Raw genomic sequence first — 115,343 nt, 5'->3', positions numbered from 1 at the left:
ATGGAATTTCAAATGACAATCCGGCAGGGACGGCAAAGGCCGTGGCACGGACGAGCTCCGAGCGGCCAGATCACTCCGCCCTTTCCTCCGACGTCGCACCGCGCAGCGGCGCTCGACTGAGATCGTTGGCCGCGGCGATCGCCTTGGCGAGCAGCCGCATGAACTCCGCCGCCTCGGCGGCGTTCAGCCCGGCGAGCATCGCCTTCTGCGCCGCATCGACCGCCGGCTCGATCGTGTCGAGGACGCGTCGCCCTTCGTCGGTGATGCGCAACACCCGGGCCCGGCGATCCTCGTCCTTCACCTCGCGGCCGAGGTAGCCCTTCTTCTCGAGCCGGTCGACCACCCCGGTGATCGTCGCCCGGTCGAGGGCGATGCGGCCGGCGAGCGTCGCCTGATCCATGCCCGGATGGCCCGCCACCTCCGCCAGGGCCGCATATTGCACCGGCGTCAGATCCGAGCCGACGGCGCCGACTTCGGCGTGGAAGACCGCCACCGCGATCTGTTGGAAGCGGCGCGCCAGATGCCCCGGCTTGTCGTTCATGTCGGACATGGCTCACCCCGATGCCTCGAAAATCCGCCGTACGTAGATTGACGAGTGCGGATATGATTAGTATACGAACTATCGACGCCGTCGCGGCGTGCTCCGGTTCTTCTACGATATCGGCGGAACGATCGCGACGGGAAGCGAAGGCCGACGTCGGGGCGCCCGAGGCGCGCCGGCGGACGACGAACGAGCCCGCGACGACGGGACGAGGGAGGGGCATCATGCAGTTTCATCTCGATGGATTCCGGGTGGGTGATCCCGACGTCGCACCGGCTTCGCCGAACGCCGGCGCGAACACCGACGTCCTTCCCGAGGAGGTCGACGTGCTGATCGTCGGCACCGGACCCGCCGGCCTGACGCTGGCGGCGCAGCTCGCGGCGTTCCCCGAGATCCGCACCGCCATCGTCGAGCAGACCGCCGGCCCGCTCACCCACGGCAAGGCCGACGGCATCGCCTGCCGCACCATGGAGATGTTCGAGGCCTTCGGCTTTCGCGAGCGGGTCGAGCGCGAGGCCTACTGGGTCAACGAGACGACTTTCTGGAAGTCGGCCGACGACGATCTCGGCCGGATCGTCCGCCAGGGCCGCGTCCAGGACGTCGAGGACGGGCTGTCGCCCTACCCGCACGTCATCCTCAATCAGGCGCGGGTGCACGACTTCTACCTCGACATCATGCGCAATTCGCCGAACCGGCTCGAGCCGCACTATTCCCGCCGCCTCGTCGATCTGAAGATCGACCCGTCGCTCTCCGCCGATCTCGCCGCCCATCCGGTGACCGTCACCCTTGAGCGGCTCGACCCGGGATACGAAGGGCGAACCGAAACGGTCCGCGCCCGTTACGTCGTCGGCTGCGACGGCGCCCGCAGCGTCGTGCGCCAGTCCCTCGGCCGGGTGCTGCAGGGCGACAGCGCCAATCAGGCCTGGGGCGTGATGGACGTGCTGGCCGTCACCGACTTCCCCGACATCCGCCTGAAATCGCTGATCCGCTCGGCGACGGAGGGCAGCATCGTGCTCATTCCGCGCGAGGGTGGCCATCTCGTCCGCATCTACGTCGAGATGGACAAGCTCGCCGAGAACGAGCGCGTCGCCGCCCGCGCCATCACCGTCGATCACATCATCGCCGCGGCACAGCGCATCCTGCGGCCCTACACGCTCGAGGTGAAGCAGGTGGCGTGGTGGTCGGTCTACGAGATCGGCCAGCGGATCACCGACAAGTTCGACGACGTGCCGGATGATCAGGTGGCGCAGCGTCCGCCGCGGGTGTTCATCGCCGGCGACGCCTGCCACACTCACAGCCCGAAGGCCGGCCAGGGCATGAACGTCTCGATGCAGGACACGTTCAATCTCGGCTGGAAGCTCGCCGCCGTCTTCGCCGGACGCTGCGGGCCGGAGTTCCTCCACACCTACACGGCCGAACGCCGGGAGATCGCCCAGAACCTCATCGACTTCGACCGCGAATGGGCGGCGATGCTCAGCGCCCCGGTGAAGTCGGAGACCAATCCCGACGGCGTCGAACCGGCGGAGATCCAACGCTATTTCGTCGCCCACGGGCGCTACACCGCGGGTGTGGCGACGCGCTACGCTCCCTCGCTCCTCACCGGCCACGGCGGCCACCAGCACCTCGCGACCGGCTTCGAGATCGGCACCCGGTTCCATTCGGCCCCGGTCGTCCGGCTGGCCGACGCCAAGCCGATGGAACTGATCTCGGCCTTCGAGGCCGACGCCCGCTGGCGCCTCTTCGCCTTCGCCGGCCGCGAGGATCCGAGCAATGCGGGCTCGCCGATCCGCGAGTTGTGCGACCACCTCGCCACCTCGCCGACCTCGCCGCTGCGCCGCCACACGGCGAAGGGCGCGAACATCGATGCGGTGATCGACGTCCGCGCCGTCTTCCAGCAGGGACACCGCGATCTGCGCCTCGAGGCGATGCCGGAGCTGCTCCTGCCGACGAAGGGCCGTCTCGGACTGCAGGACTACGAGAAGATGTTCTGCGCCGATGCGAAACGCGGCGACATCTTCGACCTGCGCGGGATCGATCGGGAGCGCGGCTGCATCTTGGTGGTGCGGCCGGACCAGTACGTCGCCCACGTCCTGCCTCTCGACGCCCACGACGAGTTGGCCGCCTATTTCGACGCCTTCCTGCGCCGGGTGGACTGACCGGTCGGCGGCGGGGTTCAGGTGCCGCCGTCGTGCAGTTCGTTGAACGACCGGCCCGACGAGGTCAGATGAGCTCGCATCTCGCGCGCGGCGGCCTCGCGGTCGCCGCGTTGCAGGGCGCGCACCACGCGCTCGTGTTCGGCGTGGCTCACCGCCAGTCGTCCGAGCCCGTGGAACTGGGCGCGGCGGAACGCCAACACCCGCCGGCGCACCCCGAGCACCGTCTCCTCGAGGAACGGATTGTGGCTCGCGGCGTAGATGAACTCGTGGAACCGGTCGTTGGCCTCGCGATAAGCGGCGAGATCGCCGAGCCGCACCAGTTCGGCGGCTTCCGCGTGCATGGCGTCGAGTTCGGCGCGCTCTGCGGCGGTCATCGACGTCGCCGCCAACCCGGCGCACAGGGCCTCGAGTTCGGCCATCACCACGAACATCTCGTCGAGGCGGCGGGCGTCGATCATCGCGACGACCGCGCCGCGATGCGGCCGGTGCTCGACCAGTCCGGCGGCGGTGAGTTCGCGCAGCGCCTCACGCACCGGAGTGCGCGACACGCCGAAGCGTTCGGCGAGGCTCGTCTCGTCGAGCGCACTTCCCGGCTCCAGACGACCGCGGGCGATCTCGTCGGCGAGTTCGAGGCGCAGGCGCTCGGCGTGCGTCTTGCCCTCCGGCCGCGTCCTGCGGCGAGGCCGCGGCCATGGCTCTCCGGAAAGCCGTCCACCGATTCCGCTCGTCTCGACCATGATCACTCCGATCGCCGCGAGTCTCTCGCCCGCGACGCACTACCAAGCAAGAACGAAACCACCGTTCGCGCGCAGCGTCCATCCGTGCCGACCCTGTCCCGTGACGGTGGCGGGAAACCGCGGCGCCGACGACGAGGTTGGTTCGACCGCGGCACGCCGGAGCCGAACCCGCGCCCTGCTCAGATTGTATATGATGATTATTTTTTGCGCATATTGATCGAAGACGGTGATCGATCGGCAGGCTTCGTCGCGACAGTGCCCCCATGAGGCGGACCGCCTAGAACGGAACCTGTTTGTCAGTTCCTCCATACATTCGATTGTTTTATATGGACTACGTCTATCATGCGGCATCGACGCATTTCGATTGGCACAGCGATTGCCAGTCTCTGAGGCGAGAAGTCGGCATTGCATACAATCGCCGCCGACCGGAACCGAAAGGGCCTCGCATGTCCAAGATCCTGCTCTCCCGTCGTACCATTCTGAAGTCGGCGGCCGCCGGCCTTCTCACCGCGCCGGTGCTCGGCATCGAGGGCGCCGCCGCGGCGGGGCTGACGATCGGCATCATCTACGTCGGTCCGCGTGACGATTTCGGCTGGAATCAGGCGCATGCGGTGGCGGCGGTGGAGCTGAAGAAGGTGCCGGGCGTCACCGTGGTCGAAGAGGAGAACGTGCCGGAGACGGTCGCGGTCCAGAAGACCATGGAATCGATGATCAAGCTCGACGGCGCCAAGCTGATCTTCGCCACCTCCTTCGGCTACTTCGACCCGCACATGGTCGAGATGGCCAAGAAGTTCCCGGATGTCGAATTCCGCCACGCCATCGGCCTGTGGCAGAAGGACAAGCACCCCGGCAACGCCGGGTCCTACTACGCCTATCTGCATCAGGCGCACTACGTCGACGGCATCGCCGCCGGCCTGTCGTCGAAGACCGGCAAGCTCGGCTTCATCGCCGCCAAGCCGATCTCCTCGGTGTTGCAGAACATCAACGCCTTCACCCTGGGCGCCAAGAAGGCGAACCCCAAGGCGACCGTCCAGGTGATCTTCACCGGCGACTGGGCGCTGCCCGTCCGCGAGGCGGAGGCCGCCAACGCGCTCGCCGATGCGGGTTGCGACGTGCTGACCTGCCATGTCGACAGCCCCAAGGTCGTGGTCGAGACCGCCGAGAAGCGCGGCATCATGAGTTGCGGCCACAACGCCAGCCAGGCGGCGCTCGCCCCCAAGGGCTTCATCACCGGCGCCGAGTACAAGTGGGCCACGATCTACAAGAACTTCGCCGGTCTCCTCACCAAGGGCGACAAGCTGCCGAACTTCGAGCGCGGCGGTTACGACAAGGACTACGTCCAGAACACCGCCTTCGGCGCCGGCGCGACCGAGGCGGCGCGCAACGCCGCCACCGCCGCGATCGCCGATCTCGTGGCCAACAAGCCCTACGTGAGCGGCGAGCTGAAGGACAACAAGGGCAACGTCGTCGTGCCGGCCGGCAAGGTCGTCGACAACTACGACGTCTTCCTGGAGACGACCAACTACCTCGTCGAGGGCGTCATCGGCTCGATCACCTGATCGGGGAGGATCGCCTGGGCCCCGCCGTGACGCCTCCGTCGCAGCGGACCCGACGATCGACCTCGGCGTGATCGCCCGGCGGTCTCGTCACCCGGATGGCGGGGATGGGCCGGCAAAGTCGGTCGCCACGGGGAGCCCCTTCTCCCCTTGCGGGAGAAGGTGGCCGAAGGCCGGATGAGGGGTCTGGGCGCCGCCGCAGATCCCGGAGTCCGCCACCACCGCCGAGTTGCCGCTTCGCGGCGCCCCCTCATCCGCCCCTTCGGGGCACCTTCTCCCGCGAGGGGAGAAGGAAGAGGGGGCAGACGCGCCGCCGACGAACGCCGGCTCCTCACGAGCCGTCGCGACGCCGCGGGTCGTGGGGTCGCCGAGCCGGCACTCCCGCGTCCGCATCGCCCGATCGCATCGCCGTCTCGTTCCTCCGCCAGGGAGATCCGCCCTTGACCGTAGCCGCCGACGTTCCGAACGCGCTCCCCGACGCAGATCCGTCCGCGCGACGGCGGGTGATCCTCGCCACCATCGAGGCGATCCTGGTTCCGGTGGGCGCGGTCACCGTCGCCGTGGCGTTGTTCTCGATCTTCCTCCTCGGGCTCGGCAAGTCGCCACAGACCTTCTTCGAACTGTTGTGGCGCGGCGGCTTCGGCACCGCCTTCTCCTGGCAGAACACCCTCACCCGCACCGCGCCGCTGATCTTCACCGCGCTCGCCGTGGCGCTGCCGGCGCGGCTCGGGCTGATGATCATCGGCGGCGAAGGGGCGCTGGTGATCGGCGGCTTCGCGGCGGCGGTCGCCGCCCTGCCCTTCCTCGGCGCGGCGCCGGCCTGAGTCATCCTGCCAATCATGTTCGTCGCGGCGGCAGCGGCCGGAGCGGCCTGGATCGGCTTCGTCGGGGCATTGCGCCACGCCCGCGCCGTCAACGAGACGATCTCGTCGCTGTTGATGTTCTACATCGCCGTGGCGATCCTCAATTTCTTCGTCGAAGGGGCGCTACGCTCGCCCGCCGACCCGAACAAGCCGTCGACCACGCCGATCGGCTCGGAGAACATGATCGGCGTCATCCCCGGGCTCGAGGTCCACTGGGGTCTCGCCTTCGGCGTCGTGCTGGCGATCGCCGCCCATGTCCTGATGACCCGCACCACCTTCGGCTTCGCCGCCCGGGTCACCGGCGGCAACGTCCGCGCCGCTCGGGCGCAAGGGTTGCCGGTCGGCAAGCTGATGGTCGCCGCCTGCGCGCTCGCCGGTGCCTCGGCCGGCATCGCCGGGTTCTTCGAAGTCGCCGCCATCCTCGGCAAGGCCAACGCCTCGCTGGTCGCCGGTTACGGCTTCACCGGCATCCTGGTGTCGTTCCTCGCCCGTCACAATCCGATCGCCATCCCACCGGTCGCCGTCCTCTTCGGCGGACTGGCGGCCGCCGGCGGGCTGATCCAGCGGCGCATGGGGCTGCCGGACGCGACGGTGCAGGTGCTGCAGGGGCTGATCTTCCTCACCATCCTCCTCTCCGAGACGGCCTACGGCCGCATCCCGTTCCTCGAGCCGGAGGGCCGTCGATGAGCGATGCGCTGACCACCGTCGCGGTGGCGATGTTCGCGGGCGCGGTGCGCGTCTCCACGCCGTTCCTGTTCGTCAGCCTCGGCGAGACGCTGACCGAGAAATCCGGCCGCATCAATCTCGGCCTCGAGGGCACGCTCGTCTTCGGCGCGATGAGCGCCTATGCGGTCTCCTATCTTTCCGGCAATCCCTGGGTCGGCGTCCTCGCCGCCGGTCTCGCCGGCTCGGTCTTCGGCATGGCGCACGGCTTCTTCTGCCGGTTGCCGAAGGTCTCCGACATCGCCATCGGCATCGCCCTGATGCTGTTCGGCAGCGGCCTCGCGTTCTTCTTCGGCAAGGGCTTCATCCAGCCGACGGCGCCGCGCCTCCAGGCGATCGATTTCGGCTTCCTCACCTCCGATCCGCAATTGAAGGTGGCGTTGCAGATCAATCCGCTGTTCTTCATCGGGTTGGCGCTGGCCGTCGTCATGTGGTGGGCGCTCGCCAACACCCGCTTCGGCCTGATCGTGCGGATGACCGGCGACAGCGCCGCCACCGCAAAGGCGATGGGCGTCTCGGTCGATCTGGTGCGCTTCGTGGCGACCACCATCGGCGGCTTCCTCGCCGGGGTCGGCGGCGCCTTCCTGTCACTCTACTACCCCGGCTCGTGGAACGAGGGTCTCTCGTCCGGCCAGGGCCTGATGGCGGTGGCGCTGGTCATCTTCTCGCGCTGGAACCCGCTGATGTGCGTCGCCGCGGCGCTCTTGTTCGGCGCCGCCGGAGCGCTCGGCCCGGCGTTGCAGTCGGTCGGCATCTCCCAGGGCTACCACTTCTTCAATGCCGCCCCGCACATCCTGACGCTCGCCATCCTGATCGCCTCGTCGTCGTCGAAGCGGTCGCTCGAGGGTGCGCCGGGCGAATTGTCGATCACCAAGTGAGGATCCCGCCCATGCCGACGCTCCCCGCCGATCCCTACCCCTGGCCCTTCGACGGCGACCTCCGTCCCGACAACACCGCGCTCATCGTCATCGACATGCAGACCGACTTCTGCGGCAAGGGCGGCTACGTCGACACCATGGGCTACGACCTGAGCCTCACCCGGGCGCCGATCGAGCCGATCGCCTCGGTCCTCACCGCCTTCCGCGCCAAGGGCTACCACGTCATCCACACCCGCGAGGGTCATCGTCCCGATCTCTCCGACCTGCCGGCCAACAAGCGCTGGCGGTCGCAACGGATCGGTGCCGGCATCGGCGATCCCGGCCCCTGCGGCATGATTCTGGTGCGCGGCGAACCCGGCTGGGAGATCATCCCGGAACTGGCGCCGCTCCCTGGCGAGCCGATCATCGACAAGCCCGGCAAGGGCTCGTTCTGCGCCACCGACCTCGAGCTGATCCTCAGGCTCCTAGGTATCCGCAACATCGTTCTGACCGGCATCACCACCGACGTCTGCGTCCACACCACCATGCGTGAGGCCAACGACCGCGGCTTCGAGTGCCTGCTGCTCGAAGACTGCTGCGGCGCCACCAAATACGAGAACCACCTCGCGGCGATCGACATGATCAAGATGCAGGGCGGCGTCTTCGGGGCGGTGGCGACCTCCAAGCAGCTCCTGGAGGCGATCGCATGAGCGAAGCGGGGGGCCGCGCGATCGGCGTCGAGACGGTCGGCATGACCAAGATCTTCGGGTCGCTCACGGCGCTCGAGGACGTGTCGATCCGGGTCAGACCGGGGACGCTGCACGCGCTTCTCGGCGAGAACGGCGCCGGCAAGTCGACGCTGGTCAAGTGCATGATGGGCTTCTACCAGCCGACCCGCGGCGAGATGCTCGTCGACGGCCACGAGGCGGCGATCCGCAATCCGCGCGAGGCCTCCGACGCCAAGCTCGGCATGGTCTACCAGCACTTCACGCTGGTGCCGTCGCTGACCGCCGCCGAGAACCTCGTCGTCTCTCGCCCCGATTGCCCGGCGATCGTCGACTGGAAACGCGAGATCGCGGCGCTCGAGGAATTCATGGCGCGGATGCCCTTCCGCGTGCCGTTGACCACGCCGGTCGACAACCTCTCGGCCGGCGAAAAGCAGAAGCTGGAGATCCTCAAGCAGCTCTATCTCGATCGCCGCTTCGTCGTCCTCGACGAGCCGACCTCGGTGCTCACCCCCGACGAGGCGGACGAGATGCTCGGCCTCCTCAAGGGCATGACGACCCGCGGCGAACTCACCATCCTGATGATCACCCACAAGTTCCGGGAGGTGACCGCCTACGCCGACGAGGTCTCGATCCTCAGGCGCGGCCGCTATGTCGGCGGTGGTCTCGTCGGCGAGATGACCACCGACGACATGGCGCGGCTGATGATCGGCGACACCGAGATCCGCGAACGCGCCGCCCGCCTCGAACACGGCCCCTCCCCCGTGGTGCTCGATCTCACCGCCGTCTACGCCAGCGACGACGACGGCCTGCCGGCCGTCACCTCGGTCGATCTCAAGGTCCACGCCGGCGAGATCGTCGGCATCGCCGGGGTGTCGGGCAACGGCCAGTCGGAGCTGGTCGAGGTGCTCTCCGGCCAGCGCGATCTCGACGACGGCCGCATCCTCGTCCACGGCCAGGGCTTCGAGCCGGTGCGCGACCAGATGGACAAGCTCAAGGTCTTCTCCCTCCAGGAGGAACCTCTGAGGAATTCCGCCGTACCGCGGATGACGGTCGCCGAGAACATCGCGCTCCGCACCTTCGACAAGCCGCCGATCACCTCGCTCGGCTGGTGGCTGTCGCCGGGGCCGATGCGGGCCAAGGCGCGCGAGTTGATCGACCGCTACCGGGTCAAGACGCCGTCGACCGAGGAGCCGATGGAGAACCTCTCGGGCGGCAACGTCCAGCGCGCCGTGCTCGCCCGCGAACTCTCCGGCGACGTCGACGTGCTGATCGTCGCCAACCCGTGTTTCGGCCTCGACTTCGCCTCCGTTTCGGAGATCCGCAGCCAGATTCTCGAGCAGAGGAACCGCGGCGCCGCGGTACTGCTGGTGTCGGAGGATCTCGACGAGATCCTCGAACTCGCCGACAGGGTCGCGGTGATGTCGGGCGGCCGCATCACCCTCCAGGCGCCGATCGGCGCCACCGACCGCAACGCGATCGGCCATGCCATGGCGGGAGGCCACTGAATGATCACCGTCGAAGCCCGCCCCTTCGCCTATTCGTTCCCACCCGAGAAGACCGCTCTCGTCGTCATCGACATGCAGCGCGACTTCGTCGAGCCCGGCGGCTTCGGCGAAACGCTCGGCAACGACGTGTCGCGGCTCACCGCCATCGTGCCGACGGTGGCGAAGCTGATTGCCCTCGCGAGGGACCAGGGCTGGACCATCGTCCACACCCGCGAGAGCCACGACGCCACCCTGTGCGACTGCCCGGAGGCGAAGCGGACGCGCGGCGCGCCGACCTTGCGCATCGGCGACGAGGGGCCGATGGGCCGCATTCTGGTTCGCGGTGAGCCGGGCAACGCCATCGTCGCCGAGCTCGCGCCGCGCGCGACCGAAATCGAGATCGACAAGCCCGGCAAGGGGGCGTTCTACGCCACGGCGCTCGGCGACGTGCTCAGGCTCCGCGGCATCACCCACCTGATCTTCGCCGGGGTGACGACCGAGGTCTGCGTCCAGACCACCATGCGCGAGGCCAACGATCGCGGCTACGACGGGCTGCTGATCACCGACGCGACCGAGAGCTACTTCCCCGAGTTCAAAGCGGCGGCGATCGAGATGATCGTGGCGCAGGGTGGCATCGTCGGTTGGGCGACGCCCTTCGCGGCGCTGGAAGCGGCGGTCGCCGCGGTGAAGGGGGCCTGACCATGGAGGTGAACATCCCCGAGGTGCTGGCCGAGGTCACCGCCGTCTTCGAGGCCTACGAGGCGGCCTTCGTCACCAACGACGCGGCCGAACTCGGCCGCATGTTCTGGCAGGACGCCCGCGTGGTGCGCTACGGCATCGCCGACATGCAGCACGGGCCGGAGGAACTCGCGGCGTTCCGCGCCGCCTACCCGCCCTTCGATCTCGCTCGCGACCTCGACCGCACGGTGATCACCACTTTCGGCCGCGATGCCGCCACCGCCGCCACCCTGTTCCGCCGCGCCTCGGCGCCGGACAAGGTCGGCCGCCAGATGCAGACCTGGGCGCGGTTTCCCGACGGCTGGAAGGTCGTCGCCGCCCACGTCTCGATCGTCGACGAGTGATCCCGGGAGAAGACCGCATGGCGGACGGAATCGAACGCTGGAAGGGCCGCAACGAGACCAAGGACGCGCTGCGCCGGTCGGTGTGGGCGGCATTGGAAGCCTCCGGCGCAGGGGTCGACGACCCGTGGAGCCGCATTCCGAACTACTTCGGTGCCGAGGCGGCGGCGCGCCAACTGACGACGCTGCCCGCCTGGAAGAACGCCGACATCGTCAAATCGAACCCCGATCCGGCGCAGATCCCGATCCGCCGCATGGCGCTCGAAGCCGGCAAGCTGCTCTACGCGCCGGTTCCCGAACTGGTGAAGCCGTTTCCCTTCGTCGAACTCGATCCGGACGATCTCGCCCGTCGCGGCATCACATTTTCCGACGCGGCGCGGTCGGAGATCTTCGTCGAGGTCGGCCGGCCGGTCGACTTCCGCGAGATGAAACCGATGGATTTCATCGTCGTCGGCTGCGTGGCGGTGACCCGCGCCGGCGGGCGCACCGGCAAAGGCGGCGGTTTCGCCGATCTCGAGCTCGGGATCTTCCGCGAACTCGGCCTCGTCCCCGATCGTGCGCCGATCGTCACCACCGTGCACGACCTCCAGGTGGTCGACGACGAGCGCATCGTCATGCTCGCTCACGACCAGCCGCTCGACTGGATCGCCACGCCGACCGAACTGATCGAGACCCGCACCGCCTTTCCCGACCCGACCGGCGTCGCCTGGGATCTCGTCCAGGAAGACCAGTACGCCGGCATTCCCTTCCTCGCCGAATTGCGCAGCGACCTCGAAAGCCGCAGACCCCGCCGCTGATCCCCGACCCTCTCCTCGTCAGGCCCACCCCCATGACCCTTCCCCGCGTCCTCGATCTCACCACCCTCGCCGAGGGCTATCGCTCCGGCGCCTTCACGCCGCTCGACGTGATCGAGGCGGTGATCGCCCGCATCGATGCGGGGAGCGACCCGGCCGTGTGGATCTCCTGCGTCCCCGACGAGGCGTTGCGTGCCGCCGCTCGCGCCCTCGGCTCGACGCCGGACCCGACCCGGCCGCTGTGGGGCATCCCCTGCGCCATCAAGGACAACATCGACGTCACCGGCCTGCCGACGACCGCAGCCTGCCCCGCTTTCGCCTATGAACCGACGGCGGACGCCGCGGTGGTGGCCAAGCTGAAGGCGGCCGGAGCGATCGTCGTCGGCAAGACCAACCTCGATCAGTTCGCCACCGGCCTCAACGGCACCCGCTCGCCCTTCGGCGCGCCACGCTCGGTGTTCGATCCGGCCTACATCTCGGGTGGGTCGTCATCGGGATCGGCGGTTGCGGTGGCGAGCGGACTCGTCGCCTTCGCGCTCGGCACCGACACCGCCGGCTCGGGGCGGGTGCCGGCCGCCTTCAACAATCTCATCGGGGTCAAGCCGACCCGCGGCCTCGTCTCCTCGACCGGCCTCGTGCCGGCCTGCCGCAGCCTCGACTGCATCACCGTCTTCGCCGCCACCGCCGGCGACGTCGCCGCGGTGCTGGCGGTGATGCGGGGCCACGATCCGCGCGATCCCTACTCGCGCCCGGTGGAGCATCGCGCGCTGCCACTGACCGGCTTCCGCTTCGGCATCCTCACCGGTGCCGAACGCGAGTTCTTCGGCGATCACGAAACGGCGGCGCTCTACGACGCGGCGGTCACGCGGCTCTCCGCCCTCGGAGGGACGCCGGTCGGCATCGACTACGCCCCCTTCCGCGAGAGCGCCGATCTCCTCTACGGCGGCCCGTGGATCGCCGAGCGCCTCGCCGCGGTCGCCGATTTCCACGCCGGCCACGCCGCCGAGATGGATCCGACGGTGGAGAAGATCATCGCCGGGGCGACGAACCATTCGGCCGTCGACGCCTTCCGCGGCCAGTATCGGCTGGAGGCGCTGCGCCAACGGACGCTCGTCGAGTGGGCCAAGGTCGACCTGCTGCTGCTGCCGACCGCGGCGACCATCTACACCGTCGAGGCGATGCGAGCCGATCCGATCGCCCTCAACTCGACGCTGGGCCGCTACACCAACTTCGTGAACCTGCTCGACTGCGCCGCCATCGCCGTGCCGGCCGGCTTCCGCCCCGACGGCATCCCGGCCGGCGTCACGCTGATCGGCCCGGCCTTCACCGACGACGCCCTCGCCGTCCTCGGCGATCGGCTGCATCGCGCCCTCGGCGCCGGTCCCGGCGTCGACCGCCACGGTACACTGCCGGGCGCACCCCTCGCACCCGCCGCCGAGGGGCTGATCCCGATCGGCGTGGTCGGGGCGCATCTCTCAGGCATGCCGCTCAATCCGCAGCTGACCGCCCCCGGCGGCGTGCTCCTGGAGGCGACGCGAACCGCGCCCGACTACCGCATGTTCGTCCTGCCCGACACGGTACCTCCGAAACCCGGCGTGATCCGCGATCCGGGCTTCGTCGGGCCGGGGCTGGAGATCGAGGTCTGGGGCCTGCCGCCGGCCGCCGCCGGGGCCTTCGTCGCGGCGATCCCGGCGCCGCTCGGCATCGGCAAGGTCCGCCTCGCCGACGGCTCGGAGGTCTCCGCCTTCCTGTGCGAATCCCACGCGGTCGTCGGCGCCGAGGAGATCACCGCGCTCGGCGGTTGGCGGGCCCACATGGCGCGGTGCTAGGTTCTGTACCCGAACCTCTTGTCTTGCGTTGCGAGGGCTGATTCGAGGCTTCCGAAAGGAGGCGTTCGATGGCGCGCTTCGATCTGACGGACGAGGAATGGGCGATCGTCACTCCCCTGCTTCCTGGAGCCGAGGGCAAGAAGAACGGTCGTCCGCGATTGGATGACCGGAAGGTGCTGAACGGCATCTTCTTCGTGTTGCGGACCGGCGTGCCGTGGCGCGATCTTCCGGAACGTTACGGCCCCTACACGACGGTCTACAACCGCTTCAACCGATGGGCCAAAGCGGGGATCTGGATCGGCGTGTTCGAGGCTCTGGCGGCCGGATCGCCGGAATCGCTCGAATTCGTCGACAGTTCGATCATCCGAGCCCATCAGCATGCTGCCGGAGGAAAAAGGGGGGCCCGGATCACGCCATCGGCCGTTCTCGTGGAGGATTGAGCACCAAGATCAACGCCTTGGTGGACTCGCGCGGGCTCCCTGTGCGCATCGTTCCGTCTCCCGGCCAAGCCTCCGACAAAGCCGCCGTTCCCCTCCTCTTCGATGGCCGAAGAGCAGGCGATGTCGTCGCCGACCGTGGATACGACGCCAGAGCCATCCTCGAACTGGTCGCCGCGCTCGGCGGGACCGCGCACATCCCGACCTGTTCGGATCGCCGCGTGCAGCGATCCGTCGACCGCGAACTCTACCGAAAGCGCAACCTCGTCGAGCGGTTCTTCTGTAAATTAAAGCACTTCCGGCGTGTGGCCACCCGCTACGAGAAACTCGCGGCGAACTACCTCGCAGCCGTGCTCCTCGCTGCGACCCGGCTCTGGATGCGGTTCGAGTCCATGACCTAGTCACCATGTAGTGACTGCCACACGAAGGTGACGACAACGTGAGCCCGACCCGACGACAGAGAGTCTCCACGTCCTCGATGCGCCAATCCGCTTTCGGGTTCGCCCGCATTCGGTCCAACAGGCGTTCGCGTCTGGTCACGAACTGGCCTGCCCGCTGATCGAAAGCGACGTCACGAAAGGTCGAAACAAGAGCAGATCCCCGACAGAAACTTCGCGAGGACTCGATCAGAGATCGATATCGAACGTCAACGCGTATGATTGCAGAGTACCGGTGGCTCGGCGATCTCACCCGAGCGAGCGGGCTATGGCGGCGCCGATCGCGGCGATGGCGGCGTTGCGGTCGGCCATCGCCGCGGCGGTCTCGGCGATGTAGATGGCGATCGTCACCGGCTTTCTCCCCGGCGGCCAGGCGACGGCGACGATGCCGCGGGCACCGTTGCCGCCGGCGCCGGTCTTGTCGGCGATCGTCCAATTCTTGGGTAGCCCGGCGCGCAGCAGCGCATCGCCGACGCGGTCGCCGACGAGCCACGCGGTGAGCTGCTCCCGGCTCGCCGGTGTCAGCACCCGGCCGACGACCAGTTCGTGCAGCGTATGAGCGGCAGCCGACGGCGTGGTCGTGTCGCGCGGGTCGCCCGGCTTCGCTTCGTTGAGCTGGGTCTCCCGGCGATCGAGCCGGCCGACGTCGTCGCCGAGCGAACGCAGGAAGGTGGTGAGGCCCTGCGGTCCGCCGATCGCGTCGAGGATCAGGTTGGCGGCGGTGTTGTCGGAGAGCGTGACGGCGGCCTCGGCGATCTCGGCGAGCGTCATGCCCGGCTCGCCGACCCGCTTCTCGGTCGTCGGCGAATAGGTCACCAGATCGGACGCGGCGAAGACGATGCGGCGGTCGAGCCTCTCCTCGCCGCGATCGACGCGGGCGAGCAGCGCGGCGGCGGCGTAGGCCTTGAAGGTCGAGCAGAAAGCGAAGCGCTCGGCGGCGCGGTGGTTCCAGGCGCGGCCACCATGGTCGTCGATCACCGCGACGCCGATGCGCGCGCCGAGACGTTTCTCGAGCCCGGCGACCACCTCTTCGATCGGATCGCCGGCGGCGAACGTCGCCATCGGCCGCATCGCCCCCACGGTCGCGACCGTGGCCGCCGTCCAAAGGACCCTACGCCGATCGATCCACATCGCAGTCGCCTTTCGCGTCGGCACCCCCGAAGCGGGGGAGCGCAGGCGAGAGTCGCCGTGCACGAGTGCAATTTCACGACGGAATCCAGGCTTTCCGGTGACTTCTTCGCCGTGTCTCCGCCACACCCGTCAACGCCGCGGGCCGACGCGCACCGGCGCCGGGATGCGGGCCGGACCAAGCGTACGCGAAGGGCCGGGAACTCGCGCTCCCGGCCCTGGGCGAACTCGTGTTCGTCGTGTCAGTACAACCCGCCCTGCTGCAACCCGCGTTCCTGCTCGGGGGTGACCTTGCGGGCCTTGTCGAACTGCTCGGCGTCGTAGCCGATGACCGAGTAGGTGTCGGGCGGCGCGGTGCCGGGCTTGAAGGCTTCCATGATGGTGGCGCCGTCGCCGGGCGAGGCGCGCATACCGGTGGCGCGATTGACGGCGATCAGGCGGATCCCCGGAGGCACACGGAACGGCACCGCCGGGGTGTCCTTCAGCGCCTCGGCGAAGAAGTCGCGCACCACCGGCGCGGCGGTGTGACCGCCCGACTGGCCGCGGCCGAGACCGCGCGGTTTGTCGTAGCCGATGTAGACGCCGGTCACGAGGTCGGGAGTGAAGCCGACGAACCAGACGTCCTTCTCGTCGTTGGTGGTTCCGGTCTTGCCGGCGATCGGCCGCTTCAGGTCGGAGAGAATCGTGGCGGTGCCGCGCAGCACGACGCCTTCCATGATCGAGGTGATCTGGTAGGCGGTCATCGGATCGAGCACCTGCTCGCGCTCGTCGACCAGCGCCGGCTCCTCCTGATTCGCCCACTTCGGCGCATCGCAGCCCTCGCAGACGCGCTTGTCGTGCTTGAACACGGTCTTGCCGTAGCGATCCTGGATGCGATCGATGAACGAAGCGGTGACCTTGCGGCCGCCGTTGGCGATGGTCGCATAGGCGGAGGTGAGGCGCAGCACCGTCGTCTCGCCGGCGCCGAGCGACATCGGCAGATAGGCACCGAGTTCGTCGTAGATGCCGAAGCGCTTGGCGTATTCGACCACCAGCGGCATGCCCATGTCCTTGGCCAGCCGCACCGTCATGGTGTTGCGCGACTGCTCGATGCCGACGCGCAGGGTCGAGGGACCGTAGAACTTCTGGGAATAGTTCTCCGGCCGCCAGACCGGCTGGCCGGGACCCGGCTGGATCTCGATCGGTCCGTCGAGCACCAACGACGACGGCGTATAGCCGTTGTCGAGGGCGGCGGCGTAGACGAAGGGCTTGAACGACGAGCCGGGCTGGCGCCACGCCTGGGTGGCGCGGTTGAACTCGCTCTCGGCGAAGGAGAAGCCGCCGGTCACCGCCAGGACGCGTCCGGTGTGCGGATCCATCGCCACCAGCGCGCCGGAGACCTCCGGCACCTGCCTGAGGCGCCAGATCGGCCGGTCGCCGGGGCCGCCCGTCACCTTCTCGACGTAGACGACGTCGCCCGGCGCCAGCACCGAGGCCGCGCCCTTGCCGATCCCGTTCCGCTTGCCGCCCTCGGCGAGACGCGTCGCCCACTTCATCTGATCGAGGGGGATGATGCCGCGCTCGCGTTCGGTGGAGACGCCGCCGGTGACCAGCCGCGCCGGCTGGAGCCCGATCTGCGCTTCCTGGTCGCCGGCCGAGAGCACCACGGCGAGACGCCATTCGGGCACGTCGGCGAGCCCCTTCTGCTCGGCGAGCGCCGGGCCCCAATCGCCCTCGAGGGCGATCTTCGCCACCGGACCGCGCCAGCCGGCGTTCATGTCGAAGCTCATCAGACCCTTGGTCAGCGCCTTGCGGGCGACCAGTTGCAGCCGCGGATCGAGCGAGGTGCGCACCGACAGGCCGCCTTCGTAGAGCCCCTTCTCGCCGTAACGTTCGATGAGCTGGCGGCGCACTTCTTCGGCGAAATAGTCGGCGCCGAAGATGTGCGGACCGGTCGGACGCTGCACCACCTTGAGCGGATCTCCCTTGGCCTTCTCCGCCTGTTCCTGAGTGATGAAGCCGTTCACGGCCATCTGTCCGATCACCCAGTTGCGCCGCTCGATGGCGCGGTCGGTGTGGCGGAACGGATGGTAGTTGTTCGGGCCCTTGGGCAGCGCCGCGAGGTAGGCCGCTTCCGCGATCGTCAGCTCGTGCACCGACTTGTCGAAGTAGAGCAGCGAAGCCGCCGCCACCCCGTAGGCGCCGATGCCCATGTAGATCTGGTTCATGTAGAGCTCGAGAATTTCCTCCTTCGAATAGGTCGACTCGATGCGGATGGCGAGGATCGCCTCCTTCATCTTGCGCTCGAACGACTGTTCGTTGGTGAGGAGGAAGTTCTTGGCGACCTGCTGGGTGATGGTCGACGCGCCCTGCGGACGCTTGCCGGCGAGCTTGTTCTGGACGAACACGATCGCGGCGCGGGCCACACCTTCGGGGTCGATGCCGGTGTGCTCGTAGAAATTCTTGTCTTCCGCCGAGAGGAAGGCGTTCTTGAGGAGTTGCGGGATCGCCTGGCTCGGCAGGAACAGGCGACGCTCGTGGGCGTATTCGGCCACCAGCTCGCCGTCGGCGGCGTGTACGCGGCTCATCACCGGCGGCTCGTAGTTCTTCAGCGCCGTGTAGTCGGGAAGATCGGCGGCGACGTGGTTGTAGGCGATCCAGGCGCCGGCGGCGACCACGAGCAGGCCGACCGTTCCGATGCCGAACAGATAGCCGATGAACCGCAACAGGAACATGCCGCCCGATCTTCCCTGGCTGTCGCCGGTCCGTCGCAGACGGAGCCCGCGGGCACTCTTCGATGTCGCCCGGAGCAGTCCCGCGCGAAATTGTCCGACGACGCCGTCTCGATGGCGCACGCTGCCGCCCCGGTCGGGTTCCACCCGCCGGAGCTCCGTCGTTCCACCGCGATCGTCGTGCCGCCTCTCGCGGGCGGATCCTCCGGATCTCCCGCCGCCCTCCGCCCGCCAGCGAAGGAGCGCCTCGCCCGTCACCCGAGGGAAACGGCGAAGCACCGGCGAGGTTTAGGCGTCTCGCCTTTGTTTTTCAAGTTTATGGCGAAGCTGGGGCGCGCCCGCCCCCATCCTTCGCCGGCCCGGCGAGCGCGTTGCGCCCGACGAAGTAGCGGTCGATGGCGGAAATGAGCGAAGCGGCGGTCTTCTCGCGCCATTCCGGCGAGGTCAGGAGCGCCTCGTCCTCCTTGTTGGAGAGAAAGCCGAGTTCGACCAGCGCCGACGGAATATCGTGGGCGCGCAGCACCTTGAGGCCGGCCTGGCGGTGCGGCTGCGACTTCACCAGCCGGCCGTGACGGCGATATTCGTCGAGGAGATCGCGGGCGAAGCGATGGCTGAGGTGGCGGGTCTCGCGCAGCGTCAGATCGGCGAGGATGTCGGCGACCTCGGGCTCCGCCTCCTCGACGACGTGGCCGGCGATGGAATCGGACTGGTTCTCCTTGGCCGCGAGCGCCGCCGCCTTCTCGTCGGAGGCGGTCTCGGCGACGGTGTAGATCGTCGCTCCGCGGACCGAATGATCGTATTCGGCGTCGGCGTGGATCGACAGGAAGAGATCCGCGTGGCGCGCCCGGGCGATCCGCACCCGTTCGCCGAGACCGAGGAAGACGTCGTCCTCGCGCGTCGCCACCACCTCGTAGCGGCCCGTCTCGCGCAGCCGACGCACCAGCGTCTTCGACATCTCCAGTACCACGGTCTTCTCCGGCATGCCGGTCGCCGGCGAGACGGTGCCGGCATCGCCGCCGCCGTGGCCGGCATCGATCACCACGACCGGGCGGGCGGCGACCGGCGCGGAGCCTCCTTCCGAACGCTGCGGCGAAGCGGCCTGCGCCGCGGCGGGTGCCGCGCCGACGTCGATCGCACCGGCCCGGCGCATCTCGTCACGGCTCGCGCCGACCATCTCGACGACCAGCCGCGTCTTGCCGGCCGGAGCGGCGGAATCGAATTCGGCCCGCGTGACGCGGACGGTGGCGCGGGTGTCGAGGACGAGACGCGAGCGATGGGCGGTGAGCGCCCCGAAGCGCCACGCCGCGACGAGGCCGCGGCCGACGCGGGCGCCGCCGGAGGCGTCGTCGAATCGGGCGGCCGGTAGATCGACGACCACGCGGGTCGGCGTGAGCAGCGTGAAGACGCGCGCCGGCGCCGGATGCGAAAGATCGACGGTGACCACCGTGCGGCTGTCGTCGCCGCCGATCGACCAACCGGAGAGACTAAGCACGCGATCGTCCGCCGCGGCGGCGTCCGGTGCCCCCTGCGCCGCGGGGCGCACGGTGGCCGGTTCGGATGCGGGTGCCGCACCGCGCAGACCCGAGCTCAGGAGATCGCCGATCCGATCGAGAGATTCGGCCGGCGCCGTCGCGGCCGGCGCCACCGCCGCGATCAGGAGGCAGAACGCCGCGGCGGCCAGAGTGAGCGACCGGCCGGGTCGGCCGTCACGGGTCGGTGTCTTCGCGCTCGGCCGCGCCGTCTCGCCGTTCATCGTCCGTCCGTCGCTCTCGTCCCCCCCGGCATCGGTGATAGACCATGGCGAAGACGGAGTTAACTCCTCGTTGACGCTGCGACGTCATCCGACCCTGCCGATCCGTCATACGATCGCCCTGACCGGCCGGCGGGCGGCTTGCATTGCCGGACCGCGAACCGTAAGTATGTCGCCAAGGAATTCGTTCTCCTCCCGAATCCGTCGTCGGCCCGCGTATCGCCCGACGGAGATCGCGGAAGCGGCGAACGATCCGGTGGTCCAGTCCCGCGCCCGCGACGTCGTCCGGTTCGTACCTCGAGCCCGCGTTCCTCCGAGCCACGGTGAATTCCTCCCGTGTGGGGACCACAGCCGAAGGCCTCCGCCTTCGGATGTGACGGATCCGGGATCGTTCATGCCTCCGCGAACCGGCGAGGAAGAGGCTCCTGGGTACCGGTCGGTGCCGGCGCGAGGTTCGTCGGCGCGAGCGGAACTCTCACAAGCGGGGCGTGCCCCGAGGGTGCCGTCGCCGATCGCCGTTGTCACGTGCGGTCGGGCCTACGGACCGCAACTCGACCGGTGAGGTGTTTCGCCTCGTCCGGTCCCTGGAACCGACGGGTCGATACCACGGCCATGCCGAATACGAAGACGACCAGGGCCGAAGCGATCGCGGTGATCCACCGCTCGGTTTCGCCGCGTGCCGTCTCCACTTCGTCGGCGGCCGTCTCGACCGTCCCTTCAACTTTCCATCTTCCGTCAGATCCGACTCGCCCGCCCTCCGCCGTCCTCCTCGGGACGCGGACGCGGTCGCGGGTCGTGGAGTTCATGCCTCATGGCCAACAAGATGCTCATCGACGCCACCCACCCGGAGGAAACCCGGGTGGTGGTGGTGCGCGGCAGCCGCGTCGAGGAATTCGACTTCGAGTCCGCCGCCAAGAAGCAGCTCAGGGGTAACATCTATCTCGCCAAGGTGACCCGGGTCGAACCGTCGCTGCAGGCGGCGTTCGTCGACTACGGCGGCAACCGCCACGGCTTCCTCGCCTTCTCCGAGATCCACCCCGACTACTATCAGATCCCGACCGCCGACCGCCTCGCCCTGCTCGAGGAAGAGGCGCGGATGCACTCGGAGGCCGACCGCGAGGAGAGCCGGTCGCGTCGCAAGCCCAAGGCCAAGGCGGCCGAGGCCGGAGGCGACGAGGTCGCCGAAGGCGAAGACGCCGCCGAGAACGGCGACAACGGCGAAGAGACCGTCGAGAGCGTCGGCTCCGAAGACGCGCTCGAGGAGCTTCCCGAGCGCCGCGCCCAGCCCAAGCTGCGCCGCCAGTACAAGATCCAGGAAGTGATCAAGCGCCGTCAGGTGCTGCTCGTGCAGGTGGTCAAGGAGGAGCGCGGCAACAAGGGCGCCGCTCTGACGACCTACCTGTCGCTCGCCGGCCGCTACTCGGTGCTGATGCCCAACACCGCGCGCGGCGGCGGCATCTCCCGCAAGATCACCCAGCCGACCGACCGCAAGCGCCTGAAGACCATCGCCCAGGAGCTCGAGGTCCCCGAAGGTATGGGCGTCATCGTCCGCACCGCCGGCGCCGCCCGCACCAAGGCCGAGATCAAGCGCGACTTCGAATATCTCCTGCGCCTGTGGGAGAACGTGCGCGAGCTGACGCTGAAGTCCTCCGCGCCGAAGCTGGTCTACGAGGAGGGCTCGCTGATCAAGCGCTCGATCCGCGACCTCTACAACAAGGACATCGACGAAGTCCTGGTCGCCGGCGAAGAGGGCTATCGCGAGGCCAAGGACTTCATGCGCATGCTCATGCCGAGCCATGCCAAGAACGTCCAGAACTACCGCGAGCCGACGCCGGTCTTCACTCGCTTCGCGGTGGAGAGCCAGCTCGACGCGATGTTCTCGCCGCAGGTCACCCTGCGCTCGGGCGGCTACATCGTCATCAACCAGACCGAGGCGCTCGTCTCCATCGACGTCAACTCCGGCAAGTCGACGCGTGAGCACAACATCGAGGACACGGCACTCGCCACCAACCTCGAAGCGGCGGAAGAGGTTTCCCGCCAGCTCCGCCTGCGCGACCTCGCCGGCCTGATCGTCATCGACTTCATCGACATGGAGGAGAACCGCAACAACCGGGCGGTCGAGCGCAAGCTCAAGGACTGCCTGAAGAACGACCGGGCGCGCATCCAGGTCGGGCGGATCTCGCATTTCGGTCTGATGGAGATGAGCCGCCAGCGCATCCGCACCGGCGTGCTCGAGAGCTCGATGGTGGTGTGCCCGCACTGCGGCGGCACCGGCATGGTGCGCTCGACCGAGTCGGTGGCGCTGCACGTCCTGCGCGGCCTCGAGGAGGCGATGCTCAAGGGCGTCACCCACGACCTGATCGTGCGCACCCGCACCGCGGTCGCTCTCTACATCCTCAACAACAAGCGCGGCCATCTCGCCGATCTCGAGCGCCGCTTCGGCCTCGACATCACCGTGCTCGCCGACGATCACGCCAGTCAGGCCGGTCACCTCTACATCGTCGAGAAGGGCGATCCGGTGGTGCCGCGCGAGCGGCCGGAAGCGCCGGTGACGCCGGTGGCGATCGAAGAGCCCGAGGAAGAGGTCTTCGAAGAGGAGATCGAAGAGGAAGCCGAGGCGCCGCGTCGCGAGCGCGCCGAGGCCGACCGTGGTGGCGAAGGCGACAACAATCGCCGCCGCCGTCGTCGTCGCCGCCGCGGTCGTGGCCGTGGCGAAGGGGCGTCGGAAGGTGGCCCGTCCGACGCTGCGGAAGCCGCCGAGGGCGAGTTCGAGGACGGCGCCGAGGGCGACGAGGCCGAAGGCGAGGTCGAAGCGACCGAAGCCGGCGCTCCCGCCAACGGTGACCAGCCCCGCAAGAAGCGCCGGCGCGGCCGTCGCGGCGGTCGTCGCAATCGTGGCGAAACCGGCGAGGCCGGCTCCGAGGCCGGCGGCGTCGAGGGCGAGGCCGACGAGGTCGAAGGCGAGGCCGAGGAGGCTGCTGCCGAGATCGGTGCGGCCGAGACCGTCGCCGAGGAGATCCCCGACGTCGTCGTGGTCGACCGCGAGACGCTCGAGGCCGAGGTGAAGGCCGAGGAAGAGGCCGCCAAGGCGGCGAAGCCGAAGCGCACCCGGGCGCCGCGCAAGACCGCCAAGGCCAAGGCTGCCGAAGAGGCCGCCGCTGCCGAGGCCGCCGCCGCGGAAGCCGCTGCCGAACCGGCCGCCGAAGCACCCGCTCCGGCCGTCGAGGAAGCTCCCGCCGCCGAAACGCCCCCGGCCGCCGAGGAAGCTCCGGCTGCGGTCGCCGAGGAGGCTCCGGCCCCTGAAGAGGCCCCCGACGTCGAAGAGCCGGCGGCCAAGCCGGCCCCGATCTCGACCGAGCTTCCGCCCGATCAGCCGAAGAAGAAGGGCTGGTGGTCCAAGAAGGGCTTCCTGTGAGGTCTTCACACGAGATGTGAACGAGGCGAAGGCCGGGAGCGATCCCGGCCTTCGTCGTTTTCAGATGGCCGAAAGACCTGTCCGGCGGATGCCTGCCGAGCATGAACGCCCCGTCGTCGACACAGTCGTTGATTGCGACATTCGGAGATGGCAGCCTGAAAGGGATACGGGGAGGACCGTCTCATGTCGACTTACTTCATCGCTTTCTGGAATCTCGAGAACCTCTTCGCGCCGGAGAACTACCCGGAGCGAGAACCGTGGATCGCCAAGGAGGTCGCCGGCGATCTGAAGGGCTGGAGTCCCGATCTCTTCGCCCGGAAGATCGGGCAGTTGCGCCACATCATCACGCGGATGAACGGCGGCGCCGGACCCGACCTTCTCGGCGTCTGCGAGGTCGAGAACCGCTATTGCCTGGATGCCCTTTCCGCCGCCCTGAACGCGGCGCTTCCGGAACGGCGCTACGACGTCGTCCATTTCGATTCGACCAAGGACCATCGCGGCATCGACACGGCCTTCCTCTTCGATCGCGATCGTCTCGACGTCGACCCCGACAAGGTCTTCTCCCACTGGGTGATGCGGCGCACGGGAACGCGCGACATCACGCAGGCGACCTTCACGACGAAGGCCGGCAACGACTTCGTCGCCCTGTGCAACCACTGGCCGTCGCGCTCCGGCGGTGCCGCGAACGAAAGCGCCGGATTCCGCATGACCGCCGGTGAAACCCTCGGCTACTGGCACGAGCGCATCCGCGAAGAACGCGGCGAAGACATCCCGGTGATCGCCATGGGCGACTTCAACGACGATCCGCACGATCCGTCGCTGACCATCCATGCTCGAGCGACGCGGGAACGCGACGACGTGGAGAACGCCACTTCGGCCCGCTTCTACAACCTCACCTGGAATATCCTGCGGCAGGCGGTGATCGACCTTTCGGGTAAGGCTCGCACGCTCTACGGGTCGCTCTACTTCAAGGGAGACGGAAACTCGTTCGATCAACTGCTGGTGTCGCGGGCATTCCTGCTCGGCCGATCGTCGTTGCGGGTTCTCGAAGCGACGACACGCATCGAAGCCTTTCCCGAGATGGTCGCCAAATCGAAGAACGAAGGTCCCGTCCGCTTCGGTCTGCCGAAGGGTGACCCGGCCGAATACGTCGATCTCGACGGCTTTTCCGATCATTTCCCCGTCTCGGTGACGATCGAGGAGACCGTGACGAGCTGAGATTCGCGGTCGAGCCGGGTCGGCATTCGTCCGTCCGGCTCGCCTTCCCTCACCTCAACCAGCCGCCCAGCCGCGCTACCGCCTCCTCCATGTCGGCCGGCGTGCCGGCGAACGAGAAGCGGACGTAGCGGTTGCCGCGGGCAGCGTCGAAGTCCGGGCCCGGGGTCGCGGCGACGCCGGCCTCGTTCAACATGCGCTTCACGAAGTCGAGGCTGTCGTTGGAGAAGCGGGCGATCGAGGCATAGGCGTAGAAGGCGCCGTCGACGGGGAAGAGATCCTCGAAGCCGAGACGCGGCAGGTGGTCGAGAAGGTAGGCGCGGTTCGCCGCGTAACCGGCCTTCACCCGGTCGAGCTCGAGCGTGGCTTCGGGCGCGAAGGCGGCGATGGCGGCGCGCTGCGAGATCTCGTTGTTGGAGAGCGTCAGGTTCTGCGCCAGCCGGTCGATCGGCTTCACCAACTGCTCCGGCATGATCATCCAGCCGATGCGCCAACCGGTCATGCAATAGTACTTGGAGAAGGAGTTGATGACGATCGCTCGATCCGAGGTGGCGAGCGCCGTCGACTGGACGCCGTCGTAGACGAGGCCGTGGTAGATCTCGTCGGAAATGAACCACAGGCCGAGTTCGTCGCAGGTCCGGACCAGCGCCTCGAGGGCTTGCGGCGTGTACATCGTCCCCGTCGGATTGGCCGGGCTCGCCACCAGCACGCCGTGCAGCGGCTTTTCGGCGTGCGCCCGGCGGATCATCTCCGGGGTCAGCGCCCAGCGGGTGTCACGGCCGCATTCGATCTCCACCGCCTCGAGGCCGAGCGCCGCCAAGAGGTTGCGATAGGCGGGATAGCCCGGCGTCGGCATGGCGATGCGGGCGCCGACATCGAAGGCCGCGAGGAAGGCGAGCGTGAAGGCCCCCGACGACCCGGCAGTGACCGCCACCCGGTCGGAGGGAATGTCGATGCCGTAGGTCGTGGCGTAGTGAGCGGCGATCGCTTCGCGCAGCGGCCGGATGCCGAGCGCTTCGGTGTAGCCGAGCCGGCCCTCCAGCGCCCGGCGCGCCGCATCGAGCACCGGTTTCGGCGCCGAGGCGCCGGGCTGGCCGACCTCCATGTGGACCACCCGATGACCGGCGCGCTCGCGCTCCACCGCCGCCGACAGCACCTCCATGGCGATGAAGGGGGCGACCTGCGAGCGGGACGACGGCAGAAAGGACGACATGGGCGAGCTCCGTTGGCGCTGGGCCGCCAGCTTTAGACGATGTCGGGGGTGTCCGGCCAGAGGGTGCGTCGCCGCTGCCGCACCGCCGAAGAAATGGGCGCTCCGCATCGGTCCGCGGCTGGAGGTCGACGGCGGCCATGCTAAGGTCCTACGTAGTCACCCGGGGGGCCGCCCCCCCCCAACCACCACCGACCGCCCGTCTTCCCGAGAGATCCGGCGGTCGATCGTCCGTGACGAGCCCTTCCCGAGAGGACCGACGACGATGAATGCCACTTTCGAATTGCCGACCGACGGTCCCGAGAAAGACCGTCCGCTCTTCGACGACATCCGCCTCCTCGGCCAGATCCTCGGCGACATCGTGCGCGAGCAGGACGGCGAGGCCGCCTTCGAGGTGGTCGAGGCGATCCGCCGCCTGTCCGTCGCCTTCGAGCGCGACGCCGACGCCGAAGCCGGCCGCAACCTCGATGCACTGCTGAAGCGCCTCGGACCCTCGGAGACGGTGTCGGTGATCCGCGCCTTCACCTATTTTCTCCCACCTCGCCAATCTCGCCGAGGATTGCCACCACCTGCGCCGTCGGGCGGTCCATCACGCCCGCGACGAACACCGCGACGGCTCCCTCCTCAAGGCCTTCGATCGGTTCGAAGCGGCCGGGATCGACGGCGCCGCGGTCACCCGGGCGCTGCAACGCGCCTGGGTGTCGCCGGTGCTCACCGCCCACCCGACCGAGGTGCAGCGCCAGTCGATCCTCGACGCGGAACGCGCCATCGCGACGCTTCTCGCCGAACGCGACCGCCTGGTGAACCGGCGCGACCGCGCCGCCAACGAGGCCCAGATCAAGGCACGCGTCGCCCAGCTCTGGCAGACGCGCGTCCTGCGCTTCGTCAAGCTGACGGTCGAGGACGAGATCGAGAACGTTCTCGGCTACTACCGCAGCACCTTCCTGGCGCAGATCCCCCGCCTCTACGCCGATCTCGAAGCGCTCACCGGCCAGCCGGTGGCGCCGTTCTTCCGCATGGGCAACTGGATCGGCGGTGACCGCGACGGCAACCCCAACGTCACCGCCGCGACGCTGGAGACGGCGCTGCGCCGCCATGCGGAAGTGGCGCTCGAGCACTATCTCGACGAGATCCATCGCCTCGGCCGGGAGCTGTCGATGTCGGGGGTGCTGGTGTCGCAGACCGCGGAACTGGTGGCGCTCGCCGAGGCCTCCGCCGACACCAGCGCCCAACGGCGCGACGAGCCCTATCGCCGGGCACTGATCGGCGTCTACGCGCGGCTCGCCGCCACCTTCGAGAAGCTGGTGGGGGTGCCCGCCGCCCGCCGCGCCGTCAATTCCAGCACACCCTACGCGAAGGCCGCCGACTTCCTCGCCGATCTCCGGGTGGTGGAGGATTCGCTCCGGCGCAATCACGGTGCGCCGTTGCTGCCGATCCGTCTCGCCGGACTGATCCGCGCCGTCGAGGTCTTCGGCTTCCATCTGGCGACGACCGACCTGCGCCAGAGTTCCGACCAGCACGAGCTGGTGGTCGCCGAACTGCTCGCCGCCGCGAAGGTCGAACCGGACTATCTGGCGCTCGACGAGGCTGCCCGGCGAGCCCTGCTCCTGCGCCTCCTCGCCGAGCCGCGACCGCTCCGGGTGCCGAACACCGCCTATTCGGCGCTGACGACGAGCGAACTCGCCATCTTCGAGACGGCGCGACGGCTCAGAGCCGACTTCGGGCCGGAGGCGATCCGCCACTACATCATCAGCCACACCGAGACGGTCTCCGACCTGCTCGAGGTGCTCGTCCTGCAGAAGGAATGCGGGCTGATGCGCGGCACCGTCGGGCCCAACGAAGCGGCGGTGGTCGATCTCGTGGTGGTGCCGCTGTTCGAGACCATCGACGACCTGCGCGCCGCCGAACCGATCGTCCGCGACTTCTACGACCTGCCGGGCGTCGAGGCGATGGTGCGCGCCTCCGGCGCCGAGCAGGACGTCATGCTCGGCTATTCCGACAGCAACAAGGATGGCGGTTATTTCACCTCGAACTGGGAGCTCTACCGCGCCTCGACGGCGCTCGGCCGCCTCTTCGCGGCGAAGCCCGGCATCGCGCTGCGCCTCTTCCACGGTCGCGGCGGCGCCGTCGGCCGCGGCGGCGGGCCGGCCTACGAGGCGATCATCGCCCAGCCGCCGGGCACGGTGAAGGGTCAGATCCGCCTCACCGAACAGGGCGAGGTGATCAACGCCAAATACGCCAACCCGGAGATCGGCCGGCGCAATCTCGAGACGCTGATGAGCGCCGCGTTGGAGACGTCGCTTCTGAGGCGCACCGAGAAGGCGGCGCCCGAATTCCTGGCGCTGGCCGAACGGATCTCCGAGGCGAGCCGCAAGGCCTATCGCGCGCTCGTCTACGACACCCCCGGCTTCGTCGACTACTTCTTCGCCGCCACCCCGATCGCCGAGATCGCCCAGCTCAACATCGGCTCGCGTCCCGCCTCCCGCAAGGCGACCCGCCGCATCGAGGATCTGCGCGCCATCCCCTGGGGCTTCTCCTGGGGCCAGAGCCGCGTGACGCTGCCGGGCTGGTACGGCTTCGGCACGGCGATCCGACAGGTGATCGCCGAGGCGCCGGACACCGCGCCGATGCTGCTCGCCCGGATGAACGCCGAATGGCCGTTCTTCCGCACCCTCGTCTCCAACATGGACATGGTGCTCGCCAAGGCCGACCTGCGCATCTCGCGCCGATACGCCGAGTTGGTTCCCGACCGAGCGCTGTCGGAGAAGATCTATGCCGAGATCGAGGCGGAGTGGACGCGCACCGTCGAAGCGCTGGCGCTGGTCACCGGGATGAGCGACCGGCTCGCCGACAACCCGACGCTCGCCCGCTCGATCGCGCACCGCTTCGCCTACATCGCGCCGCTCAACCACATGCAGGTGGAGCTGCTGCGCCGCTGGCGCGAGGGCAACCGCGAGGAGAAGACCCAGCGCGGCATCCTCATCACCATCAACGGCATCGCCGCGGGCCTGCGCAACACCGGCTGAAGCGCCATGTCGAGGAGCGGGGGCCACACGACGGAGGCGATCACGCCCCCGTCGTTCCGGAGGCGACCCGCTTTCGGCTCGGCGCCTCGAAGGCGATCGCGGAAAGCCGCTCGGGTCGACCGTAGTAGTAGCCCTGGAAATGATCGATGCCGACACCTCGGAGCCGCTGTATCTGCTCCTGTGTCTCGATACCTTCCGCGGTGACGCTCAGCCCGTATCGCCGCGCGATGAAGATCGTCGCCTCGATGATCGCGAAGTCCCGCTCGTCCTGGCTGACGACGAAGGACCGGTCGATCTTGACGCCATCGATCGGAAGCTGACGCAAGCGGGAGAGCGCCGAATAGCCGGTGCCGAAATCGTCGACGACGATCCGCACGCCATGCTCCGACAGGCGGCGCAGCCCCTCGATCACCACCGGGCCGCACTCCTCGTCGAAGGCCGACTCGGTCACCTCGATCTCTAGGAGCTCCGTCGGGAGCCCCGTCGTCTCGAGCGTCATGAGGACCTGATCGACCCACCCTTCGCTCAGAATCTGGCGGATCGACACGTTGACGGCGACACCGACCGGAGCGCCCGCCGCCTGCCACGCGACCGCATCTCGGCAGGCGCGCACCAGAACCCACTGGCCGAGGTCGACGATATGACCCGTCTCTTCGGCGATCGGAATGAATTCCGCCGGCGATACGACCCCGAGATTGCCGTGCGTCCACCGCACCAACGCTTCGCGCTGATGAACCGCACCGGTCTTCGCATCGACGATCGGCTGATAGTAGACCTCGAAACACTCGTCGTAGTTCGCTTGGCGCAGTTCGAAGCCGATCTCCTGACGCCGGCGCTGACGCTCGGCGACATTCGCATCGAAACGCAAGAATTTCGAGCGGCCGGTGCGCTTGGCCTCGGTGCCGGCGAGATCGGCGGCGTGGATCGCCTGCGTCACGCCGAGCCCGTCTTCGGGGTGGACCGCGATGCCGATGCTGGCGCCGAGACCGAGCACGCGTCCCTCGACTTCGAGAGGTGCCTGCGCCACGTCTCTGAGATCGGCCGCGATCTCTTCGATCCGACGATCGAAGTTCTCGCCATCCGGCAGCATGACGAGGAATTCGTCGCCGCCCCACCGAGCGATGGCCGCGTCTTTCGGCGACAGCATGGCGAAACGGTTGGCGATCTTGCGCAGGACGATGTCGCCGACCTCGTGACCGAGCGTGTCGTTGACGCTCTTGAAACGATCGAGATCGAGAAAGAGGACGGCGAAACGGGCGGAGGCGTCGGCGGCGACGATCGCATCCAGACGGCGGCGGATACCGCGACGGTTGAGCAGCCCGGTCAAGATGTCGTGGTCGACCATGTCCGCGAGCTTCTGGGTGCGCTCCTCGACTCGGCGCTCGAGGCTGGTGTTGATCTTCTCCACTTCGTCGGCGTGGCGGCGGACGCGGACGAAGAGCTGCTGGTTCTCGCGCGCCAGCCGGAACGAACGGACCAGCGCCCGGTGGTTGGCCGAAATGCCGACATACATGGTGCCGAAGAAGAGTATGCCGAGAGCCGAGAGCACATATTCCGGCTCGTCGAGCATCACCAGCCGTATACAACTCGGCAGCAGCATCATTGCGATGTAGATGCGTCCGACCACCAGCCGCGATGCGAGAACGCCCATCGCGCCGCCGGCGAGCGACGAGACGATGATGAGGAACACGTGACGCTCTCTCATCGCCATGTCGGGAAGCTCGAACCACGCCAACACCACCCAGGGCATCGCCGCCGCGAACAGACCGACGGCGTGGCCGAGGCGGATCGCGCGGAACCGCGCCGGATCGGAGCCCCACGACTCGCGTAGCGACCGGACGCTCCATGCCTGGATCACCAGACGCGCACCGGCGGCGGCGGCGATGGCGGCGAGCCAGAGTCCGATCCAGGTCTCGCTCGACCACGCGACGAAGGAAAAGCCGATCGCCGAAACGAGGCTCACGAAGATGCTGGGCAGGTTGTTGCGCAAGGCGACGGCGGTGAGGTCGACCTGCACACCATGATTGATTTCTCGTTCGATATCGCCGTTCAAAATCGGTCCCGCCGGGCGCAGCTCCCGCCGCACGCCTTCCGCGCCGCCGTCCGGATATGACACGCTGCCGATCGGTTGTTCGGCGTCGGTTCTCATCGATGACCAGTTGGCGATATCCATGTGCGCCCCCTCGAGTGCACCCACAGACTGCATGCCGACCGGTAACAGCGAGTAAACAGCTCGATATTTCACGCGATATCTGTCGCCGTGACGTCGCGGTACCCGTCCTCGGATACATCGTTCGACACGTTCTCGCTGGTGATGGAACATGCGGATCGGAGGGTCACCGACCGCTGCTGCTGTCCGACGCCCCTCCTCGGCGCGATGGCGCACTCCCACCCCGTCACTTCGGCCGCCGGCCCGTCAGATCGATCACCGCCGACATGCCGGAGTGGCCGACGCCCTCGTCCATCACCTCGTCGCGCTCGGTGATGACGACACCGTCGAAATCGCCGAAGGCGTCTTCGAGCAGGGCGCGGGTGTACATGTTCTCAGGCGTCTTCGGGCCGCCGGTGCCGTAGGCGATCTGCTCGGGGCGGTAGCCCTCGAGGATCAGGAGACCGCCCGGCTTCAGGGCGCGGCGGATGTGCGCGAAGATCTCGGCGCGCTCCGGCGGGGTGGCGAACTGGAAGAAGATCGCCGCGATCACGTCGAAGCTCGCCTCGGGCCAGTCCCAGACGAGGAGATCGGCGGTCACCGTCTCGATCGTCACGCCGCGGGCGGTGGCGAGCGCCCGCGCCTTGGCCTGGGCCGCCGGCGAGAAGTCGACCGAGACCACTTCGAGACCGCATTCCGCCAGGAAGACGCCGTTTCGCCCCTCCCCGTCGGCGATCGCCAGCGCCCGCCCGGCTTTCGGCAGAACCTCCCGGCAGGAGGCGAGAAAGGCGTTGGGGGCGGTCCCGAAGACGTAGGATTCGGTGGCGGCGAAACGGGAATTCCAGCGCTCGAATTCGGCGGAGCTCATCGCAGGACCTCGCGGCGACGATAAAAGATCGGCCCCGGGCGAGCCCGAGGCCGAGGGTGGTATCGATGATCATATGGGGCATTCGATGCGGGGTGGAACCCCTGCCCTCACCCGCGTCTGCGCACGGACCCGGCGAACCGGCGGCTCGCTGCCGCCGGTTCGTTCGGGCGTTTCCTCCGATCAGTCCTTCTCGACGAGATGCTCGGCGAGCACCTCGACGATCGAAGCGAGTTCACCTCCCCAGCCGATGCCGGTCTTGGCTTCGTCCATGGTCAGGCGGCAGTTGGCGCAGGACGACATCAGCGTGGTGGTGCCGGTCTGCTCGACCTGCTTGGTCTTGATCTTGAACACCTCGAAGCGGATCGGCGCGGAACGGGCGATCGCCTGGACACCGCCGCCACCGCCGCAGCACCAGTTGGCGTTCTCGGTCGGGGTCATCTCCTTGAAGTTCGGCGCGAAGCCCTCGAGCAGATAACGCGCGTCACCGGCCGCACCGCCGCGCCGCGAGATCTGGCAGGGGTCGTGGTAGGTGAAGGCTTTGTCGTAGGGCTTGAACTCGAGCTTGCCCTCGCGCTTCAGCTTGGCGAGATATTCGGTGATGTGGAACACCTCGAACGGCAACGGACGACCGATGACGTTGGCCGCCTGCCAGCGCATCACACCATAGGCATGACCGCATTCGGGGATGATCACCGTCTTGACGCCCATCTGCTCCGCCGCTTCGACGATGCGCAGGGTCAACGTCTTGGCGATGTCTGCCTTGCCGGCGAGATAGCCGAAGTTGGTCGCCTCATAGCCCGTCGACGAGAAGGTCCAGTTGACGCCGGCGGCGTTGAGCAGCTTGCCCATCGACACGATCGAGTCCGGGTACTTCATCATCTCGATCGACGAGACGGTGAGCAGCACCTCGGCGCCTTGTCTGTCGAGCGGCAGATCGACCTCGTTGTCGTCGGCCAGCCACTCGAGACGATCGGCGAGCTTCTCGGAGGTGAGGCCGAGCGGGCTGCCGCGGTCACGAGCGTTCTCGGCCGCCGCGAAGAGGTCGGCCGGGCCGATGCCGGCGGCGTTCATCGCCTGCCGCGTCGCCGCGGTGATCGAGGCGATGTCGATGCCCATCGGACACACCAGCGTGCACCGGCCGCACATGTTGCAGGTGTCGAAGATCAGCTCTTCCCACAGCTTCAGATCGTCCGCGGTGATCTTCGGCGCCAGGCCGAGCATCCCGAGGAAGCCGGTGCGGGCCTTGTGGGCCTTGGCGATCGGCAGGATCTTCCAGGCCGGCGTGTATTTCGGGTCCTTGGTCGCCTGATAGAAATGGCAGGCTTCCGCGCACAGGCCGCAGTGGACGCAGGCCTCCGCCCAGGTCGCGAGCGGCCGTCCGACGAGCGCCAGGAACTTGTCCGCGGCCGCCTGGACGTTGATCGTATCGGTCATGACGAACGTCTCCTATTGGCTCAGCTGACGCGGATCTGCATCAGTTCCTCCCCGTCCGGATCGGTGACGTGCACCGCACAGGCGAGGCAGGGATCGAAGGAGTGGATGGTGCGCTGGATCTCGAGCGGCTGCTTCGGATCGTGCATCTTGTGCCGATCCATGAGCGCGGCTTCGTAGGCACCCGGCTGGCCCGACGGATCGCGAGGACCGGCGTTCCAGGTCGAGGGCACCACCGCCTGATAGTTGGCGATCTTGCCGTTCTCGATGACGATGTAATGGGCGAGACCGCCGCGCGGCGCCTCCATGAAGCCGACGCCCTTGCACTTGGACGGCCAAGTGGAGGGTTCCCACTTGTCCGGGTTGTGGACGTCGAGCTTGCCGACCTTGATGTTGGCGGTCAGCGCGTTCAGCCAGCTGTCCATGTGATCGGCGATGAGCTTGGTCTCGAGGGTGCGCGCGGCGGTCCGGCCGAGCGTCGAGAACATCGCGGTGATCGGCAGGTCGAGCTTCTTCAGCGCCATGCCGGCGAGTTCCTGAACCTCCTTGTTGCCCTTCGCGTACATGATCAGGACGCGAGCGAGCGGGCCGACCTCCATCGGCTTGCCCTTCCAGCGCGGCGCCTTCAGCCAGGAATATTCCTTGTCGACGTCGAGGTGGGTGTAGGGGGTCTTCGGCCCGGTGTAGGCGAACTTGGTCTCGCCGTCGTAGGGGTGCAGACCCTTGTCCTTGCCGCCGGCATACTCGTACCAGGAATGGCCGACGAACTCCTGGATCTGCGCCGGATCGTTGAGATCGATCGGATGGATCTTGGAGACGTCGCGGTCGAGGATGATGCCCTGCGGCACCAGGAAGGTGGAGGCGTCCCAGGGCGCCTTCTCGGGGAAGTCGCCGTAGGAGAGGAAGTTGCCGAGGCCTTCGCCGCGGGCGAACCAGTCCTTGTAGAACGACGCGACGGCCAGCGTGTCGGGCACGTAGACCTCGTCGACGAACGCCCGCATCTTCTGGATGATCTGGCGGACCTGTTCGAGACCGAGGATGTTGACCGCGGTCGAGGCGGCGCCCGATCCGGCGACCGGCGCCGAGGAGATCGGCGACGGCGCGCCGCCGACCAGGAAGTTCGGATGCGGGTTCTTGCCGCCGAAGATGGTGTGGATCTGCACCACGTCGCGCTGCCAGGCCAGCGCCTCGAGATAGTGGGCGACCGCCATCAGGTTGGCTTCCGGCGGCAGCTTGTACTCGGGATGGCCCCAGTAGCCGTTGGAGAAGATGCCGAGCTGGCCACCTTCGACGAACTTCACCAGCCGCTTCTGCACGTCGGCGAAGTAGCCGGGGCTCGATTTGGCGTAGGTCGAGATCGACTGCGCCAGCTCCGAGGTCGCCTTGGGATCGGCCTTCAGCGCCGAGACCACGTCGACCCAATCGAGGGCGTGCAGGTGATAGAAGTGCATGACGTGGTCGTGCACATACTGCGCGCCGGTCATCAGGTTGCGGATCAGCTGCGCGTTCTCCGGGATCACGTAGCCGACGGCGTTCTCGACCGAACGCACCGAGGCGAGACCATGGACCAGGGTGCAGACGCCGCAGATGCGCTGGGCATAGGCCCAGGCGTCGCGCGGATCGCGGCCCTTGAGGATGATCTCGATGCCGCGCACCGAAGTGCCCGACGAGTAGGCCTTGGTGATGGCGCCGTCGGCGCCCGTCTCGGCTTCGATACGAAGGTGACCCTCGATTCTGGTGATGGGGTCGACGACGACACGCTCGGTCATTGGCCGCGCTCCGGGTTCATTGGCACCCGGCCGTCATCCTGAGGAGAGGCCGAGGCGGGAGAGAGGGCGGGCGGAGGCTCTCCGCCCGTACGAAGGTCGATCAGACGCCGCGCCGGGCGAGGAACGCGCCGGTGGTGCCCCTCGACACGAAGACGAGGAAGGCATGGAACAGCTTGCCGAACGGCAGCCACACGAAGAGCAGCGCCACCGACAGGATGTGGATGGCCAGCAGCGTCTCGTAGCGGGCGCCGACGTGGCCGACCGCGACCAGACCGGTGATCACCGGAAAGACCGTGACGAACCACGCGAAGTAGTCGCCGACGCCGGAGATGAAGCGCTGCACCGGATTGGTGAGGCGGCGAACCAGGGCGGCGACCAGCGACACCAGCGTGATCGCGCCGACCACGTAGACGACGCCGGAGGGCAGCGTCGGCCAGGAGAGGCCCGTCAGGTTCTTGATGAACAGCACGTGCGGGCGGAAGCCGAACACGACGATCGCCAGACCGATGTGGAACACCCATCCGTTGAAGAAGGAGAAGCGTTCGGCGAAGGCGAAGGTCGGATGCGGCACCATGCGGCGGAAGATCTCCCGCAGCGCCGCGCCGACCGGGCCCGGAGTGCCGAGCCGCGGCACCGTGCGATCGGCGGGCTTGCCGAGGAACAGGATGGCCAGCAGGCGCCAGAGGGTGCCGAAGACCAGGACCACCATGGCGACGTTGATCGCCGGGCCGCGTGCGAAATCCAAGAGATCCATGGTCCTCACCCCTTGTTCAGGCTGGACTTGCGATGGCGGGCGACCGCGGCTGCGGCCACGCCGGCGACCGCACCGGCCAGAGCCGCGCCACCGACGAGCTTGGCGGTCGGGCCGATCGAGGCCGACAGCGGCACGTAGAAGCCGCCCTTGTCCCAGAAATCCGGTTCCGAGCAGCCGAGGCACCCGTGACCCGACTGGATCGGGAAGGACACGCCGCCGTTCCACTTCATGGTGGCGCAGGCGTTGTAGGTGACCGGCCCCTTGCAGCCGAGTTCGTAGAGGCACCAGCCGTCGCGCGCGCCCTGATCGTCGAAGGCATGGGCGAACTGGCCGCGCTCGTAGAACGGCCGGCGATAGCAGCGGTCGTGGATGTTCTCGCCGAAGAAGGCCTTCGGCCGACCGAGATGGTCGAGCTCGGGCACCTTGCCGAAGGAGAGGAGGTAGGCGACCGTGCCGGTCATCGCCTCCGGGATCGGCGGGCAGCCGGGGATGTTGATCACCGGCTTGTCCTTGACCAGATCGCCGATCGACACCGCGCCGGTGGGGTTCGGATTGGCCTTGGGGATGCCGCCGTAGGTGGCGCAGGTGCCGACCGCGATGACGGCGAAGGCGTCCTTCACCGTCTCCATCAGCGTGTCGTAGTTGGAGTGGCCGGCGGTGGTCGAATAGATGCCGCCGTCCTTCATGGGCACCGAGCCGTCGACGACGACGACGTACTTGCCCTTGTTCTCGGCCATCGCCGCGTGGCGCGCCGCTTCGATCGCCTCACCCGACGCCGCCTGCAGCGTGTGGTGATAGTCGAGCGAGATGAAGTCGAAGATCAGGTCCTCGAGCGTCGGGCCCTTGGACCGGGTGATCGACTCGGTGCAGCCGGTGCACTCCTGGAAGGAGAGCCAGATCACCGACTGCCGCTTGGCCTTGGCCAGTTCCGCCGCCATCGCTCGCGAGGTCGCCGGAGGCAGCGCCATCAGCGAGCCGAGCCAGGACGCGTATTTGACGAAGGCGCGACGCGACACGCCGTGCTCCGCCAGTCGTTCGCCGAGTGTCTTCTGTTCAGCCACGGGACATGTCCTCCTCGTCGGCAGCGGTTGGTTCTTGTGGTCCGGTCGTGACGACGGCGTCGGCCATGCGCCGGGCGGCGAAGGCGACGTCGTCGGGATGGGAAACGAGAATTTCGGGGATGCGGGTGACCTGCACCTCTTCGGCGACGACGTCCTCGCCGTCTCCGAAGTGCCGCACCCACCAGATGCCGGCCCAGCCGGTCTCCCGCACCTCCGAGCGGCCGGCGACCGCGAGGGTCACGGTGACCTCGCCGGTGCCGAGCTTCTCGGCCAGCGCCTCGAGATCGGCCGGCCCGAAGGGCAGGCTCCTCAGATCGACCACCGTCTCCTCGCCGGTCTCGGCGAGGCGGGCGAGCGCATGCGCCAGTTCGGCGAAGACGGCGTCGGCGAGCGAGGCTGCGGGGGCCGGATGGCCGCAGTCGGCGTTCATCGTGAAGCTCCCCAGCTCTCGAGGATCGCCGCGACCTCGCCGCGCGCCTGCGGCACCGCGGCCAGGACTTCCGCCTGCGGTTCGGCGCCGAGGCTCAGATCCCCGGCCTGGATGGCGACGAGCGCCCGGCGGGCGGGCTTGGTGCCGATCAGGTCGGCGGTGAGGATCAGGTCGGAAACGGCGATCTCGTGGGGGGTCGAGCGGTTGGTGCGCAACAGCGCATCCATGTCGTCGCCCTCGAAGCGGCGCACTTCGCCGACGGAACCGCCGAAGTCGGCGGCGTCGACGAGGATCACGCCACCGGCATTCTCGATCAGGGGGAGGAGTGCGAGGCCGATGGTTCCGCCGTCGTGATAGACGACGCCGTCCTCGGCACTTCCGTCGCGTTCGGCCGCTTCGATGAGTTCACGCACGACGTGAACGCCGATCCCGTCGTCGGTCAGGATGGTGTTGCCCACCCCCAACACCACGATACCGGATCCGTTCTCGTCCTGTGACATGATACCACCCGAGCATGTGTACTTTATGGACTTCTAATATGCGCAAGCTTTGACCAGGATCAAAAATCTTCTGGAATACCAGAGTGCGCCATCGGCGCTTTCGAGCCTGCTTTTCCCGTCGCCTCGCGGCGCCGGAGGATCCTTTTCGCAGGTGGAGAGAGGGTGCGCGGACGAATCCTCCCCCGTTCGGTGCCGAGCCGTCGCGAAGAAGGCACGGCACCGAGTCGTTCGAGCTCTGCTGTTATTTCAGATCTGGGGATACGGCGCCTTGTCCGGCGTCGGATCAGCCGCCGCAGCCGGCGAAGCCGTCCGCCGCCATCTTGGCGTCGTACTTGTCGGCGACCGCCGGACCGGGGGTGAGCGTTCCCTTGACGTCGCCCCAGTTCTCCGGCTCCAGCTCGACCATCCACGCGGCGTAGGGGTCGTCGTTGGCCAGCGTCGGCGTGGCGACGAGGGCGTCGTTGACCGCCGCGACGTTGCCGCCGGCGGCCGACTTGGCCGGGCCGACCCACTTGCCGCTCTCCACCGTCGCGCAGGACTTGCCCGCGGCGATCGGCTTGCCCGGCTTCTTCGGCGTGAAGGCGACGAGCTTGCCGGCCAGCGCCACGGCGACCTGGGTCATGCCGATGCGCACCTTGCCGTCCGGCATCTCGCGATACCAGGTGTGGGAGTCGACGTCGTAGAGCAGATCGTCGGGGAGGTTGCAGCCACGAACCACGGGCATTTTCGTCTTCCTCTGTTCGATCTCGGTCGCTTCTCGGTCCGGAGCGGCGCTCGCGACCCTGGTCGCAGGTGGCCCGGCCGATCTTCTTCGAGGAAACCTCACGGCTTCCTGATTCCTCGCCGACTTGCCGCGGCTCGGTCGAGCCTAAGTCGCGGCAGCGGCGAAATCCATCCTCGGGTGGCGGTCGCAACGTTCCTCGGAACGGAACGGACGCCTCGCCGAAGGGCCGGTTCGGCGCCCGCTCCGACGGCTCCCGTCGGCGTGAGCCGAACGTCGGCGGGAGCCCTCCGTCGTGGGGGGCCCCGACGGAACGCTCAGTAGGTGAGCACCTTGACCTCGTCGTCCTCCATGACCTGTTCGATCAGGTAGGCGCCGCCGACCACACCCGAGCATTCGGGGATCAGATCGTCGACGGTCATGTCGTAGAGTTCGAGGTTGGGCGAGCACGATTTGAACACCGCGCCGGCCTCGTGGGCGTCCTTGATGAAGTCGTAGACCGACTTCGGGCTGCCCTCCTTCACCACCAGTTTCTCCGCCACGCCCTTCTTCATCAGGATACCTGAGGCGGCGGTGCAGATCACCTCGACCTCGTAGTCCATCGCCGCGGCGACGGTCGCCTGGAAGAACGGCGCGCCCAGTTCCGCCGGATCGCGCGGATCGGTGTTCGCCAAGATGATCAGGAGCTTGCTGGCCACGTCTATTCTCCTCCTGTTCGACCGAAGGGCGCGGTATCCGCATCGACTCCGAGGTCTCACATTATGATATTCTAATGTTACGACCCTTCGCCGCCTTCGGCGTCCGTCTTTTCCCTCTGCGACAGCGCTGTCAGCTGGAAACGGGGTTTCCAGAGAAGGCCGTTTCGATGGCGTCGGCGAAGTCACCCGCCCCCGCCGAAAGCAATCCGATCTCCGCCGCGGCGAAGAACGCCTCGATGCGCGGCCGGACCTCGTCCAGCGTCGCGCCGCGCAATGCCGCCTCCAGATCGAAGACCGTCCGAGGCGGTGTGACGAAGAAATCGCCGGTGATCAGGGCTTCGCGGATGCGCGGGGCGGTCCCCTCCCCCTCCAGGCGGACGAAGGCCTCGATGGTTCCACCCTTTCCGGTGATGGAAGCATGGCGAGCATCTTCCGCCGGCGTGTCGATCTCGGCGACGAAGTCGTCGGTGCCGATCTCCTCGTCGTGCGCGGCTTTCGCCAGATCCTCTTCCCGTACGGTGATGGCGCCGCGCTCCGTCGCGATGCCGAGACCGTCGCGGAAGCCGGCGAGCAGCGCCTCCTGGATCGCCTCGCGGGTCGGCATGTCGTCGCCGAGCAGGCCCTTCAGCGTGGTGATGCGGGCACCGGCGTCGTCGAGCGCCCGCTTGGCGAGCTTGGCGGCCGGCACGTTCAGCGCCTGCATCATCCGCGCCGGGTCCATGTCGGCGAGGATGGTCGCCTGATAGAACAACGTGTCGCCGTCGAAGAAGCCGCCGGTGCCGGAGATCTTGCGGCCGTCGACCTCGATATCGTTGCGCGGCCGATAGCGCGCCTCGACCCCGAGTTTGGTGAGCCCGAGGGCGATCGATTCACAGATCGCTCGTGCCAGGTCGCCGAGTGAGGTGATGCCGAGCGTCGACTTGTGGAAGACCAGCTCGACGCCGAACTGGCCCTCGTCCATGTAGAGCGCGCCGCCGCCGGTGATGCGACGGACCGTGCCGACCCCGTTCTCCCGACACCAGTCGAGACGGATCTCCTTTGACAGCGACTGATGCCGTCCGACCAGCGCCGTCGGAGGGAAGGTCAGGAAGCGGATCGTGTCGGGGATCTCGCCCACCTTGTGGGCCTCGATCAGCGCCGCATCGAAGGCGATGTTGGCGCGACCGTCCCGCAAGCCCGTGTCGATGACGCGGAAGGTCTTGATCATCCTCGGGCCTCCGGCACCTTCCAGCCGAGCTGGCGGCGGATCTTGGCGCGATCCTTCTTGTTCGGCTGGAACGGGAACGAGGCGATGTTCGACGGCGGGCTGTCGCCGTAGGGCCGATCGCAGGCCGAGACGTCCTCGGCGATCTTGCCCGGGCAACCCGAGGTGCGGAACGCCGTCCCCGCCTCGATCACCGTGTCGACTTCCGCCGCCGGCAGACCGTAGTCGATCACTCGGCCGTGGTTGTCGAAGCGCATGTGCTCGAGCCGGACGTCGCGGTAGTCGATCAGGTAGCGGGCGAGTTGGACGCGGCGCCACTGGTCGCGCGGCGTCGCCGGCAGGTGGTCCATCAACGAGCCGCTCTCCGGGTAGAACGAGAACATGTGGCTGTGGCCGCCCATGTCCTTCACCCGCTGAACCATGGTCAGCATCTCGTGCTCGGTCTCGCCCATACCGGCGATCAGGTGCACACCGATCTTCTCGCGACCGAAGATGTCGGCGGCGTGCTCCATCACCTCCCAGTACTTCTCCCAGTGATGCGGTCCCTCGACGGTCTTGCCGCGAGTGCGCTCGAAGAGCTCCGGGGTCGCCGCGTCGAAGGCGACGGTGAAGATGTCGGCGCCGAGGTCCTTGAGACGCTGCACGTCGGCGCGGCTCATGGTCGTCGGGTTGGAGAGGATCGACACCGGGATGTCCGACGGATCGATCCGATCGGTCCAGGTCTTGAGCACCGTCACCGTGTCCATGTCGGACTTCGGATGGGTGATCATCGAGATGCACATGCGATGGAACGAAGTCTTCGTGCCCTGCGCCTTCACCCGATCGACGATCTCGACCATCGGCACCGCCGGCCAGTCGACGCGGATGAAGTTGCGGTCGGCGTAGTCGCGATCGGCTTCGCGATGGCGGGCGAGACCGCAATAGGCGCAGTTGGCGCGGCAGCCTTCCGGGTAGGTCAGCAGCAGATTGAGGCAGTGGGTGCAGGCGCAGCGGTGCATCTGGCCAGCCATCAGCCCCAGCGAGATCGCCGCCGCCGTCGACACCTGGACGTAGTCGGGCGAGCGCATGTCCGGCGTCTGGATGTTGTGGTTCGGCAGATAGACACCCTGGGGCGCCACCGCATTGGCCTTGACGCGCCCGCCGTTGCGGGCGTCGGCCGGCGCTTCGGCCGGGGTTCGCGGCTGCATCGCCTCGAAGGGATTGAAGTCGATCGCGCCTTCCTTGGTCGGGCGCGTCCTGACCGGGGTCTCGAGACAGCTCATGCGGGTCTCTCCTGAACGAGGATTCGGCCGCACGCCGTGCGCGCGGAAACCTTCTCCCCTCGCGGGAAAAGGTGGCCCGAAGGGCCGGATGAGGGGGCGCGCGCGAAGCGCGCAGCGAATGCAGACCGGCGGGCGCGGCGCGAAAGGCGGCTCACGGACCCCTCATCCGCCCTTCGGGCACCTTCTCCCGCAAGGGGCGAAGGGGAGAGCCCGTGGCAACGACGGGGCAGTGTCGAAAGACGGGTCATTCCGCCGCCTCCCGATCGTCCCAATAGCTTTCCCATGCGATCCAGGATCGCTGCAGTTCCGGCGGCCCCAGCCGCCCGCTCGCATGCGCCGCCATCACCGCTTCACGACGGCGGCGGGCACGGTCGAGGGCCGGACCGAAGACGTCGGCGATCTCCTCGGCGTAGTCGCCGAGGGCGGCGGCGCGTCCGGCGACGATCTCACCTGCCGCCTCGCCGGCCGTGCGTCCGGAGATCACGGCCGAGGCGATGCCGGCACCGGTCACCGGATTGGTGAGGCCGCAGGCGTCGCCGGCGAGCAGCACCGGGGTCTCGCCGAGCCATCCGGTCGGGGCCAGCAGGCCACCCGCCGGGAGCGCACCGCCGGTGATGGCGACGACGTCCCAACCGACGCGACCTTCGCGCACCAGCGTGGCGTGAAGCCCCTCGAGCAGAACCCGCAGCCAGCGGCGTTCGCCGGCGTCGACGCCGATGCCGAGATTGGCGACCTCGCCCTTGGGGAAGAGCCAGCCGTAACCGCCGGGGGTCGAAGCCGAGAGGAAGATGTCGGTGGCGCGGTGCGGCACGAGGAGCGGCACGGCGATCTGACGCGTGTGCGAGAGCACCCGGTTGACGCTGCCGATGGCGCGCCCGGCGAGCGAATGCGGCCCGTCGGCACCGACGATCACACCCGCGGTGATCCACGAGCCGTCGGAGAGGCGGACGCCACCCGCCGACACGTCCGCGACGGCGCGGCCGAAGCGGCAGTCGGCGCCCGCGGCGCGGGCCGCCTCGACCAGATGGGCGTCGAACGCGGCGCGGTCGATGATGTGCCCGGGCAACGGATCGACGCGCGATCTGTCGCCTTCGGTGTAGGTCGCCATCGCTTCGATCGGCTGGACCACGTCGCGGGAAAGATCGCGCACCTCCGCCCCGAGCGAAAGCGGCACGAACTCGGCGCACTGCACCGGAAGCCCGGGAACCGCACGCTTGTCGAGGCCGATCACCCGCGCGCCGGCCTTCGCCGCGGCCGCCGCCGCGGCGGCACCCGCCGGCCCGAGGCCGAGGACGAGAACGTCGCAGTCGGGGGTGGGCGCGGCATTCATCAGGCGGCGCAGGGGGCGAAGGTCCCCTTCCCTGCGATGCGGCCTTCGCCGATCTCCTTCATCGAGCAGCAGGCCATCTGCTGTTCGTGACCGCGGCCGATCATCCGCGCCACCTCGACCGAACCCTCGGCCGGAAAGGCGATACCGTCGAGGCCGGCCATCACCGCATAGGCGTCGGTGACGCGCTTGTGCATGCCGGCGGGGCGGGCGCAGCCGAGAAGAACGTCACGATCGGGGATGCGGGCGCGTCCTTCCATGAAGATGCGGCCGATGTCGGCCGTCGCCGGTTCGACGAACGAGCCCGGCTTGGCGTAGAACGGCATGATCACCACGAAGACCAGCGAATGGACGGGGTGGCGCGCCACCATGTCGAGGGCGCGGGCCTCGCCGAGAATGCGGCCGTAGTGGAGGCCGATGACGATGTGGGGCACGACCTCCATCGACGTCTCGGTCAGCGCCGCGAGCGTCTCCTCGAAATCCTCGACCCGACGGTCGAGATGATAGACCTCGCGAATCGTCTCCTGCGCCCCGATGACGTCCATCATCACCGTATCGACGCCGGCCGAGGCCATCGCCTTCGCCCGTGCCCGATCGATCAGCGCCGAATGGAGCGCGATCTTGAGCTCGGGAAAGTCACGCTTCAGCCCTTCGATGACCGGATAGAAGCGCTCGTAGCGGATCTCGTTGCGCTTGTCGGAGCCGCCGGAGAGCAGGAAACCCGAAAGCCCCCGGAGCGCGATCATGTCGCGGACGCGCCGGTCGAACTCGTCCGGGTGTAGAGCCGGGATCATCGGCTTCAGGATCTCGGTGCGGCAGTGGTCGCAGTCGAGCGCGCAGGCCGAGCCGGTGATCGAGAAGGCCGGGAAGGTCCCCTTCGAGCAGCCCGAGAGTTCGCTCGAGTCGTATTCCTTGAAGGTCGGGGTGGAGAAGCGAATCGGCTGCGCACCGCGCGTACCGGCGTGCGCCGCGGCCGCGCGCTCCATCGCCTCGACGAGGCAGGCATCGAAGTCGGCGTCTTCCAGAGGTTCGATCGCGGTGAGGCGCTCCAGCCAGCCCATCGATCCGGTCCTCCATCCCTGTTACATTATGATATTCTAATTCATCGTCGTCCGAACCGCCCCCGGAAACAATCGGGACGATTGCTCACCGATGTCGCGGACAGCAACTTTCCTACGGATTCGCCCCAATACCGCTCACGAAACCGTGATCGTGGCGACGATTTCATCGAAACGGGGCCGGATCGCCCCTTCGTTGGGCAGATCCGCCAGCGTCGCCATCCAACGGGGATCGCGATCCTCGTCGTCGACGAGGTCGCAGTCGAGCGCCGCGAGACGCGCCCGAGAAACCTCGGGCAGGGTCTCGGGGATCTCGAATCCGGCGAGCCGCCCCCACAATCCGGTCCAGAGCCGGGCGAGCGTCCACGGATTGTAGCCGCCGCCCCCGAGGACGACGGCTCGCGGCGCGAGCCCCACCACCTTCTCCACCGCCTCCCACAGGGCGAGGTTGGAGAGATCCATCGACGAGAGCGGATCGCCCTTCAGCGGATCGGCGCCGCAGATGACGACGACCGCCTGCGGGTCGAAGCGTCGCCCGGTGGGAAGAACCGCCGCGTCGATCAGAAGCCGCCATTCGCTGTCGTTGATGCCGCGCGGCACGGGCATGTTGCGCGCCCTCCCCTCGCGGCGATCGTCGAGCGCTCCCGTGCCCGGCCAGCGCCCCTCCTCGTGGATCGAGATGGTCATGACGCGGCCGTCGCTCGCATAGGCGTCCTCGACACCATCGCCGTGATGGGCGTCGAGATCGACGTAGAGGACACGCTCGAACCCTGCGTCGAGGAAACCGAGGACGGCGAAGACGGGATCGTTGAAGAAACAGAAGCCGCTCGCTCGCTCGCGCCGGCCGTGGTGGGTGCCGCCGGCGGGATGGAAGACGACGCGCCCCTCGATCGCCAGCCGAGCCGCTTCGAAGGAACCGCCGACGGACGTCGACGCGCGCTCGAAGACCCCGGAAAAGAAGGGATTTTCCATCGTGCCGATGGCGTGGGCGGCCCGCGTCTCGGCGCTCACCAGCCCATCGGTGTCGGCCTTCGCGAGTGCAGCGACATAGTCGGGGTCGTGATACCGCGTCAAAAGGTCGCGGTCTGCGACCGGCGAGATCCGCAGGCGACCGTCGAGCCACCCGAGATCGGCGGCGAGATCGGCGACCATTTCCACCCGGGGGATGGCCAGCGGATGATTCCGGCCGAAGGCGGCCCGTCGATAGATCTCGGAACCGACGAAGAGCGAGGATCGTGGATCGAACATGAACGGCAACCGACCTTCCATTCCCGGTGTCGCTTCTCGGTGACACTGCAATGCAGCATTCCACACTCTGTGAAAGATCATGCTTGCGCGCAACGGATACGCGCCTTAGCACTCTTTCATCGAACTACACTAATATGCGAATATACCGTTCGCATGGATCCTAAACGATTAGAACCGAACAGGGAGCGAGGTCGTAAGATGAGCCCGCAAGGAGACGGAGCCGGGTCGGCGAACGCCCCGAAGTCGATGACCATCATCGTCACCAAGGGAAGCCTGGACTGGGCCTACCCGCCCTTCATCCTCGGCACCACGGCCGCGGCGATGGGCGTCGACGTGACGATGTTCTTCACATTCTACGGCCTGCCGCTGCTTCTCAAGAAGCTCGACCTGCAGGTCACGCCGCTCGGCAACCCGGCGATGAAGATGCCGATGATGGGCACCCACATGGTGATGCCGAACATCGTCGGCATGATCCCCGGCGTCGACGCCATGGCGTCGAAGATGATGAAGAACATGATCGCCAAGAAGGGCGTGGCCTCGATCGAGGAACTGCGCGAGATGGCGGTCGATGCCGACGTCAACATGATCGCCTGCCAGATGACCATGGACCTCTTCGAGTACAAGCTCGAGGACATGATCGGCGGCATCAAGCTCGGCGGCGCCGCCACCTACATGGAAAACGCGCTGAAGTCCGACATCAACCTCTACATCTGAGGTTTCGCGGGCGCCGATGGTCCGACCGCCGGCGCCCGTCTCACGAGCGAAGGGAGACACCGCCATGGCCGATCGGGTTCTCGACGCCAAGGGGCTGAACTGTCCGCTGCCGATCATCCGGACCAAGAAGGTCCTGAAGGACATGGCGGCCGGCACCACGCTCGAGGTTCTCGCCACCGATCCGGGCTCGGTCGCCGACTTCTCCGCCTTCTGCCGGACCACCGGCAACGAGATCGTGGAGCAGGGCCAGGACGGTGCGGTCTTCCGCTTCGTCATCCGGCGTGCGGCCGCCTGACACCATCGGTCGTCGAAAATGACCGATGAAATTCTCGGCGCGCATTTCTCATGCCTCTCGTGCGGATGAGAGATTCGCGAGTCGTCGGAGGCCGGGCGCGTCGGCGCCTTCGGCCTCCGGTTCGCGGCGCGATTCGCGTCGTGCACATCGCCACCGGCTCGGTGGACCGCGGCGAAAATGTCGCAGTCGTCCGGCGAATGTATCGACCTCGTGTCCTCCGCGAAATTCGCGATGACGCGAGTGTCGGGAAAGTCTAACTTTTCGTGTGACACCGCCGGGGGGCGGAGTCGCCGAAAGAACGGAGCGCCAGGGCCAGGCGATCCACATGGGGACCCTAGGGGTGCCCGTCATCGGGGGAAAAACATGACGTCCAATTATCTTCGTGGCAGCGTTTCCGCCTTGGGCCTGGTCGCGGCTCTGACGTTCGGCGCGGCCACGGCCAGCGCCACCGAGGGCTACTTCCAGACCGGTTACGGCACCATCCAGAAGGCGCAGGCCGGCGCAGGCGTCGCCAACGCCGAAGACGCCATGACGCTGTCGGTCAACCCGGCGGGCCTGGTCGATGTCGGCAACCAGTTCAACATCGCCTTCACCCTGTTCTCGCCGAGCCGCGACGCGACCGCGACCGGCTTAGGCATGTTGCCGGCCACCAAGGTCGAGAGCGGCTCCGAATACTTCCTGATGCCGAACATGGCCTATGCCCGCCAGATCGACTCCGAGTCGGCCTGGGGCATCGCCATCTACGGCAACGGCGGCATGAACACCAACTATCCCGCGGTGTTCGGCGGCGCCATGTGCCCCGCCCCCGGCATGGGTCTGTTCTGCGCCGGCGTGGCCGGTGTGAACCTCGAGCAGATGTTCCTCACGGTCGGCTATGCCCGCCGGATGGGCGACATCTCGATCGGTATCCAGCCGATCGTCGCCATGCAGAAGTTCCGGGCCAACGGCATCCTGTCCTTCGCCGCCTTCTCGTCCGACCCGACCAATCTGTCGAACCGCGACAACGACTACTCGTTCGGCGCCGGCGTCCGCGCCGGTATCCAGTGGACGATCCAGCCGGGCGTCCGCCTCGGCCTGACCGGCACCACGCCGATCTGGTCGACCAAGCTCGACAAATATGCGGGTCTGTTCGAAGGTCAGGGCAGCTTCGACATCCCGGGTACGGTCTCGGCGGGTCTCGCCTGGGATGCGACCAAGGACCTGACCCTGATGCTCGACTGGCGTCACATCTTCTACTCGCAGGTCGGTGCCGTCGGAAACACCTCGACGATCCTGGGCCTCGTGCCCCTTGGCACCTCCGGTGGTCCAGGCTTCGGTTGGCGTGACGTCGACGCGTTCTCGATCGCTGCGGCGTACAAGGCGACCAAAGACCTGACGCTGCGCGCCGGCTATTCGCACAACACCAACCCGATTCGCGCGCGGGACGTGATGTTCAACGTCTTCGCATCGGGGGTGGTCACCGACCACTTCTCGGGCGGTGCATCCTACAAGCTCAACCCGAACTCCGGTATCGAACTCGCCGTCGGCTACGTGCCGCGCTCCTCGGTCACCGGCCCGGCGATGGGCGGCCAGACGGTTCGCATCTCGATGGAACAGTGGGAAGCCTCGGTCGGTTACACCTACAAGTTCTGATCGCCGGGGAGACGGACAGGCTCTCGAAGGCCGCGAGATCGACGGGATCTCGCGGCCTTCGCCTTTTTCGACGCGGCGGAACGGAGACGACGCGGCTCACGACGCGTGGACGCGATCCGGGGCAGCGGGCCGGCCAGGGCGATCGCTCGAAGCGGCGCCGACATGGCTCGGCGACACGGGGATCGCCGCGAGCGCCCGCCCGGACACCCCACGACACCGCCCGCCACTCCGCGCGTCGAACCCGTGTCCCTCGAAAGCACCTCTCGGAAATGCGAAGGCGGCCCTCTCTTTCGAGAGGACCGCCCGCGAGAAGACGGTGTCGAGCCGGGCGATCGCCCATCACGCCGGCCGCGCCGCCCCCGCTTTCAGCGCGGCGATCGGCGCCGCGTAGTCCTTGTGCTTGAAGATCGCCGAACCGGCGACGAACGTGTCGGCACCCGCCGCGGCGATCTGCCCGATCGTGTCGGGCGCCACGCCGCCGTCGACCTGCAAGCGGATCGGCTTGCCCAGCGCATCGATGCGCGCTCGCACCTCGGCGACCTTGTCGACGACATAGGGAATGAAGGCCTGACCGCCGAAGCCCGGGTTGACCGACATCAGCAGGACGAGGTCGACCGAGTCGAGGACGCAGTCGATCGCCGAGACCGGGGTCGCCGGATTGAGCACCACACCGACTTCCTTGCCGAGCGAACGGATGAGCTTCAGCGAGCGGTCGAGATGGCGCGTGGCCTCGACATGGATCGAGATCAGGTCGGCCCCGGCCTTGGCGAAGCCTTCGATCAGCGCGTCGACCGGCTCGACCATCAGGTGAGCGTCGATCTTGAGGTTGGTCCACGGCTTGATCGCCTGGAGCACCATCGGACCGAAGGTCAGGTTCGGCACGAAGTGGTTGTCCATGACGTCGAAATGGATCCAGTCGGCGCCGGCGGTCTCGACGGCCTTCACTTCCTCGCCGAGGCGAGCGAAGTCGGCCGAGAGGATCGAAGGGGCGATGACGGTCGGAAGCATGGGCGAGTCCTCGTTGGGCGATGTCGGAACGGTGCGGGAGAAGAGAGAGGGTGCGGGCCATGCACCCTCCCCCTCCACCCCGTCCCCGCGCCCCGAAGGGCGGGGGGTAGGTCGGATCAGTTGACGATCTGCGCCAGTTCGCCGGAGGCATAGGCGGCCGCGACCTTCTCCAGGTCCTTCGGCTTGATCTTGGAGGCGTTGCCGGCCGTGCCGAAGGCCTCGAAGCGCGCCTTGCAGACGCCCTTGGCGGCATCCTGCGCGGCGGCGAGGAACTTGCGCGGATCGAACTCGGACTTCTTGGTGGCCATCACCCGGCGCATCGCCGCGGTCATCGCCAGACGCAGGTCGGTGTCGATGTTCACTTTCCGGACGCCGTACTTGATGCCCTCGACGATCTCCTCGACCGGCACGCCGTAGGTCTCCTTCATGTCGCCGCCGAACTCGCGGATCTCGGCCAGCAGCTCCTGCGGCACCGACGAGGAGCCGTGCATCACCAGGTGCGTGTTCGGGATGCGGGCGTTGATCTCCTTGATGCGCGAAATGGCGAGGATCTCGCCCGTCGGCTTCTTGGTGAACTTGTAGGCGCCGTGCGAGGTGCCGATGGCGATCGCCAGCGCGTCGACCTGGGTCTGCTTGACGAAGTCGGCGGCCTGATCCGGGTCGGTCAGGAGCTGCTCGCGGGTCATGGTGCCCTCGGCGCCGTGACCGTCCTCCTTGTCGCCCTTCATGGTCTCGAGCGACCCGAGCACGCCGAGCTCACCCTCGACCGACACACCGATCGAATGGGCGAAGTTGACGACGGTGCGGGTCGTCTCGACGTTGTATTCGTAGGAGGCGACGGTCTTGCCGTCGGCCTGCAGCGAGCCGTCCATCATGACGGAGGTGAAGCCGGAGCGGATCGCCGCCTGACAGATCGCCGGCGAGGCGCCGTGGTCCTGGTGCATGCACACCGGGATCTCGGGATAGGCCTCGACGGCGGCCTGGATCAGGTGGCGCAGGAACTGTTCACCGGCATATTTGCGGGCACCGGCCGAGCCCTGGAGGATGACCGGGCTGTCGGTTTCGCGGGCCGCTTCCATGATGGCGCGGACCTGTTCCATGTTGTTGACGTTGAAGGCCGGCAGGCCGTAGCCGTTCTCGGCGGCATGGTCGAGCAACTGGCGCATGGAAACGAGCGGCATCGGTAGTCCTCTCCTCGGAAAACGTTTCGTTTCGGTGGCGTCGACGACGTGACGCCCTAGTGAATTGCGAAGCAGGTCGGCGTCCTCGGTCTCGACCCGCGGGTAGTTCTCCCTAGCACCGCCTCGGCCGAAAGCGCAGACGCTCTCATCCGGTCCTCTCCCCCCTTCGAGGGGGAGAGACAGAGAGGGGGGGCTGGAGGGCACCGCGAAGCATGGAACGGGTCGATCCGCCGCGCCCCCCCTCCCTGTCCCTCCCCCTCGAGGGGGGAGGGAACGCGTGTCGCGAGCCTCCCGTCACATGGTGGGCTCCGCAGTGGGAAACGGATCGAGATCACCCCCTGGCGAGGACGCCCTTCACCGTCTCCACCACCTTGTCGACGGTGAAGCCGAAGTACTTCAGCAGCGCCTTGTCGGGGCCGCTCTCGCCGAAACGATCGATGCCGACGACGGCACCCGAGCGGCCGACGAAGCCCTTCCAGCCCCGGGTCGAGCCGGCCTCGACGGCCACGATCGGCAGTTCCGGCGGCACCGCTTCGTCCTGGGCGTCGCGATCGAGACGCTCGAAGGCTTCGACGCAGGGCATCGAGACGACACGGACGTGGACGCCTTCCGCCTCCAGCGCCTCGGCCGCGCCGATCGCCAGAGCCACTTCCGACCCGGTGGCGACGATGGTCGCCTCGGCGCCTTCGGGATCACGCAGCACGTGGCTTCCCTTGCCGTTCGGCGCCTCGTTGCGGACCTGCGGCGGCAGGCCCTGACGCGACAGGATGAGCGCGGTCGGACCGTCGGTGCGCGACAGCGCCGCCGCCCAGGCCGCCGCCGTCTCCACCGCGTCGGCAGGCCGCCAGACGTCGAGGTTGGGGATCAGGCGCAAGCTCTCGACATGCTCGACCGGCTGGTGGGTCGGGCCGTCCTCGCCGAGCGCGATGCTGTCGTGGGTGAACACGTAGACGACCCGCAGGCCCATCAGCGCCGACATGCGGACGGCGTTGCGGGCATAGTCGGAGAACACCAGGAAGGTCGCGACATAGGGAATGAAGCCGCCGTGCAGCGCGATGCCGTTGGCGATCGCCGACATGCCGAACTCGCGCACCCCGAAGAACACCTGGTTGCCGGCCGGGTCGCGGGAGACCGGAACGCCCTTCGGGTGGGTGGTGAGGTTCGAGTGGGCGAGATCGGCCGAACCGCCGAACATCTCCGGGCAGTGATCGGCGAAGGCGCCGAGCGCGATCTGGCTCGCCTTGCGGGTCGCCACGGTGCCGGCGGCCTCGGCCGCGGTCAGGGCGACGAGCGAGGCGGCGGCGAAGCCGGACGCCGGCTCACCGGCGACGCGCCGAGTGAACTCGGCGGCGAGGTCCGGATGGGCCTTGGCATAGGCGGCGAACCGAGCGTTCCATTCGGCCGAGGCGGCTGCGCCTGCTTCGCGAGCGTCCCAGGCGGCATAGACCTCCGCCGGGATCTCGAAAGGAGCGTAGGACCAGTTCATGGCCGCGCGCACCTTCTCGATCTCGCTCGCGCCGAGCGGCGCGCCATGGCAGCTCTCGGAACCTTCCTTGCCCGGCGAACCGCGGCCGATGACGGTGCGGCAGCAGATCAGCGACGGCTTGCCGGTCTCGGCGAGAGCGGCTTCCGTCGCCGCGTCGATCGAGGCGGGATCGTGCCCGTCGACGCCGCGCACCACGTGCCAGCCGTAGGCCTCGAAGCGCGCCGGCGTGTCGTCGGCGAACCACTCGTGGCACTTGCCGTCGATCGAGATGCCGTTGTCGTCCCAGTAGCAGATCAGCTTGCCGAGGCCGAGCGAGCCGGCTAGCGAGGCGACCTCGTGGCTGACGCCCTCCATCATGCAGCCGTCGCCGAGGAAGACGAAGGTGCGATGATCGACGATGTCGTGGCCGGGGCGATTGAACTGAGCCGCGAGCGTCCTCTCGGCGAGCGCCATGCCTACGGCGTTGGCGATGCCCTGACCGAGCGGGCCGGTGGTCGTCTCGACGCCCGGGGTCATGCCGTATTCGGGATGGCCGGGGGTCTTGGAATGGAGCTGGCGGAACTGCTTCAGATCGTCGATCGACAGGTCGTAACCGGTCAGATGCAGCAGCGCGTAGACCAGCATCGAGCCGTGGCCGTTGGACAGCACGAAACGATCGCGGTTCGGCCACTTCGGGTTCGCCGGGTCGTGACGCAGGTGACCGCGCCAGACGGTGGCGGCGATCTCGGCCATGCCCATCGGCGCCCCCGGGTGACCCGACTTGGCCTGTTCGACGGCGTCCATGGCGAGCGCCCTGACGGCGGCGGTGACCGGCCAGGCGAGCGAGCCGGGAGCGGCGGAATCGACGGGGGTCGCGACGTTCATGGGCGATGTCCTCTCGGGCGAATGTCGTTCTGTTGTTCTTGGCGGTCTGCGGGGGTGGGCCTATGGCCGTGGCGACAGGGAAGGCCGTCATCCCCGGCCGGAGCCGTCGAAGACGGCGCAGGGGAAGGGGATCCAGCGGGCGCGCACCGGGAAGCGAGACCGCTCTGGGTCCCCTTCCCTCGCTTCGCTCGCCGGGGACGACGGCCGTGAGTGGTCCGTCACCTGGCCCACGGCGCCCCCCTCCGTTTCCTCACATCGCCCGACGGCGGCGGTCGACCATCTGCATGATCAGCGGCGTCAGGATCAGCTGCATGGCGATGTCGAGCTTGCCGCCGGGGATGACGATCGAGTTCGCCCGGCTCATGAAGCTGTCGTGGATCATCGACAGGAGATAGGGGAAGTCGATGCCGCGCGGGCTCTTGAAGCGGATCACCACGATGCTCTCGTCCGGGGTCGGGATCGACCGGGCGATGAACGGGTTCGAGGTGTCGACGGTCGGCACGCGCTGGAAGTTCACGTCGGTCTGGGTGAACTGCGGCACGATGTAGTTCACGTAGTCCGGCATGCGGCGCAGGATGGTGTCGGTCACCGCCTCGGTCGAATAGCCACGGGTCGCCTTGTCGCGGTGGAGCTTCTGGATCCACTCGAGATTGATGACCGGCACGACGCCGATCTTCAGGTCGGCGTGCTGGGCGACGTTGACCTTGTCGGTGACGACGGCGCCGTGCAGGCCTTCGTAGAAGAGCAGGTCGGAGCCGGGCTCGAGATCGCGCCAAGCGGTGAAGGTGCCCGGCGCCGAGCCGTATTTCTCCGCCTCGTCGGCGTCGTGGATGTAGGTGCGGGTCTTGCCGGTGCCGGTCGCGGCGTAGGAACGGAAGCTCTCTTCGAGCTCGGCGAGCAGGTTCGCCTCCTCGCCGAAGTGCGAGAAGTTGTGATCGCCCGCCGCTCCCTTTTCGGCCATGACGCGGCGCATGTCGGCGCGGTCGTAGCGATGGAAGGCGTCGCCCTCGATCGACGCGGTCTTGACGCCCTCGCGGCGGAAGATCTGGTCGAAGGTGCGCTTCACCGAGGTGGTGCCCGCTCCCGAGGAGCCGGTGACGGAAATGATCGGATGCTTGACCGACATGGGATGTTCCTCCGCCCGTGTTCGAGATCACGGGGCTTCGTATCGTTTCGACGAATGCGGGCTCAGACCGTCAGCAGGCCGCGACGCGAGAAGAGCGGCGACTTGTCGCTCCAGCCGAGGTCGGCGGAGAGGTAGCGCTCGACACGGTCGACCTTGACCCGCGACCCGAAGACCAGCGGTACGCGCTGGTGCAGCTTCTCGGGAACGAGATCGAGAACGGAATTCTTGCCGTCGCTCGCCCGGCCACCGGCCTGCTCCATGATGAAGCCCATCGGAGCGGCCTCGTAGACGAGACGGATACGGCCGGAGGCGTAACCCTTGCGCGCGTCGCCCGGATAGAGGAACACGCCGCCGCGCACGAGGATGCGATGCGCTTCGGCGACCATCGAGGCGATCCAGCGCATGTTGTAGTCCTCGCCGCGCGGGCCGTCCTTGCCGGCGACCAGATCGTCGACGTAGGTGCGGATGCGATCGTCCCAGTGGCGATAGTTCGACATGTTGATGGCGAACTCGCGCGCCTGCGGCGGCACCGCCAGAGCGGCGTCGGTCCGGATGAACTTGCGGCGCTCGGGATCGAGGACGTAGAGCTCGGTGCCTTCGCCGACGGTGAGAACGAGCGCCACGTGCGGGCCGTAGACGACGTAGCCGGCGGCGAGCTGCTCGCGGCCGGGCCGCATGAACGCGGCGTCGGAGGCCGGATCGACGCCTTCCGGGCGCGGCCGGATCGAGAAGATGGTGCCGACCGACACGTTGGTGTCGATGTTGGACGAGCCGTCGAGCGGGTCGACCGCGACGAGGAGCGTTCCCTCCGGATCGAGGGCCACCGCATGATCGGCCTCTTCCGACGCGAGCGCCGCCACCGGCGCACCACGGAGCGCCTCGGCGATCATGTTGTCGCAGATGACGTCCAGTTCCTTCTGGGCATCACCGCCGGCGTTCTCCTCGCCGCGCGAGGCGCCGAGGCTCCCGGCGAGCGGTCCGGCGGCGACCAGCGCCGCGATCTCGGCGCAGGTGCGCGCCAGCACGTTCACGGTCGTGGCGACGGCGCCGCGCGTGGCGTCCTCTCCGGCCCACGCGTCGAGGCGGGTGGCGAGATCGAGGGGGCGATTTTCTTCGACCATGTCGTGAACCTCGTGACGTTTCCCTTTGAATTCCATTATTTTCATTGTTCGAATTCACATGCCGGCGGCACCGACCGCGAGCCCCTCGTCCGATCCGACCGCGTCGGCGGCGACGGCCCGGAGGCTCCGAGGCCCGGTGCGCGAGAACACTGCCCGGGTGTCGTCTCGAACCATCATCGGGCACACCCCCGGCGCCGTTTCCCGTCGGACCGAAGACTGCCCCCATCCGCCGGTTAAAGAAATTTGTATTTTCTTACGCGCCCATTCAGATATTCTGAATTCCATGAAGAACGTCACGCTGAAGCAGCTTCGGCTCGTCCGCGCTGCCCACGAAAAGGGATCCTTCGCCGCCGCGGCGGAGGCCTCTCACGTCACGCCGCCGGCCGTCACCATGCAGATCAAGGCCTTGGAAGAGGAGATCGGGCTGCCGATCTTCGAGCGCGACGGCCCGCGTCTGGTGCCGACCGCCGCCGGACAGGAGCTGATCGACGCGGCGCGGCGGATCGACGCGGTCCTGACCGACACCCGTGAGAGCCTCGATGTGATGCGACGCATCGACGGGGGGCGCGTCACCGTCGGCGTGGTGTCGACGGCGAAATATTTCGCACCGGGCATGCTCGCCGCCTTCATGCGCCTCCACCCCAAAGTCGAGCTCAATCTCGTCGTCGGCAACCGCTACGAGGTGCTGACCCGCTTCCTCGCCGGCGACGTCGATCTGGCGATCATGGGACGGCCGCCGGAAGATGCGCCGGTGGAATCGATCACCCTCGGCGCCCATCCGCACGTGATCGTCGCCGCGACCGACGATCCCCTGGCGCAGGAAGCGGAAGTGGCACCCGAACGGCTCACCGAGCGAGTGTTCCTGGTGCGCGAGCCGGGGTCGGGAACGCGAACGCTGATGGAGCGCTTTCTCGAGAAGGTCGGGATCCATCCGAAGATCGGCATGGAGATCGGCTCCAACGAGACGATCAAACAGGCGGTGATCGCCGGCCTCGGCCTCACCTTCATCTCCGCCCACACCGTGGCCGCCGAAATCGAGGACCGGCGCCTCGCCGTCGTGCACGTCGCCGGCCTGCCGCTGTGGCGGCGTTGGTACGTCGTGCGGCTGACCCGCAAACGGCCGTTGCCGGCGGCGCAACTGCTGCACGACTTCATCACCAGCCGTGGCGAGACCTTCCTGCCGCGCGCGCCCGGCGTGCCGAACCGACCCGAGGGGGAGTGACCGCCCCCGCCACTTCCTGTGGAGACCGGCTCCGCCAGGCTCGCCCTCCCCGACCCGCGTGCTAGGGTCGCGGCCCTTCTGGAGTGATGCGAATCGGGTGGGCATGAAGGTCGGAATCGATCTCGGCACGACATCGACGGGCGAGGCCGCGAGGCTCGATCTCGAGGAACTGCTCTCCACCCGCCTGCTCGTCCAGGGCAATTCCGGGTCGGGCAAGTCCCATCTGCTCCGGCGCCTGCTGGAGCAGTCGGCGCCGCACGTCCAACAGGCGATCATCGATCCGGAGGGCGACTTCGTCACCCTGGCCGAGGCCTACGGCCATGTCGTCGTCGACGCCGAGCGCAGCCCGGCGGAACTCGCCCGCATCGCCGGCCGCATCCGCCGCCATCGCGCCTCCGTCGTCCTCGACCTCGAGGGTCTCGACGCCGAAGACCAGATGCGTGCCGCCGCCGCCTTCCTCGACGGGCTCTTCGACGCCGAGCGCGAGAGCTGGTACCCGATGCTGATCGCGGTCGACGAGGCCCAGCTCTTCGCTCCGGCGATCGCCGGCGAGGTGTCGGACGAGGCGCGCAAGGCGTCGCTCGGCGCGATGACCAACCTGATGTGCCGCGGCCGCAAGCGCGGCCTCGCCGGCCTCATCGCCACCCAGCGGCTGGCCAAGCTCGCCAAGAACGTCGCGGCGGAAGCCTCGAACTTCCTGATGGGCCGCACCTTCCTCGACATCGACATGGCCCGCGCCGCCGACCTCCTCGGCATGGAGCGGCGGCAGGCGGAGGCCTTCCGCGATCTCGTCCCCGGCCAGTTCGTGGCGCTCGGACCCGCCCTCTTCCGCCGACCGGTACCGATCCGCATCGGCACCGTCGAGACCTCCGGCCGTTCCGGCCGCCCGGCGTTGATGCCGTTGCCGGAGGTGGCGCGCGAGGAGATGGCCGACCTGATCTTCGCACCGGCGCCGATCGAGGAGGCGCCGGTGCGCATCGCGCCGCCACCGCGCGCGCCGAAGATCGCCACGGCGGAGCTTCTCGCCCAGGTCGCCGCCGCCCGTCCGCTGACCGAGCCGCCGCCGGTAGACGAGGCCGATCGCCCCTCCCCCGAGGAGATCGAGAAGGCGCTCGACGAGATCGTCGCCGAGATCCTTTCCGACCCGGAAGCGGCGTTCCGCCCGCTTCCCGTGCTCTTCCAGGATTTCCAGTTCCACTGCCGGCTGCGTCGCCTCGGCGAGGTGGCACAGGACATGTCGCTGTTCCGTCGGCGGCTGGCGCTCGCCCGCGCCGGCGTCGGCACCGAGGGCGGCGACGACGACTGGGGACGGGTGATCGCGCTCGCCGAGAGCCTGCCGGAGGAGATGCAGGGCGTCTTCCTGATGGTGGCGCGGGCGGCGCGCGAGGAGGCCCCCTGCCCGTCCGACGCGGTGCTCGCCCAGGCCTACGGTAGCCACTCGCCGTCGCGTGGCCGCTGGCTCCTCTCCTACATGGCCGAGCGCGGCCTGATCGTCTGCGAGACCGACTTCCGCGGCAACCGCATCGTCGCCGTCGCCGGCGTCGGCTGGCGGACGAGGCCGGCGGGTGGCCAGCCGTCGCTCAGGACCGGCCGCGCCCGCTCGGCAGCGGCGACCAGCCGGGCGGTGACCGAGGCACTGCGCCGGTCCGTCGACTGATCGGTATGGCGCCGCGGGGCGTCGACGTGCACCCGATCACACCATCGCGATTTTACTCGGCGGGCGAGAGGCTCATCATCGAGACGACCGTCTCCGAAGATCGCCCGATGAACTGTGCCGCCGCCTTCGTCGGTACCGCCGTCCTCGTCACCACGTCTCTCGTCCCGGCCGCCGCGGCGGGGATCACCGTTCAGGGCCTGTCGGTCGGCGGCACCGAGGCGGCGCTGCTCCTGCCGGCGCGGCCCAAGGGAGCGATCATCCTGCTCGCCGGTGGCGACGGCCGCCTCGGCATCGGCACCGACGGCTCGATCGCCCGCCCCGGCAACCAGCTGGTGCGCACCCGCGAGGCCTATGCGGCCCGCGACTTCGCGGTGCTGGTGCCGGAGGGCGACGTCGACCTCGCGGCGGCGGTCGGCGCCATGGGCAAGTACGGCAAGGTCACGGTGGTCGCCACCAGCCGCGGCACGCTCCGCGCCGCCCGCGGCATCGCCGGTGGGGCGCGACCGGCGCGGCTGGTGCTCACCTCCGGCTTCCTGACCGACGCCTCCGGCGACGCCGAAAACGTCGCGAACATTCTCGGCTCGGCAGCGGCCCTACCGCCGACCCTCGTCGTCCACCATCGCCACGATTCCTGCCGAGTGACCCTGCCGGCCGGGGTCGAACCGTTCCTCGCCTGGGCGAAGGGGCGCGCGCGAGTGACCTGGCTCGACGGCGGCGTCACCGAAGGCGACGCCTGTCTCGCCCGCGCCCATCACGGCTTCAACGGCATCGATGATCGGGTGGTTTCGGCCGTCGCGGGTTTCGCGGCACGGTGAGATGCGTCAGAGCCCCGTCGCGCCGAGCGCCAAGGTGAGGGCGAGCGACAGGCCTATGCCCAGCGCCATGCCGGTCGACAGGAACATCACCGCGGCATGACGGCGTTCGCGTCGCAGCATGTCGAGCAGACCGGCGTCGATGCTCGACCCACCCGCGACTGAATCGGCGACGCTGCGCGAAAGCCCTGCGTTCATGGTGTCCTCGTTCCGTGGCGATACGCGGCCCGCTCGGTCCCGCGCCGGCCGAATCTCTTCGACCACCATGAAATTCTGTGCCGATCCACCTGACGAACCGCTGACGTCGGCGCACACCGCCCCCATATCGGTCGAAGACCGGCGCCGTTCGGCGTCGCGACGCCAGAAGGACGACGAACGAAGCGATGAGACCTTCGCGCACCCAGATCCTGATCTACGCCCTGATCCTCGCCACCATCTTCGCCCAGATGGGCAAGGAGATGTGGGAAACCTGGGGACGGTGAGGCCGAACGCCGGCGAGGCGCCGCAGCGCCGGTGGGCGGACGCGCGAGACCGTCGCGTCGAATGGCCCCCTCCGGGAAGCCGATCGCATAGGACGAACGGGAAGATTGGCGACCCCGGCACGATTCGAACGTGCGACCAACAGCTTAGAAGTCAAATTGGTCTTCGAGACGATATCGGACAGCGTCGGGCACCAATCACCGCTACATACCATTGTTTTAATGATATATTTTCAAAATGTCCCTCAATGTCCGAGACAGTTATGGACGATCCAAGCCACCGCGCGTATGCTACCCCCATGTTACCCGCGTCGACCAACAGAAGCGGCGCTCGGTTTCAATATGAGGGTTTCTTGCAATGGCGAAGGCTCTGACCGTCAAAGCCATCGAGGCCGTCAAACCCGGGTCAGCACGGCGCGAGATCCCCGACGGGTTGCTCGTCGGGCTCTACCTCGTGTGCCAGCCCAGTGGCGCGCTGAGTTGGGCGGTACGCTATCGCGTCGCCGGCATCCCGAAGAAGCTCACTCTCGGCACCTATCCCGCCATCAATCTTGCTTCGGCCCGGCAACTCGCGGGGCAGACGCTGACCGCCGTCGCCGAGGGCCGCGACCCCAGTGCAGAGAAGAAGGTCGCGCGCCGCGTCGCGCGCGAGGCGCCGAAAGACGACGTCGCGGCCGTCGTCGACCTTTACATCGAGCGCTACGCCAAAACGAACCTTCGGGAGAGTTCCCGGAAGGAGGCCGAGCGACTTCTCAAGAAGGAGGTGGTCGGCGCATGGCGGGGGCGCTCGATCAAATCCATCACGCGCCGAGACGTCGTCGATCTGCTCGACGGTATCATCGACCGCGGGGCGGCCGTTACGGCGAACCGCGTCCTCGCGGCCGTGCGGCGCCTGTTCAATTGGTCCATCGACCGCGGCGTGATCGAGGTGTCTCCGATCGCCGGCATGAAGGCGCCAACTGTCGAGCGGAGCCGGGACAGGGTCCTTTCCGACGACGAATTGCGCCGCGTCCTACGAGCCGCAGATCGCCTCGGTTGGCCGTTCGGTCCGTTCGTCCACCTCCTCGCCCTCACAGGTCAGCGGCTTTCCGAAGTCGGCGAAATGTCGTGGGGCGAGATCGATCGAGAAAAGGCCGTGTGGGTGATCCCGGCTCACCGCGCGAAGAACGGCGTTGCTCACGTCGTTCACCTCTCGCCGCAGGCGCTCGCAGTTCTCGACGCGCTTCCGAGGATCGCGAACGGCGCCAAGGATTCGCCCTTGGTGTTCACCACGACCGGACGAACGCCGGTCAGCGGTTGGTCTAACGCGAAGGACAAGATCAACGACCTCATCCTCGCCGAATTGAGAGAGGAGTCGGACGACGCCGGAAACGATCCGAACGACGTGCGCCCCCTCCCCGATTGGCGGTTCCACGACCTCCGCCGCACGATGGCGAGCGGAATGGCGCGTCTCGGCGTTCAGATCCACGTCGTCGAGAAGATCCTGAACCACGTCTCCGTCAGCTTCGGCGGCATCGTCGGCGTTTATCAAAGGCACGACTTCGACGCCGAGAAGAAGGCAGCGCTATTGGCCTGGGGTCGCCACGTGGCATCGCTCGAGGCACCTGCGGAGGCCAACGTCATCGAGTTGAGGGGGCGCCGTGATGGTCAGTAGGCCAACAGGCCGACCTCGCGGCCGACCTAAGAAGGCTTCGGAAATCGCTTCCGAGCGGCGCGAGAAGCGTCAAGCAGGACGCCCTACCCTACCCTTCAAAGACGACCCCGATCGCTTCTTGGTGGCTTTGATTGACGCGACGATGATCCTGAACGGTTGGAGCGAACGTCGCGCATCGATCGAAATTGCAGCGCTGCAGGTTGGCCGCCCACTGACAGAGAGCGAGATCGACCAACTTTGGCCAGGAGCGCGCCTTGCGGCTCCTGACGGATGGATGTTGGCGGCCTACGGCCCGCCGATCGACTCGTTTGGCGGCGCAAACGGGCGCCTCCCGTCGAACACTCGAGGCGGCTCCCGCGCCGGAACAATTGAGGGGCGCGCGGCTACTCTGCGCCAGAAGGCCAGGGAGTGGGAAAGCGACATCAGCGCCAAGCGGTGGCGCGTCGCGATGTCCACAGCGATAGGGGCGGCAATCAAGCCCACCCCCGAGATGAGGACCGCCACCGGCTTTGCGGAGAGGCGCGCACTCATATCCGGCTTCGTCGCGGCCGCAGATGAACCGAGGTCAACGGCCGACCACCTTATCGCGATGGCGGCACATACGATCGGAGTTCGATCGCTGCCCGATTTTTCGGGAATTTAGCATCCGAGCAGGTGAACCCGACAACTGGCCTTCTTTGTCTCGTCATCAACCGACGAGGCAAGACATGGCCCCCAATCGAACCTTGGTTCCGCTTTCCCGCCCCGATCTGATCGGACTCGGTGTCGGCCGGCGCACTCTCGGCCGTTATATCCTCAACCCTCCTGACGTGCTCCCCGCCATTCCGGCCACTGATAAGTTTGGTCCCTCATCAGGAGCAGGACCATGCGGCGCAGCCGTTTCAGCGAAGAGCAGATCATCGGCGTGTTGAGGGAGCACGAGGCCGGCATGAAGCCGTCGGACCTCTGCCGGAAGCACGGGATCAGCGAGACCACCCTCTACAAGTGGAAAGCCAAGTTCGGCGGGATGACGGTTCCGGAGACGGCACGTCTGCGCACGCTCGAGGAAGAGAACCGCCGCCTGAAGAAGCTGTTGGCCGAGCAGATGCTCGACAACGCCGTGCTGAAGGATCTCCTGGGAAAAAATTGATGACGCCTGCAGCCCGGTTCGATGCCGTGCGGCGGGCGATCGCCGATCACGGACTGTCGGAACGACGGGCCTGCAGGCTTCTCGGCGTCGACCGGTCGAGCTTCCAGTACGAGCGGAGCGGTAGCGACGATGCCGCCCTGCGAACCCGGCTGCGCGAGTTGGCCAACGAACGGCGACGCTTCGGTTATCGGCGTCTGGCGATCCTGCTGCGGCGGGAAGGTCGGGCGGTCAACCTGAAGCGCGTCTATCGGCTCTACAAGGAGGAACGGCTGATGGTGCGCAAGCGAGGCGGGCGGAAACGGGCCTTGGGCACGCGAGCACCGGCGACGATCCCGCAAGGGCCGAACCAGCGCTGGTCGCTCGACTTCGTCTCGGACGCCCTCGACGACGGCCGCCGCTTCCGGGTGTTGAATGTGGTCGACGACTTATCGCGGGAATGTCTCGCCTGCGTCGTCGACACGTCGCTGTCGGGCACGCGGGTCGTACGCGAGTTGGAGACGCTGTTGGCTCGGCGGGGGAAGCCCCTCATGATCGTCAGCGACAACGGCACCGAACTCGTCAGCCATGCCGTCCTGCGCTTCAGCGAAGCGACCCGGATCGAATGGCACTACATCGCGCCCGGCAAGCCGGTCCAGAATGCCTTCGTCGAGAGCTTCAACGGCCGGCTCCGCGACGAGTGCCTGAACGAGCATGTCTTCTCCTCGCTTGCCGAGGCGAGACGGATCATCGAGAACTGGCGGGTCGACTACAACACCCTCCGCCCCCATTCGAGCCTCGGCGGCCTCGCGCCGTCGATGTTCGCCAGCCGGCCCGATCAGGGCCAGATCACCGCCGGACCAAACTTATGACCGGCAGGAAAAAGGGGAGCACGTCACGATCTACGAGGAAATGCACCCGGAGACGAGGGTGGGTGCGAACAACCAGTACACAGTTGCTCGTCGCCAAATTGGCGACGAGCAACCCGACCGCTTCACCTCCTCCACTTCCAAAGCAACGGGCCGCTCCGAACGAGCGATTCAGAGGGACGCAGCACGAGGCGAAGCCCTCGGCGACACCGTTACCCGTGACGTTACCCCACCCACACAACACGTCCGCCGCGACGTCAGGTGAATTGATATCTTATTGATTTTGAATATTTAATTGGCGACCCCGGCACGATTCGAACGTGCGACCAACAGCTTAGAAGGCTGTCGCTCTATCCCCTGAGCTACGGGGCCGCGGGCGCGGCGAGGGCCGCGCGGGGAAGGCCGGCGCGTGGCGACGGCCGCAACGAGGCCGAACCGCCGACCTCCCGAACTCGCCGGCGGCGAACGGCGGACCTCAGTGGGTCCAGGTGCCGATGCGGCCGTACTTGAAGTTGTCGGAGTAGGACATCGTCTTCGACGCCTTCTCCTTGGGCTCCACCACCCGATAGGCGATCCCCTTGCGCTCGGCATAGGCGATCGCTTCTTCCTTCGAGGCGAACCACAGGCGGATCTGGCTCTTCGGGTCGGCGGTCGACGTCCAGCCCATCAGCGGGTCGACGGTCTTCGGCGCCTCGGGCTCGTAGTCGAGCAGCCAACGCTGCGACTTGCCCTGACCCGACTGCATGACGTTCTTGGCCGGTCGAGAGATGCGCGCCACCATGTCGTCCGTCGTCCTCGTCTGTCGGAGAAGGCGCCATCCGCCCCTCCGGTGCCACGTCCCGCGCGCGAGAGCCGCAGGCGATTTGGTCGGGGTAGTCAGATTCGAACTGACGACCTGAAGTACCCAAAACTTCCGCGCTACCAGGCTGCGCTATACCCCGCCGTCGATCCGGAGAACCTCCACCGAAGGGCGACGTCGCGCCCCTCTCGCGGCGGAGCCGCCGGAGCGGATCTCACGGGTCTCCGAATACACGTCCCGGCCGTCACCGGCAAGCGTGGCGCCGTCATCGGAAAGGCGCAGTCGCCCTCCCTCCGCCGTCAGTCGGCGCGGCGCATCCGCGGATGGACGACGCGGTCGCCCGGGGCGATGCCGAGCCGCTTCGTCGTGCCCGCCACCACCTCGAAGACGAAACGCACCGGCCCGCCGGCCGGCACCAGCGCCTCCGACAGCGGCGTGGTGTTCTCGGCGATCGACAGGATCGTGCCGTCGGCGCGCACGAAGATCATGTCGAGCGACAGATAGGTGTTCTTCATCCAGAAATACACCGGCTGCTCACGCTTGAAATCGAAGAGCATGCCGTGGTCCCGCGCCATCTGCGTGCGGAACATCAGTCCCTCCTCACGCTTGGCGTCGGTGTCGGCGATCTCGACGGTGAAGCCGTGGGTCGCCTTGGCGGTGCGGATCTCCAGCGTGCCGGCCGCGAGCACCGACTCGGCCGCCGCCGGGGTCGGCGTCGTTGCGCCGAGGAGGCCCGAGGAGGCGACCACCACGGCGACGGTCGCGGTGCGGACGAGGCGGCAGAGGCACGAAGAGCCGGTCGAACGGTGGGCGATCACGCGCATCACTCCCTCGCAATTCGCGAGACGTCGTTGGATCACGACCGATGGATCACGAGGACGTGGCGAGATCACGGCGGCGCGACGCGCGGCGAGAGCCGGCTCAGTGCGAGGAGGGAACGTGGTGGACGCCGTCGGGACGGATCTCGGCCGCCATCAGGCCTTTCGGCCCGTCGCCGAAACGCACCCAGACCACCTGACCGGGGCGCAGCTCGGCGAGACCGTAGCGCCGCAGCGTCTCCATGTGGACGAAGATATCGTCCGTGCCCTCGCCACGGGTGACGAAACCGAAGCCCTTGACGCGGTTGAACCACTTCACCGTCGCCCGCTCCAGCCCGCTGGTCGGCGTGACCTGGACGTGGGTGCGCGACGGCGGCAGCTGGGAGGGATGGACGGCGGTCGTCTCGTCCATGTGGAGGATGCGCAGCGCCTGCAGGCCGCGCGGCCGATCGAGCACCTCGACGACGACGCGAGCGCCCTCGTAGGCCGTCTGATAACCGTCGCGACGCAGGCAGGTGACATGGAGCAGCACGTCGGCCATGCCGTTCTCCGGCATGATGAAGCCGTAGCCCTTGGCGATGTCGAACCACTTGATCGTGCCGACGACTTCGAGCACGTCGACCGCACTCTCCTCGCCGGTTTCTTTCACGACCCGGGCGTCGGTTTCGAACTTCCCCCCCATGCCGCTTGCCCCCCGTCGTCTCGCGTGCGTCGTCCCCGCTGCCGAGCCCTCTCGCGCGCCGTTACGGACGACCGATGTACGGAACACCGAGACACATCCGTCACGACCACGAGCAGCGCTCGAATCGGAACGTTGAATTCACCTGACGGAAAGATAGCATCGGCCCCAAGCTGGCAAACCGGGTTTTGCGCCTCGGGCCGCGATTATCCCCGACGCAGGCCGCGAAAACGCGTCACACCAGAGAGAACACCTCACCGATCGAGCCACGCAGAACGTGATCGGCGATGGGGTCGAGAGGGGTCGCGTCGCCGTTGACGATGACCAGATTGGCGCCCGAATATTTGGCCGCCGCCGGCAGGCTCGCCGCCGGCTGGACCTGGAGCGAGGATCCGACCGCGACGAAGAGGTCGGCGCGCTGGGTGGCGTGTTCGGCGCGCATCATGGCGCGCACCGGCATCGCCTGGCCGAAGGAGATCACCGCCGACTTCAACAGGCCGCCGCAGGCGCGGCACATCGGCGGATGGCCGGTGCGATCGATCTCGGCCTCGATCTCGTCGAGTTCGTGATGCGCCTCGCACTCGAGGCAGGCGGCGCGAGTGGCGTTGCCGTGGATCTCGACGAGGTGTTCGGAAGGCACGCCGGCGCGCTGATGCAGACCGTCGATGTTCTGGGTGATGACGGCGAGCACCTTGCCGCCGGCGACCAGTTTGGCGATCGCCCTGTGGGCGATGTTCGGCTCGGCCGCCGTCACCTCGCGCTTGAAGCGGAAGCGCCGTCGCCAGTCCTCGAGCCGCGCCGATTCCGAGGAGACGAACTCGTCGAAATAGATCGGCTCCATCTTGGTCCACAGACCGTTCGGACCGCGGAAATCGGGAATGCCCGATTCGGTCGAGACGCCGGCGCCGGTGAAGATCACCACCCGGTGCGCGGCGCCGATCAGATCGGCGAGCAGGAGGCTTCCCTCGGTCGGATCGTGGACGATATTCATGGTCTCGATCATACCGGCTCGGAGGGCGATGAGAATGCGATATCTGCACACGATGGTGCGAGTTCGGGATCTGGATGCGAGTCTGGCGTTCTGGTGCACTCACCTCGGGCTCGAGGAGTTCCGCCGCCACGAGAGCCCGCAGGGTCGCTTCACCCTGGTGTTCCTGTGCGCGCCCGAGGACCGCGCCGCGGCGGAAGCGGCGATGGCGAACGGCCGCCGCGACGCGCCGATGGTCGAGCTCACCTGGAATTGGGACCCGGAGGACTACGGCTCGGCCCGCAACTTCGGTCACCTCGCCTACGAGGTCGACGACATCTACGCCACCTGCGCCCGCCTGATGGCCGCCGGCGTCACCATCAACCGACCGCCGCGCGACGGCCGCATGGCCTTCGTCCGCTCGCCCGACCTGATCTCGATCGAGCTGTTGCAGAAGGGCGAGGCGCTGGCTGCGGCCGAACCGTGGGCGTCGATGCCGAACACCGGAGCATGGTGAGGCATCGGCCCTTCGGATCGACTTCATGATTGACTCCTTCATGGATTTGATTGACTGAGTCAACCTGATCCATGGAGGGTTCGATGACCGACGACGGCCGTCATTCCGCGACCAACGAGGCGGCGGTCGAACGCGTCCGCGCCTTCAACCGCTTCTACACCCGCCGGCTCGACCTGCTCGACCGCGGCTTCCTGGCGAGCCCCTTCACTCTCGGCGAGGTGCGGCTCTTGTGGGAACTGGCGCATCGCGACGGCATCGCCGCCGCCGATCTGTCGCGGGATCTCGGCATCGATCCGGGCCAGCTGAGCCGCACCCTGAAGCGTTTCACGACCGCCGGTCTGATCGAGCGGCAGGCCGATACCGGCGACGCGCGACGCAGCGCCGTCGTGCTGACCGACCACGGCCGCACCGTCTTCGCCCCGCTCGAGGCCGAACAGTGCCGGCGGGTGGCGGCGGGGCTCGGAGAGTTGAGCCCGGAAGCGGTCACGAGATTGGTCGGGGCGATGGCCGACGTCGAGCGGTTGCTCGATCCCGCTGCCGTCGGGCCGCTGGTCATCCGTCCGCATCGCACCGGCGATGTCGCCTTCGTCCTCGCCCGACAGGCGCGGCTCTACGCCGAAGACTTCGGTTTCGACCAGCGCTTCGAAGCGCTGATCTGCGAAGTCGGCGCCGCCTTCCTGCGCGACTACGATCCCCGTCGCGACGCCTCGTTCGTCGCCGAGATCGACGGCCGCATCGTCGGTGCGGTCTTCGTCACCCGCAAGGACGACGCGGTGGCCAGGCTCCGCCTGCTCCACGTCGAGAGCGAGATGCGCGGACGCGGCATCGGCACGCGCCTGATCGACGCCTGCATCCACTTCGTCCGCGACGCCGGCTATCGCACCCTGACGCTGTGGACCAACGACGTGCTCGCCGAGGCCCGACGCCTCTACGAGCGCGCCGGCTTCCGTCTCGTCGCCGCCGAGCCGCACACCATGTTCGGTCCGCCGTTGGTCGGCGAGACCTGGGACCTGACGCTCTGAGGGGCGATCACGGCCGCGACAGGCGATACTCCGCCGGAGCTCCCCCGACGACGCCGTCGCACAACACCAGCACGCGCCAGCCCGTGTCGTCACCGTCGAGGACGGCCAGGGCCTCGGGTTTACCATCCCCGGGAACCCCTTCGAGGACGGCGACCGGGGTCGCACTCTTCGTGCCCGTCGGCCAGAACCAGATCGTCGACTTCTCCCTCGGCGTCGGGTTCGCAGTCGCAGGCGGATCGTCCGACCCGGAGGGACCGGCGAGGATCAGGTGTCCGCCCTTCACCGCCGCGAGATCGCGCACGCCCATACCCTTGCCCAACGCCAGGTGATGAGCGATCGGCACGACGGGAACCCCATCGGCGAGCCCCTCCGCGTCGATCTCGACGATCAACGCCTCGGCCCCGTCACCGAACAGGGGCGCGCGGACGCCGAGCATCATCCGGCCACCGGAGACGGCACCGCCTTCGATGGTGAACCCGCCGTGGTCTCCGCAGATCGGCGCATCGATGATGGAGGTGAGTTCGGGAAGCTGGGCGAGCACCGCGGGCAGCCGATCGATCCGCCGGATCTCGGGAGCCGCGACCTTTCGATCGAAGGCGAAGCTCGGCAGATCGGTCTGCGGATCGACGGCGAAGCGGTAGATGTGCCGCCGATCGGGCTGCAACGGACACGTCGTCTGCCCGACCGTGGGCTTTCGCTTGGTGCCGTGCGATCCGAAAGCCCAGTAGACGTCGCCGTCACGAGACACCGCCTCGAGATCGGCCTCCTTGTTCACCGTCGTCACCCCGGTGACCGGATCGGTCGTTTCCCGGTCGAGAACGGCCATCTCCGGGCCGAGCTCGAACCGTCCGTCCGCGAAGGTCACGAACCGAAGGCGCCGCTGCTCGTCGTCGACGATGACGCAGCCGCGCTCACCGCCCCGTTCCGGACCGCAGGCCAATCCCGAGAGATCGGCTTCCCCGTCGTGATCCCAGCCGACGGTGGTCGGCAGAACTGCCGTCGGCGCCACCGACGGAGCCGGCTGGGCCGTGGCTGCGGCCGTCGACAGGATCACGGCGGCAGCCGGACCGGCGAAGCTCGAAAACCGGCGTCCCACGCGTATCATGGCATCCCTCCCCGTTGCCTTCGAAGGGATGATGACAGACCGGCTCACCGAAAAGAAGTTGTATCGTGCGGCCTACACACGCGGCCTCGATCACATCTCGACGATCTTGCCCTCTTCGAGAGTGATGCGGCGGTCCATGCGCTCGGCGATGTCCATGTTGTGAGTGGCGATGAGCGCGGCGAGGCCGGAGGCCTTCACCAGGGCCTGGAGCGCGTCGAAGACGTAGTGGGCGGTCTTCGGGTCAAGGTTGCCGGTCGGCTCGTCGGCGAGGATGAGGCGCGGAACGTTGGCGACCGCGCGAGCGATCGCGACGCGCTGCTGTTCGCCGCCGGACATCTCCGAGGGGCGATGTTCCTCGCGTTCGGAGAGCCGCATGTAGGAGAGGAGCTGGCGCGCCCGCACCGCCGCCTCCTTGCGCGTCAGGCCGCGGATCATCTGCGGCAGCATGACGTTCTCGAGCGCCGTGAACTCGGGCAGCAGATGGTGGAACTGGTAGACGAAGCCGATCTCCATGCGGCGCAGCCGCGTCCGCTCGGCGTCGGAGAGCGAGCCGGTGGCGGCGTCGCCGAGCCAGATCTCGCCGCCGTCGGGCCTTTCGAGCAGGCCCGCCACGTGCAGGAGGGTCGACTTGCCGGCGCCCGACGGGGCGATCAGCGCCACCGTCTCGCCGGCGTGGATGGCGAGGTCGGCGCAGCGCAGCACTTCGAGGAAGCGATCGCCTTCCTTGTAGCGGCGTTCGACGCGGGTGAGCCGCAGCACCGGCTCGTCCGTCGCGCCCCGCGCCGCCTTCATGTCGTCGAGGTCGACTGCCGCCATCATTCGTACCTCAGCGCTTCGACCGGATCGAGCTTGGCCGCCTTCCAGGCCGGATAGAGCGTGGCCAGTAGCGACAGGGTGAGGGCGAAGACCACCGTCGCGGTCGTCTCGCCCGATTGGATGTCGGCCTTCATCCGCGACAGGAAGAACACCTCCGGCGGCATCAGCTGGGTGTTGAGCAGCCAGGAGAGCGCCTGCCGCACCTCCTCGATGTTCTGGCAGATGAAGAGGCCGAGCAGCAGACCGGCGAAGGTGCCGGCGGTGCCGATCGCCGCGCCGGTGATGAAGAACACCCGCAGGATCGTCCCGCGCGTCGCGCCCATCGTCCTCAGGATCGCCACGTCGCGCGCCTTGTCCTTCACCAGCATGGTCATGCCGGAGACGATGTTGAGCGCCGCGACGAGCACGATCAGCATGAGGATGAGGAACATCACGTTGCGCTCCACCTCGAGGGCGGAGAAGAAGGTGACGTTGCGCTGGCGCCAGTCGGTCACGTAGACGGAGCGGTTCGCCGCCGCCTCGATCGGCGCGCGCAGCTCGCCGACCTTGTCGGGGTCGTCGACGTAGACCTCGACCGCGCTCGCCTTGCCGTCGAGGTTGAAGTAGCTCTGCGCTTCCGTGAACGGCATGAAGACGAAGCTGGCGTCGTATTCCGACATGCCGACGGAGAAGATCGCCACCACCGGGAAGGCCTTGACCCGCGGCGTCACCCCCATCGGCGTGACGTTGCCGCGCGGGGATACGATGGTCACCGGATCGCCGACGCCGACGCCGAGGTTCTGGGCGAGACGCGAGCCGATGGCGACGCCCTTGCCGGTGGCGTAGTCGTCGAGGCTGCCGAGCTTCACGTTCGACGAGACCAGAGAGATCTTGTCGAGGTCGGCGCGCTCGAGGCCGCGCACCAGGGCGCCCGACGCCCCGGCCGGACCGGAGGCGAGCGCCTGCCCCTCGATGAAGGGCATGGCGAACTTCACGCCCTTGACCTTGCCGAGACGCTCGGCGACCTCGGTGTAGTCGGTGAACTGCGAGGCGGTGGCCTGCACCAGCATGTGGCCGTTGAGGCCGAGGATCTTGCCGACCAGCTCGGTACGGAAGCCGTTCATCACCGCCATGACGACGATCAGCGTCGCCACCCCGAGCATGATGCCGAGGAAGGAGAAGCCGGCGATGATCGAGATGAACGTCTCGCGGCGACGCGAGCGCAGATAGCGCCACGCCAGCATCCACTCGAAGCCCGCGAAGGGCCGTGTGCCGGAGGGTTCTCGTGCGTCCGTCGCCGCGCTCATCGGGGGATGCGTCTCCTCGTCACTTGGCCGTCAGGCGGGCGAGCGCCGCCTCGATGGTGAGCAGTTCGCGTTCGCCGGTGCGGCGGCGCTTCAGCTCGACCTTGCCCTCGGCGAGCGACTTCGGACCGACGATCAGCTGCCAGGGCAGACCGATCAGATCCATGGTCGCGAACTTGGCGCCGGCGCGGGTGTCGGTGTCGTCGAGAAGCACGTCGACCCCGGCGGCGGAGAGCTCGGCGTAGAGCCGCTCGCAGGCGCCGTCGACCGCCGCGTCGCCGGGCTTCATGTTGATCAGGCCGACCTGGAAGGGCGCGACCGACTCCGGCCAGATGATGCCGGCGTCGTCGTGGCTCGCCTCGATGATCGCGCCGGCCAGACGCGACACGCCGACGCCATAGGACCCCATGTGGACCGGGCGCTCGACGCCGTCCGGACCGGCGACCTTGGCGCCCATCGGCTCGGAATACTTGGTGCCGAAATAGAAGATGTGGCCGACCTCGATGCCCCGCGCCGAGACTCGGCTTTCGGCGGGAACCGCGGCGAAGGCGGCCTCGTCGTGCTTCTCTTCGGTGGCGGCGTAGAACGACGTCCAGCGATCGACGATCGGCTTCAGGTCGCCGCGGAAGTCGGTGTCCGCGGCGGGGATCGGCAGATCGAGGACATCCTTGTGGCAGAACACCTGGCTCTCGCCGGTCGACGCCAGGATGATGAACTCGTGGCTCATGTCGCCGCCGATCGGGCCCGAGTCGGCGCGCATCGGGATGGCGGTCAGACCCATCCGCGAATAGGTGCGCAGGTAGGCGACGAACATGCGGTAATAGGCTTCGCGCGCCCGGTCCTGATCGACGTCGAAGGAATAGGCGTCCTTCATCAGGAACTCGCGACCGCGCATCACGCCGAAGCGCGGACGCCGCTCGTCGCGGAACTTCCATTGGATGTTGTAGAGGTTGAGCGGCAGATCCTTGTAGGAGCGCACGTAGCCGCGGAAGATGTCGGTGACCACCTCCTCCGCCGTCGGGCCGAAGAGCATCTCGCGCTCGAGCCGGTCCTCGATGCGCAGCATCTCCTTGCCGTAGTCCTCGTAGCGCCCGCTCTCCTTCCACAGCTCGGCCGACTGGATGGTCGGCATCAGGATCTCGAGCGCGCCGGCGCGGTTCTGCTCCTCACGGACGATGCGGCCGATCTTGTCGAGGACACGCAGCCCCATCGGCAGCCAGGAATAGATGCCGGCCGCCTGCTGACGGATCATGCCGGCGCGCAGCATCAGCCGGTGGGAGACGATCTCCGCCTCCTTGGGGGTCTCTTTCAGGATCGGCAGGAAGAAGCGGCTGAGACGCATGGGCACGGACCTCGTCGGGAAAGCCGGAATCGCTCGCCCGGGCAACGGGGTCACCGGAGCACGAGAATCCCGGCGAAAAGAAGATCGCCGGCGTCACTGGTGAACGAGCGAGTACGAAAAGACAAGGCCGGCGCCGCGATCCCGACCGGCCATCCACCGAACCGACGAACGCGATGCCGCCCGCGGGCGGAGCACCGGGCAGCTCGCCGACGGCGAACGGCCGTCCGTTTCGACTCGCCGGCCAGGCCTTCCGCGTGCCGCGCTCGCGGTGACGGTCGAGCGCGTCGTCGACGCCCGGAGAAGTCGAATTTCAGTTCTGTCGAGATGCGAACCCATCGCAGAAAGACTAGAAACGCCCTGATTTCCGCCATTCGAGGGATGTGGCGAAAAAGTGGCGAGGACCGGTGACGGGTCGTGACAAACCGATTTAGTTCGGTTATGGTCCCCGCCATCAGAAGAGGGCAGGTGAAGACCGGAACGGTGCACCGCAAGCCCCCCGATATCGCGGTCTAAGTCTCGGGAGGAAAACCCCGGGCGCCCGCATCGGTCCGCAAGGGTCGACGGAGCAGCCACTCGAACCACCGCTATCGGGAGCGAGGGTACGAGGTCAGGGGTCGGACGCGTAACTGTCTGAAAGCAAGGCACCGGAAGGCGCCTTGCTTTTTTATTTCCATCATCGCCCGCATCCCGCCCGCGCTGGACAAGGCGGCCCGTCGCGTGGTCAGGTCCTCGCGAGGACACGACGGTCGGACCCGTCCGAACCACATGAGCGTCGCGGCCCGACCGGCCGACGCCCGTTCGGGCTCGCCGACGCCGACGATGTTTCGAAGAGACCGAAATGTCGTCGACCCGGAATCGCGCCACCGGAAGAGATGGGATCGGGAGACGTCGCGAGAGAATGTGGACGCCGATCGAGATCGGACGGGCGGGTCGACGCCTCGTCGCTCAACTGTTGCGCAGCAGCTTCGTCGGCCTGCGGACCTTCGCCGATCGGCATGCGCGCAGGCGAATTCTCGTTCTCGGCGACAGCCACGTTCGAGCCTTCGAACACTGGCTGTTCCTGATCGGCATGCCACGCACCCGCTTCGACGTCACCTTCGCACCCGGCGGTACGGCGCTCGGACTTCACAACACCGAATCCGTGAGCGGCGCGCGTCGGCGGTTCGACGCCGCCTTGGCCCGAGGCCCCTATGATCGGGTGATCGTCGGCCTGGGCGAGGTCGATACCGCGGTCGCGATCTGGCTGGTGGTGGAGAAGAACCGGCAGAATCTCGAAACGGTACTGAACCGTTCCGTCGGTCGCTACCTGAGCTTCCTGGAACAGGTGGCCGCCGACCACGACCTCGTGGTGCTCGGCGCCTGCATGCCGACCGTCGACGTCTACACCGCCGACGGCGACGAGGTCGGCGTCAGCCGCGCCTCGATCGCCGCGACACGTCGCGAGCGCACCGACCTCGCCCTCGCCTTCGACGCTCGCGTCGCCGCGTGGTGCCGCGCCCGGGCGATTCCCCACCTCGACAGCGCTGCGGCCGCCCTCGGCCCGGACGGCTTCGTCCGCCCGTCGTGGACGGCTCTCGATTCCCGCGGTCGCCCCGATCACCACTATGCCCGGCGGCGCTTCGCCCGTTGGATCCTCGGCGAACTGCGCCGTCTCCCCGACCGGGACCGGCCGGCTCGACCGAAGTGATACCGGGCTCGCGAAATTCGGGCTCGTCCGAATTTCGTGGGCATCACGGCCCGACCGGCCGACGCCCGTTCGGACTAGCTTTCGCCGATGAAGTTTCGAAAAAGTCGAAACTTCATCGGCTGGATATGAGAAGGCCCGGACGTCGTCGAGACGCCCGGGCCGTCGAAGAGGTCGGAGATGCGGTCGGCGTGCGATCAGCCGACGATCTCGAGGCCGGAGAAGAAGAAGGCGATCTCTTCGGCGGCGGTCTCGGGAGCGTCGGAGCCGTGCACCGAGTTCTCGCCGATCGACAGGGCGAAGTCCTTGCGGATGGTGCCCTCGGCGGCGTTGGCCGGGTTGGTGGCGCCCATCACTTCGCGGTTCTTGAGGACGGCGTTCTCGCCCTCGAGCACCTGGGCGACGATCGGGCCGGAGGACATGAACTCGGTCAGCTCGCCGAAGAACGGACGCTCCTTGTGGACGGCGTAGAAGGCCTCGGCCTGACGGCGCGACAGCCACAGACGCTTGGAGGCGACGACGCGCAGGCCGGCGGCCTCGAAACGCGCCACGATCTGGCCGGTCAGGTTGCGCTTGGTGGCGTCGGGCTTGATCATCGAAAAGGTGCGTTCGATCGCCATCTGAGGAATTCCTCTCGTCGGTTCACTCGGGAAGGGCCGATATCTCGGCGGGTGGCGCGCTCTTAGCACCGCGCGCGAGCCCCGCCAAGGCGGAGCGCACCGAAATCGCCGCGGCGATCGCGCCGCATGGTCGCGGAGCCGCCCCCGGTCGGTCGAACTCGGCCCGTACCGGCGCCAAGGCCCCCTGCCCCGTCGCTCTCACCCTTCGCCGCCCGTCCCGCGCTCCCGCCGGCCCGGCACGTAGATGTAGCCGGCGCCGCGCACGGTGCGGATGAAGGTGGGTTCGGACGGATCCGGCTCGATTTTCTTGCGGATGCGGGCGATGCGCACGTCGATGGCGCGATCGAAGGCTTCCGGATCGCGGGCGTGGGCGAGATCGAGCAGCTGCTCGCGGCTGAGCACCCGGTTGGGATGATCGACGAAGGCCTCGAGCAATTGGAATTCCGAGGTGTGGAGCACCGTTTCGGCACCGGTGACGCGGTCGACGAGGCGGCGGGAGGCGCGATCGAGCAGGCGGTCGCCGAAGACGACGGGTTCCGCCCGCGGGACCGACGGTGCGGCGCGTTTCGGCTTGGCGACCGCCGGGGGCGACGCCGGTGGCGGCGGCGCGGCGACCCGGCGCAACACCGAACGGATGCGCGCCACCAGTTCGCGCAGCTCCGCCGGCTTGGCGAGGTAGTCGTCGGCGCCGAGTTCGAGACCGACCACCCGGTCGATCGGGCTCGCGGTCGAGGTCAGCATGATGACCGGGACGCCGCCCATCTCCTCCTTCAGCCAGCGCAGCACCGACAGGCCGTTCTCGCCCGGCATGTGGAGGTCGAGCACCACCAGATCCGGCGCCCGCTCGGCCATCTCGGCGCGCAGAGCCGTGCCGCCGTCGAGGGCGACGACGTCGAAGTCGTGGAGGGCGAGATAGTCGGCGACGGTCTCGCGGGTGTGGGGATCGTCGTCGACGACGGCGATGCGCGCGTCCGTCGTCATGGTCCACCTCCCTCGCCGCCGATCGCCTCGCCGTCGAGCGCCGGCAGGACGATCTCGAAGACCGCGCCGGAGCCGCTCTCGGCGTTGAGCGCACCGATGTGGCCGTCGTGCAGGCGGACGATCTCGTGGGCGATCGACAGGCCGAGACCGGTCGAACCCTCGCCGCCGGTCGGTTGCGCCGACAGCCGCTGGAATCGACCGAAGAGCCGACCGAAATCTTCCGGTGAAAGGCCCGGCCCCTGATCGGCGACGGTGACCACCGCCCGATCGGCGACCCGCCGCACCACGATCTCCGCGGTCCCGCCGACCGGCCCGTATTTCACCGCGTTGGAGACGACGTTCTCGACCGCGTCGCGCAACCGGTCGGGATCGCCGCAGATGCGGATCCCGCTCTCGCCGCGCCAGATCAGCGTCTGGTTCTTGCGGGCGGCGAGCGGGCGCAGGTGGTCGACGACGTCGTGGACGAGGTCGGCGAGGTCGAGCGCCACCGGACGGATCGAGACCTCGACCGCGTCGGTGGCGGCCTGGGCGACGAGATCGCCGATCATCCGGTTCATCGCCGTCGCCGGCGCCGCGATCTTGCCGACCTCCGCCTTCAGGCGTGCCGGATCGATGCCGGGCTTCTCCATGAGCTCGCCGATGATCTCGATGCGGCCGAGGATGGCGGCGAGCGGGTTCTTGAGGTCGTGGGCGACCATGCCGAGGAGTTCGGCCTTGAATTCGTTGGCGCGGCGCAGGGTCTCGCGCTGATCCGCGAGGCGACGCGCCGCGTCGCTGAGCTCGCGGGTGCGCACCTCGACGCGCTGCTCGAGCTCGACGTTGGTGGCCTGCAACCGCTCGAGCAGCAGCACGTTCTCGAAGGCGACCGAGAGTTTGCCGCAGAAGACCTCGACCAGCGCTCGGTCGGTGGCCGACAGGTGCTTGGCGACATCGAGCACCACGGCGATCTCGCGGCCGCTCGAGGTGCGGATGTAGAGGATCGAACGGCTCTCCAGGAAGCAGTGGTGACGCTCGGCGAAGGCGGCGTCGATGGCGCGGCGGGTGTCGACGTCCAGAGCCCCGGTCCCCGCCGCGGCGACGCCGGAATAGACGCCCGACCCGGCGATCACCGACAGATCTTCGGCCCTCGGATCCTGCGGCCGGTCGCGCACAACCAGCATGCCGGCGCAGTCGACTTCGAGCAGCGAGGCGACCTGGGTCAGCACACCCTCGGCGAAACGCTGCATCGAGCGGGTGTCGAACAGCGCGGTCGCCGCGTCGATGATGATCTCGAGACCGCGGCGCGTCTCCTCCATGCGCAGCAGCTGCTGATGCGAGCGGATGGCCGCGGTCAGCGCGGTGAACAGCTTGTCGGCGGTGAGTTCGGTCTTCGCCTTGTAGTCGTTGATGTCGTAGTCGACGATGACGGCGCGTTCCGGCGCCTGTCCGGGCTGGCCGGTACGCAGGATGATGCGAACGAGGTCGTTGCGCAGTTCGCCGCGGATGAACTCGACGAGTTCGAGGCCGGCGGTCTCGGACTCCATCACCACGTCGAGCAGGATCACCGCCAGATCGGGGTTGGCGCGCACCAGTTCGCGCCCCTCCGCCGCGGAGAAGGCGGAGAGGATCTCCAGACCCTGGCCGGCGAGCGCATAGTCGAACAGCGCGAAACGCGTGCCGTCGTGGACCGCCGGATCGTCGTCGATCACGGCGATCTTCCAACTGCGCGCCGGCCGCTCCGGCGCGTCGTCGCTCTCGGCGGCGAAGACCAGGAGGTCGTCGTCGCTCATCCCTCGTTCTCCTTCGTTCGACCGCGCTCGGGCTCCGCCTCGTCCTCGGGTGCGACCGCCGGCAGAGTCATGCGGAAGCGACACCCTCTCCCGGGCGCCGTCTCCAGGGCGATCCGCCCTCCCAGGCGGTGCGTGACGATGTTGTAGACGATGTGCAGCCCCAATCCACTCCCTCCGGCGCCGCGACGGGTGGTGAAGAAGGGTTCGAAGGCGTGGCGCGACACCACGTCGCTCATGCCGACGCCGTCGTCGGCGAAGACGACCTCGATCCGCCCGCCGTCGAGACGGCGAGCCTCGAGTGTCATGTGCCCCGTCGCGGCCCCTTCCGGCCAGGCGTGGGTCAGGGCGTTGACGAAGAGATTGGTGACGACCTGCCCCCAGGCGCCGGGATAGCTGTCGAGCACGAGCCCGTCGGGGACGGCGACGTCGAAGCCGATGCCGGTCGCCCTGAGACTCGGCCGCAGGCTCGAAGCGATCTGCCGCGTCGCGTCGGCGAGGTCGAAGGCGCGGCGTTCGGAATGGGTGCGGTCGACCGCGACCTGTTTGAAAGATTGCACCAACTCGCCGGCGCGCGTGAGGTTGGCGACCAGTTGGCGGGCGGCGTCGCGGGCGCCGGCGACGAAATCGTCGAGGCGCGATCGGCGCAGTTGTCCGCCGGCGAGTTCACGCTCGAAGTCGACGACGCGACGCTCGAGGCTCGACGCGACGGTGAGGCCGATGCCGACCGGATTGTTGACCTCGTGGGCGACGCCGGCGACCAGACCGCCGATGGCGGCGAGCTTCTCCGCCTCGATCAGATTGCGTTGGGCCTCGGCCAGTTCGCGCAGCGCCCGCTCCGCCCCTTCCTTGGCGAGCCGCATGTCCTCTTCCGCGGCGCGTCGATCGGTGACGTCGTAGATCCAGAAGACGTGCGCCGGACGGCCGGCGAACTCGATCGGCCGCACCTCGAGCAGGCCCCACCAGGTGGCGCCTTCTCCGCGACGCATCAGCGCCTGCCAGCCCGAGACGCCGCCGCCGCGCACCACCGCCTCGGAGAGGCGGACCGCATCCTCCGGATCGGCGAAGTGATCGCGCGGCCGCGGCGGTTCGGCGCCGTCGGGCAGGCCGAAGAGTTCGTCGTAGCGATGATTGCGGAAGGTCGGCCGGCCGTCGCCGACGGAGAGGATGGCGATCCCGATCGGGCTGGTCTCGAGCAGACCGTACCACCGCCGCTCCTGCTCGGCGTGCTCCTCCTCGCGGCGGCGGAACCCGGCCACCTCCTGGCGGAACACCTCGATCGACCGCGACATGGCGCCGATCTCGTCCTCGGCGTCGAGACCGGGGATCGGCCGGTCGGTGTCGCCGACCACCACCGCCCGCATCGCGCCCTGCGCCGCGGCGAGCGGCGTGCGGATGGTGCGGGCGACGAAGGCCGAGGCGAGGAGACTGAGGCCGGCGAAGATCAGCGCGAGGACGGCGAAACGCCCGGCGGCTGCGGCGAGCAACCGGTCGTAACGGGCGATGGCGTCGCGTTCGCGGGCGGTCTGGTGTTCGAGGGCACGTTCGAGCAGGTCGATCATCCGGGCTCGATTGGCCTCGAGCGTCCCGGTGAGCCAGCGGGCGTGGCGATCGGCGACGTCCTCCAGCCGCCCGAAGATCGAATCCATCGCCACGATCTCCGGCAGGAAGCTCTCGACCGCGTAGCCGCGCGCATCCGGCGACGGCGACCGGCCGATCTCGCGCAGAGCGGCGGCGAAGGTGTCGCGGGCGCGACGCGCCGCTTCGAGTTGCTCGCTGCGTCGCTCGTGGCGATAGGCGACGAGATTGACCCGGAACTCGGCGAAGCGGTCGTAGGCGGTGGCGACCAGCGGGCGCAGAACGACGTCGTTCGGCCGGATGGCGAGGTCGAGCGCGTCGAGACGGACCCGCACCTGCGGCACCAGATCGGCGAATTCGGTCTCGTAGATCATGCGGATGTCGATCTCGAGCCCGCGCAGATCGTCGAAGCCGAAGAGGTAGTGGCGGGCGACCTCGGCGAAGTCGTCGAGGTCGGTGGAGCCGGCGCTCCGCGTCTCGTCGAGCGAGCGCAGCAGCACCCCGGTGAAGCGCGCCTTGGCGTTCTCGACGTCGGTGCGGTGCGCCTCGTCGGGTCGCAGCAGGAAGGCGCCGACTTCGCGATGGAGGGCGTGGACGGCACGCTCGAGGTCGAACAGGGCCTCGTCGACGTCGTGAGCGGCGCGCAGGTCGCTCCAGGCCCGTCGCAGTTCGCCGCCGCTCCAGGCGGTCGCCGCGGCGAGGGCGAGGAGCGCCACGACGTTGACGACGACGACGAGACCGATCCGGCCCGGAATCGAGATGCGCCGCAACAGCGACCCGACGGCCCGCGACATCGCTCCCTGCGATGCCGAGCGTGGATCGGCGCCCCCCGTGGTCATCCCGACGTCGCTCCTTCGCTGCGGCCGCGCGCGACCACGGCATCCGGCCTCGGCTCCGCCGCCGATTTCGGACGGCGAGTGAAGCGCCCCGCGCGAGGTGCGTCAACCGGCGCTCCGGCCCGGCCCTCCGCGGCTCACCTGCCGCGGAAGTCGCGGAAGCCGATGTCCGGGGCGGAGGTGTTGTGGGTGGAGGGCACGCTCCGGGCGAAGGCGACGTCGGCGGCCTTGCCGTCGACGTAGTCGACGACGACCGTGGACGTCGGGGCGGCGCCGGGCGTGGCGCGCACCACCGTTTCGGCGGTGTCGGCGTTGCCGGGCGCGACATACATCGAACGCAACGCCGCGAAGGGCAGCTTCGACGTGTCGACGCCGTCGAACGAGACCTCGACCGCCGAGCGGCCGACCTCGATCGCCTCGAGCGCCACCACCGCCTTGCCGCCGGTGGCGAAGTCGATGGTGAAGGCCACTTTCTTGGGATCGAAGGCCACCGCCTTGTAGGCGACGAAGGGCCGGGTACTCACCTCGACCGGGCCGAAGAGGAAGGACGAGCCGTAGGCGACCTCGCGCATGCGGAAGGGCGGCAGGCCCTTGAGCCGCCAGTAGCCGTCCTGCGGGTAGAACACCAGGAACTCGATCGGCCCGGCCGGCGTCTTGCGCCACAGCTGGACGAGGTGGAGGAAGTTCTGGGTGAGCTTGCCGACCGTCACCGGCACCACGGTCGGACGCCAGAAGTCGGGATAGACGACACCCTTGAGGACGTATTCGTCGTCCTCCCACAGCACCGCGGTCGGCGGCGTGTAGTGCGAGCCGTCGGCGCCCCCCGAGCCGCCGAAGCTGCAACCGGAGAAGTCCGGCGCGGTGATGTCGCGGACGATGGTGTCGACGTAAGGAGGCGTCTTCGCCTCGACGGTGAAGCTCGCCACCTTCTCCGAGGTCAGCGTGTAATAGACGTTGTCCTCTTCGGCGCAGGTCGTCTTGTAGGACTTGTTGTGCAGGTCGATGGAGATCGCCTCGCCGGCGATCGCCGCGCCGCCGATCGCCGCCGACATCGCCATCGCCGAGATCCACGCAAGGCCCCAGGTCTTCCTCGACATCGTCCCACTCCCCGAAGGTCCGGCCCGGATCGGGCCTCTTCGTCGTGGTCCTAGCGGTCGCGCGGATTTCGGGCAAGAGCAAGGCCCCCTGCCCTGCGGGTAATCGCTCGAAGCGCTTCCGCCACCGTCCGCCCGAGGCGCCCCCTCCCTTCCCCCCTCGCGGGGGAAGGTGGCCCGCAGGGCCGGATGAGGGGAGCGCCGCGAAGCGGCAACCGGAGGCGGGAGCCGCGAGCACCGAAGGCGGGGAGAGGTTCAGCCCCCTCATCCGCCCTTCGGGCATCCCTTCTCCCGCGAGGGGAGAAGGGATGCCCGCGGCGCGTCCTTTCGTGATCCGGCAAGCCGATGACGCGTCGAGCGGTTGCCCTGCCCTCGCAATGCCGCGATCGCGCCCCCATCTGTCGATGCGCCCATCACACCGCCGCACCGAGGCGAGATTGACCGACCCCGATCCCCACTCCTCCGCGACGCCGCGCCACCCGATCGTCCGGGCGCTCCTGCGCCTGCCGTTGCTCGTCGCCGCGACGATCTACTTCCTGATCGACGACGTGGTGCTGGCGGCCTTCCGGCCGATCTTCGCCGCCCTCGCCGAGCTGCGGCTGTTCGCACGCCTGGGCGAGGCGCTGCATCGATTGCCGCCCTATCCGACGCTCTTCGTCTTCCTCGTGCCCTTCGTGGTGTTGGAACCGTTCAAGCTCTGGGGCCTGTGGCTCCTCGGCACCGGGCGATTCTCCGCCGGCGCGACGATGCTCGCCGTCGCTCACCTCTCGTCGATCGTCCTGGTCGAGCGCCTGTTCCACGCCACCCGCGACAAGCTCCTCACCATCGGCTGGTTCGCCTGGACCTACACCCGGGTGATGGCGCTCTACGACTGGTCGCTCGGCCGCCTCAGGGCGACGACGGCATGGCGAGCCGCGGCGGCGATGGTGCGGCGGGTTCGCGCCGCCCTGCGCAACGCCGCGGCGCATCTGGCGCCCGGCTTCGCCGCGATCCGAACCGCCGTACGCGCCGCTTGGGTGAACCTGCGGCGCGGTCTCGGGCGGCTGAGACGCGCCGCCGACCGCTGATCACGACGCCTCGCCCGAGCCGCGCGCCGGCGCACCGCGCCCGATGAGCGGGCGCTCCTCCAGAAACGAGAAGATAACGAGGCCGATCGCCTGTCCGAGCGTCGTCATCGCGAAGATGCGGCGGAAGGTCGATCCGGCGAGCGTCACCTCCTCGGGCGACAGGCCCGCATGGCCCATTCCGCCCTCGATCGCGTCGCCGAGACCGGAGGCGAGGAAGATCGCACCGAGGATGGCGACGATGACCACCGTGCCGAGGGCCCGGAAGAAGGCGTGGGTGGCGGTGGCGACGCCGAGATCGCGGCGATCGACGGCGTTCTGCACGACGACCGTCGACAGCGGGAAGAGCGCGCCGGTGCCGAGGCCGGCGGCGACGAGGAATATCTCCGCCGCCCAGAACGGCAAGGTCGCCGCGCCGAGAGCGAGGCCGGCGTTGGCGACGACGCCGAGGGCCGCCCCACCGAGCGCCACACGCTTGTAGTGGGTGACGCGGGCGAGCATCCGGCCGCCGGCATTGGCGCCGACGACCGTGCCGAGGGTCAGGCCGATCAGCCCGAAGCCGGCGTTCGCCGCGCCGAAGCCGTGGACCTGGGCGAGCCAGATCGGCACGTAGACGGAGAGCGACAACCAGCTGCCCATGACGAAGAACATCGCCGAGGTGGTCACCGCGACGACCGGATTGCGCAGCACCGTGAGCGGGATCAGCGCCTCCTCGACCCGCGCCACGTGGCGGCCGAAGGCGGCGAAGGCGGCGACTGCCACGGCGAAGAGCCCGAGCACCTGCGGCGAGGTCCACGGCATCCGCGAACCGCCCCAGGTCAACGCCAGCATCAGCGCCACCGTGCCGCCGACGATCAACACGGCGCCGACGAGATCGAGGCGCTGGGGGCGGGAGACGTCGGGCAGATGGCGCATGGCGCGGGCGATCATCACCATGGCGACCACCGCCAACGGCAGATTGACCCAGAAGATCAAAGACCAGTGCAGATGCTGGGCGAAGACGCCGCCGACCACCGGACCCGAGACGCTCGCCGTCGCCCAAACGAGCGAGATCCATCCCATGTAGCGGCCACGCTCGCGCGGCGGCACCACGTCGCCGATCACCGTCTGGACGAGGCTGATCAGCCCGCCGCCGCCGAGCCCCTGCACGGCGCGACCGATCACCAGCATCGTCATGTTCGGCGCCAGCGCGCAGAGCGCCGAGCCGACGGTGAAGACGGCGATGGCGGTGTGGAGCGTCGCCTTGCGGCCCTTCAGGTCGGCGAGCTTGCCGTAGAGCGGCGTCACAGCGGTCGAGGTCAGGAAGTAGGCCGAGACCACCCAAGAGAGATATTCGACGTCGCCGAGCGCCGCGCCGATGGTCGGCAGCGCCGGCGCGACGATCGACTGGTCGAGCGCCGCGAGCAGCAGCACGACCATCGCGCCGAGCACGACCGTCAGGCGCTCGCGATCGCCGAGCGTGGGAAAGCCTTCACCCATGGGAACTCTCGCGGCGCCGGAATCGGCGCGGGTCATCGGGAAATCCCTACACTAGGGTGCCGCCCGCCGCCCGCCACCCCCGCGAACGCCGAGGCGCCATGCGTCGACGCGGTTCGCTCGCGATCCGCGACGAGCAGGAAATCGCACCGGTGGTTCGCTCCCGCGTCGAGCCGATACCCGCCCCCCTCACCCGCGTGCGTCGGCCAGCGCCCCGGGGAGCGCGGCGGCGAGGAGATCGAGGTCGGCGTCGGTGCCGGCGGAGAGGCGGATGCAGCGATCCATCGGCGCCAGCCACGGCTTGCGCACGAAGAGATCGCGGGCGATCAGCCCGTCGAGTACGGCCTTGGCGAAGGCCCCGTCGCCACCGCAGTCGACGGCGACGAAGTTGGTCGCCGACGGCAGCGAGGTCAGGCCGTTGTCGGCGGCGATGGCGGCGATGCGGGTCTTGGCGCGGTTCACACTCGCCACCACGTGGGCGAGCCATTCGCCGTCGGCGAGCGCGGCGAGCGTCCCGGCCTGGGCGACGCGATTGACGCCGAAGTGGTTGCGGATCTTGTCGAAGGCCTTGGCGACCTCCGGCGCGGCGATGCCGTAGGCGACGCGCATCCCGGCCATGCCGTGCGCCTTGGAGAAGGTGCGGAAGCGGATGACGCGCGGATCGTCGGGGTCGATGGTCGTCGGCAGGGTGCCGTCGGGCGCGAATTCGCCATAGGCCTCGTCGAGGATGAAGAGCGAACCCTCGGGCACGCGCGCCAGCTCCCGCGCCACTTCCTCGCCCCACCACCAGGTGGCCATCGGATTGTCGGGGTTGGCGAAGTAGCCGAGCGGCGCGTCCTCGGCGATCAGCGCATCGACGAGACCCGGCAGGTTCTCGCGATCGTCGACGTAGGGCACCCGGACGAAGCGGGCGCCGTGGCCGGCGACGTGATAATCGAAGGTCGGGTAGCCGCCGAGCGAGGTGACGATCGGCGTACCGGGATCGGCGAAGAGACGGACCGTGAGGCCGAGCAACCCGTCGATGCCCTCGCCGACGACGATGTTCTCCGGCCGCACGCCGTGGTGCTTCGCCAACGCCACCTTGAGGTCGTGGTTCTCCGGGTCGCCATAGAGCCAAGCTTCGGTCGCGATCGCCGCCTGCATGGCGGCGATCGCCTTCGGCGACGGCCCGAAGACGCTCTCGTTGGCGCCGATCCGCGCCTTGAACAGGTGCCCGCGCGTCCGTTCGATCGCCTCGGCGCCGACGAAGGGTACGGTCGAAGGCAGGCTCGCCATCAACGGCGTGAAACGCGGCGACTTCATCTCGGGGCTACCTCGTTCTCGTTCGTCGTTGCATTTCCGTGGCGCCATCCATATCCCGAGCCGGCGGCGGCGCGGAAGTCGATTTCTCGCACTCGTGCCTTGATCCGAACACGAACTTCGGGCAGAAGGCCGGTGCGACGCCGTCGAAGCTCGGGAAGATCCCGCCGACGGAGGTCGGGAGACGCGTGACGGACGCCACGCGGGCAGCGACGGACGAAGATCCGATCGACCCGCGTTTCGTGTCTTCTCTCCGACCGCTCGATCGCTTCTCACCCGACAAGCCCCTTTTCACGCGGGGATCGTCATACGATCCCGACGCGCGCCCCCTCGTCCCGAGGACGTGGCGCGCCGGCGGCTTTTCGCACTCGAAAGACCCAACTTGACCAAGTTCACCGATTTCGGCCTCGACGCGTCCATCCTCGAGGCCCTCGCGGCGTCCGGCTACGAGACGCCGACCCCGATCCAGGCCCAGGCCATCCCGCATCTCCTGAAGGGCCGCGACCTTCTCGGCATCGCCCAGACCGGCACCGGCAAGACCGCCGCCTTCGCCCTGCCGATGATCCAGCGGCTGATCACCGATCGCCGCCGTCCCGGCCCGCATGCGACCCGCAGCCTCGTCCTCGCCCCGACCCGCGAGCTCGCCTCGCAGATCGCCGAGAGTTTCCGCACCTACGCCGCCGGTCTCGACCTCCGCGTCGAGGTGGTGTTCGGCGGCGTCTCCATCGGCAAGCAGGAGCGCGCCCTGATGCGCGGCGTCGACGTGCTCGTCGCCGCCCCCGGCCGTCTCCTCGATCTCGTCGACCGCGGCTCCTGCCGTCTCGACAAGGTCGAGATGCTGGTGCTCGACGAGGCCGACCAGATGCTCGACCTCGGCTTCATCCATTCGCTGAAGCGCATCGCCAAGCTGGTGCCGCGTCAGCGCCAGTCGCTGTTCTTCTCGGCGACCATGCCGCAGGCGATCGCCTCGCTCGCCGCCAACTACCTGACCGATCCGGTCGAGGTGGCGGTGACCCCGGTCGCCACCACGGTCGATCGCATCGAACAGGGCGTGTTCTTCTGCGAGACCCGTGAGAAACAGGCGCTGCTCGAGCATCTGCTGCGCCAGCCGAAGTTCGATCGCGTCATCGTCTTCACCCGCACCAAGCACGGCGCCGACCGGGTGGTGAAGCACCTCGCCCGTTCCGGCTTCGAGGCCGCCGCCATCCACGGCAACAAGAGCCAGCCGCAGCGTGAGCGGGCGCTCGCCGCCTTCCGCGACGGCGAGATCGGCGTGCTGATCGCCACCGACATCGCCGCCCGCGGCATCGACATCGACGGCATCTCCCATGTCGTCAACTACGACCTGCCGAACATCCCGGAGAGCTACGTCCACCGCATCGGCCGCACCGCGCGCGCCGGCGCCGACGGCTCGGCCGTCTCCTTCTGCAACGGCGAGGAGCGGGCGTATCTCAAGTCGATCGAGCGCCTCATCCGCCGCACCGTGCCGAAGCTGGCGCTGCCCCAGGGCCTCGCCGCCATGGCCGCGGCCCAGGCCAAGGAAGCCCGCCGCGACATAGACGACGACGCCATCGCGCCGCGCGGCCATCATCACGCCGGCCGTCCGCGCGACGACCGTCGCGGCGGCGAGAAGCGCCCGGCGCAGGCCGAGCAGCAGGCGCGCGGCGCCGGACCGCGTGGCAATCGCGGTCCGCGCGAGGAGTTCCGCGCCCGCGATGAACATCGCGTCCGCGACGAGGGCCGGGGTCGGGACGACGGTCGTCGTTCCGAGGAAGGACGCCGCCGCGACGACAACCGCCGTCGCGACGACATGCCGGTGAAGGCCATGCGCGACACCCGCCACGGCGAGAGCGTCGCAGGACGCAGCGGCCATGCCGCGCCGCGCGACCACGTGCGCCGCGACGGCCGCCCGCAAGGCGGTGGCGACCGCGCGGATCGTGGATACGGTGGCGAAGGCCGCCAGGAGCGGTCGTTCGGCGGCGACAACCGTCGCGACGGCAAGCGCGGCGGCGATCGCCCGATGACCCGCAACGGCGGCGCCGACAGGACCCGCGCTCAGGGCGACCGCCCCCGCGGCCCGCGCCGCGAGCGCTGATCGGCGATACCGACGACGATACGAGGAGCCCCGGAGCGGTCACCACCGCCCCGGGGCTCCGCCGTTTCGGCACCTCACCGGGGCGCACGACGCGGAACCAGCATCCCGACGAATGACCCGAGTGGAGAACGGAGCCATCGCCCTGGTCGCCGGTCGTCTCGATTGACTTCTCCGTCCACCGTCCCTCATATCGTCGACGCGACGGTCCTCCGGACATCCGGAGGTGAAAAGGGAACGCGGTCCCGACGAGGGGATGCCGCGGCTGCCCCCGCAACTGTGAGCGGAGAGCGACGCGCCGAGACGCCACTGGGATGATCCCCGGGAAGGCGGCGCCGAGCCGAGATCCGCGAGCCAGGAGACCTGCCGTCGTCCGATCCATTCCCCGATCCGCCGGTGGGGCGGAGAAAGAGGACCGACGTGACGACATCCCCCTCCCTCTCGTCGCCCGAAGCGGCGATGCCTTCGGCGAACCCCTCGCCGGTGACGATCATCCTCGTCTGCACCACCTGCCGCCGCGAGGGCGACACGCTCGACGCGCCGCACGCCGGCACCCGTCTCCATGCGGCGCTCGAGGCCGCCGCCGCGACGCGCGACGATGTCCGCGTCGTACCGGTCGAATGCCTGTCGGTGTGCAAACGTCCGGTGACCATCGGCTTCGGCGCTCCCGAGAAATGGACCTACGTCTACGGCGATTTCGACGCCGAGGCCGCCCCCGCCATTCTCGACGCCGCCGCCCTCTACGGCGCGGCAACCGACGGCCTCATCCCCTGGAAGAGCCGCCCCGACGAGCTCAAGAAGGGCGTCGTCGCCCGCATTCCGCCGATGTGTTTCGACGAGCGAGGCGGGTGATGGCGATGCTCGCGACAGCCCTCCACCATCGCCGTCACGTTGAAACCTCGCCCGCGGTTCCCCCTTCTCCCCTTGCGGGAGAAGGTGCCCGAAGGGCGGATGGGGGGTTCGTGGGCCGCCTCCCGCACCATGCCCGATCGATCCGCCCAGCCCCCTCATCCGGCGCTTCGCGCCACCTTCTCCCGCGAGGGGAGAAGGGTTCCGGGCTCCGCCCGGCAGTCTCCGAGGTCCGTTCATGACCACCTTCTCCAAGATCCCGGTCACCATCGTCACCGGCTTCCTCGGCGCCGGGAAGACGACGCTGATCCGTCACCTCGTCGAGAACGCCCGTGGCCGCCGGCTGGCGCTGGTGATCAACGAATTCGGCGACGTCGGCGTCGACGGCGAGATCCTGAAGTCCTGCGACGGCGATGCCTGCGCGCCGGAGGCGATCGTCGAACTCGCCAACGGCTGCCTGTGCTGCACCGTCGCCGACGATTTCCTGCCCGCCATCGAGGGGCTGCTGGCCTTGCCGAACCGCCCCGACCACATCGTCGTCGAGACTTCCGGCCTCGCCCTGCCCAAGCCGCTGATCAAGGCCTTCGACTGGCCGGAGATCCGCGCCAAGCTCACCGTCGACGGCGTCGTCGCGGTGGTCGACGGCCGCGCCGTGATCGACGGCCGCTTCGCCGACGATCCGGACGCCGTGCTCGCCCAGCGGGCGGAGGACGCCTCGATCGACCACGACAATCCGCTCGAAGAGGTCTACGAGGACCAACTGCTCGCCGCCGATCTGGTGGTGGTCAACAAGGCCGATCTCCTCGGCGCGAGCGATCTCACCGCGATCGAGGCGGAGATCCGCAAGGCCATTCCACGCGCCGTCAAGGTGGTGAGCGCCGCCGAGGGCCGGGTCGATCCGGCGGTGGCGCTCGGCCTCTTCGCCGCGGCCGAGGACGACCTCGCGGCGCGCCCGTCGCATCATGAGATCGAGGGCGATCACGACCACGACGACTTCGACACCTTCGTGGTGGAAGTCGCCCCGGCGCGTGATCCGGCTTCGCTGGTGGAGCGCCTGAAGGCCGTCGCCGAGAGCCACGACGTGTTGCGCATCAAGGGTTTCGTCGCCGTCGAGGGCAAACCGATGCGCCTCCTCGTCCAGGGGGTGGGCAACCGCTTCCGCCACCAGTTCGATCGCCCCTGGGGGCCGGAGGAGATCCGCGCCGGCCGCCTCGTGGTGATCGCCGAGAAGGGCCTCGACGAAGCCGCGGTGCGCGCCGCGCTGGCGGCGTGAGGCAGTCGGCGACCATCGCCTTCGCCACGGATTCCCCCTCGCCCCCTCGGCCGGCATCCCCGGCCGAAGCGAAGCGGAGGGGAAGGGGATCCATCGAAGGTTCCCCGAGGTGGTGAGGCCTATGGGTCCCCTTCCCTCGCCTTCGGCTCGCCGGGGACGACGGCCGGGTGCGGGGTTGCGCTTCGACCCTCTGTGGGCGGAGCGAACGAGACGTTCGCAGTCGTAATCCCGGCGGACCTCCCGCCCGCCTCGGTCGTCGCGTTGGCGCCCGACGCCACCAACCCGGAGCCACCACCCGATGCACCTCGTCGCCGACACGATCCGCTCGCTCGACGATACCGTCCAGGCGATCGATCTCGGCCAGACGGCGGGCGAGGTGGCGTTCCTCTCCTTCTCGGATTCGGATCTCGGCCTCGTCGCCGCCGTCCATGCCGGCCGCGCCGATCTGCCGAGCCTGCGCCTCGCCTCGCTCGCCGACCTGCGCCACCCCTATTCGGTCGACCTGTGGCTCGACGCGGTCGGGCGCAAGGCCCGCTTCGTCCTCGTCCGCCTCCTCGGCGGGCTCGACTACTGGCGCTACGGCGTCGACGAACTCGCCGCGGCGGCGCGCGCCCGCGGCTTCGATTTCGCCGTGGTGCCCGGTGACGCTCGCGACGACATGCGCCTCGACGCCGCCTCGACCCTACCGCTCGAGGACCTGCGCCGGCTGTGGCGCTGGTTCCAGGAGGGCGGCCCGGCGAACGTCGCCTCGGCGCTGGGCTGGATCTCGAACCGCCTCGGCCGCGAAGCCACGTGGGACGAGCCGCAGCCGCTCGCCGCGCATGGCCGCTTCGCCCCGGCCTGCCACGACGGTGACGGCCCGCTCGCCCTCCTCACCTTCTACCGCTCCTTCGTCACCGCCGCCGACACCGCACCGATCGCGGCGCTGGCGCAGGCGCTGGCGGCACGCGGCTTCGCGGTGCGCGCCGAATTCGTCACCTCGCTCAAGGACGGCCGCGTCGTCGACGGTCTCGGCCGGCTGATCGACGACCTCGCTCCCGCCATCGTCGTCAACACCACCGCCTTCTCGGCGCGGCTCGACGACGGCTCGTCGGTGTTGGAACGCGCCGGCGTCCCCGTCCTCCAAGCCGTCCTCGCCACCTGCGAGCGCCCCGCCTGGGAGGCCTCGACCCGCGGTCTCGGCGCGGCCGACCTCGCCATGAACCTCGTCCTGCCCGAGATCGACGGCCGCATCGCGACGCGGGCGATCTCGTTCAAGGGCCGCGAGGAACGCTCCGAAGCGCACCAGTTCGCCCGCGCCGTCCACGTCGCCGACGAGGCCGGCGTCGTCGCGGTCGCCGATCTGGCGAAGGCCTGGGTCGATCTCGCGGCGAAACCGCGGGGGGCGCGCCGCATCGGCCTCGTCGTCTCCGACTACCCCGCCAAGGGCGGCCGCACCGCCTATGCCGTCGGCCTCGACACCCCCGCGAGCCTCGTCGCGATCGCCGAGGACCTGCGCGAGGCGGGCTATGCGGTAGACGATGTCCCGGATGCGGACACGCTGATGCGGGTGTTGGAGGGACGCGAAGCCGTAGGGTGCAAAGAGCGAAGCGAATTGCACCGGCCGACCCTCCGGGAAGCCGATGCGCTCGACGCCCGGCACCTCGCCACCGAAACCGTCGCGCCTCCGAGCCCCCCCTCCCTGTCCCTCCCCCTCCAGGGGGGAGGGAACGATGGGGAGACGGCCTCCGTTTCGGCTGCCGACGATCACGCAGCGACGCTTGCTGACCGGTACGGTGGCACCGCCACCGGAAAGACGGATAAGGAGGAGCGCCCATCCGAGCCGCCTCATACGGCGATGCCGGACGTACTCTCCTCGCTCGCCCCACCCATCCCCTCCCCCCTCGAGGGGGAGGGCCAGGGAGGGGGGGCTGGACGCCGACTCGGAAGCGACGACCATCGTTCGGCCGACCGACCCGGCCGGGACGCCGAACGGTGCAATTCGCTTCGCTCCTTGCACCCTACGCCGCCGCGCCCCGACGCGACCTCACCCTCCCTCCCCCTCGCCCGCTACCGCACCCTCTTCGCCGCCCTCCCCGAGGCGTTCCGCGCCTCGGTCGAGGCCGCCTGGGGCGACCCGGCGACCGACCCGGACGTCGCCGGCGACGCCTTCCGCTTCGCCGCGCTCGACCTCGGCGCACTGACCGTCGCGGTGCAGCCCGATCGCGGCCGGCGCGACGCCCGCAAGGCCGAGTATCACGACACCTCGATCCCGCCGCGCCACGGCTACGTCGCCTTCTATCTGTGGCTGCGCGAAGTGGTCGGCATCGACGCGATGATCCATCTCGGCACCCACGGCACGCTCGAGTGGCTGCCGGGCAAGGCCGCCGCGCCCTCCCCGGCCTGCGCGCCCGCCGCGGTGCTCGGCGCGGTGCCGGTGGTCTATCCCTTCGTCGTCAACAACCCCGGTGAGGCGGCGCAGGCCAAGCGCCGGATCGCCGCCGTCACCGTCGGCCACATGACGCCGCCGCTCACCCGCGCCGGCTCCCACGGCGCCGCGGCCGAGATCGAGTCGCTGCTCGACGAATTCTCCCAGGCCCAGACGCTCGACGCCCGCCGCGCCCGGATGCTCGCCGCGACCATCCTGGAGAAGGCCCGCGACACCGGTCTCGCCGCCGAGAGCGGCATCGCCGACGGCGCCGACGAGGCCGAGGCGCTGACCAGGCTCGACGCCTGGCTCTGCGACCTCAAGGACGCCCGCATCGGCGACGGCCTCCACGTCTTCGCCCGCCCGCTCGCCCCGGCGCTGCGCACCGCGTCGATCGAAGCGCTGTCCGAGGGGCAGACCACGGAGGCGATCGCCGATCTCGAGGTGCGTCTCACGGCTTGCGCCGAGGCCGAGCGGCGCGGTCTGATCGCCGCACTCGACGGCCGCTTCCTCGCCCCCGGCCCGGCCGGGGCGCCGTCGCGCGGCCGCCTCGACGTGCTGCCCACGGGGCGCAATCTCTACGCCGTCGACCCGCGCGGGGTGCCGACCCGCACCGCCTGGGAGATCGGCAAGCGGACAGCGGACGAGGTGATCGCCACTTATGTCCAGGATCACGGCGACTGGCCACGCCGCATCGTCCTCGACCTCTGGGGCTCGGCCACCATGCGCACCGGCGGCGACGATCTCGCCCAGGCTTTCGCCCTGATGGGGGTGCGGCCGGTGTGGGACGCCGCCACCGCCCGCGTCTCCGGCTTCGAGATCCAGGTGCCGGCGAAGCTCGGCCGACCGCGCGTCGACGTGACGCTGCGCGTCTCCGGCCTCTTCCGCGACGTCTTTCCGGCCCAGATCGCCCTCTTCGACGAGGCGGTGCGCGCCGTCGCCGCCCTCGACGAAACCGACGAGGACAACCCGCTGGCGGAAAGCCGCCGCGGCGAAGCGACCGGCGCGGACGACGCCTATCGCGTCTTCGGCACCGCGCCCGGCGCCTACGGCGTCGGCCTCTCGACCACCATCGCCACCGGCGCCTGGGAGAACCGCGACGAGCTCGGGCAGCGCTATCTCGCCGCCTCGCACCACGCCTACGGCCGCGACGCCGAGGGGGTGGCGGCGCCCACTGCCTTCGCCGCCCGCGTCGCTGCGGCCGACGCTTTCGTCCACGTCCAGGACACCGCCGAACAGGACGTGCTCGATTCCGACGCCTTCGCCGAGCACGAGGGCGGTTTCGCCGCTGCCGCCGCCCGCCTCGGCAACCGGCCGGCGCTCTACCACGCCGACACGACGCGGCTCTCCCGCTCCAAGGTGCGCACGCTCGCCCAGGAGATCCAGCGGGTGGTCCGGTCGCGGGCGACCAATCCGCGCTGGCTCGACGGGCAGATGCGCCACGGCCATCGCGGCGCCGCCGAGATCGCCGAGACCGTCGGCAATCTCCTCGGCTTCGCCGCGACCACCGACGAGGTGGCGCCGACCGCCTTCGATCTGGTATTCGACGCCACCCTCGGCGACGACCGGGTGCGCGACTTCATGGTCGCGTCGAACCCGAACGCCGCCGCGGCGACCGCACGCGCCTTCGACGAGGCGATCCGGCGCGGTCTGTGGTCGACCCGGCGCAATTCGGTGGCGGGCCGCATCGCCGAAACCCTGGAGGCGGGACGATGAGCGGATCCGACAAGCCGAATCCCGAACTGGTCAAGGGCTGGTGCCCGGGCGCGCGTCGGCCGATGGAGACCGGCGACGGCCTCCTGGTCAGGCTGAGGATCACCGCCGGCTTCGTCTCGGCGGAGTTGGCCGGCGAGATCGCCGACCTGTCGCGCCGCTACGGCAACGAGCTGATCGACCTCTCCCAGCGCGCCAATCTGCAGATCCGCGGCGTCGCGGCCGAGAACCTCGACGAACTCCTCGGCCACCTCGACAGGCTCGGCATCCTCGACCCTTCGGCGGAGGCCGAGGCGGTACGCAACATCGTCCCCTCGCCGCTCGCCGGCCTCGACCCGACGGCGGCGATCGACGGCCGCGCCTTGGCGAGCGCCCTCGAGGCGCGGCTCGCCGGCGACCCCTCGCTCTTCGCCCTGCCCGGCAAGTTCGGCTTCGTCGTCGACGACGGCGGCCGCTTCTCGCTCGACGACGTCGCCGTCGACGTCAAACTCACCGGCATCCGCACCACTGTTGGGGCGCGCGTCATCGTCGCCGTCGCCACCGCCCCGGCGCATTGGCAGCCGATCGCCGTGGTGACGCCCGAATTGGCCCCCGAGCGCGCCGCCGACCTCGCCCGCGCCGTCATCACCTTGCGCGCCGGCCTTCCCGAGGCGCCGCGCCGCATGCACGAGATCGTGGCGCGGACCGGTATCGCCGCCCTCTTCCGCACGGCCGGCTTCGGCGAGATGTCGGCCGAGGTCGCGAGCCTGCGGCCGCGTCGCTGCGGCGCCGAGACGGTGCTCGGCGACCACACCCACGACGACGGCGCCTACATCGGCATCGGCGCGCCCTTCGGCCGCTTCACCGCCGATCAGATGGCGCTCCTCGGCGAACTCGCCGGCGAGCGGGCCGCGGGCGAGATCCGGCTGACGCCGTGGCGCGCCGTGCTCGTCCCCGGCGTGAAGCCGGAGAAGATGCCGCGCATTCGCCCGTGGATCGCCGCGGCGCGCTTCGTCTTCTCCCCGGACGACCCGCGCCTCGCCGTCGTCACCTGCGCCGGCTCGACCGGCTGCCGCAACGCCACCACCGACACCCGCGCCGACGCCGAGCATCTTTCGGCCGTCGCCCGCCGCTTCGCCCGCTCCGGCACGGTGCTGCACGTCTCCGGCTGCGAGAAGGGCTGCGCCCATCCCGGCCCGGCGCCCTTCACCCTGACGGCGCGCGCCGGGGCCTACGATCTCGTCCGCGACGGCCGCCCCTGGGATCCGCCGACGATCGAACACCTCACCCTCGAAGAGGCCGCGGCCGCCCTCGCCGACTACGCACCGCTGTGACTCCGGAGACCCGAATGGGCGACGCCCCGACCCGCCACGACTACATCCGCGACGGAGCCGCGATCTACGAGCGCTCCTTCCGCATCATCCGCGCCGAGGCCGACCTCGCCCGCTTCGCGAGCCCGGTCGAGGAGCGCACCGCAGTGCGCATCATCCACGCCTGCGGCATGGTCGAGGTCGCGAGCGACATCCTCTTCGCCCCCGGCGCCTGCGCGGCGGCCGAAGCGGCGCTGAATGCAGGCGCGCCGATCCTCTGCGACGCCGAGATGGTGGCGCGCGGCGTCACCCGCGCCCGCCTGCCGGCCGGAAACGAGGTGATCTGCACCCTCCAGGACCCGCGGGTGCCGGCGCTCGCGGCGGCGATGGGCACCACCCGCTCCGCCGCCGCGATGGAACTGTGGAAGCCGCACCTGAAGGGCGCGGTCGTCGCCATCGGCAATGCGCCGACCTCACTGTTCCGGCTGCTCGAGATGTTCGACGAGGGCTGCGACCTGCCGGCGGCGGTGATCGGCATGCCGGTCGGCTTCGTCGGCGCGGCGGAATCGAAGGAGGCGCTGGTCGAAGACGGACGCGCGCCGTGGCTGGTGGTGCGTGGCCGCAAGGGCGGCTCGGCGATGACGGCGGCGGCGATCAACGCGCTCGCCAGCACGAAGGAATGAGGCCGATGATCAAAGGAACCTTCCACGGCGTCGGCCTCGGCCCCGGCGATCCCGAACTCCTCACCGTGAAGGCGGTACGCCTGATCGAGGACTGCGGCGCGCTCGCCTACTTCGCCAAAGCGGGGCGACGCGGCAACGCCCGCACCATCGTCGACCGCTGGGTGCCGGAGGGCCTGCCGGAGCTGCCCCTCTACTACCCGATGACGACGGAAGCGCATTTCGGCGACGACGCCTATGTCGACGCGCTGCGCGCCTTCTACGAGGAGAGCGTCGCCCGCATCGCCGAAGTGCTCGATCAGGGCCGCGACGTCGTGCTCGCCTGCGAGGGCGACCCGATGTTCTACGGCTCCTTCATGCATCTCTACGTGCGCCTGAAGGACCGCTACCCGACGAAGATCACCCCCGGCGTCACCGGCATGGCCGGCTGCTGGGGCGCGGCCGGCCTGCCGATGACCTGGGGCGACGACGTGCTCACCGTCGTCCCCGGCACCCTCGACGAGGACGCTCTCGTAGAAAAGCTCGGCGCCACCGACGCGGCGGTGATCATGAAACTCGGCTCCAACTTCCCCAAGGTCCGCCGCGCCATCGAGCGCGCCGGCCTCCTCGACCGAGCGACCTACGTCGAGCGTGGCACCATGGCGGGCGAGCGCGTCGCTCCGCTCGCCGAGATCGGCGAATGCGGCGCGCCCTATTTCTCGCTGATCCTGATCCCCGGCGAAGGACGGCGGCCATGAGCGCATCCGACGCGGGTTGGCTGAGGGTGATCGGCACCGGACCCGGCCCCGACCACTGGATGACGCCGGAGACGGCGGCGATCCTGGAGCGGGCGACCGATCTCGTCGGCTATGCGCCTTACGTCGCGCGTTGCCCCGAGCGCCCCGGCCAGATCCGCCACGCCTCCGACAACCGCGTCGAACTCGATCGCGCCCGCCACGCCCTCGAGATGGCGGCGGCGGGACGGCGGGTGGCGGTGGTCTCCGGCGGCGACCCCGGGGTCTTCGCCATGGCCGCGGCGGTGATGGAAGCGATCGACCTCGGCCCGGCAGCTTGGCGCAGGCTCGACGTCACCGTCCACCCCGGCGTCTCGGCGATGCAGGCGGCGGCGGCCCGTCTCGGCGCACCGCTCGGGGCCGACTTCTGCGCCATCTCGCTCTCCGACAATCTGAAGCCCTGGGAGGTCGTCGCCCGGCGGCTCGAGGCGGCGGCGACGGTCGACTTCGTCATCGCCCTCTACAATCCCGCCTCCAAGGCGCGGCCGAAACAGATCTTCGACGCCTTCGCGCTGCTGCGCGGCGTGAAGGCGCCCGAGACGGTGGTGGTCTTCGCCCGCGCCGTCGGCCGCCCCGACGAACGCATCGTGGTGACCACCCTCGCCGGCGCCGATCCGGGGCAGGTCGACATGGCGACCTGCGTCATCATCGGCAACTCGGCGACGAGGACCATCGACCGGGGAGACGGTCGCGAGCCCTGGGTCTATTCGCCGAGGTCGATCGCGGACTGACCCCTCATCGGGAAGAGCCCTCTGCGCGGGCGGATCATATTGCCGCTCGCGCTCGCCGGTGCGATCCTCCGCGGATCGAAACGAGGGAGACCCGTCATGCAGACGCGCTCGATCCCCCTTCTCGCGACGCTTCTCGCCCTCACCCTGCCCTTCGCCATTCCCGCTGCCGCCGGCGAGTTGACGCCTCTCGCCGAGAAGGCCGAGGCAGCACTTGCCGCCGGTAAGGCGGGTGCCGCGGTCGATGCGCTCGACGCGGCGCTCGACGTGGTGTGGAAGGCGACGCCCCTCACCTTCCGCAAGGCTCTGTTCGTCTCCGAACCACCGACCGGCTTCGGCGCCTATGTCGAACGCGCCGACGCCGTCTTCACTCCCGGTCAGCCGCTGCTCGTCTACGCCGAACCGATCGGCTTCGAGTGGAAACAGGCCGACGGGCTCTTCACCTGCGATCTGATCATCGACGTGGCGCTGCGCGATCCGGCCGGCAAGGTGCTGTTCGAGAAGCGCGAGATCGGCCGGATGGCGCTGAAGAGCCACGCTCGGAACCACGAGTTCATGATGAAGCTCGATCTCAATCTGCGCGGCCTGCCGGTCGGCGACTACGTGCTCGACGGCATCATGCGCGACGAGGTCTCGAAGAAGTGGGGCTCGTTCTCGCTGCCGTTCAGCGTCAAGGGGTGAGCGGCGCGCGGGCCGGTCGAAGGGTACTCTGGTCGTAGGGTGCGGTGAGCGAAGCGAACTGCACCGGCCGAACCGGATCGACGGCACGGAAACCGCCGCGGACGCCCATGGTACTATTCGCCTGCGGCTCGTCGCAGCCTACGAACTCCGAATCCCTCCGAAACGCGAAACGGCGGCCCGAGGGCCGCCGTTCGTGTCTCGTGAGCGCCGTCGCGCCGATCAGCCCTTGAGGATCGACAGGCCGGCGTAACGGGCGGCGTCGCCGAGCTGCTCTTCGATACGCAGCAGCTGGTTGTACTTGGCGAGCCGGTCGGAACGGGCGAGCGAGCCGGTCTTGATCTGACCGCAGTTGGTGGCCACCGCCAGGTCGGCGATGGTCGAATCCTCGGTCTCGCCCGAGCGATGCGACATCACCGCGGTGTAGCGCGCCTTGTGGGCCATCTCGACCGCCTCGAGCGTCTCGGTCAGCGAGCCGATCTGGTTGACCTTGACCAGGATCGAATTGGCCGTGCCCTTCTTGATGCCGTCGGAGAGGCGAGCGGTGTTGGTGACGAAGAGGTCGTCGCCGACCAGCTGGCACTTCGAGCCGATCAGATCGGTCACGAGCTTCCAGCCCTCCCAGTCGTCCTCGGCCATGCCGTCCTCGATCGAGATGATCGGATAGCCGCCGACCAGCTTGGCGAGGTACTTCGCCTGGGCCTTGGGATCGCGGGTCTTGCGCTCGCCCTCGTAGACGTAGGCACCATCCTTGAAGAACTCGGTCGAGGCGCAGTCGAGCGCCAGGAACACGTCCTTGCCGGGGGTGTAACCGGCCTTCTCGATCGACGCCATGACGAAGTCGAGCGCCGCTTCCGCCGACTTCAGGTTCGGCGCGAAGCCGCCCTCGTCGCCGACGTTGGTGTTGTGGCCGGCCTTCTTCAGCTCACCCTTGAGGGTGTGGAAGATCTCCGCACCGGCGCGCAGCCCCTCCGAGAAGGACGGCAGGCCGGCCGGCATGATCATGAATTCCTGGAAGTCGATCGGATTGTCGGCATGGGCGCCGCCGTTGATGATGTTCATCATCGGAACGGGGAGGACGCGGGCGTTGGGGCCACCGACGTAGCGATAGAGCGGCAGGCCGGCGGCGGCCGCGGCGGCCTTGGCGACGGCGAGCGACACGCCGAGGATGGCGTTGGCGCCGAGGCGAGCCTTGTTGGGGGTGCCGTCCAGCGCGATCATGGTGTTGTCGATCAGCACCTGATCCTCGGCGTCGAAGCCGCCGATGGCGTCGTAGATCTCGCCGTTGACGGCGTCGACCGCCTTGATGACGCCCTTGCCGAGATAGACGGCCTTGTCGCCGTCGCGCAGCTCGACCGCTTCGTGGGCGCCGGTCGAGGCACCCGAGGGAACGGCGGCGCGGCCGAAGGAACCGTCCTCCAGCACGACGTCGACTTCGACCGTGGGATTGCCGCGGCTGTCGAGGATCTGGCGGCCGACGATGTCTACGATGGCGGTCATGACACTCTCCTGGGGACGGGCCGATCTCGGGGGCCCGTGGTGAGCGGGGCCGGCCGCACTCCGCGGCCGTGGGGCTGGTTCGGCCGCTCGTCGCGGCCGGGAAAACGGCGTCGTCGGGCAGCTATCCGCGGCCCGCGGAGCCGGAGGAACGCGAGCGGCACCTCGGGCGAGGAGTCGCGGGCGTTCCACCCGCTTTCGCAGGCTGCTATAGCCGAGGCGAAAGCGGCTGACCACCCCGGCATTCGCCTTACGGCGGCGTGTCGTCGCCGTGAAGCCGGGGTCGGTCGCGCCACCGGGCGACGTTCGATCCGACCCGCGACGGATCCGACGCCGGTCCGGCCCATTTCCATGGAGCACATCGGTTCCGATCCGGCCCCGTCGCCCGATCGGTCCCGGCTCGAGGAGACGTCGATGAGCGAATTCGATCCCGCCCTGCAACTCGGCCGGCCGACCACCCTGCCGGCTTCACCCGATGCGGCGGTGCTCGACCGGGTGCCCAACCCGCAGGCCGACACCACCTACGTGGCGCGCTTCACCGTGCCGGAATTCACCTCGCTCTGCCCGGTCACCGGCCAGCCCGACTTCGCCCATCTGGTCATCGACTATGTCCCGGGCGAATGGCTGGTGGAATCGAAATCGCTGAAGCTCTACCTCGCCGCCTTCCGCAACCACGGCGCCTTCCACGAGGACTGCACCGTGGCGATCGGCCGCCGTCTCGTCGACCTGCTCGCCCCGCACTGGCTCCGCATCGGCGGCTACTGGTACCCGCGCGGCGGCATCCCGATCGACGTCTTCTGGTCGACCGGCAAGCCGCCGGAGACCCTGTGGATCCCCGACCAGGGCGTGCCGCCCTACCGCGGGCGGGGGTGAGCCCTCACCTCGCCGCACACCGGACCTCGTCCGGCGTCCCGTGACGCACAGGGCGCGGTGATCGCTTCGGGCCACCGTCGATCGACGACGTCGCGACCCGTGGCCGCCGCTGTCGCGCGACCGTCGCGGAACCCGAGGTCGCGGCTGAGATGATCCGACAGGATGTCGACCCGGAGGGGAGACCGCCGCCACGGGCGCGCGCGGATGGCCACCAGGATGCCGCTCAATCGAGACGAGGCGAGCGCCCGCCACGCCGCAAGTCCGACGTTTCCCATGAACGAGCCTCTTGATGCGCGTATCGAAGAGCTGCATTTTCATGGAGAAAACCTCGTCTTACCAATGAATGCTCCAACTCGACGCATCGAAGGAGCTCATGCATGACCCAACCGCATCAGATCCCCTTGAACGCTTTGAGAGTGTTCGACGCGGTGGTGAGCCACATGAGTTTCACCAAGGCGGGGGAGACGCTCGGCATCACCCAGACGGCGGTCAGCCATCAGATCCGCCTCCTCGAAGAGCTGCTCGGCGCGCAGCTCTTCCACCGGAGAACGCGTCGGATCGAATTGACCGAACTCGGAGCCCGGCTCGCGCCTCGTGTCTCCCAGGCGTTCGGCCTTCTCGACGAAACGTTGAGGACGGTCCTGACGGCGTCGGACGAGACCCTGGTCATCAGCACGACGCCGACCTTCGCCGCCCATTGGCTGGCGCCCCGCATCGGCAAGTTTCAATTGGCCGCACCGCGCATGGCGGTACGCATGACCGCTGGCCTCGACATCGTCGACTTCTCTCGCGAACCGGTCGACGTGGCGATCCGCTACGGCGTCGGCGGCGAGCTCGGACTGGTCGCCCACGAATTGATGCGGGTCGACTACGCGCCGATGCTCTCGCCGCGCCTGCTCGCCGACGAGGGGCCGATCCGCGAACCGCGTGACCTGTTGCGCCTGCGCCTGATCGATCCCTCCGACCCCTGGTGGCGCAGGTGGTTCGACGCCGCGGGCGTTCCCGACGCCGATCTCGACGGTCGCCCCCTCACCCGTTTCGGGTCGCAGACCTACGAGGCCAATTCGGCGATCGCCGGCCACGGCGTCGCCATCCTGACTCCCGCCTTCTACCGGGCGGAGTTGGCCGCCGGCCTCCTGGTCCAGCCGTTTCCGCTCGCCTGCGACGACGGCCGGCACGCCTATCGACTGCTCTATCCCGAAACCCGGCGTCACCAGCCGAAGATCAGGATGTTCCGAGATTGGCTGTTGCAGGAGATCGCCGAACCGTCGACCTGAGCCGAGCCTCGCCGGTCTTCACACCAACTGCACCTGCACCACCCCCGGCACCGTCTTCAGCGCGCCGGCGATCTGCGGCGAGACGCGGTATTTCCCCGGCAGCTTGACCTCGACCTCCTGCTTGCCCTCGCCGAGCATCAGGATCAGCGACACCTCGCCCTCGCCGCGATCGCCGAGATGGCGGGCGAGGCTGTCGACCGGGCCGGCGTCGCGCAGGAAGACGCGCAGGTTCTGCTGTTCGCGCGACGCCAGGAGATCGAGCGGCTCGACCTTCTCGATGCGCACCGAGACGCCCTCGGCGCGCTCCTCGGCCGAGGCGTAGACGATCACCGACTGACCGGCCTCGAGCAGGTCGCGGTACTGGGCGAGCCCTTCGGAGAAGATCACCGCCTCGTAGGATCCGGTCGGATCGGAGATGCGGACGATGCCCATCTTGTTGCCGGTCTTGGTCTTGCGCTCCTGGCGCGAGGTGATGGTGCCGGCGAGGCGGCCGAAGCTGGCGCCCCGCTTCACCGAGGCCTCGAACTCGCGCCACATCTGCACCCGCATCTTCTCCAGCACCACCCGGTACTCGTCGAGCGGATGGGCGGAGAGATAGAAGCCGACCGCGGCGTGTTCGCGGTTGAGACGCTCGGCCGGCATCCACCCGGTGACGGCCGGCAGGCGGATCGGCTCGGCGACGGGACCGCCGCCGAAGAGCGCCCCCTGGCCGGCGGTGGCGTCGTCGCGCGCCCGGTTGGCCGCCGCCATGATCACGTCGAGCCCTTCGGTGAGGCGGGCGCGATCGGGCTCGATCTCGTCGAAGGCGCCGGCCGCGACGAGGCTTTCGAGCGTCCGCTTGTTGATCTGCTTGGGATCGATGCGGGCGGCGAAATCGGCGAGGTCGCGGAACGGCCGGTCGCCGCGAGCGGCGACGATGTGTTCGACCGCCTGACCGCCGACCCCCTTCACCGCGGCCAGCGAATAGAGGATGGCGCCGTCGGCGACGTCGAAATACTCGCGCGAGCGGTTGATCGACGGCGGCTCGACCCGGATGCCGAGACGCATCGCCTCGCGACGGAAGTCGGCGAGCTTGTCGGTATTCGACATGTCGAGCGTCATGGTCGCCGCCAGGAACTCGACCGGATGGTTCGCCTTCATCCAGGCGGTGTGATAGGCGACGAGCGCGTAGGCCGCGGCGTGCGACTTGTTGAAGCCGTAGTCGGCGAACTTGGCGAGCAGGTCGAAGATCGTGTCGGCGTGGTCCTTGGTCAGCCCCTGCTTGAGCGCGCCGTCGACGAAGCGCACCCGTTGGGTGTCCATCTCCGACTTGATCTTCTTGCCCATGGCGCGGCGCAACAGGTCGGCTTCGCCGAGCGAATAGCCCGACAGGATCTGCGCGATCTGCATCACCTGCTCCTGATAGACGATGATGCCGAAGGTCTCCTTCAGCACCGGCTCCAGCAGCGGATGCATGTAGTCGGGGGTCTCGAGCCCCTGCTTGCGCGCGCCGTAGACCGGGATGTTGGCCATCGGACCGGGGCGATAGAGCGCGACGAGGGCGATGATGTCCTCGAACCGGTCGGGCTTGATGTCGGCGATCGCCTTCCGCATGCCGGTCGATTCCAGCTGGAACACGCCGACCGTCTCGCCCTTGCCGAGGAGCGTGTAGGTCGGTGGATCGTCGAGCGCCAACTGGGCGAGGTCGACGTCGATGCCGCGCCGGGCGATGAGCTTCACGCCGGTCGACAGCACCGTCAGCGTCTTCAGACCGAGGAAGTCGAACTTCACCAGCCCGGCGCTCTCCACCCATTTCATGTTGTACTGGGTGACCGGCATGTCGGAGCGCGGATCGCGGTAGAGCGGCACCAGCCGGTCGAGCGGCCGGTCGCCGATGACGACGCCGGCGGCATGGGTCGAGGCGTGGCGATAGAGCCCCTCGAGCTTCATGGCGATGTCGATGAGCTTGTCGACGATCGGCTCCTCGACCCGCGCCTCCTGGAGCTTGGGCTCGCCCTCGACCGCCTGTTTCAGCGTCACCGGATTGGCCGGGTTCTGCGGCACCAGCTTGCACAGCCGGTCGACCTGGCCGTAGGGCATCTGCAGCACGCGACCGACGTCGCGCAGCACGGCGCGCGCCTGGAGCGACCCGAAGGTGATGATCTGGGCGACCTGATCGCGGCCGTACTTCTCCTGGACGTAGCGGATCACCTCTTCGCGCCGGTCCTGGCAGAAATCGATGTCGAAGTCGGGCATCGACACGCGTTCGGGATTGAGGAAGCGCTCGAACAGGAGGGCGAAGCGCAGCGGATCGAGATCGGTGATGGTGAGACACCAGGCGACCAGCGAACCCGCGCCCGAACCACGTCCCGGCCCGACCGGGATGTCGTGCGCCTTCGCCCACTTGATGAAGTCCGACACGATCAGGAAGTAGCCCGGGAACTTCATCTTCTCGATGATGCCGAGCTCGAACTCGAGGCGGTCGCGATAGGTCGCCTCGTCGATGCCGGGCGCCGCCCCGTGGAGGGCGAGACGGCGATCGAGACCGGCCTGCGCCTGGGCGCGCAGCTCCGCCGCCTCCGCGGCTTCCGCGTCGGCACCCGCCCCGGTGAAGCGCGGCAACAGCGGCTTGCGCTTCAGTGGCCGGTAGGAACAGCGCCGTGCGATCTCCACCGTCGTGGCGAGCGCCTCCGGCAGATCGGCGAAGAGCGCCATCATCTCGGCCCGGCTCTTGAAATAGTGCTCGGGCGAGAGGCGGCGGCGGTCCTCCTCGATGATCACCTTGCCCTCGGCGATGGCGATCAGCGCGTCGTGCGCCTCGTAGTCGTCGCGCACCGCGAAGAACGGCTCGTTGGTGGCGACGAGCGGCAGGCCCATCTCGTAGGCGAGATCGACGAGGTGCCCCTCGGCGGCGCGCTCCTCCTCGAGGCCGTGGCGCTGGAGCTCGACGTAGAGCCGGTCGCCGAAGATCTCGGCGAGACGTTCGAGCCGCCGACGGGCGAGATCGGGACGGCCCTCGGCGAGCGCCCGATCGACCGGCCCGGTCGGACCGCCGGTCAGCACGATCAGACCGTCGGCGAACTCGGCGAGATCATCGTGGCCGACATGCGGCGCCTCCGCCCCTTCGGTGCCGAGGAAGGCGCGCGAATCGAGCCGCACCAGATTGGCCCACCCGCTCTCCGTCGCCGCCAGCACGGCGAGCGAGGGATGCTTCTCGGAGAGCGCCGGCCGCCGTCCCGGTTCGTTGCCGTGATCGTCGAAGTCGACGGCGATCTGGCAACCGACGATCGGCTGGATGCCCTTCTCCGTCGCCTTCTCGGAGAATTCGAGCGCCCCGAAGAGATTGCCCGTGTCGACGAGGCCGAGCGCCGGCTGATCGTCGCCCTTGGCGAGACCCAGCAGCTTGCCGAGAGGCAGCGCCCCTTCGAGCAGCGAATAGGCGGAATGGACGCGCAGATGGACGAAGCCGACACCCGACCTCGCCGCGCCGTCCGGAGGACCAGCCTCGCCCATGTCGTCCGTCTCCCGCTTCGCCCCGTCCGCCCGCACGCCTCGACCCGCGCACTTCGACCCGCACACCTCGAAACGAGTCGCCGGCCGCGAGCCCGTCAGTGTCGCCGCTCGACGCCCGCCGTCAACGTGGGACGTGCCCGCACGCGGTGCCCCGTCCCCACGTTCCACGCCGCACCCGCCCGCCGGGGTACCGCCGACGGACGAGGACGGAGGACGAGAACCGGCCGGCGAACACTCCCCTCCCCGACCGGAAGCCGACCACCCGCGGATCAGCCATCGGCTCGAGTTCGGATCGGGCTCGGGGCTCGGGGCGCGAGTTGGGGCTCGGGATCGGGGCTCGAGCCCGCATCCGCCGCGCAGCCGGCGGACCCCGTCCCTCGCAAGGATCGCAGCACGACGAACCCGCGGCGCGTCGACGCGACGAACACGCGCCGACCTCAAGTATATTCACTCTTTGTTCTCAATCACCCATCGCCCGGACGATGAGATCGCTCCACATGGTGACCATGGCGACGAAGGACAGCAGCGCGCCGAAGGACGCGAACTCACGAACGAAACCGCGAACCAGATGAGCCATCGGACCCTCCCTGGGCGAGAAATCCACCCGATATTCACAGTATGTTCGTGCTTTGTTCTTTTGTCAAGGCGCCCTCGAAGCGGCGGACATCGAGCGACTTTTCGCGGCGATCGCGGCATCCGGGGCGGCACGATCTCGGCGATCGATTTCGGCGGGATGTTCCGCGCGAGGCGCCCCATAGGCATCCGAGGTACGTCGCGGAGCCGGATCGGGCCGCGCTTCGCCGGTGTGACGGCTACCGAGCCGAAACCGATGGCACACCACTTCGTCTCCCGAAGAAGTCCGCCCCCACCCACGCCACATCCGGCGGAGGGTCGATGCCGATCGGATCGCGCATCCCGACGAGATCGCCCTGATCGAAGCTCCGGCGGTCGCGGGAGACGACGGCGCCCCCCGGGGGAGGCATCCGCGGCACGGGGCCGAGCCTGGGGCTCGTCGGGCGCCGATGCGATCGCCGCTCACGCCGCTTCGGAGTCGTCCTCGCCGGTGGTTTCGGCGATCTCGGCGGGACCGCGCCGACGCGACAGCATGCCCTCGGCGAGGTCGATGAAGAGCTTGGCCGGCAGCGCCGGGGCGAAGACGTAGCCCTGGGCCGAGGTGACGCCCTTCTCGCGCAGGCGCTCGAGCTGTTCCTGGTTCTCGACGCCCTCGGCGACGACGCCCATGCCGAGCGAATTGGCCAGTTCGACCAGTACGTCGACGATGGTCGACGCGCCGAGGTCGGAGCCCATCGCGTCGATGAACATCTTGTCGATCTTCACGATGTCGATGCCGAGCTGCTGGATGTAGGCGAGGCCACCGTGGCCGGTGCCGGTGTCGTCGAGCGCCACCCGGCAACCCAGCGCGTGCAGTTCGGCGATGATCTTGCGGGCCTGGACGATGTCGCGCAGCGGATAGCGCTCGGTCACTTCGAAGACCAACTGGTCGAAGCCGATCTCCGTGCCCTCGAAGATGGCGACGACGTCCTCGACGATGCGACGATCCGAGAAATGGCCGGCGAAGAGGTTGATCGACAGCTTCAGCTCGGGATGGCGCGAATAGAGCCCGCCGAGTTGGGCGACCGACTTGCGCATCAGGAGCCGGGTCATCTCGAAGACGTGGCCGGAGGTCTCGCAATAGGACATGAAGGCGCCGGGCGAGACGGTGGTGCCGTCCGGACGGATCCAGCGCACCAGCATCTCGCAGCCTTCGATGCGGCCGGTGTCGATGTTCATCACCGGCTGGAAGTACGGCACGAACTCCTCGCGCTTGAGCGCCACCGAGAGTTCGTCGTCGACCTCCGATGTCGGTTTCCAATAGATCAGGAAGGCGATGCCGATGAGCACCGTGGTGCCGGCGAGCGTGCCGATGGCGAGCGTCGCTTCGAGCGGCCGAACCAATTCGTAGAGCGCCGCGGTCGAAACCTCGGCGCGGGCGGCGAGCGGGAAGTGGTCGGAGCGCGCCTGCTGGAAGACGACGTCGGGCCCGGTCGGCCGGACCCCGGCCGACGCCCACACCTCACCGTCGCCGATGGTCAGGACGAAGGCGCGGCTACTCCTCAGATAGTCGGCGCCGGCGTCGAGATCGACGGCCGAAACGGCGAGTTCGGCGACCAGATGCGTCCCGGCGGCGGTGCGCCAGGCGACGAGAACCGTGCCGGGAGCGACATCGGGAATGCGCTCCGGATCGAGCAGGGTGATGGTCACCTGACGGGCTTCGGCGACATCGAAGAGCACCGCACCGCGCCGCTTCGCCGTCGGCGGATCGAAGCACATCGCGTAACCGGCCGCGTCGACCACGCCCATGCGCCGGACGAAGCGCGAGCGCGCCGCGATGTCGCCGAGGCGCGCCTGCTTGGTCGCCGTGCAATCGGAGATGCCGGCGCGGTCGGCATCGCGCAGCGCCGTCACCGCTTCGGCCACGGCGCTCTCGGCGCGCGACAGTTCCTGTTCGGCGATCGACATCAATTCGGCGCGACCGACCTTGTCGGCATGGACGCGCAGGATCGCCCGCCCCACCAGATAGGGCGTCACGCCGATCAGGACGACCACCAGGATCGCCACCAGAAGATTGCGGCCGCGGTTGCGCAACGAGTCACCGATTTCGTTCGTCGTTGCCGCGAGTGTCGGTCAGGCATGGTAAACAGGATCTGAAGACGGCCGATTCCGCCGGCCGCGCGAGGTGATTTCGCCGGGATCGACGCATGTCGACGCCGGCGGTCTGTTCGTGCGATCCTCGTCTTCGCCGGCTTTTCCGGCGAGCTCCTCCGGAGCGTCGCCGTCCCGCCACTCCACACCGCGCTCGGGGAGCGACGATGAGCTTCGTTCGCCGACGTCCCGTCTCGAACCGTCCGCGCCACGCGGGACTTCTCGCCACGCTCGCGATCGGGCTCGCGGTGAGCCTCGGGGCGACGCCGGCGGCGGCGCAGTCGACGGCGGAACGGCTGATCGGCGAATGGGCCACGCTCTGGCGCGGCGCCGGCAGGACGGTCGACTGGAGCGGCCTCTCCCGAGCCATGGGCGAGGACCGTGTCGAGCTGCGCGACGTCGCGATCTCGTGGCCGGTCGAACGTGGCGAACCGATCCGCATCACCGCGCCGAGCCTCTCCTTCGTCGGTCTCGCCGATCGGACCGGCGGCGGCTTCACCCTGACGCGCCTCGTCGCGCCGCGGCTGTCGCTCACCGCGAAGCGCGACGGCGAGACCATCGAACTCGTCCTCGCCGACGTCGACCTGAACGAAGCGGCGATCCCGAAGTTCGAGCTGCCGGCGATCGATCCCGATCACCCTTTCACGTCGATGCTGGCGGCGAGCCGCATCTTCGATCCGCTGGCGATCGGCCGCGCCTCGATCGGCCGGCTCACCCTCGCCACCACACCGGCCGCCGGCGTCGAACACGGTGACGTCACGGTGGAAGGGCTCGCCGTCGCCGGCCTTTCCGGCGGGCGGCTGGACCGGCTCGCCGTCGGCCGCCTCGTCGTCGACGTCGCCGCCCCGGCGGGAAAGGCGCGTCTGTCGATCGCCGATGTGGAGATCCTCGGATCCGATCCGACGGTGTGGCGCCGAGTTTTCGAGGTGGACGAGACGACGGACGGGAAAGCCGAAGCGGCTTCGTTCTCGTCGCTCACCTCGGCGCGGACCGGCCGGATCGCCCTCGAAGCCGACGATGCGACACTGTCGATCGAAGCCGCGCGGATCGGCGCGCGCCACGTCCGCCGGCTCGATCCTTCGATCGGCCGCACCATCGACGGTTTCCTCTCCGGCCACGAAGACGTCGGCGAGATCGACATCGGCCGGTTGGTCCTCGAACTGTTCCTGGCGATCCGCAGCGAAGGAACCTCGCTCGACGGCGTCCACCTCTCCGGTCGCGATCTCGACCATGCCGACGCGAAGCGGATCACCGTCGGCGCCTTCTCCGGCGAGAGCCTCGCCGAACTGACGGTCGAAGGCGCCGACGTCGTCACGCCGAAGGCGATCCTGAAGGCCGGCCGGATGACGGCGGCGAAGCTGCGCTTTCCCGACGGCGACGATCTGCGCCGCGCCCTCCAGGCCGCCGCCGTCGGCGCCGAGATCGATCCCTCGTCGCTGATGCCGACCCTCGGCCACGTCGCCGTGGAGGACCTGGAGGTCGGCGAACCGGGCGTTCCGTCGATCCGGCTCGGGACCTTCCGCCTCGACCTCGATCGCTATGTGCGCGCGATCCCGACCGCGGTGACGATGGTGCTCGATCGCTTCGTCGTGCCGGTGGGGCTCGCCGATGCGGAGGGGCGCAAGATCCTCGGCGACCTCGGCTATCGCCAGCTCGACTTCTCGGCCGGCCTCACCGCCGCCTGGAAGGAAGCGAGCCGGGAGATCGTCGTCGAGAGAGCCGACGCCGCCGTCGCCGACATGGGGCGGATCACACTTCGCGGCCGCCTCACCGGCGTTCCGCCGTCGCTGTTCCTGCACCCGGAGACGGCACCGGAGGTGTTCGCCGGCGTCGGCCTCGCCGAAGCGACCGCGACCTATGTCGACGCCTCGTTCGCCGAGCGCCTCGTCGGCCTCCTCGCCCGCGACGAGAAGATGAAGCCGGACCGGCTGCGTCGCAAGCTGGCGCGCGAAGTGGGCACCCTCTTCGCCGACGTCCGCGATCCGGCGCGACGCAGACGGATGGTCGAAGAGGCGCGGCGTTTCGTGACGGCGCCGAAGGCGATGACGGTCGAGGCCCGACCGCGCGAGCCGGTCCCGATCGCCGAGATCCTGGCGGCGCAGGACGATCTCGCCGGTCTCGCGGAACGACTGGACGTGATGTTGCGCGCCGAGCGATGATCACGACGGCGCCGCCCTTTCTTCGCCGCAAGTCGCTGCGAGGAGGACGTGGCAGATGCGGAAATACGACATCGCCCAACCGACACGGAGGACGGCGTAGATGAACCATTCGATCCGGAAGAGCGGCTTCGCCGCGGTATCTCTCGCCGTTCTTCTCGCCGTCGCGGCGCCGGTGACACCGGCCGCGGCCCAGGCGACGCGCGACAAGGTCCTGGAGATCATCTCCGAGGCCTCGAAGGCGGCCGGCGCCAAGGAGGTCACCTGGGGGGCGGTCAGCGGCGGTGACGCGGTGTTCACGGTCGCCGATTGGGAGACGACGGTCGAGACCGACGGCAAGTCCACGTCGATCGGCGCCGCCTCGGTCACCTACTCCGGCGCCAAGCCGACCGCCGACGGCGGCTTCTCGGCCGACACGATCGCCGCCACCGACATGACGGTCGAAGGCGACGACGCCAACGTCACGATCGCCTCGCTGAAGATCACCAACTATGTCGGTCAGTCGGCGGAGAAGATCCGCGCCAAGACCACCACCGGCGAGCGCTTCGATCGCATCGAGGCGACCGGCATCGAGGTCACCGACGAGAAGGACAAGACGATCCCGATCGCCGCGGTGACGGTGGCGACCTCCGACTTCGTCGCCGGCGTGCCGCGCAAGATCGCCTTCGAGATGAAGGGTCTGGTGGCCCCGCTCGACCCGAACGACGAGCAGACCAAGGAGATCGCCGAACTCGGCTACACCTCGCTGACGCTCGACGCCGCCCTGGTCGGCGCCTGGGACGACAAGACCGGCCGCGTCACCATCGACCAGGTGTCGATCAGCGGCGCCGAACTCGGCAGCCTCAAGCTCGCCATCGCCCTCGGCGGCTTCACCCCCGAGGTGGTGGAAGCGCTGAAGAAGGCCGAGAAGGACCAGGCCAAGCAGATGGAGCTCTTGCAGGGCATCACGGTCGAGAAGCTGTCGCTGCGCTACGACGATGCCTCGCTCGCCAAGCGGCTCATCTCGGCCCAGGCGAAGAAGCAGGGCCTTCCGGAGGAGGCCTTCGTCCAGCAGATCGGCGCCATCGTCCCGATGATGGTGTCGGCGATCGGCAACAAGGACTTCGAGGCCAAGATCGCCAAGGCGGTCTCGCTGTTCCTCAAGACGCCGAAGTCGCTCACCGTCTCCGCCACGCCGGCCCAGCCGACCCCGGTGGCGGCGATCATGGGCGCGGCGATGATGGCGCCGCAGTCGCTGCCGACGGTGCTCGGCGCCGACGTCAAGGCCAACGACTGACGCGCGACTCACGAGGTTCGGTTCCCGCCGAATCTCGTGAGCCTCACCACCCGCCGGTTCGGGACGAGCGGTCGCTCGTCCGACCCTCGGGTGGATCCGCGAGATCGCCGGCCGAAAGGAACTTTCCGCCTCGGCCGGCGCCACTTTCCACCCGACGGGTCCGACCTTCCGATCGTGGCTCGGCGGTGTTTACCCGGCGGCGCAAATCGACTAGTTTCGCGCCGTTCTCCGCGCACCGGTGCGGCCGGCGTCGCCGCAGACCGGGGCCGAGCGCCGCAGTGATGTGGTCGGTCGACAACGAGAAGAAGCCCGAGGCCGAATGAGCGATCCCGTGGTTCCCGTCGAGCGAGGACTGCGCGCCACCGTGCGGTTGGCCGCGGGGATCAACATCGGCGAAACGACCGACGAACGCTCCTTCCCGGCTGCCACCAACGAACGCCTGCACGACCTGATCACGACGGCGAAGGCGTGGTTCGGCGCGGCGACGAAACGCGATCCCGCGGCATCACCGAGCGTCTCCGCAACTTCCGCCGCCGTGCGCGGCGGCGACGTCCTGCGACACGCCGGATGGGGCGCGGCGGCGGGATCGGTGATCGTCGCCTGCGCCTTCGCCTTCCTCGCCCTACGCGCCGGTCTCGAAACCGCGCCCGAGACACACGAGGCCGCCCTCACCCTCACCGAAGCCGCGGTCAAGGCCGATCGCCTGCCGCTGCCGCCCCGCGCGGAAGCGGTCGCCGCTTCGATCGGCGCCACCGTCCCGCCGGCCGGCGAACTGGCATCGGGTCGCGAAGGCGGCTCTCTGTCCACGGCGTCCCTGCCGACCATGGCTTTCGCCTCCGCCGGTGCCGGCGATCGGGTCGGCGCCGCTGCAATCGATCGCATGCTGGATGCCCCGCCGATCGCCGCCGCCCCGCCGATCGCCACCCCGCCGATGGACGAGGAGGAGGACGACGAGGCGGTCGTGCCGCTCGTCCTGCCGATGCCGCGCGCGCGACCCGAGATCACCGAGCTGGCGGCCTTGCCGATCCCGCGCCCGCGTCCGTTGGTGCTCGCGTCGCTGACGCCGCCGAGCGTTCCGGTCGAACCCTCGCCCGTCACCGCGAAACCGCGCGCCGAGGAACCCGACTCGCGCCCCCCCGGCCTTCTCGGCTTCTTCTCGAGCCCCGCCGACCCGGTGAAGCCGCCGGCACGCACCAAGGTCGACACGCCCTTCGGCGTTCCCTACGTGCTGCAGACCGGCTCGGTGGAGACGGCCTGCCTGAAGCCCGAGCTGGTCGACGTCCTGCGCAAGATCGAGGGCCACTACAAGCAGAAGGTGGTGATCACCTCCGGCTTCCGCGATCGTGGCCGTCAGGGCTCGTTGCACCGTCAATGCGCCGCCGCCGACATCGAGGTGCCCGGCGTCTCTTCGACGGCGCTGGCCGCCTTCGCCCGTACCATCCCCGGCATCGGCGGTGTCGGCACCTATTGCCACTCGACGATGATCCACGTCGACATCGGCACCCCGCGCGACTGGAAATACGGCTGCGGCAGCTTCTTCGCCATGCGCGGCGGCGCCGGCAAGTGGGGCAAGGTGCCCCCCAATCTCGCCAAGGCCCAGGCCACGGCGATCCGAAACGGCGGCGCGGAGACCGCCGAGGACTGACGAGCCCGCCGGCGCGTCATTCGTCCACCGGCACGCCCGAGCCGATGCCGCGGCGCATGAGGCTGCGCATCCACAGGCCGATGAGCACCATGCCGGCACCGACGGCGCTCAGCATCTTCGCCGCCGAGCTCGGCCCGGCGAGGAGATAGGCGTCGTCCGGATCTCTCGGGTCGACCACCACCATCGTCTTCGTACCCACCGGGTAGCCGTCGTTCAGTTCCCGTGACTTGGCCGAATTCTGCAGGCCGAGGTCGCCGCGTTCGACGCCGCTGCCGAGCCGCGCCTCGCCGCCGGCGGCATAGCGAAAAACGACGGCGAAGGCGGCGAACTCGCTGCGCTCGGTGACGCCGACCTTGCCGACGCGGACCGTCGGCCGGTTCGGCGTGTCGTCGCGCAGCAGCAGGTGCTTGTCGACGATCTCGGCCTCGACCTTCGGCCAGCTCAGCGTCTCGAGACCCTGTTTCAGGCCCCACAGACCGAAGCCGAGCGGCACCGCCCCGAGAACGATCACCGTCCAGGCCATGCCCGTCGGCCGCGGCGCGGCGCCCCGCTTCGCCGGTCGTCCACCGCGCTTCGCGCCCACCGACCTGCTCGTCATCGTCGCCTCCGTCGGAGACGGGATCGAACCGACACATCCGAACGAAAAAGGGACCCGTCTCGGCCCCCTCGTTTCGTCGTCCGCTCCGTCCCGCCTCAGGTCGGCAGGTTCAACCGGATGTGCAGTTCGCGCAACTGCCTCGGGGTCGCGTCCGAGGGGGCGCCCATCAGCAGGTCTTCGGCGCGCTGGTTCATCGGGAACAGCGTCACCTCGCGCAGGTTGGTGGCGCCGACCAGCAGCATCACCACGCGGTCGATGCCGGCCGCCATGCCACCGTGCGGCGGGGCGCCGTACTGGAAGGCGCGGTACATGCCGCCGAAGCGCTCCTCGACGTCGGCCTTGGAGAGGCCGACCAGCTCGAACGCCTTGACCATCGCCTCGGGCGACTGGTTGCGGATCGAGCCCGAGGCGATCTCGTAGCCGTTGCACACCATGTCGTACTGGAAGGCCTTGAGGCTCAGCGGATCCTGCGTCGTCAGCGCCTCGAGGCCGCCCTGCGGCATCGAGAAGGGGTTGTGGGCGAACTCGACCTTCTTCTCGTCTTCGTCCCACTCGTAGAAGGGGAAGTCGACGATCCAGCAGAGCTCGAACCGGTCCTCCTGGGTGAGGCCGAGTTCCTTGCCGACCCGGACGCGCGCGTCGCCGGCGAACTTGACGAACTTTTCCGGCCGGCCGGCGACGAAGAAGCAGGCGTCGCCCACCCCGAGCCCCATCTGGGCGCGGATCGCCTCGGTGCGCTCATGGCCGATGTTCTTAGCGAGTGGACCAGATGCTTCATGATCGCCGAAATATGCAGAACGAAGGAGTTTTGCTTCCGTCTCCTCCCCTCGTGACAGATGTTCATCGATCCGACCAATTATAATTCTAGCATCATTATCCGAAATAGCACCGAGAACTTCCTCCCGTTCGCGCTTCCGCTCTTCAAATGCGATTTTGCGGCGAACTCGATCTTCTTGATTTCCGGACTCAAGAAGACCAAGAACAGGAGCGAACCTATCGAAATAACTCTGAAGAGCGATGCTAAGAGGATCGCTCTTAGGCTTCTCGCGCCAGAAGATGTAGCCGAGGCCCGGCTGGCCCTCGGACTGGGCCCAGCCGTTCATGCGATCGCAGAAGGCGCGGCTGCCGCCGGTCTTGGCCGGCAGCGCCCAGATCTCGACCTTGGGGTCGTTGGCGATCATGTTGGCGAAGACCTTGAAGCCCGAGCCGGCGAAATGCTCGGTCACCGCCTGCATCTCGATCGGATTGCGCAGGTCCGGCTTGTCGGAGCCGTACTTGCGCATCGCGACGTCGTAGGGGATGCGCGGGAAGACCGGGGTCACCGGCTTGCCCTCGCCGAACTCCTCGAAGACGCCGCGCAGCACCGGCTCCATAGTCTCGAACACGTCGTCCTGGGTGACGAAGCTCATCTCCAGATCGAGCTGGTAGAACTCGCCGGGCAGGCGGTCGGCGCGCGGGTCCTCGTCGCGGAAGCACGGCGCGATCTGGAAGTAGCGGTCGAAGCCGGCGACCATCAGCAACTGCTTGTACTGCTGCGGCGCCTGCGGCAGGGCGAAGAACTTGCCGGGATGGATACGGGACGGCACCAGGAAGTCGCGCGCGCCTTCCGGCGACGACGCGGTCAGGATCGGCGTCGAATACTCGGTGAAGCCGATCTCTTCCATGCGGTTGCGCATCGAGCGGATGATCTTCGTCCGCGTCATGATGTTGCGGTGCAGCGTCTCGCGGCGCAGATCGAGGAAGCGGTATTTGAGGCGGGTGTCTTCCGGGTACTCCGGCTCGCCGAACACCGGCAGCGGCAGTTCCTTGGCGGTCGACAGCACCTCGATCTCGCGGGCGAAGACCTCGATCTCGCCGGTCGGCAGATTGGCGTTGATCGTCTCCGCCGTGCGCTTCTTCACCTCGCCGTCGATGCGGATGACCCACTCGCCGCGCACCGTCTCGGCCGTCTTGAAGGCGGCGCTGTCGGGATCGCACACCACCTGGGTCATGCCGTAGTGGTCGCGCAGGTCGATGAACAGCAGGCCGCCGTGATCACGCACCCGGTGGACCCAGCCGGAGAGCCGGGCGGTCGAACCGGCGTTGGCCGCCGTCAATTGTCCGCAGGTGTGGGAGCGATAGCGATGCATGATGGCGTCTCTTTCCGAGATGATCCGACGGCGGGCGCGGGGCGGAGACGCGGCCTTGGGCCCGAGGCGAATCCGATCGCGCGATCGAACCCGTGAGGGTCCGAAAGTCGGCGGCAAAAGCGCATGCCGCCCCGATCTTGTCAAGCTTTCGCGCAGGGGACGCGCGGGGGATCGGCGCGTCCGGTCTCCGACCTCAGCGGCGACGCAGGAAACGCGCGACGGTGCCCCCGGCTTCGTCGAGAAGATCGAGGCGGTCGGCCTCGAGGCGCCAGCCGCGGGCACGGAAGAGCGCCTGATGGAAGCGGCTCTCCTGATGCATCTCGGGGGCCGGACAGGCCATGCGCGTCGACTGCATCATCCCGAAGCGAATGGTGTCCCCTTCCGCCGAGGCCGTGCCGCCATAGCGATTGCAGCCGCCGTGCCCGGAGACGTTGCCGTCGAGATCGAGGTCGAGGGTCGTCTCCACCCCGCGCGCCACCGGTTGCCCACCGATTTCGGTGGCGATCCAGCGGCCGACCGGCGAAGCGGCGCCGGCCGCGGTGGTGAGCGCGAACAGCAGGGCCGCCGCCGTCGTGGCACGCCTGATCATCTCGGATCGTCCTCCCTCACCCGGCCGAACGCGTCGGCCGCACAGAGGATAGGAAGATCGGCGATGCGGCGAAAGCGGGGCGGACGCATCGGGGCGCGTCGAGATGAGAAGAGGCGCTCCCCTCGACGGCGGGTCCGCCACCTCTGCTCCGCCCCATACCCGTCATACGAAATTCCGACCCTCTGGGAGGCGTTTCTGTATCGAAGGTCGGTGCTCCGACGTCCCCTCCCCCCCTTGCGGGGGAGGGACAGGGAGAGGGGTCGGCAGCCGATCCGCCGGCTCGGCATCCGCGCAGACTTCGTGACCCCTCTCTCCGTCGCTCCCCCACGAAGGGGAGAGGACCGGATGCGAGCGTCTTCGCAAAGTCCACGTCGATGCGAGTCGGGATTTCGTCGGTTCGGTATCACCCACCACCGTCGCGCCGAACCGTCCGGCGCGGAGGTGTCATGAGACCTGTGCGCGGATAGCCCTCGACGACCGTCTACTGACGTGATTCACT

The 115,343-nt window shown here is 68.6% G+C and carries 88 protein-coding genes, 2 tRNA genes, 2 pseudogenes and 1 riboswitch; of the genes and pseudogenes, 42 read left to right on the top strand and 50 right to left on the bottom strand.

Annotation, left to right across the window (positions count from 1 at the left end; translation table 11 throughout):
* Window positions 1-70: 70 nt before the first annotated feature.
* Window positions 71-550: a MarR family winged helix-turn-helix transcriptional regulator gene (locus V7Q42_RS00460; protein WP_333821624.1), complete on the bottom strand. Its 480-nt coding sequence runs from the start codon at window positions 548-550 to the stop codon at window positions 71-73.
* Window positions 551-765: 215 nt separating this feature from the next.
* Between V7Q42_RS00460 and V7Q42_RS00455 the strand changes: the two genes are divergently transcribed.
* Window positions 766-2,697, top strand: a complete 1,932-nt coding sequence (locus V7Q42_RS00455; protein WP_333821623.1) for an FAD-binding monooxygenase — start codon at window positions 766-768, stop codon at window positions 2,695-2,697.
* 17 nt (window positions 2,698-2,714) lie between these two features.
* Here the strand turns inward: V7Q42_RS00455 and V7Q42_RS00450 are convergent, their stop codons facing one another.
* A complete protein-coding gene (locus tag V7Q42_RS00450; RefSeq protein ID WP_333821621.1) occupies window positions 2,715-3,434 on the bottom strand; it encodes a GntR family transcriptional regulator in 720 nt (239 codons plus the stop codon).
* Between the two features lie 446 nt (window positions 3,435-3,880).
* Here V7Q42_RS00450 and V7Q42_RS00445 point away from each other — a divergent pair, with 446 nt between their 5' ends.
* From V7Q42_RS00445 to V7Q42_RS00400, 10 genes and pseudogenes are all read left to right on the top strand, one after another.
* Entirely contained in the window at window positions 3,881-4,993 is a 1,113-nt protein-coding gene (locus V7Q42_RS00445) for a BMP family ABC transporter substrate-binding protein (RefSeq protein ID WP_333821619.1), read from the top strand.
* Between the two features lie 437 nt (window positions 4,994-5,430).
* Window positions 5,431-6,540 (top strand): annotated as a pseudogene (locus V7Q42_RS00440) (ABC transporter permease).
* Complete coding sequence (locus tag V7Q42_RS00435) at window positions 6,537-7,454, top strand: ABC transporter permease (RefSeq protein WP_333821618.1); 918 nt, start codon at window positions 6,537-6,539, stop codon at window positions 7,452-7,454. Before V7Q42_RS00440 ends, V7Q42_RS00435 begins: the two are co-directional and overlap by 4 nt.
* A gap of 11 nt (window positions 7,455-7,465) precedes the next feature.
* Complete coding sequence (gene biuH, locus V7Q42_RS00430; RefSeq protein WP_333821617.1) at window positions 7,466-8,143, top strand: biuret amidohydrolase; 678 nt, start codon at window positions 7,466-7,468, stop codon at window positions 8,141-8,143.
* A complete protein-coding gene (locus tag V7Q42_RS00425; RefSeq protein WP_333821616.1) occupies window positions 8,140-9,666 on the top strand; it encodes an ABC transporter ATP-binding protein in 1,527 nt (508 codons plus the stop codon). The genes biuH and V7Q42_RS00425 overlap by 4 nt, the downstream gene beginning before the upstream one ends.
* Window positions 9,667-10,344 carry a cysteine hydrolase family protein gene (locus tag V7Q42_RS00420; RefSeq protein ID WP_333821615.1) on the top strand — a complete coding sequence of 226 codons (678 nt, stop codon included), beginning with the start codon at window positions 9,667-9,669 and terminating at the stop codon, window positions 10,342-10,344.
* 2 nt (window positions 10,345-10,346) lie between these two features.
* Complete coding sequence (hpxZ, locus tag V7Q42_RS00415) at window positions 10,347-10,727, top strand: oxalurate catabolism protein HpxZ (RefSeq protein ID WP_333821613.1); 381 nt, start codon at window positions 10,347-10,349, stop codon at window positions 10,725-10,727.
* Window positions 10,728-10,744: 17 nt separating this feature from the next.
* Window positions 10,745-11,521, top strand: a complete 777-nt coding sequence (locus V7Q42_RS00410) for a 5-formyltetrahydrofolate cyclo-ligase (RefSeq protein WP_333821611.1) — start codon at window positions 10,745-10,747, stop codon at window positions 11,519-11,521.
* Window positions 11,522-11,553: 32 nt separating this feature from the next.
* Window positions 11,554-13,347 (top strand): allophanate hydrolase, encoded by a 1,794-nt coding sequence (gene atzF / locus V7Q42_RS00405; RefSeq protein ID WP_333821610.1) that lies wholly within the window; start codon window positions 11,554-11,556, stop codon window positions 13,345-13,347.
* Window positions 13,348-13,415: 68 nt separating this feature from the next.
* Window positions 13,416-14,185, top strand: a protein-coding gene (locus V7Q42_RS00400) for an IS5 family transposase (protein WP_333821609.1) whose coding sequence is annotated in 2 segments (ribosomal slippage) — window positions 13,416-13,734 and window positions 13,734-14,185 — 771 coding nt in all. Because the reading frame shifts where the segments join, the coding sequence is not laid out codon by codon here.
* 285 nt (window positions 14,186-14,470) lie between these two features.
* Here the strand turns inward: V7Q42_RS00400 and bla are convergent.
* From bla to V7Q42_RS00385, 3 genes are all read right to left on the bottom strand, one after another.
* Complete coding sequence (bla, locus tag V7Q42_RS00395; protein WP_442958151.1) at window positions 14,471-15,352, bottom strand: class A beta-lactamase; 882 nt, start codon at window positions 15,350-15,352, stop codon at window positions 14,471-14,473.
* Window positions 15,353-15,591: 239 nt separating this feature from the next.
* Entirely contained in the window at window positions 15,592-18,063 is a 2,472-nt protein-coding gene (locus V7Q42_RS00390) for a penicillin-binding protein 1A (RefSeq protein WP_333821607.1), read from the bottom strand.
* A gap of 313 nt (window positions 18,064-18,376) precedes the next feature.
* Window positions 18,377-19,813, bottom strand: coding sequence for an N-acetylmuramoyl-L-alanine amidase (locus V7Q42_RS00385; protein ID WP_333821606.1), 1,437 nt, complete (start codon window positions 19,811-19,813; stop codon window positions 18,377-18,379).
* An 808-nt stretch (window positions 19,814-20,621) separates the two neighbouring features.
* Between V7Q42_RS00385 and V7Q42_RS00380 the strand changes: the two genes are divergently transcribed.
* On the top strand, window positions 20,622-23,225 hold the full coding sequence (locus tag V7Q42_RS00380) for an Rne/Rng family ribonuclease (protein ID WP_333821605.1): 2,604 nt from the start codon (window positions 20,622-20,624) through the stop codon (window positions 23,223-23,225).
* Window positions 23,226-23,408: 183 nt separating this feature from the next.
* A complete protein-coding gene (locus V7Q42_RS00375; RefSeq protein ID WP_333821604.1) occupies window positions 23,409-24,443 on the top strand; it encodes an endonuclease/exonuclease/phosphatase family protein in 1,035 nt (344 codons plus the stop codon).
* Window positions 24,444-24,492: 49 nt separating this feature from the next.
* Here the strand turns inward: V7Q42_RS00375 and V7Q42_RS00370 are convergent, their stop codons facing one another.
* A complete protein-coding gene (locus V7Q42_RS00370) occupies window positions 24,493-25,653 on the bottom strand; it encodes a pyridoxal phosphate-dependent aminotransferase (RefSeq protein ID WP_333821603.1) in 1,161 nt (386 codons plus the stop codon).
* Between V7Q42_RS00370 and V7Q42_RS00365 the strand changes: the two are divergent.
* A pseudogene (locus V7Q42_RS00365) lies at window positions 25,601-26,125 on the top strand (hypothetical protein); the annotation flags it as partial. The gene V7Q42_RS00370 and the pseudogene V7Q42_RS00365 sit on opposite strands and share 53 nt — an antisense overlap.
* Window positions 26,126-26,177: 52 nt before the next feature.
* On the top strand, window positions 26,178-28,676 hold the full coding sequence (ppc, locus tag V7Q42_RS00360; protein ID WP_333821735.1) for a phosphoenolpyruvate carboxylase: 2,499 nt from the start codon (window positions 26,178-26,180) through the stop codon (window positions 28,674-28,676).
* Between the two features lie 40 nt (window positions 28,677-28,716).
* On the opposite strand, the gene V7Q42_RS00355 is transcribed toward ppc, so the two are convergent.
* The 15 genes from V7Q42_RS00355 to V7Q42_RS00285 all read right to left on the bottom strand — a co-directional run bounded on the left by V7Q42_RS00355 (window position 28,717) and on the right by V7Q42_RS00285 (window position 45,156).
* Window positions 28,717-30,693, bottom strand: coding sequence for a putative bifunctional diguanylate cyclase/phosphodiesterase (locus tag V7Q42_RS00355; protein ID WP_333821602.1), 1,977 nt, complete (start codon window positions 30,691-30,693; stop codon window positions 28,717-28,719).
* 379 nt (window positions 30,694-31,072) lie between these two features.
* Window positions 31,073-31,693, bottom strand: coding sequence for an SAM-dependent methyltransferase (locus V7Q42_RS00350; RefSeq protein WP_333821600.1), 621 nt, complete (start codon window positions 31,691-31,693; stop codon window positions 31,073-31,075).
* 180 nt (window positions 31,694-31,873) lie between these two features.
* The gene (locus V7Q42_RS00345) at window positions 31,874-33,127 is read right to left on the bottom strand and encodes a (Fe-S)-binding protein (protein ID WP_333821599.1); all 1,254 of its coding nucleotides are present in this window, start codon (window positions 33,125-33,127) and stop codon (window positions 31,874-31,876) included.
* 20 nt (window positions 33,128-33,147) lie between these two features.
* Window positions 33,148-34,893 carry a nickel-dependent hydrogenase large subunit gene (locus V7Q42_RS00340; protein ID WP_333821598.1) on the bottom strand — a complete coding sequence of 582 codons (1,746 nt, stop codon included), beginning with the start codon at window positions 34,891-34,893 and terminating at the stop codon, window positions 33,148-33,150.
* A 100-nt stretch (window positions 34,894-34,993) separates the two neighbouring features.
* Window positions 34,994-35,647 (bottom strand): hypothetical protein, encoded by a 654-nt coding sequence (locus tag V7Q42_RS00335; protein WP_333821597.1) that lies wholly within the window; start codon window positions 35,645-35,647, stop codon window positions 34,994-34,996.
* A 5-nt stretch (window positions 35,648-35,652) separates the two neighbouring features.
* Window positions 35,653-36,708, bottom strand: coding sequence for a hydrogenase small subunit (locus V7Q42_RS00330; RefSeq protein ID WP_333821596.1), 1,056 nt, complete (start codon window positions 36,706-36,708; stop codon window positions 35,653-35,655).
* Window positions 36,701-37,138, bottom strand: a complete 438-nt coding sequence (locus V7Q42_RS00325; RefSeq protein ID WP_333821595.1) for a hydrogenase expression/formation C-terminal domain-containing protein — start codon at window positions 37,136-37,138, stop codon at window positions 36,701-36,703. Before V7Q42_RS00325 ends, V7Q42_RS00330 begins: the two co-directional genes overlap by 8 nt.
* A complete protein-coding gene (locus V7Q42_RS00320) occupies window positions 37,135-37,638 on the bottom strand; it encodes a hydrogenase maturation protease (RefSeq protein WP_333821594.1) in 504 nt (167 codons plus the stop codon). Before V7Q42_RS00320 ends, V7Q42_RS00325 begins: the two co-directional genes overlap by 4 nt.
* Window positions 37,639-37,921: 283 nt before the next feature.
* On the bottom strand, window positions 37,922-38,362 hold the full coding sequence (locus V7Q42_RS00315) for a glycine cleavage system protein H (protein ID WP_333821593.1): 441 nt from the start codon (window positions 38,360-38,362) through the stop codon (window positions 37,922-37,924).
* Window positions 38,363-38,676: 314 nt separating this feature from the next.
* Complete coding sequence (locus V7Q42_RS00310; RefSeq protein ID WP_333821592.1) at window positions 38,677-39,057, bottom strand: peroxiredoxin; 381 nt, start codon at window positions 39,055-39,057, stop codon at window positions 38,677-38,679.
* A 130-nt stretch (window positions 39,058-39,187) separates the two neighbouring features.
* Window positions 39,188-40,264, bottom strand: coding sequence for a lipoate--protein ligase family protein (locus V7Q42_RS00305; RefSeq protein WP_333821591.1), 1,077 nt, complete (start codon window positions 40,262-40,264; stop codon window positions 39,188-39,190).
* Complete coding sequence (locus V7Q42_RS00300) at window positions 40,261-41,523, bottom strand: radical SAM protein (RefSeq protein ID WP_333821590.1); 1,263 nt, start codon at window positions 41,521-41,523, stop codon at window positions 40,261-40,263. Before V7Q42_RS00300 ends, V7Q42_RS00305 begins: the two co-directional genes overlap by 4 nt.
* Window positions 41,524-41,767: 244 nt before the next feature.
* Window positions 41,768-42,853, bottom strand: coding sequence for an NAD(P)/FAD-dependent oxidoreductase (locus V7Q42_RS00295; protein WP_333821589.1), 1,086 nt, complete (start codon window positions 42,851-42,853; stop codon window positions 41,768-41,770).
* Window positions 42,853-43,911 carry a radical SAM protein gene (locus V7Q42_RS00290; RefSeq protein WP_333821588.1) on the bottom strand — a complete coding sequence of 353 codons (1,059 nt, stop codon included), beginning with the start codon at window positions 43,909-43,911 and terminating at the stop codon, window positions 42,853-42,855. The genes V7Q42_RS00295 and V7Q42_RS00290 overlap by 1 nt, the downstream gene beginning before the upstream one ends.
* A 135-nt stretch (window positions 43,912-44,046) precedes the next feature.
* Window positions 44,047-45,156, bottom strand: coding sequence for an acetoin utilization protein AcuC (locus V7Q42_RS00285; protein WP_333821587.1), 1,110 nt, complete (start codon window positions 45,154-45,156; stop codon window positions 44,047-44,049).
* A gap of 198 nt (window positions 45,157-45,354) precedes the next feature.
* Here V7Q42_RS00285 and dsrE2 point away from each other — a divergent pair, with 198 nt between their 5' ends.
* The 3 genes from dsrE2 to V7Q42_RS00270 all read left to right on the top strand — a co-directional run bounded on the left by dsrE2 (window position 45,355) and on the right by V7Q42_RS00270 (window position 47,797).
* Entirely contained in the window at window positions 45,355-45,870 is a 516-nt protein-coding gene (dsrE2, locus tag V7Q42_RS00280; RefSeq protein ID WP_333821586.1) for a sulfur carrier protein DsrE2, read from the top strand.
* 64 nt (window positions 45,871-45,934) lie between these two features.
* The gene (locus V7Q42_RS00275; RefSeq protein WP_333821585.1) at window positions 45,935-46,165 is read left to right on the top strand and encodes a sulfurtransferase TusA family protein; all 231 of its coding nucleotides are present in this window, start codon (window positions 45,935-45,937) and stop codon (window positions 46,163-46,165) included.
* A gap of 363 nt (window positions 46,166-46,528) precedes the next feature.
* A complete protein-coding gene (locus V7Q42_RS00270) occupies window positions 46,529-47,797 on the top strand; it encodes an OmpP1/FadL family transporter (protein ID WP_333821584.1) in 1,269 nt (422 codons plus the stop codon).
* A 339-nt stretch (window positions 47,798-48,136) separates the two neighbouring features.
* Here the strand turns inward: V7Q42_RS00270 and rpe are convergent, their stop codons facing one another.
* From rpe to V7Q42_RS00245, 5 genes are all read right to left on the bottom strand, one after another.
* Entirely contained in the window at window positions 48,137-48,805 is a 669-nt protein-coding gene (gene rpe, locus V7Q42_RS00265) for a ribulose-phosphate 3-epimerase (RefSeq protein ID WP_333821583.1), read from the bottom strand.
* A gap of 116 nt (window positions 48,806-48,921) precedes the next feature.
* Window positions 48,922-49,986, bottom strand: a complete 1,065-nt coding sequence (gene fba, locus V7Q42_RS00260; protein ID WP_333821582.1) for a class II fructose-bisphosphate aldolase — start codon at window positions 49,984-49,986, stop codon at window positions 48,922-48,924.
* A gap of 331 nt (window positions 49,987-50,317) precedes the next feature.
* The gene (tkt, locus tag V7Q42_RS00255) at window positions 50,318-52,336 is read right to left on the bottom strand and encodes a transketolase (RefSeq protein WP_333821581.1); all 2,019 of its coding nucleotides are present in this window, start codon (window positions 52,334-52,336) and stop codon (window positions 50,318-50,320) included.
* A gap of 250 nt (window positions 52,337-52,586) precedes the next feature.
* Entirely contained in the window at window positions 52,587-53,462 is an 876-nt protein-coding gene (locus V7Q42_RS00250; protein WP_333821580.1) for a phosphoribulokinase, read from the bottom strand.
* A 62-nt stretch (window positions 53,463-53,524) separates the two neighbouring features.
* A complete protein-coding gene (locus V7Q42_RS00245; protein ID WP_333821579.1) occupies window positions 53,525-54,583 on the bottom strand; it encodes a class 1 fructose-bisphosphatase in 1,059 nt (352 codons plus the stop codon).
* A 283-nt stretch (window positions 54,584-54,866) separates the two neighbouring features.
* On the opposite strand from V7Q42_RS00245, the gene V7Q42_RS00240 reads away from it, so the two are divergent.
* The 3 genes from V7Q42_RS00240 to V7Q42_RS00230 all read left to right on the top strand — a co-directional run bounded on the left by V7Q42_RS00240 (window position 54,867) and on the right by V7Q42_RS00230 (window position 58,277).
* Entirely contained in the window at window positions 54,867-55,805 is a 939-nt protein-coding gene (locus V7Q42_RS00240; protein WP_333821578.1) for a LysR family transcriptional regulator, read from the top strand.
* Between the two features lie 103 nt (window positions 55,806-55,908).
* Complete coding sequence (locus V7Q42_RS00235; protein WP_333821577.1) at window positions 55,909-57,462, top strand: ATP-binding protein; 1,554 nt, start codon at window positions 55,909-55,911, stop codon at window positions 57,460-57,462.
* A 107-nt stretch (window positions 57,463-57,569) separates the two neighbouring features.
* A complete protein-coding gene (locus tag V7Q42_RS00230; RefSeq protein ID WP_333821576.1) occupies window positions 57,570-58,277 on the top strand; it encodes an alpha/beta hydrolase in 708 nt (235 codons plus the stop codon).
* A 6-nt stretch (window positions 58,278-58,283) separates the two neighbouring features.
* Here V7Q42_RS00230 and V7Q42_RS00225 read toward each other — a convergent pair whose 3' ends face one another.
* Window positions 58,284-58,472 carry a hypothetical protein gene (locus V7Q42_RS00225; RefSeq protein WP_333821575.1) on the bottom strand — a complete coding sequence of 63 codons (189 nt, stop codon included), beginning with the start codon at window positions 58,470-58,472 and terminating at the stop codon, window positions 58,284-58,286.
* Between the two features lie 639 nt (window positions 58,473-59,111).
* On the opposite strand from V7Q42_RS00225, the gene V7Q42_RS00220 reads away from it, so the two are divergent.
* From V7Q42_RS00220 to V7Q42_RS00210, 3 genes are all read left to right on the top strand, one after another.
* Entirely contained in the window at window positions 59,112-60,407 is a 1,296-nt protein-coding gene (locus V7Q42_RS00220) for a tyrosine-type recombinase/integrase (RefSeq protein WP_333821574.1), read from the top strand.
* 142 nt (window positions 60,408-60,549) lie between these two features.
* Entirely contained in the window at window positions 60,550-61,050 is a 501-nt protein-coding gene (locus V7Q42_RS00215; RefSeq protein WP_333821573.1) for a hypothetical protein, read from the top strand.
* 222 nt (window positions 61,051-61,272) lie between these two features.
* Window positions 61,273-62,384, top strand: a protein-coding gene (locus V7Q42_RS00210) for an IS3 family transposase (protein WP_442958150.1) whose coding sequence is annotated in 2 segments (ribosomal slippage) — window positions 61,273-61,522 and window positions 61,522-62,384 — 1,113 coding nt in all. Because the reading frame shifts where the segments join, the coding sequence is not laid out codon by codon here.
* Window positions 62,385-62,677: 293 nt separating this feature from the next.
* Here the strand turns inward: V7Q42_RS00210 and V7Q42_RS00205 are convergent.
* The 6 genes from V7Q42_RS00205 to V7Q42_RS00180 all read right to left on the bottom strand — a co-directional run bounded on the left by V7Q42_RS00205 (window position 62,678) and on the right by V7Q42_RS00180 (window position 65,680).
* Window positions 62,678-62,753: transfer RNA gene (locus V7Q42_RS00205), tRNA-Arg, on the bottom strand.
* A 103-nt stretch (window positions 62,754-62,856) separates the two neighbouring features.
* A complete protein-coding gene (locus V7Q42_RS00200) occupies window positions 62,857-63,162 on the bottom strand; it encodes an ETC complex I subunit (RefSeq protein ID WP_333821571.1) in 306 nt (101 codons plus the stop codon).
* An 83-nt stretch (window positions 63,163-63,245) separates the two neighbouring features.
* Window positions 63,246-63,322 (bottom strand) — tRNA-Pro (locus tag V7Q42_RS00195).
* Window positions 63,323-63,479: 157 nt separating this feature from the next.
* Entirely contained in the window at window positions 63,480-64,004 is a 525-nt protein-coding gene (locus V7Q42_RS00190) for a DUF192 domain-containing protein (protein WP_333821570.1), read from the bottom strand.
* Between the two features lie 97 nt (window positions 64,005-64,101).
* Complete coding sequence (locus V7Q42_RS00185) at window positions 64,102-64,680, bottom strand: cold-shock protein (RefSeq protein ID WP_333821569.1); 579 nt, start codon at window positions 64,678-64,680, stop codon at window positions 64,102-64,104.
* Between the two features lie 232 nt (window positions 64,681-64,912).
* The gene (locus V7Q42_RS00180; protein ID WP_333821568.1) at window positions 64,913-65,680 is read right to left on the bottom strand and encodes an SIR2 family NAD-dependent protein deacylase; all 768 of its coding nucleotides are present in this window, start codon (window positions 65,678-65,680) and stop codon (window positions 64,913-64,915) included.
* A gap of 22 nt (window positions 65,681-65,702) precedes the next feature.
* Here V7Q42_RS00180 and V7Q42_RS00175 point away from each other — a divergent pair, with 22 nt between their 5' ends.
* Window positions 65,703-66,161 (top strand): VOC family protein, encoded by a 459-nt coding sequence (locus V7Q42_RS00175; protein ID WP_333821567.1) that lies wholly within the window; start codon window positions 65,703-65,705, stop codon window positions 66,159-66,161.
* Window positions 66,162-66,244: 83 nt separating this feature from the next.
* A complete protein-coding gene (locus tag V7Q42_RS00170) occupies window positions 66,245-67,183 on the top strand; it encodes a bifunctional helix-turn-helix transcriptional regulator/GNAT family N-acetyltransferase (protein ID WP_333821566.1) in 939 nt (312 codons plus the stop codon).
* Window positions 67,184-67,190: 7 nt separating this feature from the next.
* Here V7Q42_RS00170 and V7Q42_RS00165 read toward each other — a convergent pair whose 3' ends face one another.
* From V7Q42_RS00165 to proS, 4 genes are all read right to left on the bottom strand, one after another.
* The gene (locus V7Q42_RS00165; protein WP_333821565.1) at window positions 67,191-68,288 is read right to left on the bottom strand and encodes a DUF3616 domain-containing protein; all 1,098 of its coding nucleotides are present in this window, start codon (window positions 68,286-68,288) and stop codon (window positions 67,191-67,193) included.
* A gap of 90 nt (window positions 68,289-68,378) precedes the next feature.
* Window positions 68,379-69,104 carry an ABC transporter ATP-binding protein gene (locus tag V7Q42_RS00160; RefSeq protein WP_442958149.1) on the bottom strand — a complete coding sequence of 242 codons (726 nt, stop codon included), beginning with the start codon at window positions 69,102-69,104 and terminating at the stop codon, window positions 68,379-68,381.
* Window positions 69,104-70,390, bottom strand: a complete 1,287-nt coding sequence (locus V7Q42_RS00155; RefSeq protein WP_333821564.1) for a lipoprotein-releasing ABC transporter permease subunit — start codon at window positions 70,388-70,390, stop codon at window positions 69,104-69,106. The genes V7Q42_RS00160 and V7Q42_RS00155 overlap by 1 nt, the downstream gene beginning before the upstream one ends.
* A gap of 19 nt (window positions 70,391-70,409) precedes the next feature.
* Entirely contained in the window at window positions 70,410-71,729 is a 1,320-nt protein-coding gene (gene proS, locus V7Q42_RS00150; RefSeq protein ID WP_333821563.1) for a proline--tRNA ligase, read from the bottom strand.
* Window positions 71,730-72,627: 898 nt separating this feature from the next.
* On the opposite strand from proS, the gene V7Q42_RS00145 reads away from it, so the two are divergent.
* Window positions 72,628-73,416: a hypothetical protein gene (locus V7Q42_RS00145; RefSeq protein ID WP_333821562.1), complete on the top strand. Its 789-nt coding sequence runs from the start codon at window positions 72,628-72,630 to the stop codon at window positions 73,414-73,416.
* Between the two features lie 194 nt (window positions 73,417-73,610).
* Here the strand turns inward: V7Q42_RS00145 and ndk are convergent, their stop codons facing one another.
* The 5 genes from ndk to V7Q42_RS00120 form a co-directional block, all read right to left on the bottom strand.
* Window positions 73,611-74,033, bottom strand: coding sequence for a nucleoside-diphosphate kinase (gene ndk, locus V7Q42_RS00140; RefSeq protein WP_333821561.1), 423 nt, complete (start codon window positions 74,031-74,033; stop codon window positions 73,611-73,613).
* Window positions 74,034-74,231: 198 nt separating this feature from the next.
* On the bottom strand, window positions 74,232-75,014 hold the full coding sequence (locus V7Q42_RS00135; RefSeq protein WP_333821560.1) for a response regulator transcription factor: 783 nt from the start codon (window positions 75,012-75,014) through the stop codon (window positions 74,232-74,234).
* The gene (locus V7Q42_RS00130; RefSeq protein WP_333821559.1) at window positions 75,011-76,783 is read right to left on the bottom strand and encodes an ATP-binding response regulator; all 1,773 of its coding nucleotides are present in this window, start codon (window positions 76,781-76,783) and stop codon (window positions 75,011-75,013) included. Before V7Q42_RS00130 ends, V7Q42_RS00135 begins: the two co-directional genes overlap by 4 nt.
* Complete coding sequence (locus tag V7Q42_RS00125; RefSeq protein ID WP_333821558.1) at window positions 76,780-79,197, bottom strand: ATP-binding protein; 2,418 nt, start codon at window positions 79,195-79,197, stop codon at window positions 76,780-76,782. Before V7Q42_RS00125 ends, V7Q42_RS00130 begins: the two co-directional genes overlap by 4 nt.
* A 134-nt stretch (window positions 79,198-79,331) precedes the next feature.
* On the bottom strand, window positions 79,332-80,291 hold the full coding sequence (locus tag V7Q42_RS00120) for a hypothetical protein (protein WP_333821557.1): 960 nt from the start codon (window positions 80,289-80,291) through the stop codon (window positions 79,332-79,334).
* Between the two features lie 434 nt (window positions 80,292-80,725).
* On the opposite strand from V7Q42_RS00120, the gene V7Q42_RS00115 reads away from it, so the two are divergent.
* Window positions 80,726-81,355 (top strand): hypothetical protein, encoded by a 630-nt coding sequence (locus V7Q42_RS00115; protein WP_333821556.1) that lies wholly within the window; start codon window positions 80,726-80,728, stop codon window positions 81,353-81,355.
* Here V7Q42_RS00115 and V7Q42_RS00110 read toward each other — a convergent pair whose 3' ends face one another.
* Together V7Q42_RS00110 and V7Q42_RS00105 are read right to left on the bottom strand one after the other, a co-directional pair.
* Window positions 81,356-82,831, bottom strand: coding sequence for an MDR family MFS transporter (locus V7Q42_RS00110; protein WP_333821555.1), 1,476 nt, complete (start codon window positions 82,829-82,831; stop codon window positions 81,356-81,358).
* Window positions 82,832-83,017: 186 nt separating this feature from the next.
* Window positions 83,018-84,130, bottom strand: a complete 1,113-nt coding sequence (locus V7Q42_RS00105) for a pyridoxal phosphate-dependent aminotransferase (RefSeq protein ID WP_333821554.1) — start codon at window positions 84,128-84,130, stop codon at window positions 83,018-83,020.
* Window positions 84,131-84,509: 379 nt separating this feature from the next.
* Here V7Q42_RS00105 and V7Q42_RS00100 point away from each other — a divergent pair, with 379 nt between their 5' ends.
* The 9 genes from V7Q42_RS00100 to V7Q42_RS00060 all read left to right on the top strand — a co-directional run bounded on the left by V7Q42_RS00100 (window position 84,510) and on the right by V7Q42_RS00060 (window position 96,612).
* Window positions 84,510-86,222 carry a DEAD/DEAH box helicase gene (locus V7Q42_RS00100; protein ID WP_333821553.1) on the top strand — a complete coding sequence of 571 codons (1,713 nt, stop codon included), beginning with the start codon at window positions 84,510-84,512 and terminating at the stop codon, window positions 86,220-86,222.
* Between the two features lie 185 nt (window positions 86,223-86,407).
* Window positions 86,408-86,603: riboswitch (cobalamin riboswitch) on the top strand.
* A 36-nt stretch (window positions 86,604-86,639) separates the two neighbouring features.
* The gene (locus V7Q42_RS00095) at window positions 86,640-87,071 is read left to right on the top strand and encodes a DUF1636 domain-containing protein (protein ID WP_333821552.1); all 432 of its coding nucleotides are present in this window, start codon (window positions 86,640-86,642) and stop codon (window positions 87,069-87,071) included.
* A 235-nt stretch (window positions 87,072-87,306) separates the two neighbouring features.
* Window positions 87,307-88,341 carry a cobalamin biosynthesis protein CobW gene (cobW, locus tag V7Q42_RS00090; protein WP_333821551.1) on the top strand — a complete coding sequence of 345 codons (1,035 nt, stop codon included), beginning with the start codon at window positions 87,307-87,309 and terminating at the stop codon, window positions 88,339-88,341.
* Window positions 88,342-88,639: 298 nt separating this feature from the next.
* Entirely contained in the window at window positions 88,640-92,464 is a 3,825-nt protein-coding gene (locus tag V7Q42_RS00085; RefSeq protein ID WP_333821550.1) for a cobaltochelatase subunit CobN, read from the top strand.
* A complete protein-coding gene (gene cobG / locus V7Q42_RS00080; RefSeq protein ID WP_333821549.1) occupies window positions 92,461-93,774 on the top strand; it encodes a precorrin-3B synthase in 1,314 nt (437 codons plus the stop codon). Before V7Q42_RS00085 ends, cobG begins: the two co-directional genes overlap by 4 nt.
* 14 nt (window positions 93,775-93,788) lie before the next feature.
* Window positions 93,789-94,433: a precorrin-8X methylmutase gene (locus tag V7Q42_RS00075; RefSeq protein ID WP_333821548.1), complete on the top strand. Its 645-nt coding sequence runs from the start codon at window positions 93,789-93,791 to the stop codon at window positions 94,431-94,433.
* A 5-nt stretch (window positions 94,434-94,438) separates the two neighbouring features.
* Window positions 94,439-95,167 carry a precorrin-2 C(20)-methyltransferase gene (locus V7Q42_RS00070; RefSeq protein ID WP_442958148.1) on the top strand — a complete coding sequence of 243 codons (729 nt, stop codon included), beginning with the start codon at window positions 94,439-94,441 and terminating at the stop codon, window positions 95,165-95,167.
* Window positions 95,164-95,934, top strand: a complete 771-nt coding sequence (gene cobJ / locus V7Q42_RS00065; protein WP_333821546.1) for a precorrin-3B C(17)-methyltransferase — start codon at window positions 95,164-95,166, stop codon at window positions 95,932-95,934. Before V7Q42_RS00070 ends, cobJ begins: the two co-directional genes overlap by 4 nt.
* Before the next feature lie 96 nt (window positions 95,935-96,030).
* Window positions 96,031-96,612 carry a hypothetical protein gene (locus tag V7Q42_RS00060; RefSeq protein ID WP_333821545.1) on the top strand — a complete coding sequence of 194 codons (582 nt, stop codon included), beginning with the start codon at window positions 96,031-96,033 and terminating at the stop codon, window positions 96,610-96,612.
* Window positions 96,613-96,831: 219 nt separating this feature from the next.
* On the opposite strand, the gene eno is transcribed toward V7Q42_RS00060, so the two are convergent.
* Window positions 96,832-98,109, bottom strand: coding sequence for a phosphopyruvate hydratase (gene eno / locus V7Q42_RS00055; protein WP_333821544.1), 1,278 nt, complete (start codon window positions 98,107-98,109; stop codon window positions 96,832-96,834).
* 411 nt (window positions 98,110-98,520) lie between these two features.
* Between eno and queF the strand changes: the two genes are divergently transcribed.
* Window positions 98,521-98,979, top strand: a complete 459-nt coding sequence (queF, locus tag V7Q42_RS00050; RefSeq protein WP_333821543.1) for a preQ(1) synthase — start codon at window positions 98,521-98,523, stop codon at window positions 98,977-98,979.
* A gap of 377 nt (window positions 98,980-99,356) precedes the next feature.
* Window positions 99,357-100,256 (top strand): LysR substrate-binding domain-containing protein, encoded by a 900-nt coding sequence (locus V7Q42_RS00045; RefSeq protein ID WP_333821542.1) that lies wholly within the window; start codon window positions 99,357-99,359, stop codon window positions 100,254-100,256.
* A gap of 18 nt (window positions 100,257-100,274) precedes the next feature.
* Here V7Q42_RS00045 and dnaE read toward each other — a convergent pair whose 3' ends face one another.
* Entirely contained in the window at window positions 100,275-103,748 is a 3,474-nt protein-coding gene (gene dnaE, locus V7Q42_RS00040) for a DNA polymerase III subunit alpha (RefSeq protein ID WP_333821541.1), read from the bottom strand.
* Between the two features lie 1,035 nt (window positions 103,749-104,783).
* A complete protein-coding gene (locus V7Q42_RS00035) occupies window positions 104,784-106,394 on the bottom strand; it encodes an EAL domain-containing protein (RefSeq protein ID WP_333821540.1) in 1,611 nt (536 codons plus the stop codon).
* Window positions 106,395-106,618: 224 nt separating this feature from the next.
* Here V7Q42_RS00035 and V7Q42_RS00030 point away from each other — a divergent pair, with 224 nt between their 5' ends.
* The 3 genes from V7Q42_RS00030 (at window position 106,619) to V7Q42_RS00020 (ending at window position 111,528) form a co-directional block, all read left to right on the top strand.
* Complete coding sequence (locus V7Q42_RS00030) at window positions 106,619-108,610, top strand: hypothetical protein (RefSeq protein ID WP_333821539.1); 1,992 nt, start codon at window positions 106,619-106,621, stop codon at window positions 108,608-108,610.
* A gap of 100 nt (window positions 108,611-108,710) precedes the next feature.
* Entirely contained in the window at window positions 108,711-109,883 is a 1,173-nt protein-coding gene (locus tag V7Q42_RS00025) for a hypothetical protein (protein WP_333821538.1), read from the top strand.
* 319 nt (window positions 109,884-110,202) lie between these two features.
* Window positions 110,203-111,528 (top strand): YcbK family protein, encoded by a 1,326-nt coding sequence (locus tag V7Q42_RS00020; RefSeq protein WP_333821537.1) that lies wholly within the window; start codon window positions 110,203-110,205, stop codon window positions 111,526-111,528.
* Window positions 111,529-111,544: 16 nt separating this feature from the next.
* On the opposite strand, the gene V7Q42_RS00015 is transcribed toward V7Q42_RS00020, so the two are convergent.
* The 3 genes from V7Q42_RS00015 to V7Q42_RS00005 all read right to left on the bottom strand — a co-directional run bounded on the left by V7Q42_RS00015 (window position 111,545) and on the right by V7Q42_RS00005 (window position 114,844).
* Window positions 111,545-112,126 carry a DUF3592 domain-containing protein gene (locus V7Q42_RS00015; RefSeq protein WP_333821536.1) on the bottom strand — a complete coding sequence of 194 codons (582 nt, stop codon included), beginning with the start codon at window positions 112,124-112,126 and terminating at the stop codon, window positions 111,545-111,547.
* A gap of 95 nt (window positions 112,127-112,221) precedes the next feature.
* Window positions 112,222-114,255, bottom strand: coding sequence for an aspartate--tRNA ligase (gene aspS, locus V7Q42_RS00010; RefSeq protein ID WP_333821535.1), 2,034 nt, complete (start codon window positions 114,253-114,255; stop codon window positions 112,222-112,224).
* A gap of 193 nt (window positions 114,256-114,448) precedes the next feature.
* The gene (locus V7Q42_RS00005) at window positions 114,449-114,844 is read right to left on the bottom strand and encodes an META domain-containing protein (RefSeq protein WP_333821534.1); all 396 of its coding nucleotides are present in this window, start codon (window positions 114,842-114,844) and stop codon (window positions 114,449-114,451) included.
* Window positions 114,845-115,343: the final 499 nt, after the last annotated feature.

It is taken from the genome of Pinisolibacter sp., assembly GCF_036782435.1.
In the GTDB taxonomy this organism is placed as follows: Bacteria; Pseudomonadota; Alphaproteobacteria; order Rhizobiales; family Ancalomicrobiaceae; genus CALBKH01.
The sequence above is the reverse complement of the archived record's forward strand: the minus strand, read 5'-3'. Positions and strand labels throughout refer to the sequence as shown.

Coding starts and splice junctions, on each gene's coding strand:
- V7Q42_RS00220 (WP_333821574.1), top strand. CDS start 59,112: ATGGCGAAGGCTCTGACCGTCAAAGCCATCGAGGCCGTCAAACCCGGG.
- ndk (WP_333821561.1), bottom strand. CDS start 74,033: ATGGCGATCGAACGCACCTTTTCGATGATCAAGCCCGACGCCACCAAG.
- V7Q42_RS00230 (WP_333821576.1), top strand. CDS start 57,570: ATGAACTGTGCCGCCGCCTTCGTCGGTACCGCCGTCCTCGTCACCACG.
- V7Q42_RS00300 (WP_333821590.1), bottom strand. CDS start 41,523: ATGAGCTGTCTCGAGACCCCGGTCAGGACGCGCCCGACCAAGGAAGGC.
- V7Q42_RS00060 (WP_333821545.1), top strand. CDS start 96,031: ATGCAGACGCGCTCGATCCCCCTTCTCGCGACGCTTCTCGCCCTCACC.
- V7Q42_RS00005 (WP_333821534.1), bottom strand. CDS start 114,844: ATGATCAGGCGTGCCACGACGGCGGCGGCCCTGCTGTTCGCGCTCACC.
- V7Q42_RS00130 (WP_333821559.1), bottom strand. CDS start 76,783: ATGAGCGACGACGACCTCCTGGTCTTCGCCGCCGAGAGCGACGACGCG.
- V7Q42_RS00215 (WP_333821573.1), top strand. CDS start 60,550: ATGATCCTGAACGGTTGGAGCGAACGTCGCGCATCGATCGAAATTGCA.
- V7Q42_RS00320 (WP_333821594.1), bottom strand. CDS start 37,638: ATGTCACAGGACGAGAACGGATCCGGTATCGTGGTGTTGGGGGTGGGC.
- V7Q42_RS00305 (WP_333821591.1), bottom strand. CDS start 40,264: ATGATCAAGACCTTCCGCGTCATCGACACGGGCTTGCGGGACGGTCGC.
- V7Q42_RS00165 (WP_333821565.1), bottom strand. CDS start 68,288: ATGATACGCGTGGGACGCCGGTTTTCGAGCTTCGCCGGTCCGGCTGCC.
- V7Q42_RS00030 (WP_333821539.1), top strand. CDS start 106,619: ATGAGCTTCGTTCGCCGACGTCCCGTCTCGAACCGTCCGCGCCACGCG.
- V7Q42_RS00375 (WP_333821604.1), top strand. CDS start 23,409: ATGTCGACTTACTTCATCGCTTTCTGGAATCTCGAGAACCTCTTCGCG.
- V7Q42_RS00135 (WP_333821560.1), bottom strand. CDS start 75,014: ATGACGACGGACGCGCGCATCGCCGTCGTCGACGACGATCCCCACACC.
- cobW (WP_333821551.1), top strand. CDS start 87,307: ATGACCACCTTCTCCAAGATCCCGGTCACCATCGTCACCGGCTTCCTC.
- cobG (WP_333821549.1), top strand. CDS start 92,461: ATGAGCGGATCCGACAAGCCGAATCCCGAACTGGTCAAGGGCTGGTGC.
- V7Q42_RS00295 (WP_333821589.1), bottom strand. CDS start 42,853: ATGAATGCCGCGCCCACCCCCGACTGCGACGTTCTCGTCCTCGGCCTC.
- V7Q42_RS00070 (WP_442958148.1), top strand. CDS start 94,439: ATGATCAAAGGAACCTTCCACGGCGTCGGCCTCGGCCCCGGCGATCCC.
- V7Q42_RS00240 (WP_333821578.1), top strand. CDS start 54,867: ATGAAGAACGTCACGCTGAAGCAGCTTCGGCTCGTCCGCGCTGCCCAC.
- V7Q42_RS00290 (WP_333821588.1), bottom strand. CDS start 43,911: ATGGGCTGGCTGGAGCGCCTCACCGCGATCGAACCTCTGGAAGACGCC.
- V7Q42_RS00120 (WP_333821557.1), bottom strand. CDS start 80,291: ATGTCGAGGAAGACCTGGGGCCTTGCGTGGATCTCGGCGATGGCGATG.
- V7Q42_RS00105 (WP_333821554.1), bottom strand. CDS start 84,130: ATGAAGTCGCCGCGTTTCACGCCGTTGATGGCGAGCCTGCCTTCGACC.
- V7Q42_RS00410 (WP_333821611.1), top strand. CDS start 10,745: ATGGCGGACGGAATCGAACGCTGGAAGGGCCGCAACGAGACCAAGGAC.
- V7Q42_RS00190 (WP_333821570.1), bottom strand. CDS start 64,004: ATGCGCGTGATCGCCCACCGTTCGACCGGCTCTTCGTGCCTCTGCCGC.
- V7Q42_RS00460 (WP_333821624.1), bottom strand. CDS start 550: ATGTCCGACATGAACGACAAGCCGGGGCATCTGGCGCGCCGCTTCCAA.
- tkt (WP_333821581.1), bottom strand. CDS start 52,336: ATGAACGTCGCGACCCCCGTCGATTCCGCCGCTCCCGGCTCGCTCGCC.
- V7Q42_RS00235 (WP_333821577.1), top strand. CDS start 55,909: ATGAAGGTCGGAATCGATCTCGGCACGACATCGACGGGCGAGGCCGCG.
- V7Q42_RS00285 (WP_333821587.1), bottom strand. CDS start 45,156: ATGTTCGATCCACGATCCTCGCTCTTCGTCGGTTCCGAGATCTATCGA.
- atzF (WP_333821610.1), top strand. CDS start 11,554: ATGACCCTTCCCCGCGTCCTCGATCTCACCACCCTCGCCGAGGGCTAT.
- V7Q42_RS00340 (WP_333821598.1), bottom strand. CDS start 34,893: ATGACCGAGCGTGTCGTCGTCGACCCCATCACCAGAATCGAGGGTCAC.
- V7Q42_RS00380 (WP_333821605.1), top strand. CDS start 20,622: ATGGCCAACAAGATGCTCATCGACGCCACCCACCCGGAGGAAACCCGG.
- V7Q42_RS00110 (WP_333821555.1), bottom strand. CDS start 82,831: ATGGGTGAAGGCTTTCCCACGCTCGGCGATCGCGAGCGCCTGACGGTC.
- V7Q42_RS00225 (WP_333821575.1), bottom strand. CDS start 58,472: ATGAACGCAGGGCTTTCGCGCAGCGTCGCCGATTCAGTCGCGGGTGGG.
- V7Q42_RS00370 (WP_333821603.1), bottom strand. CDS start 25,653: ATGTCGTCCTTTCTGCCGTCGTCCCGCTCGCAGGTCGCCCCCTTCATC.
- V7Q42_RS00145 (WP_333821562.1), top strand. CDS start 72,628: ATGTGGACGCCGATCGAGATCGGACGGGCGGGTCGACGCCTCGTCGCT.
- V7Q42_RS00275 (WP_333821585.1), top strand. CDS start 45,935: ATGGCCGATCGGGTTCTCGACGCCAAGGGGCTGAACTGTCCGCTGCCG.
- hpxZ (WP_333821613.1), top strand. CDS start 10,347: ATGGAGGTGAACATCCCCGAGGTGCTGGCCGAGGTCACCGCCGTCTTC.
- V7Q42_RS00170 (WP_333821566.1), top strand. CDS start 66,245: ATGACCGACGACGGCCGTCATTCCGCGACCAACGAGGCGGCGGTCGAA.
- V7Q42_RS00250 (WP_333821580.1), bottom strand. CDS start 53,462: ATGTCGGTCAAGCATCCGATCATTTCCGTCACCGGCTCCTCGGGAGCG.
- V7Q42_RS00335 (WP_333821597.1), bottom strand. CDS start 35,647: ATGGATCTCTTGGATTTCGCACGCGGCCCGGCGATCAACGTCGCCATG.
- V7Q42_RS00450 (WP_333821621.1), bottom strand. CDS start 3,434: ATGGTCGAGACGAGCGGAATCGGTGGACGGCTTTCCGGAGAGCCATGG.
- cobJ (WP_333821546.1), top strand. CDS start 95,164: ATGAGCGCATCCGACGCGGGTTGGCTGAGGGTGATCGGCACCGGACCC.
- V7Q42_RS00015 (WP_333821536.1), bottom strand. CDS start 112,126: ATGACGAGCAGGTCGGTGGGCGCGAAGCGCGGTGGACGACCGGCGAAG.
- V7Q42_RS00420 (WP_333821615.1), top strand. CDS start 9,667: ATGATCACCGTCGAAGCCCGCCCCTTCGCCTATTCGTTCCCACCCGAG.
- biuH (WP_333821617.1), top strand. CDS start 7,466: ATGCCGACGCTCCCCGCCGATCCCTACCCCTGGCCCTTCGACGGCGAC.
- V7Q42_RS00390 (WP_333821607.1), bottom strand. CDS start 18,063: ATGTTCCTGTTGCGGTTCATCGGCTATCTGTTCGGCATCGGAACGGTC.
- V7Q42_RS00435 (WP_333821618.1), top strand. CDS start 6,537: ATGAGCGATGCGCTGACCACCGTCGCGGTGGCGATGTTCGCGGGCGCG.
- queF (WP_333821543.1), top strand. CDS start 98,521: ATGAGCGAATTCGATCCCGCCCTGCAACTCGGCCGGCCGACCACCCTG.
- fba (WP_333821582.1), bottom strand. CDS start 49,986: ATGCCGCTCGTTTCCATGCGCCAGTTGCTCGACCATGCCGCCGAGAAC.
- V7Q42_RS00160 (WP_442958149.1), bottom strand. CDS start 69,104: ATGGCGGCAGTCGACCTCGACGACATGAAGGCGGCGCGGGGCGCGACG.
- dsrE2 (WP_333821586.1), top strand. CDS start 45,355: ATGAGCCCGCAAGGAGACGGAGCCGGGTCGGCGAACGCCCCGAAGTCG.
- V7Q42_RS00155 (WP_333821564.1), bottom strand. CDS start 70,390: ATGAGCGCGGCGACGGACGCACGAGAACCCTCCGGCACACGGCCCTTC.
- V7Q42_RS00315 (WP_333821593.1), bottom strand. CDS start 38,362: ATGCCCGTGGTTCGTGGCTGCAACCTCCCCGACGATCTGCTCTACGAC.
- V7Q42_RS00245 (WP_333821579.1), bottom strand. CDS start 54,583: ATGGTCGAAGAAAATCGCCCCCTCGATCTCGCCACCCGCCTCGACGCG.
- V7Q42_RS00445 (WP_333821619.1), top strand. CDS start 3,881: ATGTCCAAGATCCTGCTCTCCCGTCGTACCATTCTGAAGTCGGCGGCC.
- V7Q42_RS00125 (WP_333821558.1), bottom strand. CDS start 79,197: ATGACCACGGGGGGCGCCGATCCACGCTCGGCATCGCAGGGAGCGATG.
- proS (WP_333821563.1), bottom strand. CDS start 71,729: ATGCGTCTCAGCCGCTTCTTCCTGCCGATCCTGAAAGAGACCCCCAAG.
- V7Q42_RS00325 (WP_333821595.1), bottom strand. CDS start 37,138: ATGAACGCCGACTGCGGCCATCCGGCCCCCGCAGCCTCGCTCGCCGAC.
- aspS (WP_333821535.1), bottom strand. CDS start 114,255: ATGCATCGCTATCGCTCCCACACCTGCGGACAATTGACGGCGGCCAAC.
- V7Q42_RS00350 (WP_333821600.1), bottom strand. CDS start 31,693: ATGAGCTCCGCCGAATTCGAGCGCTGGAATTCCCGTTTCGCCGCCACC.
- V7Q42_RS00455 (WP_333821623.1), top strand. CDS start 766: ATGCAGTTTCATCTCGATGGATTCCGGGTGGGTGATCCCGACGTCGCA.
- rpe (WP_333821583.1), bottom strand. CDS start 48,805: ATGCTTCCGACCGTCATCGCCCCTTCGATCCTCTCGGCCGACTTCGCT.
- V7Q42_RS00345 (WP_333821599.1), bottom strand. CDS start 33,127: ATGACCGATACGATCAACGTCCAGGCGGCCGCGGACAAGTTCCTGGCG.
- V7Q42_RS00045 (WP_333821542.1), top strand. CDS start 99,357: ATGACCCAACCGCATCAGATCCCCTTGAACGCTTTGAGAGTGTTCGAC.
- V7Q42_RS00200 (WP_333821571.1), bottom strand. CDS start 63,162: ATGGTGGCGCGCATCTCTCGACCGGCCAAGAACGTCATGCAGTCGGGT.
- V7Q42_RS00085 (WP_333821550.1), top strand. CDS start 88,640: ATGCACCTCGTCGCCGACACGATCCGCTCGCTCGACGATACCGTCCAG.
- V7Q42_RS00020 (WP_333821537.1), top strand. CDS start 110,203: ATGAGCGATCCCGTGGTTCCCGTCGAGCGAGGACTGCGCGCCACCGTG.
- V7Q42_RS00270 (WP_333821584.1), top strand. CDS start 46,529: ATGACGTCCAATTATCTTCGTGGCAGCGTTTCCGCCTTGGGCCTGGTC.
- V7Q42_RS00175 (WP_333821567.1), top strand. CDS start 65,703: ATGCGATATCTGCACACGATGGTGCGAGTTCGGGATCTGGATGCGAGT.
- eno (WP_333821544.1), bottom strand. CDS start 98,109: ATGACCGCCATCGTAGACATCGTCGGCCGCCAGATCCTCGACAGCCGC.
- V7Q42_RS00425 (WP_333821616.1), top strand. CDS start 8,140: ATGAGCGAAGCGGGGGGCCGCGCGATCGGCGTCGAGACGGTCGGCATG.
- V7Q42_RS00185 (WP_333821569.1), bottom strand. CDS start 64,680: ATGGGGGGGAAGTTCGAAACCGACGCCCGGGTCGTGAAAGAAACCGGC.
- bla (WP_442958151.1), bottom strand. CDS start 15,352: ATGTGGATCGATCGGCGTAGGGTCCTTTGGACGGCGGCCACGGTCGCG.
- V7Q42_RS00385 (WP_333821606.1), bottom strand. CDS start 19,813: ATGAACGGCGAGACGGCGCGGCCGAGCGCGAAGACACCGACCCGTGAC.
- V7Q42_RS00075 (WP_333821548.1), top strand. CDS start 93,789: ATGGGCGACGCCCCGACCCGCCACGACTACATCCGCGACGGAGCCGCG.
- V7Q42_RS00025 (WP_333821538.1), top strand. CDS start 108,711: ATGAACCATTCGATCCGGAAGAGCGGCTTCGCCGCGGTATCTCTCGCC.
- V7Q42_RS00180 (WP_333821568.1), bottom strand. CDS start 65,680: ATGATCGAGACCATGAATATCGTCCACGATCCGACCGAGGGAAGCCTC.
- dnaE (WP_333821541.1), bottom strand. CDS start 103,748: ATGGGCGAGGCTGGTCCTCCGGACGGCGCGGCGAGGTCGGGTGTCGGC.